The sequence below is a fragment of the Bacillus cereus group sp. BfR-BA-01330 genome (assembly GCF_022663885.1).
Classification (GTDB): Bacteria; Bacillota; Bacilli; order Bacillales; family Bacillaceae_G; genus Bacillus_A; species Bacillus_A cereus.
This window is the reverse complement of sequence record NZ_JAKUGK010000010.1, coordinates 57,672-173,014: the sequence shown is the minus strand read 5'-3', so window position 1 is coordinate 173,014 and position 115,343 is coordinate 57,672. Positions and strand designations below refer to the sequence as shown.

The following is a 115,343-nucleotide window of genomic DNA, read 5'->3' as shown; positions in this document are numbered from 1 at the left end:
AAGCGTATAAAACGTATGGATCAAGTTATAAAGTGGCTGAGTTTTTGCAAATTAGTCAATCTGCTGCTACTAGAAAAATTAAGAAGTTCATAGAGGAGGAAGAAAACATTGGATAAAAAGGCGACTTTCGTAAGTATAGATAAAAAGGCGATGTATATAAATGGTGAGTGGATTACACTACAAGAACAAATTGAAGTAAATAATCCTGCGACGAAGGAAATATTTGCAACTGTACCAAAAGGCGGAGTAACAGAGGCAAAGCAAGCTGTTGATGCTGCACATGAAGCTTTTAAAACGTGGTCTAAGTTAACGGCAGCAGATCGTGCAACGAAGTTAAAAAAGTGGTTTACGCTTATTGATGAAAATAAAGAAGAGATCGCAGCGATTATGACGAAGGAACAAGGGAAGCCGTTTGCAGAAGCGCTTGGTGAAGTAAATTATGCAAACAGTTTTGTTGAATGGTATGCAGAAGAGGGGAAACGCGTATATGGTGAAATGATTCCTGCTGCTCATCCGAATAAGCGCATTTTAGTTATGAAGCAACCAGTTGGCGTTATGGCAGCTATTACACCTTGGAACTTCCCAGCTGCTATGATTACGAGAAAGGTAGCCCCAGCGCTTGCAGCAGGCTGTACAGCCGTTGTGAAACCGGCAAGTCAAACGCCATTAACTGCATTGAAATTAGCTGAATTAGCCCATGAAGCAGATATTCCAAAGGGCGTAATCAATATCATAACAGGTAGTGCAAAAGCAATTGCTGATACATGGATGGAAGATGGTCGCGTTCGAAAAGTGTCCTTTACAGGGTCAACGGAAATCGGGAAAGAGTTAATGGCTAGTGCGGCGCAAACGATGAAAAAAGTTTCGCTTGAGTTAGGGGGACACGCTCCGTTTATCGTAATGAATGATGCAGATTTAGATAAAGCAGTAGAAGCGGTGATTGGTTCGAAATTCCGTAATGCAGGACAAACGTGTATATGTACAAACCGAGTATTCGTTCAAGAAGAAGTATACGAAGTATTTGTAGAGAAGTTCCAAAAGGCAGTAGGGCAGTTGAAAGTAGGAGACGGTTTCGGTGACGGAACGACTGTCGGGCCACTTATTGATGAGAATGCAGTTTCAAAAGTACAAGAACATATTGAAGATGCTATTCAAAAAGGTGGAACAGTTTTATATGGTGGTCAAAAGGTCGCAGAGTTAGAGGGACATTTCATTCAACCGACTGTAATTGGGTTGGCAAATGATACGATGCTTTGTATGAATGAAGAAACATTTGGGCCAGTGGCACCAGTTGCGAAATTTAAAACAGTTGATGAAGTAATCGAACGTGCAAACAATACACCATACGGTTTAGCTGCGTATATTTTCACGAAAGACATTAGCCAAGCATTCCAAATTAGTGAAGCGTTAGAGTACGGTATTATCGGTCTAAACGATGGTCTTCCATCAGTTGCACAAGCACCATTTGGTGGATTTAAAGAAAGTGGTATCGGTCGTGAAGGAGGCCATTTCGGCATCGAGGAATATTTAGAAATTAAATATATTTCATTGGGATTATAAGTAGTATACTAGAATCTCTATAAGGTAACAGAGAAGGAGATTCTAGTATGGTATATTGGCTATTATTACTTGTTACAATTATTTTTGAAGTAGCTGGAACAATTGCGATGAAACTATCAAATGGTTTAACAAAGCTCGTTCCAAGTGTACTGATTTTCGTGTTTTATGGGATTTGTTTCAGCGTGTTTGCCATCGTTGTGAAAAAGATTCATTTAAGTATTGCTTATGCTATTTGGTCTGGCGTTGGAACATTACTTATTACAATCATCAGTGTGTACTTTTTTAAAGAGCATATTAGTTTATTTCAAGCATTTTGTATTCTTTTTATTGTTTTGGGTGTCATTGGGCTTAAGGTTTCATCGGCATCATGAAAGCTATCTTTTGTAGAAGATAGCTTTTTTCTATTTGTGCAGTTAACAATTAATACGACAAAATATGACAAGAAAGAGTAAAGCGTTTTGTTATGATACATATGAAATATTGTCTTATGTGGAGGAAAGAGTATGTTAAAAAAGGTAAGTCAAATTGTTTTAATTTTTGGCATAGCTTTTAGTTTAAGTGCTTGCACTGAGACTAAAGATAGTAATGAAAGTAAACAAGAAGATGTTCAAGATAAAGTGTATAAAATAGGGGAGACAGTAGACGTAGATGGTTTGCAAGTAACTATCGATTCAGTTAAATTAGGATATCCGGATTATGATGAGAATAAAAAGAAAGAGGAGATTTTGGGGATTATTTTCAAAGTAGAAAATAATAGTAAAAAGGAAATACCTTTTGCATTTTATGAATTTGAGATTACCGATAAGAAAGGTACAAGATTTAAAGAATATAATAACCCTGATAGCTTTATTAGTAAAAAGTTAGCACCAGATGAAAAAATTCAAGATATCATGCTATTTGACGTAGCGAAAGAAAATACGTATATCGCTACGTATAGACCGGAGTTTACGCATGAAAATAGAACGATAAAATTTGAATTGAGACCAAATAAATAAAGAAACACATTGGATTATCCAATGTGTTTCTTTATGGTAATAAATTTAAAACGCCCAGTTACCTTTACGGAAGATAGGCTCATGTCTGCCATCAGCAGTAATACCGTCAATATCAAGCTCAGCTGATCCAATCATGAAGTCGTTGTGTGTGATACTAGCGTTTGCGCCGTTTTCAGCAAGTTCTTCTTTAGACATTGTTTTTCCGCCAACTAAGTTAAATGCATAAGCATTTCCGATTGCAAGGTGGCAAGATGCATTTTCGTCAAATAGTGTATTGTAGAATAAAACATTTGTGTTTGAAATTGGTGAGTCATGAGGTACTAAAGCTACTTCTCCTAAGAAGTGAGAACCTTCATCTGTTTCTACTAAATGTTTTAAAGCTTCTTCACCAGCTTCAGCTTTATAGTCTACGATACGCCCGTTTTCAAATGTTAACGTGAAATTATCAATAATATTACCTGCAAATACTAACGGTTTTGTACTAGAAACTTGGCCGTTTACACCTGTTTTAAGTGGCATTGTAAATACTTCTTCAGTTGGAATATTAGCCATAAATGGTACGTTCTTTTCATTTAAGCTACCAGCACCAGCCCATACATGTTTTTCTGGAAGTTCGATTGTTAAATCTGTTCCAGGACCTGTATAGTGAAGAGCTTTATAATGCTTTTCGTTTAAGTAATCCACTTTTGTATGTAATGTTTCATCATGTTCTTTCCATGCTTCTACAGGATTTTCTAAATCAGCACGAGTAGCTTTGAAAATAGCATCCCATAACTTTGCTTCTTGTTCTTCTGGCGCTACGTCAGGGAATACTTTCGCAGCCCATTCTTTCGTAGGAACAGAAATGACACACCAACTTACTTTATCTGCTTGTACGTAATCACGGTATACTTTCATTGCTTCTCCAGCTACTTTATGAGCTGTTGCAATACGCGATGCTTCTACACCTTTTAATAAATCAGGGTTTTCTGCATAGATAGACATAAATGCAGCGCCTTCTTTTGCTAATTCTTCACGAGCATGTGCTTTCCAAGATGGAAATTCAGCGAAAGCTTCTTCAGGAGCTAGATCGAACTTTAAGCGTGTTAACGTCTCATCATTCCAATCTACATATACGTGTTTTGCACCAGATTTATATGCTTTTTCTGTAACGAGGCGTACAAATTGTACAGCTTCAAGAGGTGCACTAATTGATAAAGTTTGTCCAGGTTGAATATTAACACCAACATTAACTGCAAGAGCAGCATATTTTTCTAACGTTTGTTCAAATGACATATGTATAATCTCCTTTAATTTGAAAGATTTCTTACTATATATAATACAAGAAAATTCTAAAAATATATATAAATATAAAGTAAAAAGAGAGCTCAAAATGTATTGAGCTCTTACATTTACTTAATTGAGGAAGCAAACTGCTCTACAGTCGTTGTATGGTGTATACGAACGCGCTTCATCTTTAACAATTCATCAGGTTCACCCTTCGTAATGAATTGCCCAGGCTTTGTCGTCGTCGCAAATTGATAATACTTCTTCGTTTCTGTAACAACCTTATCATCTACATGACCGAATGGATAAGCAATCGCGATAACAGGCTTACCTGTTATTTTTTCTAGTTTTTCTTTTGAACCTTTTAACTCTTCCTCATAGTTTGTAATTTTCGGTAAGTCTGCATGTGTTGCAGTATGAGATTGCACCGAGAAAATGCCGGAATCAACCATTTCTTTTATTTCAGAAGTAGACAATGCTCCTTCTACATCAACGTTATCAACAATCATATATTCTGTTGCTGCCGGTTTAAAAGTATCATCTTTTAGCTTTTGTAAAACGCGAAATGCATTCATATTATTTTTCATACCGTCATCAAATGTAACGAAAATCGGCTTATTTACTTTATTTATATCACCCCAGCGTTCAAACGTTAAAAGCGTATAACCATTGTCCTTTAAATGTTTCATTTGTGCTTCAAAGTTAGCTGGTGATACGAATAAGTCTTTAATACCTTGACCATGATAATCATCAATTGCGTGATACATAAGAACAGGAACCTTTTGTTCGAAAGTAATAGTAGATTTCGTAAGCGGGATTGTTTTCCCATCTTCTTTCATTCCTATTGCTTCAATTTGGAACTCACCGCGTTTTCCTTCAAATTCCTTTATATCAAAAGGAAGTGTGAATTGTTTCTCTTTTTCTTTAGAAGAAAAAGATTTAGCACGTTCCTTTCCATCAGCTGTGCGCCAAATTTTATATTGTACTTCATTTAAAGAATCTTTTAAGTCTGTAATATGAATACTTGTGTTTGTAGATTCGTGTGTGATGGGAGTATAAGAAATTTTACCTTGTTCTTGTAGAGTCTCTTTTTGTATAGCTACTTCTTGAACCTTTTTCTCTTTTTTAGGTTCTTGGCTTACATTGCTAGTATTGCAGCCTGCTAGAATGGCAGACGTACATAAAGCAATTGCTGCGTATTTTCTCATAAAAATCACCTTCTATTGTGTAGTATGTTGCATATTGACATTAAAATCCCCACCGCTATAAGAGTGGTGGGGATATACCCTTGTTCATCATATCATTTGAAGAAAATGAGGGGAATATGATTTTTAGGAGGCTATTAAGGTAATAGATTAGTGACTTTGAATAGATGTATTTTTTTGTTTCTTATTAGAATTAATAATAATATAACCGACTACAAAGATAAGAGGAATAATGAAGACATAGATAGGCATTCCCCATACATAATAGCTTTTCAGCGTTAAGACTAGTAAATGTAAGAAATCGAAAATTGCGTGGGCTTTCATAATATCCTCCAATGGTTTTTTGAAAATTATAACATTTTTAACTTATTATTTGTATAATTTGGAAAGTGATTTAAGCTAATTTTAAAGTAAGAAGAATACATATTAATATGCAATTTTGCATAAGGATATGTATTTTATTAAAATATAAAGATTTTATACTATAATGAAAACCGCTATAAAACTAAGTAAGAATAATGTATGGAGTGGAGAATAGAAATGAAATATAAAAAAATAATATATATCTTTTTTATATCGCTATTTATAGTTGGTTGTCAAAGTGAAGTGAGTAAAGCGAATAGCGTGGAAGAGTATATTCCATCGCATCTTATGAATGCGGAAGTGACGGCGGATATTATGACACTAGAATTTCCTTATGAGATAAAAGAGAAATTAGAGAAAATCGGAAATAAAATGAGCAATAGTATTACAAATAATTTAGATTGGTATTTGAAGTATGCCGAAGAAGAAATTATACCGAAAAAAACGTTTCCTTATCATCAAAACTTAGGTATTACAAAAGAAGAATATGATTTTATGATAGATAAAATGGATAATGCAGAATATATAAATACCAAAGACGGAAAACTCTTTTTTAAAAAGAAAGATCATGAAATTCAAATTCTCTCTGATGAAAATTTGAAGCTAATTAAAAATATTCGAATTGATACAGAGAAGAATACAATTAAAACTCCTTTGGGAGAATGCGAATATGAAGGTGAAATAAAGGCGTCGGATGAACAAAAAGCTACTGGTCCATGGAGTGGGAAGATGTGGACTTTAAAAAGCGATGGATTACTTTATCATTTTTCATTAGGAAAGTTAAAAAACATAAACAAATCTATCATTTACATTTCAATAAAAGGTATATATAAAGATAGGATTATTAATACAGAAGAAGCAGTTGAATTTCACTCGGTTTCATAAAGAATCAAAAAAATCACCTTACTTGTTAAAGTAAGGTGATTTTTTATTAAATAAACAATCCAGCGATTGTCGCAGATAAAATAGAAGCAAGTGTTGATGCAAATAGCATTTTCCAACCAAATTTAGAAACAACGCTTCCTTGCTTTTCAGAAAGGGCACGGATTGTACCAACGATTGCACCAATTTGGCTAATACTTGCGAAGCTAATTAAGAATACTGTAACGATTCCAACTGTACGTGGAGCTAATGTTGTAGCTGTGTCTTTTAAATCAAGGATTGCTACAAACTCATTTAAAACAATCTTCGTACCCATAATACCACCAGCTGGGATAATATCTTGAGTTGGAATACCCATTAAGAATGCGAATGGAGAAAGTACGTAACCGAAGATTTGTTGTAAAGTAACAGCATGTCCCATTGCGCCTGAAGCTGCACTAATTACGTAGTTTACAACTTCCATCACACCGATAAAGGCGATCATTAATGCGGCAACGATACCAGCTACTTTTAAACCATCAAGCGCACCGTTAATCATTGCGCCGATAAAGCTGTCTCCGAATAGAGTTCTATCAAATTTCTGAATCACTTCATCTTCTTTCTTCGTATCAACTGGTGTTAATAACGAACAAACGATTAAGCTTGAGAATAAGTTTAGCGGAAGAGCTGCCAGTACGTATTTTGCATCTAACATCATTACGTATGATGCTGTAACAGAAGCAGAAACGGAGCTCATCGCAGAACAACAAATGATAAACATACGGTTTTTATTGAAATGCTGTAAATCGTTTTTAATAACGATTAACGCTTCACTTGAACCGAAGAATACAGAGTTTACTGCGTGGAATGACTCAACACGTGGTAAACCAGTAATTTTTGAAATAGCACCGCCGACAACGCGAACGATGAATGGTAAAACACCTAAATAACTAAAGATTGAAAGTAGTGCTGAGAAAAATACGATAATTAATAATACGTTTAAGAAAAAGACAAAATCTCTGTGAATTCCATTAAAGAGAAAATCGACACCTGTCGTACCAAGTTTAATTAGTTTGTTGAAAACTTTACTAATGAAAATAATGATTTGTTGACCAATCTTTGTAGCAAACATAAACCAACCGATTAAAATTTGGAAACCAATCATAATTGCAATTGCACGGAAGTTGATTTTACTTTTGTTGTTTGACAAAGCAAAACATAAACCTAACACGGCAATAATACCGATAATGCTCATTACATATTGCATGTAGTTGCCCCTTTCAGAAGTTCGTATAAAGTTTGTACATAAAACGCTCGTTATATTACTAAAAATAAAGGAATGAGGTTTTATGTCATACGTAAGATGTCTGACCTTTTAGAAAAATAAAAATAAAAAAAGACCCATATGGATTCACTTTCATCTATGAGAGAAAGCTAATCAATATGAGTCCTTTTTTGCGCATAGGCTAATATTCATTAGTTTTCCCCATAGTCCAGCAATTTAAGGTTGCCGGGTAGAAACTCTCGATCCATATTATCAAGTATATATGAGGTAACATCGTCCGTATTAAATTAGTAGTAGCGTAACATTAACAGAGAAGTATCGTCAATAGCTTTTTTTCTTCCAATAGAAAAAGACCATATAAGTATGATAAAATGTAACGCAGTGTTATGAAAAAGAGAGGTCGGAAAATGAGTACTAAAATGACGCCACCAGTTGAGAAAAACGAGTTTATAGATGTAGTATTTGAAGATTTAACACATGATGGTGCCGGTGTTGCGAAAGTAAAGGGCTATCCTATTTTCGTTAAAAACGGATTACCAGGTGAAGAAGCGCAAATTAAAATTATTAAAGTGAAGAAAAACTTTGCATTTGGTCGTTTAATGAAGCTTCATACAGAAAGCCCATATCGTAAAGATGCTGAATGCCCAGTATATAATCAGTGCGGCGGTTGTCAGCTTCAGCACTTATCATATGAGGGACAATTACAGGCGAAAGAAAAGCAAGTACGTGACGTTATGCAGCGCATTGGAGGACTAGGTGATGTTCCTGTTCATCCTGTACTTGGCATGCAAAATCCGTGGGTATACCGTAATAAAGCACAAGTACCAATCGGAGAACGTGAAGGCGGACTTGTAGCTGGTTTCTATCGCCAAGGAACGCATGATATCATTAATATGGAATCATGCTTAATTCAGGCAGAAGAAAACGATACATTAATTCAAGAAGTAAAACGTATTTGTGAAAAGCACGGTATCACTGCGTACAACGAAGAGCGTAACAAAGGAACACTTCGTCACGTAATGGCTCGTTACGGGCAAGTAACAGGAGAAATTATGCTGGTCTTCATTACACGTACAGCAGAATTGCCGAACAAAAAAGCAATTATTGAAGAAATTGCAGCGAAATTCCCAGAAGTAAAATCGATTGTTCAAAACGTAAATACGAAGCGTACAAACGTAATTTTCGGAGACAAAACGACAGTATTATACGGATCAGAATATATTTATGACTTTATCGGTGACATTAAATTTGCGATTTCAGCACGTTCATTCTATCAAGTAAATCCAGAACAAACGAAAGTGCTATACGATAAAACGTTAGAATACGCAAAATTAAACGGTAACGAAACAGTAATTGATGCCTATTGCGGAATCGGATCAATCTCGTTATTCCTAGCGCAAAAAGCGAAAAAAGTGTACGGCGTTGAAATCGTCCCAGAAGCAATTGAAGACGCAAATCGAAACGCAGCACTAAACAACATGACAAACGCTGAATTTGGCGTAGGAGAAGCTGAAGTAGTTATTCCAAAATGGTACAAAGAAGGCGTAATTGCTGACACAATGGTCGTAGACCCACCGCGTAAAGGCTGTGACGAAGCATTACTAAACACAATCATCGACATGAAGCCAAACCGTGTCGTATACGTATCATGTAACCCAGCAACATTAGCACGTGACTTAAAAGTACTAGAAGAAGGCGGATATAAAACACAGGAAGTACAACCTGTTGATATGTTCCCGCATACGACTCACGTGGAGTGTGTGGCTTGGCTTAAGTTAGTATAATAGGAAAGCAGTTGATATAGGAAAATCTATACCATCTGCTTTTTGGTTTACAAAAATACCATTCATAAGCGATTTTAGTTAAAATAAATATTGCTGATTTTCACAAATTATAAATTGAGATTTTGAAATTGTATTCATAGTGAGAGGATTTGAATTTGAAATGATAGATAATTTTTGGCGTGAATTACCACGACCATTTTTCGTACTTGCACCAATGGAAGATGTGACAGACGTTGTTTTCCGTCACGTAGTAAGTGAAGCAGGTCGTCCGGACGTATTCTTCACAGAGTTTACAAACTCGGATAGCTATTGCCATCCAGAAGGTATGAAAAGTGTACGTGGCCGTTTGATTTTTACAGAAGATGAACAACCGATGGTAGCACATATTTGGGGAGATAATCCTGAATACTTCCGTCAAATGAGTATTGGTATGGCAGAGTTAGGATTTAAAGGCATTGATATTAATATGGGCTGCCCAGTTCCGAACGTAGCATCAAGAGGAAAAGGTAGTGGCCTTATTCTACGTCCAGACGTTGCAGCAGAACTTATCCAAGCAGCAAAAGCGGGCGGACTACCTGTCAGCGTAAAAACAAGACTTGGCTTTAAAGAGTTAAGCGAGTGGGAAGATTGGTTAACTCACATTTTCAAACAAGATATTGCGAACCTTTCTATTCATTTACGCACAAGAGAAGAAATGAGCCAAGTAGATGCGCATTGGGAACTAATTCCGGAAATTAAAAAATTACGTGACCGTATCGCACCAAATACGTTAATAACAATCAATGGAGACATCCTTGATCGTAAAATGGGGCTGGAACTTGCTGAAAAATACGGCATTGATGGCGTAATGATCGGACGAGGCATCTTCAAAAATCCATTTGCTTTTGAAAAAGAGCCAAGAGAGCATAGCAGTAAAGAGCACCTAGATCTTTTAAGACTACAACTTGATCTTCAAGATCAATATGCAGAAGTACTGCCACGCTCAATCACAGGGCTTCACCGCTTCTTCAAAATTTATGTAAAAGGCTTCCCTGGAGCTGCTGAATTGAGAAATCAATTGATGAGTACGAAATCGACTGATGAGGTGCGTGCTTTGTTGGATAAGTTTGAGGATAGTGTTGGTGTGGCTCAGGATAGTGAGACGGTTTAACTTTTAAGCAGTTAAATCATTTCATATGTAGTGCATGACATGAGTGAGTTGAAAATAAGCGTAGAGCTGGAAAAGAACAGTGTATTTGAGAAATCAAAACACTGTTTTTTTTCTTTTAGTTAATGTTAAGAGAGAAATCTTTTTATAGGCATATAAAAAACATGTAAGAGCGCTGTAGATACAATGATAGAGAAAAGTTCGGGTAAGACTATAAAACATATCTTTAAAATGTTAAAGTATTAATTTAGCGGACAATAACTAAAAGGTTAGATTAAACATGATAATTTAAAGCAGGTTATAGCATAAACTTTAACCGCTGAATAAATAATCAACATTTCAGGAGGAAACCCAATGGCAATGAGCAACAACGATATATTAAAAAGAGTACGATACGCTTTAGATATAAAAGATATAGATATGGTAGAAATCTTTAAACTAGGCGGGATGGAAGTAACGAAAGAAGACGTAGTTGATATGCTTACAAAAATAAAGAGAGCTCCTCAGCATGAAGCTGAAAATGATGAGGTAGCTGAAGATGAGTACGTAAAAACATGCGATATGATGATGTTAGAGGCATTTTTAAACGGATTTATTACTTTAAAAAGAGGAAAGCAAGATCCGAAACCAGGGCAGCCTGCACCTGTACAGAGCAAGGAGAGTGCTAATAACCTTCTTCTAAAGAAAATGAAAATCGCACTATCTTTAACGAGTGAGGATGTACTTGATATATTAGATAGCGTAGGCGTTACGGTAACAAAAGGAGAGTTAGGCGCTCTATTAAGAAAGAAAGGCCATAAAAATTACAAAGAGTGTGGCGATAGATACGCAAGGAATTTCATTAAGGGATTAGGTGTAAAGTATAGAGGATAATGAGTTCGTTAAAGCAGTAAATGATATAATAGGTAGAGTAGGACGTTCGTATCCTACTCTTTTTTATTTGTAAAAATACTATGCTAGGTGATGAAATGGTACATACATATTTAGGTGAGACAATTAATTTTCATATAACTTATAAGAAGAAAAAGTCCGTGCGTCTTTTTGTGGATTCGTATGGAAATGTGGAAGTGCAGGCTCCGAAAGGGACACCTGTTGAATACTTAGTTCAGTTGCTAGAGGAAAAGTGGGATTGGATTCAGACAACACGTAAGGAAATGGCGGAGCGAGCGCGTGGACCACAGGAAAAGGATTATGATCAAGGAGAGGGCTTTTTGTATTTAGGGAATACGTATCCGATACAGATTTCCCAAGATGCAAGCATTGAGCAAGACAATGCGATTTTTGAAGGGGATAAGTTACATATTTATGTGAAAGAGCTTAAGGATGAGAAAATACAACAAGCTTTAAAACGATTTTACTATAAGCAGTGTAAATCTTTAGTAGAGAAGAGTATTAAAGCGCATCAAAGTAATTTCAAAACAAAACCACGTTCTATTCGTATTACAGATAGTAGTCGTACTTGGGGTACTTGCGATTCTAATTTACAACTAACATTCAATTGGAAGCTAGCAATGGCACCACAGCGAGTAATTGACTATGTAGTTGTTCATGAAATGTGTCATATGGTTCATTTAAATCATGATCGATCTTTTTGGCGTCTTGTCGGGAAGATAATGCCTGATTATAAAGAAATGGAGAATTGGTTAGCGTTATCTAGTTGGAAGATGACGGTTTAGGAAGGGATATCGATTTTTGTCTGTAAATCGATATTTCTTGTCGAATCGTTGATATATTGTGAGTTTTGATAGATATATTTTAAAAATCGTTGATATATTGTAAGTTATGATAGATATATTCGAAAAATCGTTGATATAATTTCATTTACCACAGGATTGTTCAACAAATCGAAAAGAGAAGAGGTCACAGCAGACATCTCCTCTTTTCGAGTATATAGATTATCGCCCAAACTTCACAATGAAAGTATCTGCTGTTTTCTCCATCTCATACCCACGATACCCCTCCGAAAGCAAAGCCTGCTGTCCACTAGCATCACTCATTAGAATACTTTGAATATCCGTCCAATCGCTTTCTTTATCTCCGCGCAATTTCTTCACAAAAACATACCGCAGACTACCACCATACTTCTCCTTTAGCGCAGCAATCGCCATCCCTTGCGCAAACTTATCCTTCAAACTCGGGATGTTAAAAGGAGCAACGGTGCAGCATACATAATCATATTTGCTATCTTCTTTTTGCAATTCGTCCATGATGACGTTTGCTAATATTTTTTGCATACCATTTCCTCGGCAGTTCGGATGAACGTTTGAGATTTCTTGATAGATGACGCGGTGCAGTTCACTTTCTGATAGACCAATATCAAGCCCTAAATGTTCATCGTCGATAGGAGGGACGAGTAGAGCGCGAAATGCGATGAGTTCGTTTTCGATAAAAGCACCGATCATCATACCGTTTCCTTCTAGAATGTATTGAAATTCTTCTTGTGAGAGTGGTTGTAAACGACTTTTATCTTCTAGTGCTTCAACTACAATGTTTTGTAGTGATAAAATTTGTTCGATGTGCTCTAGTGATAGTAATGTAACGTGAAATGATTCGTTATTTTGTTTTAATGTTCCTTCGTATAGAACCGTCATATGATAGTCCTCCTTTAGCGTACAACGTCTTGAAAGACGGTTAGTTCTTGTAATGTATCTTCGTTTATTTCAATGCCGAGTCCGGGCTTTTCGTTTAAGCGAATGAATGGTACGTCGTAATGTAAGTTTCCGATGTCTTTTGTGAATTTTAATGGCCCTGTTAGCTCTACGCTCGTAATGATTTTTTTTGAGAAAGCGACATGGAATCCTGCGGAAGAGGCAACAGATGATTCGACCATTGATCCCACTTGGCATTCAATGCCTGCCATTTCTGCTTGATGAGCGAGCTTTACAGCTGGATATATGCCGCCGCATTTCATTAGTTTTATATTTACTTTATCAGCAGCTTCTAATTTAATAATTTGGCGCATTTCACGAGAACTTTTTAATCCTTCATCAATCATAAGCGGGAGGTCTGTTTTAGAACGAATATGAGCCATGGCATCAATATCGTCCGCGATAACAGGTTGTTCAATCCAGTCAATGTTTAAATGTCCTAATGAACGTAGTGCTGTTAATGTGTTTGCGCTATTTTTCCAGCCTTGGTTTACATCAACGCGAATAGCGATGTCATTTCCTACACGTTCTCGTACAGCTTCAATACGTTTCACATCTTCTTTTACATTTGTACCAACTTTCATTTTGAAAGATTGGTAACCTTTTTGAATCATAGAAGCAGCTTCTTCAGCCATGTTTTCTGGATCGGCAATACTTAAAACATGAGTGACAGGGAATTCTTCATGGTAGCGCCCGCCAATTAATTGATATACAGGTTGATTTAGTTTTTTGCCCATTATATCAAAACAAGCAATATCAATTGCGGCTTTCGCTGTTGGAACACCGTAAATTGTATTGTCCATCATGTCGTGTATTTTTTCGATATTCATTGGATTTTGCCCAATTAGAGCAGGGGCTAGCGTATGTTTTAAAGTATGGAAAGTACTTTCCCACGATTCACCTGTGACGTGATCATCAGCAACGCCTTCACCGTAACCGATAATACCTTCATCTGTTTCCATTTTGACGATAATAGAGGGCATATCAGAATAAGAGCCATAACTAATAACAAACGGATTGCGAAGCGGTAAACGAATTGCGTAAAGATGAATAGCTGTAATTTTCATTGAATAGAAACCCCTTCCTGTTTACAATAGTTTTATACATTTGATATAGTTGACGTTAAATAGTCGTTAATTAATGATAAGGAGTTGGAGAAAATGATGATAAAAATTGCAGTTGTCGGTTCAAAGGAATTTATGGACAACCTTTTTCCTATTGCTCAAAAATTAGAAGGAATAGAAATTGATCCATATATTTACCTTCATCCGGCGGAATCTTCTGAACTATTAAAGTGTTTAAAGCCTTGTGATGTCATCTTTTTCTCAGGTGCTTTACCTTATTATATGGCAAAAGAAATAAGAGAACAATTACGAATTCCAAGTACATACTTACAGCAAGACGAGACAACTGTCGCATCTTCAATTCTTTCTATCATGTATCATCAAAGTATTCAACCACATAACATTTCCATCGATTTAGTAGACCGCTCTTTTATTACAAATGTGTTCCGTGATATCGGTATAAAAGAAAGTCCGCAAGTGTTGGATTATGAAAATATGCTGTGGAGTAAAGATGAGATAAATAGAGTTATCGATTTTCATGTAGCTAAATATCAATCTGGAGAGGCTCATTTAGCTTTAACTAGTATTCACGCTGTTTACGACGAGCTTCAAAAAATAGGTGTTCCTTCAGAGCGTATGATTGATCCAACACAATCCATTATACATGGGCTAAAAGATGCAAAAATAAAAGCTGAGTTAGCAAAAAGCTATTCAGCTACTGTTGGTGCTTGTATTATTTCTTCCTTAGAATTACGAACGAGTTTGCTTGAAAAACTAGATGTCATTTCAAAAGAACTACGTGGTTCATTTAAACAAGTGGATGAAATGACATGCATTTTGTATACAACTCGTGGTGATATCGAATCGATTATTAAAACAAATGCGATAGATAACTTGTTTGCGAGCATAGAAGGAACGATAGCTATTGGATTTGGTTATGGAAAAACCGTGAAAGAAGCGGAGCAAAATGCAAAAATCGCTCAAAGTTTTGCAAAGAATAATCCAATAGATCGTTGTTTTTATATACTAACAAGTGATAAAGATTTGTTTGGTCCGTTCCCGAAAGAACAGAGAGTACAAAGTTTGAAAAATGATAATCCGGAACTAATGAAAATAGCGAAGGAAACAAAGCTTAGTCCGGCCAACTTGTCAAAAATCATTCAATTTAGTCAATCGCACCCGTCATTGAAGTTTACAGCAGCTGACCTTTCTGAGTACTTACAAGTAACTCGAAGATCGACAGAAAGGTTGTTAAAGAAATTAGTTGATTACGGGTATGCTCATATTTGCGGCGAGGAAATGCCCTATCAACAAGGGCGACCTCGTGCACTATATGAACTGAATTTACCGCTATTTTTAAGCTTCTAGTTGAGCTTTTTGTTTCTTTAGTAGTTCTGCTTTTTCAATGTCTGATAGTTTTACAATTGTGAAGCCTGTTATACCATAAATGATTGAGATAATAGGTACGATGAAATTCAAAATAGCATAAGGAGCATATTCAAATGCACCTACGCCAAGTGTTGCGAGAATAAATACACCGCACGTATTCCAAGGAACGAAGACAGAAGTTAATGTTCCGCCATCTTCTAATGCTCTGGATAAGTTTTTTGAATGTAGTCCTTTTTCCGTGTATGCATTTGCGTACATTCTTGAAGGGACAACAATTGAAATATATTGTTCAGAGCAAGTAAGGTTTGTTGCAAAACAAGATGCGATAGTAGAAGCGATAAGCCCTTTTGCTGATTTCGCTAACTTTAAAATTTGATTTACAATTGAGCGAAGAATACCTGTATGTTCTAATACTCCTCCGAAAGTCATAGCGACAATTGTCATAGAGACTGTATTCATCATCGAATCTAAGCCACCGCGGTTAAATAGTTCGTCTACTAGCTTGTTTCCAGTGTCTATAACAAATCCAGCTTGGAGTGCACCGACAGATGCTGAGATAGAACCACCTTGAATAAAGACTTGTGATAAGAATCCTAAAATAATACCGACGAGAATCGCTGGTATAGCAGGGACTTTTTTAGCGACCAATACCATAACGACTACGGGTATAATGAGTAGAAAAGGCGAGATAACAAAGTTTTGTTGCAATACTTGTAACGTTTGATCGATGCTCTTCGCATCAATATTGTTAGCGCCGAAGCTTCTTCCTAAGACCGCGTAGACGATAAGAGTAATAATTAAACCTGGAACTGTAGTAAATAACATATGACGAATGTGTGCGAATAAATCTGTATTTGTTAATCCTGCGGCTAAGTTAGTTGTGTCTGAAAGCGGTGACATTTTATCGCCAAAATAAGAGCCTGAAATAATGGCACCAGCAACCATTGGAGCTGGAATTCCCATACTTAGGCCAATTCCCATTCCAGCAACACCAATTGTGCCCATTGTAGACCAAGAGCTACCAATTGCTAATGCTACGATAGAACAAATGACGGTAATGGAAACTAAAAATAGTGATGGAGTTAAAAGTTTTAAACCGTAATAAATCATCGTTGCGACGATTCCACCGCCAATCCAAGCACCAATTGTTAAGCCAACAAGAATAATAATGACGATAGCGGGTAATGCAAGACGAATCCCTTTATACATTGCTTCTTCAAGATCATTCCATTTGTAACCGTAACGCCAAGCGACAATAGAAGCAACGGTTGTACCAATAATAAGTGGAACGTGAGGGGTTTGTTTTAATACAACAATTGTAACCATCATAACTGCAACGGTAATGATAATAGGGATAATCGCTATTCCAAAAGGTATTTCTTTTTTCATAAAGTTCCTCCTTGTTACGTATGTTTGTTTGTATTTTTAGAATTGTCGTAAAATAGACGTTTATTAGGTTATGATAACTAAAAGTTTATGTAAGCGTCAACATAAAAAACAGAAAATAAGGAATGTTCTAGTTGTTTGTTTAGTTTGTAATATAAGTGCAGAGTAAGCTTTTTAAGTATTTAAAAATAAATAATTGACTTTTTTCTTAAAATTCAATATGTTCATAAAAACATCTGTTTTTCATAAGTATAATTAACCCGAATCGTTTGTAATGTGGGAAGGAGACTGGAACGTTGAAAACATTAGAACTACAAGAGCGCTTAACGGAGATTTTTCAGCATTTACACGAAAACCCTGAAGTAAGTTGGAAAGAATATGAAACGACAGCGTATATTACTGACTTTTTAAAAGAAGAAGGAATTTCATATAGAACATTTGATGATTGTCCAGGTGTAATTGCTGAGATTGGAGGCGGGAATCCAGTTATTGCGATTCGTGCTGATATGGATGCACTTTGGCAAGAAGTAAATGGAGAATTTAAAGCGAACCATTCATGTGGCCATGATGCTCATATGACCATTGTAATGGGACTTATTTTACAATTGAAAAATATGAGATGGAAAAGTGGTACGGTTAAATTTATTTTTCAGCCAGCAGAAGAGAAGGGGAATGGTGCTTTGAAGATGGTGGAGAAAGGTGCTGTAGATGATGCTGATTTCTTATTTGGCGTCCATCTAAGACCAATTGAAGAACTATCTTTGAAACAAGCAGCCCCATCTATTCGTCATGGAGCAGCAGGATTTTTAGAGGGTATGATTCATGGGGAGGATGCACACGGGGCAAGACCACATCAAGGTGTGAATGCAATTGATGTCATTTCCATGATTAATATCGGTTTGAAAAATATTTGGCTGCCACCGCAAAGTTCTTATTCAGTAAAAATGACGAGATGCCAAGCGGGTGGTGATAATTTAAATATTATTCCGGGAAATGGTCATTTCAGTTTAGATGTAAGAGCAGAGAGTAATATACTATTAGAAGAATTAAAGAAAAAGATTGAGCATGTAATAGAATCAGCTGCATCGATGGGATCAAAAACTTCATACGAATGGATGGATCTTGCACCAGGAGCAGAGGTTTCCGAAGAAGCAGAGCGCTTTATGCGTAAAGGTATTCTCGAAGTGTATGGGGAAGAGAGATGCACAGGGCCTCTCTATACGACAGGAAGCGATGATTTCCATTACTATACAGTGAAAAGACCACATTTAAAAGCTGTCATGCTTGGACTAGGAGCAGACCTACAACCTGGATTACACCATCCGTATATGAGGTTTGATCATAGTTGTATTATGGATGGGGTAGAAATATTGAAACAAACTGTATTGAAAGTGTTAGAAGACAGGGGCTAGAGAGCTCCTGTTTTTTTGTCGTGAATTGTCGGCAAATCGATATATTTGAAAAATCGTTGATATATTTGAAGTTATGATAGATATATTGAGAAAATCGTTGATATATTTGAAGTTACGATAGATATATTAAGAAAATCGTTAATATAATTTCACGTACCTATTAATTTGATGAAAAATGAGCCTCCAGTACATGGTGTATAATAATAAGTACCATTTTATAATAGGAGAAAACGAATGAACGAACAATATTACGATGCAGTTTTACATATAAAAACAGTCGGTGAGCAAAAAGGGTTTAACAAGTCTATGCATTATCATCGCTATGAACCGACACCGTATAGCGGGTTAGATGAGTTATTGAATCAATATGAAATACGAAGTAGCGACCGAATTGTAGACTTTGGGTGCGGAAAAGGGCGATTAAACTTTTATATGCATCATAAATGTGGTGCTTCAGCAGTTGGAATTGAAATGAATGAAGAGTTTTATAAAGAAGCGATGGATAATCGAGATCGTTATGCACGAAAGGCACGAAACAGTAAGGGGAAAATTCAATTCCAATGTTGTTTAGCGCAGGAATATGAGATTGATCCACATGATAATAGGTTTTATTTCTTTAATCCATTTTCTGTACAAGTGTTTATGAATGTAGTAAATAACATTTTGCTTTCAGTAGAAGAAACCGGGAGAGAAGTGGATATTATTTTATATTATCCTTCTGAGGACTATATTTTCTTCTTAGAAAATCAGACTGCGTTTGAGCTGAAGAAAGAAGTTAGATTGCCAGGTGCTTATGAGAAGAATGGGAATGAGAGGTTTTTAGTTTATAGATTGGAGTGTTAATGTATGGGGGCTTGGGGAGTAGCAATATTATCAGACGATATTGCTGAAGATATTAAGTTACTGTATAAGGATTTGTTAGCAAATGAATATTCAAATGAGGACGCAAGTAGGATTGTAATTGAGGAATACAAGAATGAATTAGATAATGAAGAGACTATTGTTTTTTGGTTAGTATTTGCTTCCATACAATGGAGGTTAGGGAGACTTCAAGAGAATGTTAAGCAGGAGGCATTGCAAATAATAGAAAGTGGTGCAGATTTAGCCCGTTGGGAAGAAGAACCTAAATTACAGAAGAAACGTGAAGTAGTTTTAAATAAACTAAGAGAGCAGTTACATTCTCGGCAGCCAGAAGCTAAAAAAGTGCCGAAAAGATTTATAGCTAATACTTCTTTAAAAGCAGGTGATGCTGTTAGTTATGAATTAGTATCAGGGAGTTGTATTATTCTTAAAGTAATTGAGATTATTGAGGAATGGCACGGAGATAGGTATCCTCTATTTGAAATATGTGACTGGGAAGGCAAAGAAGTTCCTTCAAAGGAACAAATTAACCAATTTGGTTTAAAGAAAAGGATTTATGAAGATGGAAAGCAAGAAATGATGAAACTTGCTATTTATCCTTCAGGAAAAAGAGATAATCCAACTAAGAGAATGCAAATAGTAGCAGAAAATGTAAAAGTAGTATTGAATGTAGGTACACCTTATACAGTAATGAGTTGGAAGGAACTTGATAACTATTTACATGAAATATAATAAAAAAGACGCGCTACCAATAGGTAGCGCGTCTTTTTTATTAGTTACGGATTAAGTAATCAAATGCACCTAAAGCTGCGTTTGCACCTGAACCCATAGAGATGATGATTTGTTTGTACGGATTATTTGTACAGTCACCTGCAGCAAACACTCCTGGTACGTTTGTAGCGCCGTGCTTGTCTGTTACGATTTCACCGCGAACGCGTTCAACTGTTTCGCCTAACCAGTCTGTGTTTGGCACAAGACCGATTTGTACGAAGACACCTTGTAATTCAACGTGATGAACTTCTTCAGTTTCACGATCGATGTAAGAAATACCGTTTACTTTATCAGTACCAGTGATTTCTTTCGTTTGAACGTTTTTCAGAACAGTTACGTTTGGTAAGCTGTTAAGACGCTCTTGTAATACAGCATCAGCTTTTAATTCTGGCATGAATTCAAGAACAGTTACGTGCTTAACGATACCTGCTAAGTCGATAGCTGCTTCAATACCAGAGTTACCTCCGCCGATAACTGCTACGTCTTTTCCAGTGAATAATGGACCGTCACAGTGTGGGCAATATGCTACACCTTTATTTTTGAACTCAGCTTCACCTGGTACGCCAACATTACGCCAGCGAGCACCTGTAGAAACGATTACGCTCTTACTTTTCAGAATAGCGCCGTTTTCAAGTTCCACTTCAATAAGTTCTTTTTTCTCTAAACGTTTCGCACGTTGTAGATTCATTACATCGATGTCGTATTCTTTTACGTGCTCTTCAAGGCTTGCTACTAGCTTAGGACCTTCAGTCTTTTTCACGCTGATGAAGTTCTCAATGCCCATAGTATCCATTACTTGACCACCGAAGCGCTCAGCAACGATACCAGTGCGGATGCCTTTACGTGCTGCGTAAATTGCTGCACTTGCACCAGCAGGGCCGCCACCAACAACAAGAACATCGTATGGATCTTTATCAGAAAGCTCTGATGCATCTGGACCGTTACCCATTTTAGCTAAAATTTCTTCAAGTGTCATACGACCGCTTCCGAAAGATTCGCCGTTTAGGTAAACAGTTGGTACTGCCATAATGTCTTTGCTTTCTACTTCCTCTTTGAATGCAGCGCCATCAATCATAGTATGTGTAATACCAGGGTTAAGAACGCTCATTACGTTAAGAGCTTGTACAACATCAGGACAGTTATGACAACTTAGGCTGATATAAGATTCAAAATGATATTCGCCTTGAATGTTTTTAATTTGATCGATTAATTTTTGTTCAACTTTTGGAGCGCGTCCACTTACTTGTAGTAAAGCTAACACTAATGATGTAAATTCGTGTCCTAATGGAATACCAGCGAATACGACACCAGTGTTTTCATCAGGGCGGTTTACGCTAAAGCTTGGTGTTCTCTCTAATTCAACTTTTTCTACTGTAATCTTAGATGACATAGTAGCTAATTCGTTTACTAGAGCTAACATATCTTTAGATACGTTATCGTTTCCTGCGCTTACTTTAAGTAAAATATCGTTCTCCATTAATTGAAGGTATTGGGATAGTTGTGTTTTTATATCTGCATCTAGTATCATTTTGATCGAACTCCTTAGATTTTGCCTACAAGGTCAAGGCTTGGTTTAAGTGTTGCAGAACCCTCTTGCCATTTAGCTGGGCAAACTTCACCTGGGTTGTTACGTACGTATTGAGCAGCTTTAATTTTGTTAACAAGAATGCTTGCGTCACGGCCGATACCGTCAGCATTGATTTCCATAGATTGGATAACGCCGTCTGGATCGATGATGAATGTACCACGAGCAGCAAGACCTTCTTCTTCCATTAAAACGTTGAAGTTTGTAGTGATTGTGCGAGTTGGGTCACCAATCATGATGTACTCGATTTTGCCGATAGTTTCTGAGCTATCATGCCATGCTTTGTGAGTGAAGTGAGTGTCTGTAGATACAGAGTATACTTCAACGCCTAAGTCTTTTAGAGTTGCGTATTGGTTTTGTAAGTCTTCAAGTTCAGTTGGGCAAACGAATGTGAAGTCAGCTGGGTAGAAACAAACTACACTCCATTTTCCTTTTAAACTTTCGTCAGTAACTTGGATAAATTCTCCATTATGGTAAGCATTAGCTTTAAACGGTTTTACTTCTGTGCCGATTAATAACATGTTAAAATTCCTCCTAAATGTTGGTTTTGAGCATCAAAAAATAGTGTGCTCATAAAATATATTTTTTAATTAACTATAATAATTCTAATTCGATATTAATTATCATATAGAAGTGGTTATTTTGTCAAGAGAATAAACCAACTTTATACCAATTTAATTAATATTTATTCTCAATTAAGACTAACAGGGAATGGAAAGGTAATTTTAAGTCTATAAATTTTAGATGAGTAGTTGAAAGTTTAGTGTGTATGTTAGAGATAGTGTGTAAGTTTAATTTCTTAGGAAGGAAATATTTCTTAGAAGTTATGTATTTGAAAAGGAACTGCTTATTTCTATTTTACAAAGAATTGTGCGATAAATAAAATAAAATGAATCGAAATCTTTTTGAACAATTTTTGTCATCTCAAATATATAATTAGGAAGTATATTACGATGATAGTTAGAAATATTGACTCAAAGTGCTAACGAGATATAATAAAACCTAGATATATCTTTCAAAAAGAAGAATACATATTTATAGGATGAAAAAATTCAACCTATTATTTTTTATAGCTTTTAGAAAACGCTTACAATTGGTGTGGAGGGGAAACCATGTCTAAGTTCACAAAGTATTTTTTAATGGAAGCTAAAGATGTGATTGCATATGTGAAAGAGAAATTATCTAAGTTTGAACATGCAAAGGGGTTACAGTGTAAAGAAATAGGTGATGGCAATTTAAATTATGTGTTCCGCGTTTGGGATGAAAAAGAGAACATGTCTGTCATCGTAAAGCAAGCTGGGGATACAGCTCGCATTTCAGATGAGTTTAAGTTGTCGACGAATCGTATTCGTATAGAATCAGATGTTTTGCAGTTAGAGGATGAGTTAGCACCTGGACTTGTTCCTAAGGTGTATTTATTTGATAGTGTGATGAATTGTTGCGTAATGGAAGATTTATCGGATCACACAATATTACGTACAGCACTTATAAATCATCAAATATTTCCGAGGCTTGCGGATGATTTAACTACTTTTATGGTAAATACACTTTTGTTAACATCGGATGTTGTAATGAATCATAAAGAGAAGAAGGAACTTGTGAAGAATTATATAAATCCTGAATTATGTGAGATTACAGAGGACCTCGTATATTCAGAACCATTTACAAATCATAATAAGCGTAATGAGTTATTTCCGTTAAATGAGGGATGGATTAGGGAACATATTTATAGTGATAAAGAGCTTCGTATGGAAGTAGCGAAACGTAAATTTTCTTTTATGACGAATGCACAGGCATTACTTCATGGTGATTTACATACTGGTTCTGTTTTTGTAAGAGATGATTCTACAAAGGTTATTGATCCTGAGTTTGCTTTTTATGGACCTATGGGATATGACGTTGGGAATGTAATGGCGAATTTAATGTTTGCTTGGGTGAATGCAGATGCAACGATGTCACCTGGAGCTGAGAAAGATACGTATATGGATTGGTTACAAACTACGATGGTAGAGGTAATTGATTTATTTAAGCAGAAGTTTTTAGGTGCTTGGGATATTCATGTGACCGAGATTATGGCGAAGGAAGAAGGCTTTAGCGAAGTCTATTTGCAATCTGTATTAGAGGATACAGCTGCAGTGACAGGTCTGGAATTAATTCGCCGTATTGTTGGATTAGCGAAAGTAAAAGATATTACTTGTATTGGGAATGAGGAAGCACGTGCTAGAGCGGAGCGAATTTGTCTTCAAGTAGCGAAGGGTTTTATTTTACGAGCGAATCAATATAGAACGGGCACAAGTTTTGTAGAAACGTTAAAAGAACAGTCAATGCACTACGCGAAGTAAGGGGAGAATATGATGGAAGAACAATTAATACCAATTCAGTGGAAAGATGATGCTTTAGTTTTGTTAGATCAAACGTTATTACCGAATGAAATTGTCTATGAATCTTTTAAAACAGCTGAAAGTGTGTGGGATGCGATTCAAGTAATGAAAGTACGAGGTGCACCCGCGATTGGTGTTTCAGCAGCTTATGGAGTGTATTTAGGGATAAAGGAATTTGCTGAAAGTACGGAAGAAGGATTTATGGATGAAGTAAGAAAGGTATGTACATACTTGGCGACATCAAGACCGACTGCCGTAAATTTATTTTGGGCGCTTGAAAGAATGGAAAGTGTAGCGACAGATAATGCTCACTTATCAATCTCACAGCTGAAAAATAGATTACTAGAAGAGGCAAAAGAAATTCATAGAGAAGATGAAGAAATTAACCGTCAAATTGGAGAACATGCATTAACATTATTCCATGATGGAATGGGAGTATTAACACATTGTAATGCTGGTGCGTTAGCGACAACTAAGTATGGTACTGCGACAGCTCCAATGTATTTAGCGAAAGAAAAAGGATGGGACTTAAAAATCTATTCTGATGAAACACGCCCTAGATTACAAGGTTCAACGTTAACAGCATTAGAACTGCAGCGAGCAGGCATTGACGTTACTGTTATTACAGATAATATGGCGGCTATGGTCATGTCACAAGGGAAGATTGACGCTGTAATTGTTGGCTGCGACCGTGTGGCAGCGAACGGTGATATAGCAAATAAAATTGGCACATTAGGCGTATCTATTTTAGCTAAGTACTACAACATTCCGTTTTATATAGCAGCGCCAACACCGACAATTGATTTAAAGACATCGACAGGAAAAGAAATTCCCATCGAGGAAAGAGATGCTTCTGAAGTGATTAATCGCTTCGGACAATATTCTGCTCCGAAAGAAAGTAAAGTATATAATCCAGCATTTGATGTTACTCCACATGAAAATGTAACAGCGATTATTACAGAAAAAGGGATTGTAAAGGCACCGTTTACGGAGAATTTAAAAAAGCTATTTCAATAAGTAGATAAATATAAAAGTCAGTCATCATAAGCTTCATACTTAGGGGGATGTATATGTTATTACAAAAAGAAAGAGAAGAAATTGTAGCGTATGGAAAGAAAATGATTTCTAGTGGTTTAACAAAGGGAACGGGCGGTAATATTAGTATCTTTAATCGTGAACAAGGTCTTGTTGCGATTAGCCCAAGTGGTTTAGAGTATTATGAAACAAAGCCTGAAGATGTAGTTATATTAAACCTAGATGGTGAAGTAGTAGAAGGAGAGAGAAAACCATCAAGTGAATTAGATATGCACCTTATTTACTATAGGAAGCGTGAAGATATAAATGCGCTTGTGCATACACACTCTCCTTACGCGAAGACGATTGCATCATTAGGATGGGAGCTTCCTGCTGTATCGTATTTAATTGCTTTCGCAGGACCGAATGTGCGCTGTGCACCGTATGAAACATTTGGTACGAAGCAATTAGCGGAGGCTGCTTTTGAAGGCATGATTGATCGCCGTGCTGTTTTACTTGCAAATCACGGTTTAATTGCTGGTGCAAATAATATAAAAATGGCGTTTACTGTTGCAGAAGAGATTGAGTTTTGTGCTCAAATTTATTATCAAACGAAAAGCATTGGGGAACCAAAGCTATTGCCAGAAGATGAGATGGAGAATTTGGCGAAGAAGTTTGAAGGGTATGGGCAGCAGTAGAATGAAACAAAAACACCCTCAAGAAATCTTGAGGGTGTTTTTTAAGCTTTTTTAAGCAACAAATACATAAAGTAAGGAGCCCCAATTAAAGCAACGACAATACCTGCTGGAATGCCATTAGGATCAACGATATTTCGTCCGATTGTATCTGCTAATAATAATAGCCATCCGCCGATTAAAAGGGCGATAGGCATGAAGATTTGATGTCTTGGACCTACTAAAGATTTCGCGATATGAGGAGCCATTAATCCGATAAAGCTAATTCCTCCTGTTACGGAAACAGCTGCGGCTGCAAGTGCAACGGCTGCAACTAATAAGTACCTGCGTTCTTTTTCAATTTCAATTCCAACGCCAATTGCGACTGGTTCGTTTAATGCTAAAATGTTTAATCGATTTGCTTTATAGAAAACAAACGGAATTAATACGATTAACCATGGGAGCATTGCTAAAACGAAAATCCAGTCATCTCCCCAAATATTTCCGGCAATCCATTTTGAGATAAAGTCCACTTTCATACGATCAGCGGATGAAATAAGGACAATCATCGCTCCAGATAGTGCAAATGCAAAACCGATACCAGTTAATGTTAATCGTATTGGTTGAAGTCCAGTTGATTTACTATATGAAAACACGTAAATTAGAACAGCTGTCAGAAATGCCCCAATAAATCCAACGACAGGTAGTAAGTAAAGAAATGAACCTACGTCTATTGGAAAGTATAAAAAGAAAATAGCAACAGCAACACCAGCCCCAGAGTTAATACCAAGAATACCAGGTTCAGCTAAATCATTTCGGGTAATTCCTTGCAGAATAGCCCCTGATAAAGCGAGAGCCATACCAGCTAATAATGTAATGACAATTCTAGGTAGTCTTAAAGAGTATAAAACAAACTCCTCTTTAAAAGTCCCTTGCCCCATTAATGTTGGGAGTAGTCGATCATAAGATAAAGATGCTGAACCAAGTCCCATTCCAACTACAATGGTTGTGATGATTACTATAAGTAAAGCGAGTATAATGAGACGCTGTTTTCTTAAAATAGATTGCATCATGAGAATGTTTTTCCTCCTTTACGTACAATGAATAGGAAGAATGGTAACCCTACAATCGCAACAATTGCCGCAACTGGTGTTTCGTATGGAGCGTTAATAGTACGTCCGATTGTATCTGCAAGTAGCATAAAGGAAGCTCCAGCAATTGCTGACATCGGTATAACAAATCGGTAATCTGGACCGACAATTGGGCGTACCATGTGAGGTACCATTAAGCCGATAAATGCCATATTTCCAACAAGCGCTACAGATGCACCTGCAAGTAAGATAATAATGATAAATAAAATAGTTTTAATAACAATAATTTTTTGACCTAGTCCAATAGCCACTTCTTCACTGAAACTAAGAACTGTCAATTTTTTTGCTAGTAAGATAGCGATAAAGATACTAATTGAAATGACTGGAATAATAATTTTTAATTGGCTCCAAGTTGTTCCAATTACGCCCCCAGCAGTCCAAAGTGATACATCTTGTGAAATTTTAAAGTAAATGCCGATTCCTTCTGAAATTGCGAGTAGAAATGCTGAAACTGCAGCGCCCGCTAATACAATTCGAAGAGGAGAAAGGCCGCCTTTTTTCACCATACCAATTCCAAATACCATAATTGCGCCAATTGCAGCACCGATAAAGCAAGCTAATGTTAAGTAAAGATAGCTGATGGAAGGGTTGAAAGCAAGTGTCAGTGCAAGCGCAGCATTTGCTCCACCAGATAGCCCTAATAATCCAGGGTCCGCAAGTGGATTTCGTGTTAATCCTTGCATAATTGCTCCAGAAACGGCTAATCCAGCTCCTACAAAAATAGCAGCAACTTCACGTGGTAAACGTATTTCTCTAATAATAGATATTTTGTCTCCTTTAGCGGAGGAAGTGAGTGCTAACCATACATCTTTTATCGAAGTATCTGCAGCACCTAATACCATTGCAACCATAAAAATAAGAAAGAATGCAATTAAGCTTAAAATTAGTTTGTATGTAAAAGCTATAGAACGTGGATTATCATGATCTTTTGTCATTCGTTTCACATCTTTTCTGTTCATAGAATAAAGGAAGAGGAATTCTTAAATTAAGAATTCCTCATGTTTGTATTATTTACCAAGAAAGCTCTTCTTGAAGAAGTCTAGTTGGAAATCTAATGTAAGTGGATCATTGAAATAGAATTCCATCATGTTTGCTTCATATACACGATTATTTTTTACTGCTGGGATGTTTTTATATGATTCTGTCTCTTGGAATGAGTTATCAGTATCTTTGTTTTTACTTACGATTAAGTAATCACCAGCAAATTCAGGTAATACCTCAGTAGATAATGCGTAGTAACCTTCTTTTAATGCTTTTTCTTTTACTTTTTCAGGCATTTTTAATTTCATTTCTTGGTACAGGATTTCTGTTCCACGGCCCCAGTTCTCGCCGTATACATAAAGCTGTTTGTTGAAGTTTTCTACAACAGAAACTGTTGCATCTTCACCGATTTTTGCTTTAATTTCTTTACCAGCTTCTTGTGCACGTTTCTTGAAGTCATCAACCCAAGTTTTTGCTTCTTTTTCTTTATTTAATAACTTACCGATTTCTAAATGCTGTGTTAAGTAATCAACTTTTCCGTAAGTGTATGTTACAGTAGGCGCGATTTTCTTTAACTTATCGACATTTTTAACATTTGATAAACCGATGATTAAATCTGGATTTAGTTCAGCGATTTTTTCAACATTTTCATCAGATACTTCAGCAACATCTTTAAGTTTGCTATCAAAACGTGGGTTTTGTTTAGACCATGAATCTACCCCAACAAGATTTACACCTAATGACATTACGTTACCAGCGAATGATGATAATACAACAACGCGTTTTGGATTTGCAGGAACTTCTACTTTTTTACCATCTTCAGATTGGTATGTAATTGTTTCTGATTTGCTACCTTTTGCATCGTTCTTTTTGTCTGTAGAGCTATTGCTACAAGCGCTCATAACAAGAACGAAAAGGACTGTTAGTGAAATAAATAACTTTTTCATCGTCTTTCTCCTTTAACATAGATGATATGTGTATACAATAATTTGTTTAACTGCAATCTTTTTGAAATAGTAGTGGTAATGCAAAAAAATTTATTAAAAATCTTGAATATTAGATTTTATAATATAGTAATAACCATATTAATGAAAGAAGATGTAATCTCAAATTTGCTAATTATTAACAAAATGATAATGATTATCACTATTGATTCTTTAAATAATATAATTTTATATAGGTGTATTGTCAATAGTAATTTTGATTGTAAATTTTGCGGAAACAGGTTATATTTTATTGAGAATGATAATCAACGATTAATAGCTGAGGAGTGAGCACGAATGAATCGAGAAGAATTGTTTGATGTAACCGTGATAGGCGGAGGACCTGCAGGGCTTTATTCAGCTTTTTATAGTGGACTCAGAGAAATGAGAACGAAAATAATAGAATTTCAACCACATTTAGGTGGAAAAATACATGTGTATCCGGAAAAAATGATTTGGGATGTAGGAGGACTATTGCCAGTTACAGGTGATAAGTTAATTGAACAACTTGTACAGCAAGGGTTAACATTTAAGCCGGAAGTTGTATTAGATACAAAAGTAGAATCGATTATTCGTAATCAAGATGGTACTTTTACATTAAAAACAAGTACTGGCGAAGAACACTTTTCAAAAACAGTTATCGTCGCAACAGGAAGTGGTATATTGAAACCGCAAAAGTTATCTATTGAAGGTGCTGAGCGATTTGAAGTATCGAATTTAAATTATACAGTTAAATCTTTAAAGCGTTTTAAAGGTAAAACAGTTATTATTTCCGGTGGAGGCAATTCTGCTGTTGATTGGGCAAATGAATTGGAACCAATTGCGAAAAAAGTGTATGTAACTTATAGAAAAGAAGAATTATCTGGTCATGAAGCACAAGTAAAACAACTTATGAACAGCTCAGCGGAGTGTTTCTTTAATACATCGATTACAAAATTAATTGCCGGTGATAATCATGAAGCGATCGAATATGTAGAATTAACAAATCATGAAACAGGTGAGGTTTCTCATTTACCTATTGATGAAGTTATTATTAATCATGGATATGAACGCGACATTACATTATTAGAAAATAGTGAGTTAGACGTTGCAATTATAGATAATTATTATATTGCAGGTAATGCAAATAGTGAGTCTTCAGTAGATGGATTATATGCTGCTGGAGATATTTTAAAGCACGAAGGGAAACTACACTTAATTGCAGGTGCATTCCAAGATGCTGGAAATGCTGTGAATAAAGCAAAGCAATTTATCCAACCAGATGCAAGTGAGTACGGAATGGTTTCTTCTCATAATGAAGTATTTAAGAAGAGAAATCGCGAACTGATTAAGCAGATGATAAAATAATAAGGAACAAGTAAACCCCCACATACTTCTCTATTCAAATGGATGAGAGATGTACGTGGGGGTTTTCCTGTTTACTATATTTTCAATCATTATAATGACACCGGTTTCATCAGTTCATATGATATGAACATTTTATTGGTAAAGCATCCTAGAAAACAATTTAGATATGTTTTGCTTACGCAGAACATGGCTAAATTACGCTGTCCCTTTAGCGCGTTCATTAGGAAATGGCATATTTAGTATAGAAGCAATATACTGTTTTCCGTGTTTTCGAGCCAATGATTCTAATATTTGACGGACGCGTTTTGTAAGATGGCCTTGTTTTTTGATGGCTTCACAATATGCGTCATAGAAAGCATATTTAGCCCAAAGGAAATCATCTTGTTGGAATAAGAAATGATTTTTGTACCATTCACCAATTGTATGATAACAATTGTTTTCATGTATTGCTGTGCTTTGAGAAAGAAAACGATCAGATAAAGATACATTCAAATGAGAAATTGTGTTTTCTGTTTCAACTTGTAGTGTTTTTTCTAACATTGTAATGATGTGACGAGTAGCCATATGTTAACTCTCCTTTGTGTAAATGGGTAATACCATTCTATATTTAAAAAATTCTTACTATATAATACTATACAATATATGGAATGCATCTACCTGCTTTTTGAACTGCATTTACAAAATCTTTTTTATTTGTTTACAAAAATAAAGTAAAGTAAGATACAGTATAGATGAAAAAATAATAAAGGAATGAACGTATTGTATATAACAGTAGAAGAGACTGCGGAGTATTTGAATTTACCAAAATCGTATATTGAAGAGTTAATTCAGCAAAAGAAAATTCGTGCGCTATTCGATGGAGAGCAATATTTAGTAAATAAAGAACAATTTAATACACATTTAGAACAAATGGAGAAATATAAGCAATTAGTGGAAGAAATATTGAACGAACCAATTCCAGAAGATATGGATGTTAAAGACGAAGATTAAACTATGGAAAATCCCTTATGAAGATATGCAGAAATGTATATTCATAAGGGATTTTTTGTTTGAAGATATCAAAAACATAAGGAGTTCTTAGCCTTTCTTCAAATTTTGATAGGTAGTAGTCTACCATGTTAAAAGCATATTTTTTTCTAGCTAGGACAAACATAGAGAACGTAACCTGTACAGATACATATACTATCAGTGCAAAAGCTTATAAATTAATGGAAGGGGTTTTCTCGTGAGTTTATTTCATTGTGATTTTCTGAAAGACTTAATTGGATCTTTTGTGAGAGTAAACAGGGGTGGTCCAGAATCTCAAAAAGGGACAATAGTCGCTGTATGTTCGGATTACTTTGTATTAAAGAATGAAAAAGGAGAGCTCTATTACTATCAGATTCGTCATCTGAAAAGTATTACAAAAAATGTGAAAGATTGTAAAGCAGATGATTGCAGATGGTTGGAATGTGAATGTGAAGATGACTTTGAAAAGTTACTTCAAAGCTTCAAATATTGCTGGGTGAAAATTAATCGTGGTGGCCCAGAGAAAGTTGAAGGTATTTTACAAGATGTTTCTTGTGAATTTGTGACACTAATTGTAAAAGAAGAAGTTATATTAGTTGCAGTATCTCATATTAAGAGTGTAACAGTACCTTGTAGAGAGAGCGAAGAAAGCGAAAGTGAAAGCGAAAGTGAAAGTAATGATTCAGGTCGAGCTCGCGCACAAAGACAGTCAAGAAGAGGAAGATAATAAGAAAGGAGGATACAAATTTGGAAAGTATATTATGCTGTGAACAAATTAAAGGCTTAGTCGGTGAGACTGTAAAAGTAAATCTTCGTGGACCAGAGAGTCGAGTGGGGGTACTTGTATCGTTAGGAAGAGATTACCTTACATTACAACTTCCTCTTGGTGAATTAGTATATTACCAATTGAAACATGTGAAGAGTCTAGTTAAGAAAGTGAAAGAAAGTAAATGTGGCGATGGCTATGTTTCATGTTTCTGCTCTGATGATGATACTTTCGTCGATGTATTACGTGACTTGAAGTATAAGTGGGTAAAGATTAACCGTGGCGGCCCAGAGTGTGTAGAAGGCCTATTAAGTGAAGTGCATGAAGAATGTATTACGCTAGTAAACGGTGATGAAGTTATTTATATCATTAATTATCATATTAAGAGTGTGAGTCAAGTAGTGAAATGTAAAAAGAATGAAGATGAATAATGTTTAATAAATAAGAGGGGCATTATGAGGGAAAGAGAAGAACAATTTCTTATTTCGATAGTATGAAAAGGAATTACTTACTATTAAGACAGAACATTGCCCTGATTATTTTTTTGAAACGGAAGATAGGAAAGCTGAAATTCATAGGAAGGAGGATATAGATGAATGAGTTAAACAAAAGTATTGGGAAAAATATATATGTTAAATTAATCGGTGAAAAAAGGTTTAAAGGTATATTAATAGACGTAGGAAATGACATTATTGTTCTTTACAATGGACAAGACTATGTATATATATCTTTATATCATGTACAATACTATAAATTTTTAAGACCACATGACGAAGACATACTAAAACCAGATGTTGATTCTGTAATTAAGAGGGAATCCCCTTCAATTTCTTTGAGAAAAGTATTAAGTACTTCTAAAGGGATTTTTACAGAAGTTTATGTAGCAGGAAATGCTCCAATACATGGTTATGTTACAAGTGTGATGAACGACTATATTGTTTTTTATAGTCCGGTTTATAAAACGGTATATATATCTTTAAAGCATTTAAAATGGTTAATTCCGTATAAAGAAAACCAAGTACCGTATGCCCTCAATAAAAATGAACTCCCCGTAAATCCGTTAAATATTACATTAGCTAGAACATTTGAAGAACAGCTTATTAAAATGACTGGGAAAATTATGGTGTTTGATTTAGGTGAGGAGTCCAATAAAATTGGAAAAATGGCGAAAATTGATGAAGGTCATATTGAAATATCAAAAGCACGTGATGCAAAAATGTATGTGAATATTCAACATGTAAAATCCGTCCATTGTCCGTAGATTAGTTGGAAGGGCTGGCTTTTTCTTTTATATGCAGAAGAAAAGGTCGAGCCTATTTGTTTTAGTTTAATTTGGAGATGAGGGGAAAATGAATTGAATATAAGCATAGTATAGTGTGATTTTTTAAAAGGTAACTTTGCACTAACTTATAAACATTGTGTACGAGCTATCTTATTATATATTCAATTTATTTTTTGAGGAGGAGCTGCTCAACTAATTTATTAAAGGGGTTTTGTTTGTGGAGCAGTTTCTTAATTCGTTATCAATTACATTGCTTGGTAGTGCTGGTGGAGCAGCAAAAGCAGTTTTAGCAATTTTAAATCAAGCGATAGCAAATGAAAAAGATCCAATTTATGAAGTATTAAAGAATGCCAAATTTCATTTGGTGGATATAAAACAAAAAGATAGGACTTATTATGATGAGTTGTTTTCGAATCTGAAAGGTCAATTATATTTATATGAAATAAACCTTCAAAATGTAGTGGAATTTAAACAACATTTAAAAGAAAAAAGAACGGGTGTTGTGATTGATGTTTCAGGGGCAGATACAATTAGAGTATTAAGCTGCTGTAATGAACTAGGAATTTGTTATATTAACTCAGCCTTGGAAAATGAGGCAGTAGATCAGGACGATAGCTTAATTGGCTTTCAGCTTACGGAAAGATATACAAGGTTTGAGAAGGAGAAAGAGAAATTTACAAATACAAAAGCGATTATAGGTTCAGGTATGAATCCAGGTGTTGTTCAATGGATGGTTGTTGAGCTTATGAAGGAACGACCAAATGAAAGGCCAAGAGCATGTTATATTGTAGAACATGACACGTCATTTTTGAATGATACAGCACTTATAAAGCCACATACACTTTATGCTTCATGGGCAGTAGAGCGATTTTTAGATGAAGCAATCTGGAGTTATCCGATGTATATGAGCCATCATCGTCCTCTTTACTTTTATGAAGATGTATATGCTTCAGAGTATAAAGTGAAGTTAGGAGAAAAAGAATTCTATGGTTGTTTAATGCCACATGAGGAAGTATTAATTTTAGGGAAAAACTTTAATATGGAAGTTGGTTTTCTTTACCGAATTAATGAGTATACAACAAATATAATTAGACAGAACTTAGATCAAGTAGAAGATTTATGGAACTGGAATCGTAAAGTGTTTAATCCAGCGGAAGAAGAGGTTGCTGGAGAGGACTTGGTCGGTGTGTTACTCGTTTATGAAAATAGTGAGACATATATGTATAATGTGATGAATAGTAGCCAAGTTTTTCGTAAATATAAAACGAATGCAACGTATTTTCAGGTAGGGTGCGGGATTTATGCGGGCTTGTCCAGTTTACTTTTAGATCAATTTGAACAAGGTGCTTATTACGTTGAGGAGTTGTTATTAAATACAGAAAGTAAGTACGGTGAGTATTTAAATTTATATATGAAGGATTTTGTAATAGGGCATAATAATTTTACGGATGGATTGTTACATGACAGGGTAAGATGGATGTAAGTTGTTACCAAAAGGAAGGAGAGATCTCCTTCCTTTCATTATTATAAGGTTAAATATTGCCCTGAAAGCAATTTCATACTTATACTTTAAGGAGATAACAATGAAAGTTTTTTGTATCGATCAAGGGGAGTTTTTATATGAATAAATACAAGAGCTTGATTTATGAAGAAAGAAGAGCCTTAAAGGTATTTATATTATTATTTTATATTATATTCTTTTTATATGACGCTATATATTATTTTGTATATCCTGCTATGAATATTAGTGGAACAGCGGTAGGTTGGCCAGAAGGTAGTCTTGGGATAGGTGTGCCTATATTTGTAATAGCATTATTTCCTATTTCTATATATCTTCAAAAAAGAGGGTATGTATATTCTGTAAAATATTTATTTTTATTTGGGTACATGTTTATCAATCTTGTGAATAATTTAATGATTTATTTGCGAACGGATAGACCTTTTGAACATGGTAGTATGGTAGAAATGTTATTAATTTTATTTGCTCCAGTTTTCGTGAATAGAAAATACTTTTATTTAGTGTCCTTTAGTGTAATTGGAAAGTACGTATTTTTCACATTGCTATTACAAGATTTAAAAGTGATAATTCCACTTGTTTTATGTGTATTTTATTTCATTATTTCACATTCTTTATTAAAACGATTTCAATCTTATGTAAGAACAGTGGTTGAAATGATGAACAATATGAAAGAGACGGAAAATTTAGCTGTGATTGGGACTATGTCTACAACAATTGCTCATGAAATTCGAAATCCGTTAACAGCGTTAAAAGGGTTTACGCAAATGCAAAAAGAAAGAAATCCAACTGATACGATGAGCTACGACATTATGCTACAAGAAATTGAAAGAGTCAATGGATTTGTTAGTGAATTGATGTTGTTAGGAAAACCAAAGCCAACAAATTATGAAAGGTGTAATATACGAGACATCCTTCTATATGTTGTGCATCTAATGGAAAGTTATGCAACGCAATATAGAGTTAAATGTCATTTACAAGTAGATGGGAATTTACCGGCTATAAACGGTGATGATAAGCAATTAAAACAAGTGTTATTAAATATCATTAAAAATGGAATAGAATCAATGCCAGAGGGTGGAGAAATTCATATCCGTGCATATCAAAAAACGCAAGGACATTTGTGTATTTCTGTTGAAGACCAAGGATTTGGTATAGAGAATGAGAAGTTAGAAAAAATTGGCAAGGCGTTTTACACAACAAAGGAGACTGGTACAGGACTTGGATTAATGATTACATATAAAATTATTAAGGAACATCAAGGGAGTATCACGATCCAAAGTAGTGTAGGAGTAGGAACGAAAGTAGAAATTTTTTTGCCGACCTTTTAATGTATTGGGAGAAAAGATTTTTCAGAAAAGTGTTCTTGTTGTGTAAATATAAACATTTTATAAAATGTTTCAAGAAGGGTTTTTTTTATAAAATACTTCGTTTATAATGGAGGAAAATATCGACATGAGATTGATTGCTCATGTAGCGGTTCAGTAGTGTTATGAAAAGATAAGAAGGGGTGCACACGCATCCTTTTTTCTATGCAGATATTATGAAAGAGGTGGTATGATGGAATTAACATTAAATTCGACTGTATGTTTACACACGATTCAATTTCGAAAAGAGCAAAAGAATTATATTGTAAAAGATACAATTACAGGAGAAAAATATGAAATGCCGCCACTTTGGATTGATGCATTGGCAATGATGCGTGACGGTTTTTTATTGGGGGAAATTGAGGAGAAATTAAAAGAAGAGTATCCATCCGAAGAAGTGAATATGTTAGCATTCACGAGGCAACTGTTAGAACTAGAACTTGTTGAAATGGTAGATGGAGAAGAGATAGCTTGCACAAAGAAGAAAGAGATAGATTGTTTAGCTTGGGTGCGTCCTCGTGTGGAACAATTCTTTCTTAATTTAAATAGAAAATATAGAAGCAAAGACCAGTAGTGGCCTTTGCTTTTTTTATAGGCTATGTTTAAAAAATAACAGCAAATGCTCTTGCGAAAGCACCGTCACTATTTTTAATTTTTAAAGGTGCTGCTGAGAAAAAGAAACGTTTTTCTTCGATAGCATCTAGATTTGTTAAGTTTTCAATTAAGTAAATATCATTCCCTAGTAATATGTGATGAATCGGTGATGTTTCTGTTGTGACTTCATCAGGAGAAATGAAATCTAAACCGATAGATTTTACTTTTAATCGCACTAGTTCTTTAGCTAATTCTTCAGAAAGATAAAATGCTTCCTTCTCATAAGCTTCTGTATTCCATTTTGTGGATAGATTAGAATGAAAAATAACAATATCACCTTCTTTTATGTCAGTATTATGCAATACTGTCTTAGGTAATTTTCGCTCTTGAATATGTGTTACATCTATAAGAACAGCTTCACCTACAAATTGATCCAGCGGTAATTGATCGATGGTCGTTGCGCCTGAAATAAAATGCGCAGGAGCATCACAATGCGTGCCAACATGAACGACAGAATGAAAATCTGTAACTTGATATCCTGATTCTTCAACACTTGTAACAGCTTCTAGTTGTATTTTAGGTGTTCCAGGAAATTGAGACATATTATTTTCAAATGTTTGTGATAAATCAATTACTTTCATTTTACATACCTCCAATATATGTTTTTCAAATAATAAAAAGCTCATCCTTCAGTATCAAGAAAGATGAGCTTTACATGCTAGTTGAGTTTTATCTTCCAAAATGCATTGCATTTTGCAGGAATTAGCACCTATTCAGTTTGTATAAACTGAGGTTGCTGGGCTTCAAAGGGCCGGTCCCTCTGCCTCTCTTGATAAAGAAGTATTCAGTTTTTGAAATCGGAATTTTCCGATAGTTAAATTGTAATTCATTTCCTTTTTGCGTGCAATACAAAATAGGTATTCACCCAAATAAAGCTGCTCGCATATTGTAGCTTATGTAAATAGAATGCTGCGAAGGAGTGAGTGCAGTGACAGGAAATGTATTAAATTATTATGCTGGTGGTAATACAGCTAGGGGATTTCACAATTTATACGAAGAGAATTTAAAAGGATTAGACAGATTATTTATCTTAAAGGGTGGCCCAGGAACGGGAAAATCTTCTTTAATAAAGGCAATAGGTCGTGAATGGATTGAAAAAGGATATGATATTGAATTTTTACATTGTTCTTCTGATAATAAATCGGTTGATGGTGTAATTATCCCAAAATTAAAAGTAGGAATTGTTGATGGGACATCGCCGCATGTTATTGAGCCAAAAATGCCAGGAGTTGTTGAAGAGTATATAAATTTAGGAATTGCTTGGGACTCAGATAAACTAAGAAAGCAGAAGTTAGAAATTGAAAGATTTGTTTCAGAAGCAAGCAAAGCTTTTCAGTCTGCTTACGCACGTTTTAAAGAGGCATTGGTTATACATGATGAGTGGGAGAAGATATATATTGATAATATAGATTTTAATAAAGCAAATGAACTAACCAATCAGCTAATCCAGAAATTATTTGCAGATAAAAGCGGGAGACAATCGCTTGTAAAACATCGTTTTTTAGGAGCTGCTACACCGAAAGGAGCAGTTGATTTTGTTCCTAATTTAACAGAAGGGTTACCACATCGTTATTTCATAAAAGGGCGCCCAGGCTCTGGAAAATCAACGATGCTCAAAAAGTTAGCTAAGGAAGCTGAAGAAAAAGGGTTTGAAGTTGAAGTATATCATTGCGGATTTGACCCGAATAGTCTTGATATGGTTATCGTAAGAGAATTAGGATTTGCAATTTTTGATAGCACCGCACCACATGAATATTTTCCAAGTCGCGAGGGTGATGAAATTATTGATATGTATGCCCTTATTGTTACGCCAGGGACGGATGAGAAATATGCGAAGGAAATTCGTGATGTCTCCATTCAATATAAAGCAAAAATGAATGAGGCGATGTCTTTCTTAGCGAAAGCAAAATCGGTTCGTGATAAATTAGAACGAATTTATATTGCTGCTATGGATTTTTCAATAGTAGATGCATATAAAGAGGAGATTCAAAAAGAGTTTGAACGAATTGCTGCTACTGTAATTGAACAGCAACAATAGACGTTTCATTAGGCTGTCAGTAATTTCTGACAGTTTTTTTAGTATGTAGTAAAATTAATAGTGTATTGTCGAATTTCCAAGGAAATAATCAAAAAATGGAGATGTTATGAAATGAGAGAGAAAATCGAGTTGGAGTTAGAAAGAATTGAAAAAGAGAATGATGTAAAAATTTTATTTGCGGTGGAATCAGGGAGTCGTGCTTGGGGGTTTCCATCGAAAGATAGCGATTATGATGTTAGGTTTGTTTATATACATCCGGTAGAATGGTATTTATCAATTCATGACAAACGAGATGTAATTGAATATCCAATTAGTGATGATTTAGATATAAGTGGTTGGGATATTAAAAAGGCGTTGCAACTATTCGCGAAGTCGAATCCTGCTTTACTTGAGTGGATTCGATCACCAATTTTTTATTCGAAAAACTCTAATTTTCCAGAACTACTTCAACAGATGAGTGAGAAGAATTTTGATCCAAAAGCAACGATATATCATTATTTACATATGGCGTCGAAAAATTATCGTGAATTTTTGCAAGGTGAGAATGTAAAGCTGAAAAAGTACTTTTATGTATTACGCCCCATTTTAGCTTGTAAGTGGCTAGAAGAGAAAACGACTTTACCTCCTGTAGAATTTGACCGATTAATTACAGAATTATCATTAGAACGTAGCGTATTAGATGAAATTGAAAAGTTGTTAATAAAGAAAAAAGCAGGTACTGAATTAGATGTTGGATTGAAAATTAAGGTGCTAAATCAATTTTTAGAAGAACAAATTCATTACTATCAGCAATATGTAAAAGGAATTGAAAAGGGATCAGGAATCGATATTGAGAGTTTAAATACATTGTTTCGAGATATGTTGTTTGAAGCATATGAAAAAGAGCACAAGTAAGTTTGTGCTCTTTTTATTTTGTAGGAATGAAGAAAACAGATATAGCTGCGATAAAACCTGCAAAGGAGAATAAGTAAAAATTCCATGCTAAGTCATATTGCATTGTCATAATAATACCGACGAGAATTGGGCCAGCAATTGCACCAACTCGGCCAAGCCCCAGTCCCCAGCCTAAGGAGGTAGCTCGGATATGTGATGGGAAGTATTGTGTTACATATGCATTTAATATTTGAGTAATACCGACTGATCCAATACCAGCAAGGCCAATTAAAAGATAAATGATTGTAACAGATGGTTTGATTGTTAATAGTCCGATACATATGGCTGCCATAAGATAAGAGATGCTAATAACAATTTTTGCTCCTATACGATCAGCAATTGCTCCAGCGAATAATGCGCCGATAGCTGCGGTAATATTTAGCATAAGTAGAAATGACAGACTAGACCCAAGAGGATATCCTGCCTGGCGCATCATCTGTGGTAACCAAGTGTTTAAACCATATATTAAAAACATTCCCATTATATAAGTGATCCAAAAAAGTAGCGTTGCTTTTATGTATTCTTTTGAGAATAAAGTAAAAAATCCATTTTTCTTTCGTATAGTAGATGGGTCTTGATGAGTTTTATCTTTTACATGAAATTCAATTTGAAAACGATTAAGAATTTGGTTCACTTCTTCTTGGCGATTACGTGATAATAAAAATTGAATGGACTCGGGTAAATAGCGAATAATGAAAGGAATGAGGAGTAGTGGAATCATTCCGATACCAAACATAATTCTCCATCCGAAATCTTCTAACATAAGCATGGACAAAATAGCACCTAACACGATACCTAAAGGATAGCCAGTAAACATAAGAGCATAAATAAAAGATTGCCTTTTTTTTGGTGAATATTCAACAGTAAGTGCTGAAGCTGTTGGGATAACACCGCCTAATCCGATTCCTCCTATAAATCGAGATAATCCAAATAACTCAGGAGAAGGAGCGATAGCCGCTAAACCCATTGTGATAGAAAAAAGTGCTAAACAGCATATAAGCGTCCATTTACGCCCAATTAGATCTGTAATCGTTCCAACTAGAATAGCTCCAATAAACATCCCAAATAAAGCATAGCTTGCAATTGTACCAGCATGCGCTGGTGATAGCGCCCAGCTTTTGTCTTCTAGGAGCTTTGGTAGAACGGCACCGTAAATACCTAAATCATATCCATCAGCTAAAATGGCTAGCCAACAAATAAAAACAACAAGTTTTGTAATAGAGCTTGGAAAGATAGTTTCTGTAGATTCTAGATGAGGTGGAGCTGAAGGTTGCATAATTATTCACCCCTTTTAATTTGTAGATGAATATATTATTTTATTTAATGTTAATATTTTCCTCCTTGTGTCGAATTTTATCTGAAAAGGGTTTATAACAAATAAAGAAGTTCAACAGTAATTTTGTTGAACTTCTTTATTTGTTTACTCATTATCAACTCGTTTTAACGGTTGGTCTGCTGGGCCTTCAAGAACGTCTCCCTCAATTGAAAAACGAGAACCATGGCAAGGGCAATCCCAAGTACAATCACCATTATTCCATTCAACTTCACAGCCGAGATGTGTACAAGTTGTATCGACGATATGTAATTTTCCTTCTTTGTCCTTATAAGCACCTGCTCGTTTACCGTTAACATGTACGACAGATCCTTCACCAACTTCGAGATCTTCTGGCTTACGTAATGCGGTTTCAATCTTTCCTGCAATTAAATGTTTCGCAACATCAATGTTTTGGGAGAGGAACGTTTTTATATCTGGATTTGCATGGAAGCGTGATGGTGCATACAGTTCTTTATAGGGACTGTGAACTTTTAGGATGGAGTCCTTCAGTAGGTGAGCGGCAGCAGTTCCAGTTGTCATTCCCCATTTGCGATATCCAGTTGCAACAAATATATTTGGATTTCTTTCGTTAATATGTCCGATATAAGGAAGCTTATCTAGAGTAATTAAATCTTGTGCTGACCATCTATAAGGAACTTCATCTATTCCAAAAGTGGCTTCAGCAAAAGAATAGAGTGCTTCATAATGAAGCATCGTATTTATTCCCTGACCTGTTTTATGACTCTCTCCGCCAATCAAAATTAATTTTTCTCCATTGTTTGTTATATAGCGTAAGGAGCGCTTTGGATCATCAATACTTAAATACATGCCACCTGGATACTCCGTTTTTGCTTTTATTGCAAGAGCGTAGGAGCGTTCTGCGTACATTCGCGTAAAGAAAAAGCTATTCGCATCATAAAAAGGAAAATGTGAACAAGAGACGACATATTCACAAGTGATATGATGGCCCTCTTTTGTAATTATTTGTGAATAATCGCCCTTTTCCACATCCATAGCTGTTGTTTGTTCGTAGACCTTTCCGCCCATCTCCACAAACTTTTCTAAAAGTGTTTTTAAATAAAGAAGGGGATGGAATTGTGCTTGATTTTTCATTACAAGCGCAGATTGTACTGGAATAGGAATCGATAGAGATTGAACATAGTCACAAGGTATATTTAATTTTTGATAAGCTTCATATTCTTTCGATAAATTTCTTAATCCGTTATCAGTAGTTGTATATAAATATGAATCTTCATTTGAGAAATTACAGTCGATTTTATATGTTTGAACAGTTTTATTTATGAATTGTAGAGCCTGATTATTTGATTCATAGTAAAGCAGGGCCTTTTCTACACCGAAATGATTTATTAATTCATCATAAATAAGATCATGTTGTGCTGTTACTTTCGCTGTTGTATGCCCAGTCGTTCCATTTAAAATACGACCAGAATCAATTAAAACAACATCGATGCCTTCTTTTGCAAGTAAATAGGCAGTAGTAATACCTGTAATACCAGCACCGATAATAGCAACTTTCGTCTTTATATTTTCGGATAAACGAGGGAAAGTAGGAAACTGAGTAGATTCAATCCAATAAGATAGCGGCAGTTGTGGAAATGTATCACTTGTCATTGCGGAAACCTCCTGATTTTAGAACAATTTTCCTTTTAATATTTCCATATTATATGAAATTCATGTGTGTTGTTTTAGAAGTAGTCTATTTTTATTAAAAGAGGTTATAAATTATTTTAATATAATTAATTAGGTGGGGCATTATGATGTAGTAGGATTTATATAAAACTAAATTCAAGTGATTCTGTTTGTTGATTACATAGGGAGTTATTGAATGAGATAGAGTCTATGGCGTTTAAGAAAATGTCTATATATAGTGGGTAAATCCTTATGGAATCTATACATTTTCTTTAGTGAAATAAAGTATGATTATAAAAATATAACCACCTTTTATTACTAGGTCATAAAAGGTGTTGACAATATAGAAATTCTATTGTTATGATTCATCATGTGGAAAGGTTGATAGAGAGTAAAAAGAGAAATGTTTTTCATTGATAATAAAAGCGAAAAATAAGTGACGATAGAGTGAGTATATTTTCCTTATAATAGATGCTTTTTGGATCATCTAGTAAAATCAATCTGGAAGCAAGAATTGATATATGTAAGTTGCGCAAGGCGCGGCATAAGAAAGGAGCAAAAGGATGAAGGAGCTTCATACGTTTGGGTGGTATGCAGCACGTGTATCACCACATTTGCCGAAAAAAGCATTTAAACCAGTGCCTACTCGTTTATTTGGTGGACTGGCTTATTTGCTTGTGGCATTGGCGGGGTTAATATCGATTGGTGTATTTGAATTGAATGTGTGGGCGAATCTAGGAATTGCGATTGTTCTTGGATTATGTTTTGCTTCACTAGGATTTTTAGGGCATGAAATTTTACATGGAACTGTTGTAAGAAAGGCATGGCTTCGTGACTTCTTAGGCGCGATTGCATTTATGCCATTATCAACAGGGCCAAAGCTTTGGAGAAAGTGGCATAATGCAACGCATCATGTTCATACACAGCATGAAGAGAATGATCCAGATGCATGGCCGACACTTGAGAAACTTAAGAAGAGTAAGTTTTTGAGTTGGGTATATCGTATGCCTTTACATGTACGTTCATTCTTTAGTTTTCTGTCACTAACAATTCAATTTACATTGCATTCGACTCGAATGTTCTTTCATTTTATAAAAGAGTTCAAGTCATCCAATCAAAAATCTGTATGGCTTCAACTTCTTTTGCCTTGGACAGTTTGGATTAGTTTATTGTTTATTATGGGACCTGGAAAATGGTTATTTGCATATGTCATTCCGTTGTTAATTGCTAACTTTATTGTAATGGCATATATCGCAACAAATCACCGCTTAAATCCAATTGTTCCAGTAAATGATCCGTTAGCAAACTGTTTGTCAGTAACAGTGCCGCGCTGGGTAGACGTTTTACATTTCAATTTCTCATATCATACAGAACATCATCTGTTTCCCGCTATGAGTTCTAAATACTATCCGTTAGTAAAAGAGAAGATTAAAGAAATGTGGCCGGAACGCTATCATGAGATGCCGATGACAAAAGCTTTGGCAGCGCTATGGAATACACCACGTGTGTATTATCAAGGAAGTGAATTAGTGGATCCGCATAGAGAGCATTTCTATGGTTCTTTAGGAAATGGACTAGATCCTCATAATATTTCATATCGTGAGGAACATATAGAAGAAGAAAAGAGTATTAAAAAAGTAAATCAGTAAAAATTAATATATTTTTGCAATGAAAAAGCAAGCCATCTCAGGCTTGCTTTTTCTTATAAAGAAACTTCCTTTTTGTTCCTTTTATGGACTTGGACGGAGTTAGTTTCTTTTCGTTGTAGTCGTTTTTCTAAAAGATTAACAAAATAAGTAAATAGAAGAACAAGTATGAGATAGTATGCACCAACGATTATGTAAGTATCTAATTGTTGGAAATTACCTGCTGCAATTGATAAACCTGAACCCCATAATTCGGACATTCCTACATAAGCAACAAGTGAAGAATCTTTTAATCCGATAATAAATTGGTTTCCTAGAGGAGGAAGAGACAGACGAAATGCTTGTGGTAATATAATTCGTCGCATAGCTAAAGGATAAGGCATGCCTAAAGAGCGAGCTGCTTCTAATTGTCCCCGGTCAACGGATTGAATAGATCCACGGAAAATTTCCGTAATATATGCTCCGTTATGAATTGCTAAAGCGATTGCACCTGCCCAAAAAGGGGTGAAAACAACAACGGATGTAATTCCAAAATAGAGAATGGCAATTTGAACAATTAAAGGTGTACCACGAATAATAGCAATGTAGACATGAGCGATACTATTTAAAACTTTATTGTTAGAGATTCGAAAGAAAGCGAATAATAATCCAATTAATGAACCGAGTACTAGGGAAGTTAATGTTAATTGTAATGTGACAATAGTAGCCTTTAAGAGTGTGGGATAGGAAGAGATAAAAATTTCAAACATGCGTTTCACCTCATATTTTATAGATTTTAGTAGAGAATGAAATGCCCCACATAAAATGAACATTTAATCAGTGGGGCATTGTTTATAAATCTTTTGAATGGCTAACTTACTTCGTTTTTTCCTCTTCACCGAGAATATTACGCCCGAACCATTTTTTACTGATCTTTTCATACGTACCATCTTTAATGATTTCATCTAACGCTTTATTTACTTTCTCAACCATTTCTTTATCATCTTTGCGAATAGCAATTCCCATTTCATCAAGATTTAATGGTTTTCCGGCTTCTTTTATCTTCGATTTTCCTTCTTTTATCATACGTAGACCAACCATTTGATCCGTAATTACTGCGTCAACACGCCCAGGCTCTAAGTCCATAAGAGCAGTAATATCGCTGTCATATTCTGTGATTTGATCTGTATATTTTGCAACAAGATTTTTAAAGGTACTAGCTTTTACAACACCAATTTTCTTACCTTTTAAATCTTCTGGAGAAGAGATAGCGGTATTTTTTTTAGCCACAAAAATTTGGGCGCCAGAGCGATAGTACGGATTTGAGAAACTAACAGCTTTTAAGCGCTCCTCTGTAATTGCCATACTACCCAGTATTACATCATATTTCTTCGCTTGAAGACCTTGAATCAGCGTTTCCCATGGGTTTGTAACGGGCGTAGCCTTCATGTTCATCTTTTTAGCAAGAGCTTCACCGATTTCTACATCAAAGCCGACAAGTTTGCCGTCATTTTCTTTATAGTTAAAAGGTTTGTATAATCCACTCATCGCATAGCGAAATTCTTTTTCACTATTTGATGAAGTAGTAGAGCTTTCTTTGCTACAAGCTCCTAGTATGAAGGATGTACATAGTGTAATGCTCGCAACAATGGTTAATAGTTTTCTTTTCATAAAACCCCTCCTATATATTGATCATACGGATAGTTTTTTAGTATGTTATTGAAATATTTTATTTGGATGATTAGTTGTGCACCGTATGAATGTATTCCTTTTCGTTTGAAACAAAAGTTACATTATAAAACGTTGCGTAAAAATTGTTTTGCCCGTTCATGTGATGGAGCTGAAAAGAATTGTACTGGCGGAGCATCTTCTACAATCTTTCCATCGTCCATAAAGATGACGCGATCAGCTACATCTTTTGCGAAATTCATTTCATGAGTAACAATAACCATTGTCATCCCTTCTTCAGCAAGTTCTTTCATAACTTGCAATACTTCTCCAACAAGTTCAGGGTCTAAAGCTGAGGTAGGCTCATCAAATAGCATAATCTTAGGGCTCATTGCAAGAGCTCGTGCAATGGCAATGCGCTGTTTTTGACCACCTGAAAGAAGATGAGGAGTTACATCCGCTTTATCTTGAAGGCCGACTTTTTGGAGAAGTTGATTTCCAATATCCTGTGCATTTGCTTTCTCTAATTTTTTTACGTGAATAGGTGCTTCTATGATGTTTTCTAGTGAGGTCATATGAGGAAAGAGGTTAAAGTGCTGAAAAACCATACCGACATTTTCACGGACTTTATTTAAATTTGAATGCTTTGGATCAATTCGCTCACCTTGTAAGTGAATTTCGCCTTCATCGTACATTTCTAAAAAGTTAAGACAGCGAAGTAATGTACTTTTACCAGAACCACTGGCACCAATTAAAACAACAACTTCTTTTTCTTTTACTTCTAAATCAATTCCTTTTAACACATCAAGTGAACCGAATGATTTTACTAGATTTCGAACTTGAATCATACAAAACCCCCAGTTAAAAATATATTTTACAAATGTTGCCCTGTATTTCTGTTATTAGTCATAAATTGTCAGAATCCTTTATTTTTTCCGTGCAATTTGATATTCAAAGAAATAATGATTTTTAAAATCTCTATATCCTTCTATAATGAAAATATGGATAATAATATATAGGTAGTATTTATATTGCTTATAAAAAGGGGGAAAGGGAAGATGGAAAAAGAAAGAAAAACATTTTCTTTTGGATTACGTACACAACTTATGCTATTCACTACAGTTTTAGCTTTCATTACATATTCAACAAGTATATTTTTTATTTACGTGATATACGATTATTTTCAAAGTTATGTAAGTCAAACTGTATATAATATTATCGTTATGTTATTAGGGGTAGTATGGTCTGGAATTTTAGCATATGGAGCAGCCGTATTTTTAATTAAACCGCTTCGCAAGTTAGAGGAAGCGGCAAGAAAAGCAGCTGAGGGTGATATTCGTGAAGATGTTCCATTACCGAAGATAGATGATGAAATTAAATCTTTAAGTGTTGCATTTAATATGATGTTAGGAAACTTAAGGGGCATGGTAAAAAATATTGATACAACATTTTCGTATACAAATAATCAAGTACAGCAGATTAGAAAACAAACAGGCGAAGCAACGAGACAAGCGCAAGGTGTATCTGAGACACTTGCAGAGATTTCTTCAGGCGCTGAGCAATCAGCGGCATCAATTCAAGCAATTGTTTCTGCTGTTGATACAACGACTTCTATTGCAAGTGAAGTAGAAGAAAAAGCGAAGCAGTCTGATACATTGTCTTCAGAAATGGTTGAAGCTTTAGGGCATAGTACTCGTGTCTTTACGTCTTTAATTCAAGGTATTCAAACATTGGCAAAAGAAAATGAAGATTCAATGCAAAATGTACAGAAGTTAGAAGAACGAATGAAACAAGTAGAACATATTGTGTCTGTTGTGAGTGCAATTGCTAGCCAAACGAATTTATTAGCACTAAATGCTTCTATTGAGGCAGCTCGCGCAGGAGAGCATGGAAGAGGCTTTGCGGTTGTTGCGGAAGAAGTACGTAAACTTGCTGATGAAAGTGATCATTCTGCAAGAAACATATCGCAGTTATTACGGAATATGCAAGATGAAGTACAACAAGTTGCAATGAAAATGACAGAACAAGTGAAAATAGCTAAAGAAGAGGCGAAACGTGGGGAAGCTACGGAATTAATTTTAAAAGAAATGTCATCAAGTGTTATGGAAGTAGCCGATGCAACTCAGCAAATTAGTAGTTATATGAATGAACAAGTGAGCCACATTCATCAAACAGGAGCACAAACAAAAGCTGTAGCAGCAATTGCTGAAGAAACGTCAGCTGGTTCGCAAGAAGTAGCACGTGTGACGCTACAACAATCTAAAAATATGATAGTAATCGATCAATTATTAAAGGATTTAGAGAAGCAAGCAACTGATTTGAAACAAACAATTGAACGATTTTCAATGTAAAAGGAAGAACAGAATATTGTTCTTCTCTTTTTTATTTAGCTTGATTTAATATTTACAGTTAAACTATGAACGTTTCCGCAACATTCTTTTCTGTCCCTTTCGGATGAAAATTATAGCGAGCTATAATATTAAAAGGGGTGTCTTTTATGAAAAAAGAAAAAAGACAACGGTTAATTAAACAATTTGTAAAGGAGTATGAAATAGATAAGCAAGAAAGATTAGTAGAATTGTTAGCAAAAAAAGATGTATTAGTAACACAAGCTACGGTTTCTCGCGATATTCGTGAGTTAAACTTAACGAAGGTACCTTCTCAAGAAGGATTAATGATATATAAAGTTTTCTCAGAAGAGCATTTACAAACTGATATAAAGTTAAAGAAAAAATTACGAGAAGTTGTTGTAAAAATTGATTGTGTAGATCAATTAATGGTTATTAAAACATTACCTGGTAATGCACATGTTATTGGTGTTTTATTTGATGAGTTAGATTGGAAAGAAAAAATAGGATGTATATGTGGAAATGATACATGCCTTATAATTTCACAGTCGAAATCAGATAGGGAGATTATAGAAGAAAGATTAAATTTAATTATTTAGATGCAAAAATCCTGTTTTTAATAAAATTAAAAACAGGATTTTTGTTTAAATACGGAAGTTAAATATTCAACATATATGCGTAATATATGTATTTTTTATTGAGAAAGCAAGATAGTTTGTTATAAAAATACATATTCGTATGATTTTAAAAAAATAACTTGTTTAATATTTCACAATGATAATGTGGATGCTTTCACAAAGATGAAAGTACAGAGCATTTATTATGTACTTGTAAGACATCAAACATATTTAAAAGGAGGTACAACAAATGAAACATCCGATACATGTTACTTCAGAAATTGGGGAATTACAAACGGTTTTATTAAAACGACCGGGTAAAGAAGTGGAAAACTTGACGCCAGATTATTTGCAGCAATTATTATTTGACGATATTCCATACTTACCAATTATTCAAAAAGAGCATGATTATTTTGCACAAACGTTACGCAATCGGGGTGTTGAAGTTCTTTATTTAGAAAAACTAGCCGCTGAGGCGTTAGTAGATAAAAAACTTCGAGAAGAATTTGTTGATCGTATTTTAAAAGAAGGACAGGCCGACGTAAATGTTGCACATCAAACTTTAAAAGAATATTTACTTTCCTTTTCAAATGAAGAATTAATTCAAAAAATTATGGGCGGTGTACGGAAAAACGAAATTGAAACAAGTAAGAAGACACATTTATATGAATTAATGGAAGATCACTATCCGTTTTACTTAGATCCAATGCCTAATTTATATTTTACTCGTGATCCAGCAGCTAGCGTGGGCGATGGCTTAACGATAAATAAGATGAGAGAACCAGCGCGTAGACGTGAATCATTATTCATGGAGTACATCATTAAATATCATCCAAGATTTGCAAAACATAATGTACCAATCTGGTTAGATCGTGATTATAAATTTCCGATTGAAGGTGGCGACGAGCTAATTTTAAATGAAGAAACAATTGCGATTGGAGTATCTGCTCGTACTTCAGCTAAAGCAATTGAACGTTTAGCTAAAAATCTCTTTAGCCGACAAAATAAAATTAAGAAAGTGTTAGCAATAGAAATTCCAAAATGTCGAGCATTTATGCATTTAGATACAGTATTTACAATGGTTGATTATGACAAGTTTACAATTCACCCAGCCATTCAAGGGCCAAAAGGGAATATGAATATTTATATTTTAGAAAAAGGATCAGATGAGGAAACTCTTAAAATTACACATCGTACTTCTTTAATGGAAGCATTAAAAGAGGTATTAGGCTTAAGTGAATTAGTTCTTATTCCATGTGGAGGAGGAGATGTAATTGCTTCTGCTCGTGAACAATGGAATGATGGCTCGAACACATTAGCAATTGCGCCAGGTGTAGTTGTTACATATGATCGCAACTATGTATCTAATACGTTATTACGTGAACACGGTATAGAAGTGATTGAGGTGCTAAGTTCGGAATTATCTCGTGGTCGTGGGGGTCCACGTTGCATGAGTATGCCAATTGTTCGTAAAGATATTTAGTATAAATAACGGAGAAAGTAGGGATGAATTATGTTAATGACTAGACCAAATTTAAAAGGAAGAAGCTTTCTAGCAGAAAAAGATTTTACACAAGAAGAATTGTTATATTTTCTAGATTTGGCAGCAGAATTAAAAGAGAAAAAGAAAAATGGTATCCCGCATCATTATTTAGAAGGTAAAAATGTAGCGCTCTTATTTGAAAAAACTTCTACTCGTACGCGTTGTGCATTTACAGTAGCATGTACAGATTTAGGGGCAAATCCTGAATATTTAGGGAAAGGTGATATTCAACTTGGGAAAAAAGAATCTGTAGAGGATACAGCAAAAGTGTTAGGGCGTATGTTTGACGGAATTGAGTTTCGTGGATTTAATCATGAAACTGTAGAATCTTTAGCACAAAATTCTGGTGTGCCAGTTTGGAATGGATTAACAGATATGTGGCATCCAACACAAACACTAGCAGATTTATTAACAATTAGAGAACATATAGGGAAATTGAAAAATGTGAAGCTCGTTTACGTTGGCGATGGGCGAAATAATGTTGCTAATAGCTTACTAGTTGGTGGAGCAATCGTTGGAATGGATGTACGTATTTGTACACCGGAATCTTTATGGCCTGCACAAGAAGTAATTGATTTAGCAAAAAAATATAATGAACAAGTAATGATAACAAGTAATGTGGAAGAAGCTGTTGCGAATGCAGATGTAATTTATACAGATGTATGGGTGTCTATGGGGGAAGAAGAAAAATTTGCTGAACGTGTCGAGTTATTGAAACCTTATCAAGTAAATATGAAAATGATTAAAGCAACAGGGAATGAAAACGTGATTTTCTTACATTGTTTACCTGCATTTCATGATGTTGAAACGATGTATGGCGAAGAAGTTTATGAGAAATATGGGTTGAAAGAAATGGAGGTAACTGACGAAGTATTCCGCAGTAAACATTCAAAAGTATTTGATCAAGCTGAAAATAGAATGCATACAATTAAAGCGGTTATGGCAGCTACTTTAGGAAACATGGAGTAAAGAAGAAAGGGAGTCTTCCTTTCTTCTTTCTCCTCCTTTAGACACTATCATTCACTATTGCTTTTGTATTGTTATTGCAATTAAAGAGAGGTGAGTGGAATGGGTGAAGATAAGAAATTAGGGTTGTTTACACTAACGGCTCTTGTAGTTGGGTCTATGATTGGCGGTGGAGCCTTTAATTTAGCGAGTGATATGGCAAAAGGTGCTGGTGCTGGAGCCATTATTATTGGCTGGGTTATAACAGGAATTGGGATGATCGCACTCGGATTATCTTTTCAAAATCTAACTGTAAAACGGCCAGATTTAGATGGTGGTATTTTTAGCTATGCAAAAGCAGGGTTTGGTAATTTTATGGGGTTTAATAGTGCGTGGGGATACTGGCTATCTGCTTGGCTTGGGAATGTAGCTTACGGTACATTATTGTTTTCTTCATTAGGATATTTCTTCCCGATCTTTGAAGGCGGTCAAAATGTAGAATCCATTATTGGTGCAAGCGTATTATTATGGTGTGTTCACATGTTAATTTTACGTGGAGTTCAATCAGCAGCCCTTGTGAATTTAGTAACTACAATCGCAAAATTAGTACCTGTATTTGTATTTATTGTCATAGGAATCTTTGCGTTTCATATTGATACGTTCTTAGATGGATTTTGGGGGCAAACTGGTTCTTTTTCATGGGGAGCAGTTGGCAGCCAAGTTAAAAGTACAATGCTTGTAACTTTATGGGTATTTATTGGGGTAGAAGGGGCTGTTGTTTTATCCAGTCGAGCAAAAAATAGAAGTGATGTAGGGAAAGCAACCGTTATTGGCTTAATTGGTACACTCATCATTTACATTTTAATCACATTATTGTCTCTTGGACTTATGCAGCAAGCAGACATTGCAGGTTTGAAAAATCCGGCTATGGCTTATTTGTTTGAAAGTGTTGTTGGAAAATGGGGTGCTATCTTTATTAATTTAGGTTTAGTCATCTCTGTATTAGGTGCTTGGTTAGGTTGGACTTTGCTCGCTTCTGAAATTCCATATTTAGCGGCTAAAGATGGAGTATTTCCAAAATGGTTCGCAAAAGAAAATAAAAATAAGGCTCCAGTAAATTCATTATGGATAACAAATGGTTTAATACAAATATTCTTGTTAACATTCGTCGTTTCTGATCAGGCGTATAACTTTGCATTCTCTTTAGCATCTTCAGCTATTTTAATCCCATATGCTTTTTCAGCATTTTATCAACTGAAGCATAGCTTAAAGTCTGAAGAAGCAGATCGAAATAAAAATATAATAATTGGCTTGATCGCAAGTATTTATGGAGTGTGGTTAGTTTATGCAGCCGGTTTAGAGTATTTATTATTAACAATGACTTTATATGCGCCAGGTATTTTTATTTTTTACAATGTTCAAAAACAAAAGAGTTCGAAGCAAATATTTACTCGAGTGGAATTAGCATCATCCGTAGCAATTGGTGCTTTAGCATTCTTTGCGATTTATGGATTAATTACAGGCAGTATTACTTTATAAAGCGCTGTGAAAGCGAAATCAACTGGAGGGCTGGAATATGGCACGAAGAAAAATTGTAGTTGCACTAGGGGGAAATGCGATACAGTCTGGAGAAGCTACTGCGGGAGCGCAGCAAGAAGCGTTGGAAAAAACGGCAGAACAACTTGTGAAAATAATGGAAAATGATGTGGATATAGTAATTGCGCATGGAAATGGCCCACAAGTGGGGAATATTTTATTACAGCAAAAAGCTGCAGAAACGGAAAAGACACCTGCAATGCCATTAGATACTTGTGGGGCAATGAGCCAAGGGATGATTGGATATTGGATGGAAAATGCAATTGAAAAGGCATTGAAAAAACGGAATATAAACAAAGATGTAGCAACGGTTATAACACGTGTTGTTGTGGATAAAAAAGATGAGGCATTTAAAAATCCAACTAAACCAATTGGTCCTTTTTATACAGAAGAAGAGGCCAGAAAATTAATGGATGAAACAAAAGCAGTGTTTAAAGAAGATGCTGGTAGAGGATGGAGACGTGTTGTTCCATCACCGAAGCCTGTAAGTATTCATGAACATAAAGTGATTAATTCTTTGGTCGAAGATGGAAACATAGTGATAGCTGTGGGCGGAGGTGGAATTCCAGTAATTGATTCTGAAGAAGGGTTAAAAGGAACTGAAGCGGTTATCGATAAAGATTTCGCTGCGCAGAAATTAGCAGAATTAGTAGATGCCGATACGCTCGTTATTTTAACTGCAGTTGATTATGTGTATGTAAATTATAATCAACCGAATCAAAAAAAATTAGAGCATGTCACAGTGAATCAATTAGAAGAATATATTGAAGAACAACAATTTGCTGCGGGAAGCATGCTTCCAAAAATCGAAGCTGCTATTAATTTTGTTAATACAAATCCAAAAAGAAAAACGATTATTACGTCTTTAGAAAAAGTATATGAAGCACTAGAAGAAAAAGCCGGTACTATTATTTCAAAACAGAATGTATGCATGTATGTTTAAATTATTATGTACGCTACTTAGTAGTAAAAAAAGAATGAGGTTAATAACTTCATTCTTTTTATTTATTAATATTTTTTGTACTCATTGTTCATAAAGTTTTCATGATGAAATCTGAATATACAAGTTAATTATGATAAAATTCAAATTGAATACGCTTTCTTGATTTTTCGCTCCAACATACAGCAAGAGAGAGGGAATTTTATGAATAGACGGAACGTAGTGAAAGACTTAAAGCAGTTCGAATTATTTGCTCATTTAACAGAAAAAAAATTGAAAGGCTTAACAGAGTTTGTTTATTGGCGAACTTATAAAAAAGGTCAATTTTTATTTTTAGAAGGGGATTCAAGGGAAAGAATTTACTTCATGTTAGATGGTTTTGTAAAGTTAGAGCGGGTTAATCAAAATGGGAACTTATTATACGATGACTATGTAAAGCGGTATTCTATTTTTCCTTATGGTGGTATGTTTACAGACAGAGGATATAACTATACAGCAGAAGCAATGACGGATGTGGAGGTATATTATATTCCAACGGTAATCTTTGAAGATATGGTAAAGTCCAGCAGAACACAATTGATGTACGTTGTTCAGCAATTATCATCTATATTAAAATTGAACGAAAATCGAGTGCAAAATATTACAATTCCTAATGCACAAGATCGTGTTATCCAAACGTTAAATTATTTAATGCAGGATTTAGGAGAACAGAGTGGAGAAAAGATTGTAATTTCATGTCCACTTACAACAATTGAAATATCCAAAATATCTGGAACATCTCGAGAGACAGTTAGCAGCGTATTAAAACAATTAAAAAATGATAGCATTGTTACAATTTTAGATAAAAAAATTACAATACATGATCCAACATATTTTGAAGAAATCTCTATGTGAAAATTGTATATTGATTTTTTAATTCATAGTTTATATTAATAAGGTTCTTTATATATTTATAAGGAACTTTTTTACGTTATCCTCTATAAAAAGATTGTATAGTATGGTAATAATAGCTAAAATCGATAATAAAATACAAAGTGAAGGGGAGAAAGAATGATTCGTATTGAGTATGATCGATTAGTAGCTATTTGTTACAGTATAGGGGTTTTGTTATTATTAAAAATTCCAAATGATAATGAATTAATTGGGGAAAAACTATTCAATGTCTATAAGATTCCGATACATACGTATGTTTATATGGATTATAAAGTCTCAAATATATTGATTGTTTCTTTCATACTACATGTAATTGCATTTATATTATTTTTAAAATGGCTAGGAAAAAAGGAGTCTAGTACATTTAGAAAAATGAATAAAATAAAAGTAGTAGGTACTAGTATTTTGATTGTAATGATGCCGTTTATTTTAAATACAATCCTCCAGACATTGAATAAAACATGGTATTATGCAGGAAAAACAGGGGTAGAAGCAATAGAATATAAAAAAGAAGATAGCCAGTGTAGAATGGAGAAAAATGGAGAGAATATCCAACCGAAGTGCATTGTTACTTTAAAAAATTATCGTAATCATTCACAAGCATTAAAAGTTGTTTTATATGATAATGCAAACGAGAATTCAAAAAGCTATCCAGTACCGAAACCAGTCTATTTACAAAAACATGAGACAAAGCAATTTGAATTTCAAGTTCCTGTTTCTTATAATAGAGGTATTGAAAAAGATAAAGTACCAAATATTAAATTACATTCATTGCATGAAAATGATACGAAATACAATTAATCTGTAAGTAAAAGTTTATGAGTAGGAGCAAGAATTTGAAACGATATAGAAAATCAACTTGAATCATCCAACATACTGCGAGGTAACGGTATATTGGATGATTTTTTTATGTTATCCCCTTTTTTCACGTATGAAAAGGAGGAATACTTTGTTGGAAATGAAAAACATCACAAGGATCATACATGGTTTTTACTTTACGTAATCTGTGAAAGTTAGAGCCATAATAACTAGTTTGCCAATTTTTAATGTCGATATCGGGCCAGTTCACATAGTCACCTAGTGTATAAGGATCTAAGCTTTCTCGTAAACCTTTAACCCAGCGTATATTTCGATTTTCTTCATCATCGCATTTCCAAGAGGTAATGTATTCTTGAGCAATAATTGCTTTACGATGAAAATAAGCCGTTTCATTCGGCGAAATATTTTCAACAGCACCTATGAGCGATTGATGCCAAATACTAGCATCTTTATTTGGTGCATGAGAAAGAAAGGATTGCATGATTTGAATGCCTTTAAGGGGAATAGGTTTATAGACATAGGAACCAGAGCGCTTGAAATTTTCAGGGATGTTACCTCCATTAAAAAATTCAACAGCCTTTATATAAGGAACTTCTTCTATAAAGAGAGAGGGGCTACCAGTCTCAAGAAGAGGGGATAATAGGGAATGGAGTTCAGAGGGAGAACCGATAAACTCGCCTTGTGCTTCGATTTTATTTCGTTGCTTGGCGAATAATTCGATCGATGAAGTGAGACGTTCATCTATATAAGGTGCCCAGATTTGCCACGCTTGAAATGCAGCAATAAAGTCTTCCCATTCCCATGTAATTGAGAAAATTGATACATTTTTTATCGGGTGGACTCGAAAAGTTAATGAAGTGACAATTCCGAAGTTTCCACCACCGCCACCACGGCATGCCCAAAAAAGGTTAGAGTTCTCTTGTTCATTTGCACGAATGAGTTTGGCACCAAATTTTCCACATGCTTGTACCATTTCCACTTCCATTAATTGATCACATGTTAATCCATATAAGCGCGAAAGCATACCAATACCACCACCAAGTGCTAATCCAACAATTCCAACGCTTGCACTTGTACCAGCAGGAATTGTAACACCGTAATTCCAAAGTTCTTTATAAACAGTGCCAAGATTTGCACCAGCCTCAATTGTTGCTGTTAATTTCTCTGTATTAACAGTAATGCGATGCATTTCACTCACATCAATAATAAGTCCTCTATTTAAAAGAGAAAAATTTTCATAGCTATGACGTCCACTTCTTAACCGAAATGGTATATGACGTTCACGTGCCCATTTTAAGGCGTTACAGACATCCTTGTTATTTTGACAAAAAACAATAATACAAGGGAGTTTTGGAATACTTAAATTTAAATTCATTCGGGCTACGTCGTAGTCAGGATCTGAGGGAACAACGATACGACCTGTTAATTTTGTTTGCTTCAATTTATTACTCCTTTCTAAAATAATCAGAGTTTTTTATTAATATATGAAAAATGTCTGTAATACGCGTGGACAAGGAGAGGTGAAGAATGAGATTTACCTTTGTGAGAAATAAATAAAGCATAAGAATAAAGAATCTACATAGAGTTCAATGAAAACAGTTGCAAACTGTTCATATTTTGTTATGATAGTGTTACGAAAACGTTTGCATAAAATTCCGATGGGATGCAAAAGGAGAGAAGGACTATGAATAAGACATGGTGGAAAGAAGCAGTTGCTTATCAAATTTATCCACGAAGCTTTATGGATTCAAATGGTGATGGTATTGGAGATTTACAAGGTATTATTGCAAAACTGGATTATTTAAAAGATTTAGGTATAGATGTAATTTGGATTTGTCCAATGTATAAGTCACCTAATGATGATAATGGTTATGATATTAGTGATTATCAAGATATTATGGATGAGTTTGGTACAATGGCAGACTTTGATGCTTTACTAGATGAAGTTCATAAGCGTGATATGAAGCTTATTATTGATTTAGTTATTAATCATACGAGTGATGAACATCCATGGTTTATTGAATCACGTTCATCTAAAGATAATCCGAAGCGTGATTGGTATATTTGGCATGATGGTAAAGATGGTGCGGAGCCAAACAACTGGGAAAGTATTTTTAATGGTTCGGCATGGGAATATGATGAAGAAACAGAACAATATTATTTACATTTATTCTCACGTAAACAACCAGATTTAAACTGGGAGAATAAAGAAGTTCGCGAAGTACTATACGATACGGTTAATTGGTGGCTTGATAAAGGTATTGATGGTTTCCGCGTTGATGCAATCAGTCATATTAAAAAAGAAGAAGGCCTCAAGGATATGCCAAATCCAAAAGGGTTAAAATATGTGCCATCTTTTGATAAACATATGAATGTGAAAGGTATTCAACCTTTATTAGAAGAGCTAAAAGAAAATACATTCTCTAAGTACGATATTATGACTGTTGGTGAAGCAAATGGTGTTAAGATTGAAGATGCTGAGCTTTGGGTTGGAGAAGAGCAAGGTAAGTTCAATATGGTATTCCAATTTGAACATTTAAGTTTATGGGATGCAGAGAAGAAGAAAGACCTTGATGTTGTAGGATTGAAAAAAGTATTAACGAAATGGCAAAAAGGATTAGAAAATAAAGGATGGAACGCTTTATATATTGAGAATCACGATAAACCACGTATCGTTTCAACATGGGGAGATGATAAACAATATTGGCGTGAAAGTGCAACAGCTCTAGGGGCGATGTATTTCTTTATGCACGGTACACCTTTTATTTATCAAGGCCAAGAAATTGGTATGACAAATGTTCAGTTACCAAATATTGAAGATTACGATGATGTAGCAATTAAAAATTTATATCGCGAGAAAATTGCAGAGGGCGTACCACATCAAGATATGATGGAGATTATATGGGCTTCTTGCCGCGATAATTCACGTACACCTATGCAGTGGAATGATGAGATGAATGCTGGTTTCACAACAAGTACACCTTGGTTTAGCATGAATCCAAATTACAAAGAAATTAATGTTGAAAAGCAAAAAAATGAAGAAAAGTCTATTTTTAATTTCTATAAGAAAATGATTGCCCTGAAAAAAGAGCACGATGTACTGAACTATGGTACGTATGATTTACTTTTAGAAGACGATCCACAAATTTATGCATATACACGTACGTTACAGGATGAAAAAGTCATTGTAATTAGTAATATCTCAAAAGAGGAAGCTGTGTATAATGAGGGTTCATTTGCACTAGAACGCAAACGTTTGCTTTTAAATAACTATGAAGTTGCGGAACATGAAGAAGTAACAACAATTGCTTTAAAGCCTTATGAAACAAGGGTTTATCGCATTTCATAATAAAAAAGGATGCTCTTTGAGCATCTTTTTTTATTAAAAAAAATAAATTTCTATTGCAAAGTGAAAACGCTTTTATTAAAATAGATTTATGAAAACGGTTGCGTAAAGATAAAAATAAAGTAACATAAGGAATCGTTTTCATAAAGGGAACAGAAATTATAATTTAAATCATTATGTTTTTATAAATAAAGGGGAGGAAGAACAGATGAAAATTACGTCTTTTGATTTTTGGCAAAAGTTCGGGAAAGCGTTATTAGTTGTTGTAGCCGTAATGCCAGCAGCTGGTTTAATGATTTCCATCGGTAAGTTAATTGGTATGTCTGCTGGGGATGTTAACGCAGTTCATACAATCGCTCGCGTAATGGAAGACATCGGTTGGGCAATCATTACAAATCTACACATCTTATTCGCAGTAGCAATTGGGGGATCTTGGGCGAAAGATCGCGCGGGTGGTGCATTTGCAGCGCTATTAGCATTCGTCTTAACAAACCGAATTACAGGAGCTATATTTGGGGTAAACGCTGAAATGTTAGCGGATTCAAAAGCGAAAGTTTCTTCAGTAATAGCGGGAGATTTAATTGTAAAAGATTACTTTACTTCTGTACTTGGTGCACCTGCATTAAACATGGGAGTGTTCGTAGGGATTATCACAGGTTTCTTAGGAGCTACTTTATATAACAAATATTATAACTATAATAAACTGCCACAGGCATTAGCATTCTTTAATGGAAAACGATTTGTACCATTCGTTGTAATTCTTTGGTCTACAGTTACTGCGATTGTATTATCACTTCTATGGCCATTCATCCAAAGTGGGTTAAATGAATTTGGTCGCTGGATTGCAGCTTCAAAAGATAGTGCACCAGTTGTTGCACCGTTTGTATATGGAACGTTAGAGCGTTTATTATTACCATTTGGTTTACACCATATGTTAACGATTCCGATGAACTATACAGAGCTAGGCGGAACATATACGATGCTAACTGGTTCAAAAGTTGGACAAGTTGTAGCAGGACAAGATCCATTATGGCTTGCATGGATTACAGATTTAAATAATTTATTAGCAAATGGAGATACGAAGGCATATAACGATTTATTAAATAACGTTGTACCAGCTCGTTTCAAAGCTGGACAAGTTATCGGCTCAACAGCAGCGTTAATGGGGATTGCATTTGCGATGTTCCGTAACGTTGATAAAGAAAAGCGTGCAAAATATAAACCAATGTTTTTATCAGCAGCATTAGCAGTATTCTTAACAGGTGTAACAGAACCAATTGAATTCATGTTCATGTTTATTGCTCCAGTATTATATGTTGTATATGCTATTACAACAGGACTTGCATTCGCGCTAGCTGATTTAATTAACTTACGTGTTCATGCATTTGGATTTATTGAGTTAATTACTCGTACACCAATGATGGTTAACGCAGGTTTAACAAGAGACTTAATCAACTTTGTTATTGTTTCATTAGTGTTCTTCGGTCTTAACTTTACACTATTTAATTTCTTAATTAAAAAATTCAACTTACCAACACCAGGGCGTGCAGGTAACTATATTGATAATGAAGATGAGGCATCAGAAGGAACAGGAAATGTACAAGACGGTTCATTAGCAACAAAAGTTATCGATTTATTAGGTGGAAAAGAAAATATTGCTGACGTAGATGCTTGTATGACGCGCTTACGTGTAACAGTAAAAGATTTAAATGTTGTTGCACCAGAAGCACAGTGGAAACAAAATGGTGCTTTAGGGCTTATTGTAAAAGACAAAGGTGTACAAGCGGTATATGGTCCGAAAGCTGACGTATTAAAGTCAGACATTCAAGATATGTTAGGTGCGTAATAATATGAAATTGCTAACTTTAAACTGTCATTCTTGGCAAGAAGAGAATCAAATAGAAAAGATACAATACCTTGCTAAAGTAATTCAAGAAGAAGAGTACGATGTCATCGCATTGCAAGAAGTAAGTCAGTCCATACAAGCTGAAAATGTATGCGGTAACAAGAAAAAAGATAATTTTGGACTTTTACTATTAGAAGAGTTAAAAGCGCTACATGTAAAAGATTACAATATTACTTGGGATTTCTCTCATATTGGTTATGATGTGTACGAAGAAGGATTAGCAATTATAACGAAGCATAATATTATAAAAGAAGATACGTTCTTCATTTCAGAAAACGAGGATACAACGTATTGGAAAACGCGTAAAATTGTAAGTACAACAATTGCTTATAATGGTAAGGATATAACGTTTTACTCTTGTCATCTCGGTTGGTGGAATGATGAAGAAGAGTCATTCAAAGGTCAAGTCGATCGTTTGATGGAGTGTGTAGATAGCAATAAACTCGCCTTCTTAATGGGGGATTTTAATAACAATGCTCGATTGAAAGGCGAAGGTTATGAGTATATGATGCAAAAAGGGTTGTATGACACATATGAATTAGCAATAGAGAAGGATAAAGGAACGACTGTCCAAGGTGAGATTGCTGGTTGGGATGAAAATAAACATAATTTGCGAATCGATCTAATATTGTGTAACCAAAGTAAAAAAGTTCATTCTTCAAAAGTTATTTTTAATGGTACAAACAGAAATGTAATTTCAGATCATTTCGGTGTAGAGGTTCAATTGGATATATAATAGAAGAAATCCTCACAGAGAATAAAAGCTGTGAGGATTTTTTTTAGGAATACAAGTATTTCCAAGAGAAAATACTTGTATTTTTTATGACATTTCATATATATTTGTTATTATTGAATGTAAAACCGATTTGGTCATTTTGTATTCATACTTTGACTCACTTCGTTATATAATGAAGTAAGTGAAAGTTAATGGGAAAAAATAGTACGTTTTTGGTTAATACACGATGTAGAAAGTGATATAATTGCAAAATGTATGTATCATTTTCTAAAGAAGGAAAAATATATAATTAGGTGATAACTTCTATGAAACAGATTTGGCGTATTTATAAGACAGATTTACGGAATGTAGCCAAACATTGGGCTGCAATTGTTATTGTTTTAGGATTAATGATTTTACCATCGTTATATGCATGGTTTAACATTAAAGCTTCTTGGGATCCATATGGAAATACAAAAGAGGTTCCCATTGCAGTTTCTAACCAAGATGCAGGTTCTAATTTAAGAGGGAAAGATATTAATATCGGGAAAGAGATTGTAGACTCCCTTAAGAAAAACAAAAATCTTGGCTGGAAATTTGTAGATGAAAAACAAGCAATTTACGGAGTTGAGCGTGGAGATTATTATGCAAGTATTACGATTCCAAAAGATTTCTCTGAAAAAATTGCAACTGTTCTGGATGAAAATCCTAAAAAACCAGAACTGGATTACTATGTGAATGAAAAAGTAAACGCGATTGCACCGAAGATTACAGCAAAAGGTGCATCAGGTATTACAGAAGAAATTAGTAAAAACTTTGTAAAAACAGCAAACGGTGAGATTTTTAAAATTTTCAATGATCTTGGAATCGATTTAGAAACAAACTTACCAAGTATCGAAAAAGTAAAAGATCTTGTATTTAAGTTAGAAGCGCAGTTCCCAGAAATGAATACACTTATGGATAAGGCGTTAGATGATGCGACTCGAGCAGAAGATGTTGTAAAAGTAGCGCAAAAAGAGTTGCCGGTTGTAGAGAGTGTTATTAATGATGGGCAAGAAGCATTAGGGAATTTAGATAAGTTCTTTGCAAATAATGATGAAACTTTAAAGAACGCACCTGGAACAATGAGAAACAATTTAACTGTAGCAAAAGATGTAATGGATAAGGCCAATGCTTTTACGAACTTTTTAATGAATCCAGGGATAGACCTTTCTGGTATGAAAGGATTACCGGAGTTCCCAGCACGCCCTGATCTTTCAAAGATGAATGATGAAGGTTATAAAAACATTGCAAGAAACATTAATCAAACAGTTAATAACGTTTTAAACTCAGCACGTGCAGGAACAGCATACGGAAAAAGTGTTGTGAATGGATTGCAAAATGGTCAGTTTGATCCAGAAAAGGCAAAACAAGACCTTAATGCGGTTTCTGAAAATCTTCAAGGGCGTACAGATAGTATTGCATATCTTATTAATGTATTTACTGAACTTCAACAGTCAGCGACGACTGATTTTGGTCAAAGCTTTTTCCAAGGGCGAGTGGATCGCTTAACTAAGCTAAAAAGCGGTATGGAAAATGCAAACAAGGGTATTAAAGATATTGTAAATGTTATCGGTACAGGACAAGAAGTAAAGAAAGATGTAACAGATGTAGCGAATCAAAAGTTAGATGCAGCAAATGGATTAATTGATCAAGCGGAAAAAGATTATAATGAAACGTTTGTAGCAGATTATAAAAAAGCAGTCAGCACAGTCGATCAAGCTAAAGCTGATGCAAATGAAGCATACGATAGTGTGAAAAATGAATATGAAAAGGCAAAAAATAATTTAGAAGGTGTTATAGCAGACGTAAATAATAGAGGTGTTAATGGATTAGATAGTACAAAAGTGGCTTTAAACGATTTAAATGGTCAACTACAAGCTACTAATAATCTAATTGGTGATGCGATTCCGGTTCTAGAAAGCACAAATAAGGTATTAGCAGATGTAAATAGCGGAAAAAACCTTAATGGCGGAATTGCAAAATTGAACAAAATACAAAATTCTGTTCAAAAAGGTATAGATGCAACGAATAAAGCAACTACACTAATTAATAATGGACAGAAGCCTACAAAAGAGGTTGTAGAAAGCATTAATGAAGCGACTAAAAATGCTTCAGCTCAATTAGGTGATTTCTTAGCAACATATGATTCAGAAATCGTTCCAAACTTTAACACAGCAATTGAACGTACGAAACGTATGTCTAAAAACACATCTCAAATTTTAAAAGAGGCAGACAAAAAGCTTCCAGATGTTAAAAAATTACTAGAAGATTCATCAAAAGGCTTAGTAGACGGGAAAAAGAAATTGGCAGATATTAAAGCTGAAATGCCGGAGACTGAGAAAAAGATTAAAGAATTAGCAGATAAAATTCGTGATTTTGAATCTGAAGAGGATTTAAAAGACATCATACGTTTATTGAAAAATGATGTTGAAAAGCAAAGTGATTACTTTGCGAATCCAGTAAATTTAAAAGAAAATAAATTATTTGCGATGCCGAACTACGGTTCAGCGATGTCACCATTCTATACAGTGCTTGCATTATGGGTAGGCGCATTATTAATGGTTTCATTATTAACGGTAGAAGTACACGAAGAGGGCGCGAATTATAAGAGCCATGAAATTTACTTCGGACGTTTATTAACATTCTTAACGATAGGTCTTTCACAAGCGTTTATCGTATCGATGGGAGATATATTCTTACTCGGTACGTACGTAGTCGATAAGTTCTGGTTTGTGTTATTTAGTTTATTTATTGGTGGAGTCTTCGTTTGTATCGTATACTCACTCGTTTCTATTTTCGGAAACGTTGGGAAATCGATGGCGATCATTTTACTTGTACTACAAGTAGCAGGATCGGGCGGAACATTCCCAATCCAAATGACACCAGCGTTCTTCCAAGCGATTTATCCGTTCTTACCATTCACATACGCAATTAGCGCAATTCGTGAAACAGTTGGCGGAATGCTTTGGGATATCGTAACGCGAGATTTACTTGTGTTAAGTGCTTTCGTAGTAGTTATGATTGTTGCTGCGTTATTACTGAAAACACCAATTAACAAATCAAGTGAAAAATTTGTTGAGAATGCAAAAGGAAGTAAAATCATTCACTAAAATAAAAGGTTCCTACCGATAGAGGTAGGAACCTTTTTGTTTAATCAAATTTTAATTTTTTTAATGCTTCTGCGAATGGGTTATTTAATGGTTCTTCTTCTTTTTTCTGTTGTTTCATATATTTTTGAACGTCGCGTTTATCGGCTTTGTTTCCAGATTCTTTTTTACGTCGTTCTTGGAATGTTGATAATTTCTCACGATAGCCACATTTACATGCGAAAATTTGGCCTGCACCCTCACCACGTAATTCTAGTTTCTTCTTACATTGCGGACAGCGAGCGTTTGTTGTACGAGATACATTTTTACGATGACCACATTCACGATCTTGGCATACGAGCATTTTTCCCTTTTTGCCGTTTACTTCTAGCATTGGTTTACCGCAGTCTGGACAAGACTTCGTTGAAATGTTGTCATGTTTATATTTTTTATCACTCGATTTAATTTCAGAAACAATTTCTTTCGTATAGTTCTTCATTTCCGAAATGAATACTTCTTTCTTTAATTTTCCTTTTGCAATTGCTTCAAGTTTTTGTTCCCACTCACCAGTTAGTGTAGGTGATTTTAATTCTTCTGGTACTAAATCAAGTAATTGACGACCTTTTGATGTAATGTGAATATCTTTACCACGTTTTTCAATTAAGAAAGAATTGAAAAGTTTGTCGATAATATCTGCACGTGTCGCTACAGTACCTAATCCACCAGTCGATTTTAACGTATCAGCAAGTTGTTTATTTTGCGTATCCATATATTTTGTAGGATTCTCCATTGCTGAAAGTAAAGTTGCTTCATTAAAGCGTGCAGGTGCTTTCGTTTGACCTGATGTTTGCATAAGTAACTTTACAGTTAATGTATCGCCCTTTTCAATGTGAGGTAGAATCTGCTCTTTTACGTCATCAGTTACATCATCGTCTTCAAATCGATTTTCGTATACTTCCTTCCAACCAGCATGTAAAATCGTTTTTCCGCGTGCAATGAATGTTTCATTGCCGACCTTTGTGCGTAACGTTAGTTGTTCGTATTCGAATGCTGGGAATAAAACAGCTAAGAAACGTTTTACAACTAAATCATAAATTTTGCGTTCTTTATCTGTGAATGCTGAGAAGTTAACGTATCCTTCTGTTGGAATAATCGCATGATGATCGCTTACTTTACTATCATCAACAAATGATTTGTTAGGTTTGATAGGCTTTTGTAATACTTTATGTGCGAAGGGACGGTATTCTCCAACACCACATGCTTTTAGACGTTCTGGAAGTGTTCCAACGATATCAGATGAAATGTAGCGTGAATCTGTACGAGGGTACGTTAGTACTTTATGCTGTTCATACAATTTTTGCATAATATTTAATGTTTCTTTAGCAGAGTAACCGAACTTTTTATTTGCATCACGTTGCAATTCAGTTAAATCGTAAAGACCAGGAGAGAATGACTTCTTCTGTTTCTTATCAATTTCCACAACAGTAGCATTTTGTTTATCTAAACTTTTTACAATACCATCGATTTTTTCTTTATTAAAACTACGGCTATTGCCATTTGCATCTTGCCAAGTAAGTTTGAGCTTCTCCATTGTTTGAGCTTCGATGCCGTAGTAAGTTTGTGCTTTGAAGTTCTTTATTTCATCCTCACGACTAGCAATCATAGCAACAGTAGGGGTTTGTACACGGCCACAATTTAACTGGGCATTAAAGCGAGTCGTTAAAGCACGGGTTGCATTAAGACCGATATACCAGTCAGCTTCTGAACGCGCAACTGCTGAAGCGTATAAATTGTCATAGGCTTTACCTGGTTTTAAATTTGCAAAACCATCTTTAATTGCTTTATCGGTTACAGAAGAAATCCATAAACGTTTGATTGGTTTATTTAGCTTAACTTTATCGATAATCCAGCGTGCGACTAATTCCCCTTCACGTCCAGCGTCTGTTGCTACAATAATTTCATTTACATCTTTTCTAAGTAGCTGACTTTTTACAGCATTAAATTGTTTACCAGTTTGTTTAATAACCGTTAATTTCAAACGCTCAGGTAGCATCGGTAAATCTTCTAAATTCCACTTTTTATATTTCACATCATAACTTTCTGGATCTGCTAATGTAACGAGATGACCTAAAGCCCAAGTTACAATATATTTACTACCTTCAAGATAGCCGTTTCCTTTTTTATCACACTTCAGTACACGAGCAATATCTCGTGCAACGGAAGGTTTTTCAGCGATTACAACGCTTTTTGACATATTAAAAACATCCTTTCAAATTTCCATAAGTTAAATATAGCATACATCTTCTTGAGATTCAGTTTCGCTCCATATTTCAGCTGTTTTTAATGGAGTTAACAAAATCCCAACTGATTAAAGTTTCACTTTATCAGTTGCTTCTACAGTAAATAGAAAAGTAAAGAACTTGTTATTTTACTAGAATAAGAGTAGACTTTGAAGTAGATGAATAAGAAACACATGGGAGTTTGTGGATACAAACTGAGAGTATGGCTACTAGTCCGTCATTGACCATTTGAACCTGTTGGATAATGCCAGCGTAGGGAGAGTGTAAAAGCACATATTCAGGCACTTTGCGTACGCGCAAAGTGTCTTTTTGTGTATCTCCCATCATTATAGTTAGGAGATGAAAAGGATGAATATGAAAGAAATTAGTAAAGTAGTGGATTTGGTGAGAGAATCTAATCCGCTTGTTCATAATATTACAAATGTTGTTGTAACAAATTTTACTGCTAATGGTTTGTTGGCACTTGGGGCATCGCCTGTAATGGCGTATGCAAAAGAAGAAGTAGCAGAAATGGCTAGCATTGCTGGAGCGTTAGTATTAAATATGGGGACACTTCGTCCTGAAGAAGTAGAAGCGATGTTACTCGCGGGTAAATCAGCAAATGCGAACAATGTGCCAGTACTATTTGATCCAGTTGGTGCAGGAGCAACTTCGTATCGAACAGAAGTTGCGAGACATATTCCGGCTGAAATTGATTTAGCAATTATCCGCGGAAATGCAGCTGAAATAGCAAATGTTATTAATGAGAAATGGGAAATTAAAGGGGTAGACGCTGGTACTGGAAATGGCGATGTTGTAAGTATTGCAAGGCAGGCAGCAGATGAACTAAATACAGTTGCGGTCATTACTGGAAAAGAAGATGTTGTTACAGATGGAGAGAGAACTATTGTTATTCGAAATGGTCACCCTATTTTAACGAAAGTTACGGGAACAGGTTGTTTACTAACTTCTGTAATAGGAGCATTTGTAGCAGTGGAAAAAGATTATGTAAAAGCAGCAGTAGCAGCATTAACGTTTTATGGTGCAGCTTCGGAACTGGCAGCTGCTAAGACCGTGGAAAAGGGACCTGGTAGTTTCCAAATTGAATTTTTAAATCAGTTAGCGAATACTACTTCTAGTGATATTGAGAAATATGGAAAGATTGAGGAGTTAGAGTAAGAGGGAGTGAAAGAAATGGCACGCATTGAAATAGATAAAATGTCTAAGCTATTGCAAGTGTATTTTATTATGGGAAGTAATAACTGCACGAGGGATCCTTTAGCTGTATTGAAAGAAGCGTTAGATGGTGGAGTGACAATTTTTCAGTTTCGCGAGAAGGGAGAAGGTTCTTTAATCGGAGAAGATAGAGTGCGCTTTGCAAAAGAATTGCAGACGCTTTGTAAGGAATATAGTGTTCCTTTCATTGTAAATGATGATGTAGAATTAGCCATTGAATTAGATGCAGATGGTGTTCATGTAGGACAAGATGATGAAGGAATTACATCTGTTCGTGAAAAAATGGGAGATAAAATTATCGGTGTATCTGCTCATACAATTAAAGAAGCACGCTTTGCAATCGAAAATGGAGCAGATTATTTAGGCGTTGGACCTATTTTCCCAACGAGTACGAAAAAAGATACGAAAGCGGTTCAAGGAACGAAAGGATTAGCTTATTTTAGAGAACAAGGAATTACAGTGCCAATCGTTGGTATTGGTGGGATTACAATTGAAAATACAGCGGCAGTTATAGAAGCGGGTGCGGACGGTGTTTCAGTTATTTCAGCAATTAGTTTAGCTGAATCTGCGTATGAAAGTACGAGAAAATTAGCTGAAGAAGTAAAGAGAAGTTTGTAGGGAAGGACGTGTAGTATTTTAAGTGCTACATGGAGAAATAGACTGCCCCAAAATTTAAACAAACATTTGATTAAAAAAGCACAAACCTTTTTAAATAAAGGTTTGTGCTTTTTCTTTAAAACATAATTGAAATTAAGAGCATTCCAATTCCGATAGAAGTAAATGTTGCAATTAGGCCAGGAATCATAAAGCTATGATTTAATACGTATTTACCAATACCTGTTGTACCGGTACGGTCAAAGTTAATGGCAGCAACGATTGTGCCGTAGTTTGGAATGAAGAAATATCCGTTTACTGCAGGGAACATCGCAATCAGTAGCGCTGGTGGAATACCGAGTGATAATCCAAGAGGCATTAAAGCACGTACTGTGGCTGCTTGGCTATATAGTAAAATAGATAGAATGAATAGTGCGATGGCAAATAGCCAAGGTGCACTTGTTACTAAATGCTGAATGGATCCTTGAATCATATTTAAGTTTCCATTAAAGAAAGTATCTCCCATCCAAGCGATACCGAAAATAGCAACAACTGCTGTTGCCCCCGCTTTAAAGACGTTACCAGACACAATGCTTTCTACATTTGGTTTACAGAAAATAATAATAAGAGCCGCGATAGTTAACATAACCATCTCAATTGTATTCGGCATGGAAAGACGGGCTAACTTCCCATCAACTATCCATCCTGGACGAAGTGCTTCAAATGAACCAAGAAGTACAACAAGGAAGGTTCCTACAAGGAAAAGGATAACTGATAATTTTGCGCCCTTTACACCTACAAATTCTTTTTTCTCTTCAAGCTTAGGAATCATTCCTTCTTTTAATCGTTTTAAGTATTCAGGGTCTTCATTTAATTCTTTTCCCATCTTACTAGCAACGAATGCTGCTAACATACAAGCAATGAAAGTGGAAGGAATACTCACTTTTAAAATATCTAATAAAGTGATTTTATAGTCAGCTAACATTGCTAAAAGAGCAACTGTGGCAGCTGAAATTGGACTAGCTGTAATTGCTTGTTGAGAAGCGATTACGGCAATCGACATTGGGCGTTCCGGTCTAATCCCTGATTCACGAGAGACTTCTGCAATAACAGGAAGTACAGAATAGGCAACGTGACCAGTACCTGCACATAGTGTGAATAAATAAGTAACAATTGGAGCAAAAAAAGTAATACGCTTTGGATTTTTTCGTAATGCCTTTTCAGCTAGATGAACAAGATAGTCCATTCCTCCAGCAGCTTGCAAAGCACCAGCAGCTGTAATTACTGCCAAAATCATAAGCATTACATCGATAGGAGGCGCGGTTGGTTGTAGGTGGAAGACAAAAACGAGTATTGCCATACCAACTCCACCCATTACTCCTAAACCAACTCCGCCTAGGCGTGCACCAATAAAAATACAGAGTAACAAGGTAAGAAATTGTAGCCAAAACATGATAAACTACCTCCGAAATTCATTAGTTAAGATATATTCGAATAGTTTAATTTGAATGAAAATTAAATAAATACCCGAAGAAATCCTTGTTATTTATACATTTTTTATTATATAACACAAAAAAAGTAACATTCACGTACTTTTTGAAATTATTTTGAAAAAGCAATGCATTAAAAATTTGTATTTATATCTCTAAATAAGTAGACATTTTGATTTATATGTTGTAATCTTTGAAAGAGAATAAATTAATTCTCATAGAACTCCCATATCGTTCAACTCGTTCAGCGAGAAAGGCAAACTGATGGAAACATGAGGACGCAAAACTACAGGAGCTAAGGTCGAAAGGCTACGCTAGCCAGTTACCGGACGGATAGGGTTGGTCTTGGCCAATGCTTTTACATTGGCTTTTTTTTATTCTCGAACATATTGAGAAACATTTTCAAACAAAATATCCATATATTTTGTTTTTTTGTTTGTGTTGATTAAGGAAGGTGGATATTAATGAAAAAATATTGGCATAAGTTATCGTTCCTTCAAAAGAACGTCTTATTAACCGTATTAGTTATTTTGACACTTGTTGGAAGTATGGGTGCGTTAAGTTTCAATATGTTTCAAAATAGTATGATGTCTTTATTTGAAAGGCAGTCTATTGAAACAGGAGAAATAGTATTGAAAAAACTGGATGTAGAATTAGTTAGAGACATGGCGAAAGATCCTACAGCCGAAAAAGTGAAAAAAGAAAAGTTAACAGAGAAATTAGATGAAGTATCAAAAGAATTGAAAAGCGTTGGACAAACGTATGTTACAGGAGCAAAGCCGAATGAAAAGCGAGAATTACAACTCGTTGGTTTGACTACAGAGTTAACAAATGCGTTTCCTATAAAGCCGGGAGATTATTATGAACAACCCGCTCATTGGATGAAGGCATACGATAAAGTGATTGATACGAAAAAGGCTCAAATGACAGAAGTATATGAAGATGAAATAGGTTCGTGGGTGACAATATTAGAACCAATTACAGATGGAGAAAACAATATTATTGCAATTGTTGCCGCTGACTTAGATGCTTCCATTGTTCCTATTACAAAAGAGAAGTTTATGATACAGGGTTTACTCTTTATCATTATTTCATTAGCAATTGCGACTATTACTCAATTCTTTATCGTGCGTCACTCGCTAGCTCCATTAAAAGATTTACGAGAAGGGTTACGTAAAATTGGCGAAGGTGACTTGAGTATTAAATTAAAAGAAAGACCAGATGATATTGGAATTATTAATGTTTATTTCAATAACACGATTGAAAAGTTTAAAGGGATTATAGATAAAGTAAGGCAAACTGCTGAGCAAGTTTCTTCTTCTTCACAAGAATTGTCGGCGAGTACAGAGGAAAACAGTATGGCAGTTCAAGAGATTGCAAGTTCTATTGAAGGTTTAAGAGTAGGGGCACAGTCTCAAAAAACTTCAGTACAACAATGTTTAGGGATTGTACATGGAATGGAAGATAAGGTAGAAGAGATAACTGGGGCTGCGAAACAAGTTGCGGTTGCTTCTGAAGGTATGGAGCAACATTCAATTGAAGGTAATGAAGTGATTGGACAAATTATTAATCAAATGAGTTTAATTCAAAATGCAGTACAAGATTTATCATCCATCATTTATTCGTTAGAAACAAGGTCAAAAGAAATTAGTGATATCGTAACTGTAATTACAGGCATTTCAAATCAAACAAATTTATTAGCTTTAAATGCTTCTATCGAGGCTTCACGCGCTGGAGCAGCTGGAAGAGGGTTTGCAGTTGTTGCTGATGAAGTACGAAAATTAGCAGAACAGACGGAAGCGTCTGCTAAAGATATAGCGAAATTAATTGGTGAAACACAAGCTGAGACAGAAGAGGCTGTAGTTTCCATGCAAAAAGGTTCAAAAGAAGTAGAAACTGGAATTTCGCTTGTTCAAAGTAGCGGAGATTTCTTTGAAAAAATCTCAAAATCAGCGCAATCTGTTACAGATCAAGTAAAAGCTGTTTCTGGTAATTCGAGTGATATTTTACAAAATAGCCAGAATATTGTTCAAGTCGTAAATGAATTATCACATATTGCAAATACTTATGCCAACAGCAGTAGTAATGTTGAAGAAAGCATGAAAGAGCAAGAAATATCAGTACAAGATATTGCAGAATTAGCGACTTCTTTAAGTTGGCTTTCTCAGGAATTACAAGAGCTTATTGGTGAGTTTAAAAGCGAATAAGGAGAAAGTTCAATTCTAATCAAGGGGGTATCTCCGCTACTGATTATGAATTGAACGAATCTGCCCTTTAATAAGGGATAAAAAAGGTGTGAATTTTCACACCTTTATTATATTTAAGAGAGGAATTTACATAAATATGAAATTAGCAATTTCTTATAGTGAGATGGTAAAAGAATTTTTAGAAAAAGTAGAAGGAAGTATTAAAATACCTAAAGATGTGCAAGGAACAGAACTTAGGATAAAAAGGAAAACGGAACTGTTTCCAAATTTGACTCACATTGTAGATTTAATAGGAGCGACTGCAACGTGGTTATATCATATTTCTAAAGAAAAACATATTGTCGTGCTTTATCATGTAAGAGGAAGTTTATTTCCGATTACTATTGAAGTTTCTAATTTTCTCTCCTATGAAAGTTTGAATTTACAGATTGAAGAGCAACTGGAGCAAATTAAAGAAATGAATGAGGAAGAAATAGAAGAGTTTCAAAACGGTAATACATTATATGAAATGTCACCTATTATTATTGGCGAAACATATTATGAGCTACAAGACACGAATACATTACAATTTGTATTTAGTAAAAATATGCAAAGTGTAGAAATAATATTTAATAGTGTTAATTGGAAAGAGACAACAATTACTCGTTATGCACAACAAATACAAGGTGTTTTAATTAATAAATCACAAAATAAGAATAATCATATAAATAATTTTAATATTATTACAGAGGCCGAGATGGCACTTTATAGTCAAGTGAATGATACGACAGCAGTATATCCTGAGAAAAGTATCGTCGATATGTTCTATAATACTGTTACTCAATTTCCAAATCGTATAGCTTTATCTTCAAGGGAAGGTACTTTAACTTATGAGGAGCTAAATAAAAAAAGTAATCAAATAGCTCATATGTTAATCAAAAACGGCGTCCAATTAGGAGACTATGTTGGAATATTTATGAAACGTAGCATAGACACAGTAGTAAGTATGGTAGCTATATTAAAAGCTGGTGCAGCGTATGTTCCGATTGATCCAGATTATCCGGAAAGTAGAATACAGTACATTATTCAAGATAGCCAAGCGAAAGTTATATTGATGAAAGAGACGCCTATAACATGTGATGGGGTTCAAACAGTTTCAATGTATGATAGTGAAACTTATGAAGATATAGATGTAAAGTTGTCTATTCATTGTGATGATGTAGCTTATATGATTTATACATCTGGTTCAACAGGGAATCCAAAGGGAACGATGTTAGCACATAGAGGCGTTGTTAATCTGTATACTTGGATGAAAAAGCAATATGAATTGACAGAAGAGGATGTATTTGCCCAATTTCCTTCCTTTAGTTTCGATGCTTCTGTATGGGAGTCATTTGCTTCTTTATTCTGTGGAGGAAACTTATATGTACTATTAGAGGAAGAGCGATTGTCTGTAGAAGCATTTGCAAATGCAATCTATAAAGTGAAAGCAACTTCAATCTTGGCATTAGCAACAATTTTTGTTCGACAAGTAGCAACTTATTTGGCAGAAGAAGATATATATAAGCTAGCTTCCCTAAAAAGAATTGCGATTGGCGGTGAAATGTTGCCTGTAGAGGTTATTAAATTGTGGAGAGAAAGAATAGGTACAAATGTTGAAATTCATAATGTATACGGACCGACAGAATGTACTGTAGTGACGACAACCTATAAAATACCTAGTCAGTTAAATGAGGATGTTGCGAGTATTCCCATTGGTAAACCATGTGCTAATTATCAAGTTATGATTTTGGATGAGAATATGAATCTTTGTCCAATTGGTGTACCTGGTGAATTATATATAGATTCAGTGGGATTAGCAAAAGGGTATTTTAATAAGCCTAATAAAACAATTGAAGCTTTTATTCCGAACCCTTTTAATCCTATAGTTAATATATATAAAACAGGTGATATCGTTAAGTTGCTAGAGGATGGAAATATAGAGTTTTTACATCGGAAAGATGATCAAGTAAAAATTAGAGGACATCGTATTGAACTAGGCGAAATCCAAAGTAAAATTTCTCAAAATCATAATATAAAAGAAAATGCTGTTTTTGCTAAGAAGAGTAAGGAAGGTAGCCAATATTTAATCGCGTTCTATACAACTTTAAATAAAAAAGAAATACCAGAATTAGTTTACCAGTTACAAGAGCAATTACCAGATTATATGGTGCCATCTAAACTAATTTATATTAATGAATTACCACTTACACCTAATAAAAAGATTGATGTTAAGAAGTTAGCTCAGTTAGAAGAAAAGTATGAACCGGTTCGTCTACAAGAATATGTTGCACCTTCTAATAAAGCAGAAAAACAAATAGCGAACGCCTGGGCGGAAGTATTAGGAATTTCAAAAGTTGGAGTGCATGATGATTTCTTTACAATTGGTGGACATTCATTAAAAGTATTACGAGTCTTAACATTGTTAAAAGAAGATTTCTCACATTTAACAATTCAAGATTTCTTTAAAGAAAGAACGATATATGGATTAGCTCGAATTGAGCGAGAAGTAAAAGTAGAGAAAGAAGAAGTATTTCGTGAATATAAAGTGATTCACGAACCAGATACTATCACGTATGCAAACGTTTTGGAAGAAAACCAGATTTCAAATGTCTTTTTAACAGGAGCTACTGGTTATTTAGGATCACACATATTATATGAATTGTTGAGAGATACAGCTGCTACTATTTATTGTTTAGTAAGACCAACTAAAGATGTGCAGCAAAGAATTATAGATACATTAACAGGCTACTTTAATGATGTATGTGAAGAATGGTTACAGCGTATACAGGCCGTAGCTGGTGATCTGGGAGAAGAGTATCTTGGGATGAGCGAAGAAGAATTTATGTTCATCAGTTCTAAGGTGGATACGATAATTCATTGCGGTGCAGATGTAAGACATTTTGGGGATGTAAAACAATTTGAAAATATAAATGTCCAAGGAACTAGCCGTATGCTAGCATTAGCGGAGAAAGGTGCTACATTCCATTTTATTTCTACAATTGGTATCCCGTTAGAATTAGCGGTAGATCAATGGGATACATACATGAAAACTGGTGATTTTAATTACAGTGTAGACTTAGAGAATGTATATTCAAATAGTAAACTACAAGCGGAAAACATTGTTCGTGAAGCAATGAAAAATGGTTTGCGCGGAAATATTTATCGTGCAGGTAATTTAGCATGTCATTCAGAAACAGGTTCGTTCCAACAAAATATTGAAGGAAACGCATTTTATCGTCTTATTAAAACAATGCTATTAATTGGGAAAGCACCAAATGTGAAGTGGAAAGTTGATTTCACACCAATTGATTTTGCTAGTAAATCAATTGTATCGTATTTGCAAGATGCGCAAATTATAGGAGAGACGTTACATATTTGTCATCCACATCAAATTGAGTTTGAACAATTTATACAGCTAATTGGAGAGTGTGGATACAATCTTGAAATGGTTCCACTTTCAGAATATGTAAATACCGGACTTGCATTAGCGAAGGGAAATGAAGTAATAGCAGAGTTAATTGCTTCTCAAGTTGCAGGAGATGGAGCGCAGCAATCTGAAATTGTAATGGGTACGCGTAGAACGAATAAATGGATTAAGAAAAAAGAATTGATAGTACCAGCAATTAATAAAGAATTTATTCAGCAGTTATTAGCTCATGGTGAAAAAGTTGGTTATTTTCCAAAAATAATGAAATGATTATGCATGCTTTTGTTTGTTCAATAAAATAAATCATGCTACAATGAAAACGAATTAAGGACCGGGGAGCCAATTGGCTGAGAGGATGTAAGTAAACATCGACCCTCAACCTGATCTGGATAATGCCAGCGTAGGGAGTTACTTAAAGTGATGTAGCATATGTTATTCTGTAATAACTTGCATACAAGGCTTTCCTACGCAGTAGGAAAGCCTTTTCTTATTTTTGAAATTTATTTTTATAAGGGGGATTTTATTATGTCACAACAAGTTACAATGTCATTTTCAGTAGTACCACAAGCAAAAACGAAAGATGTATATTCTGTTGTCGATAAAGCAATTGAAGTTGTGCAACAATCGGGAGTTCGTTATGAAGTAGGGGCAATGGAAACAACTTTGGAAGGAGAATTAGATGTACTTCTTGATGTCGTTAAACGTGCGCAACAAGCTTGCGTCGATGCTGGAGCAGAAGAAGTGATTACTTCTATTAAAATCCATTATCGTCCAAGCACTGGTGTAACGATAGATGAAAAGGTTTGGAAGTACCGTGATGAATATGCAAAACCAGAAGCAATCTAAACTTATTACAACTATTTGGCTTATCCTTCTCATTGCGATATGGGAAGGATCTGTTTCATTATTTAAAATCGAACCGTGGATTTTACCAAAGCCTTCTGCCATTGTTCAAGAATTAATTGGGATGAAAGATTTACTATTATCAAATACGATGCAAACACTGCAGGAAGTTATAATTGGACTATTCTTTGCAATTTTATTAGGGACGAGCATCGCAATTATTATGGACGTTATACCGTTATTTCGTATTTTAATAAATCCATTGCTCGTTATTTCGCAAACAATTCCAATTGTTGTACTTGCACCGCTATTTATTATTTGGTTTGGATATGGGATGTTGCCGAAAGTAATGGTCGTAATACTCGTTTGTTTCTTCCCAATTGCGCTTAGTATTTTAGAAGGTTTTCAAACAGTAGATAAAAACATGTTGAAACTGTTACAAACAATGAAGGCGACAAAATGGCAAGTTTACCAGAAAGTAAAATTTCCAGCAGTGCTTCCATACTTTTTCTCAGGTTTAAAAATTGCAGTTACATATAGCGTAATGGGGGCAATTATCGGAGAATGGCTCGGTGCAAGTGAAGGATTAGGCGTTATGCTTACGAGGGCTACAAAATCCTTTTTGACTGCCCGAGTATTTGGTGTTGCAGCAATCATCGTTATGGTGACATTATGCCTGTATTTTATCGTAGAGTTTATGGCAAGAATAACAGCACCATGGATATATAGAAAGGACGGCAGAAAATGAAAAAAGGTTTGAAAGTTATGTTAGCTGCCTTAGTAGCGGTAGGTGTGGCTGGATGTAATCCGGCGAAGAAAGAAGAAAGTGCAAGTAAAGATCAAAAAGTAAAAGTAGTATTAGATTGGTTTCCAAATACGAATCATACTGGCTTGTATGTAGCGCAAACGAAAGATTATTACAAAAAGCAAGGATTAGATGTAGAAATTATTCAACCAGGTGACAATGTAACAGCAGAGCAAATGATAGCATCAGGAAAAGCAGACTTCGCAATAAGCGCACAAGAAAATGTAACGTTAGCTCGTGTGGAAGGAATTCCTGTTGTATCTGTAGGAGCGATTATTCAGCATAACACTTCAGCGTTTGCATCGCTTAAGAAAGATAATATGACGTCACCGAAAGATTTTGAAGGTAAACGTTACGGCGGCTGGGGAGGACCAGCGGAAGAAGCGACATTAAAGACGATTATGGATAAACATCAAGCTGATTTTAATAAAGTTGAAAAAATCATCTTAGGACAAACAGATTTCTTTAAATCAATCGGTCGTGATGCAGATTTCGAATGGATTTATTACGGTTGGGATGGTATTGAAGCGAAGCGCCAAGGAAAAGAGTTAAATACGATTATGGTGAAGGACTTAGATCCAGCGCTTGATTTCTATAGTCCTGTTATTATTACGAGTGAAAAACATACGAAGCAAGATAAAGACTTTGTGAAAAAGTTTATAAGTGCAACGACAGAAGGTTATAATTTTGCAATTAAGGAACCGAGAGAGGCTGCTGATATTTTAATTAAAGCTGTTCCAGATGTAAATAAAGATTTAGTTCAAGAAAGCCAAAAATGGTTAAGTACGAAGTATCAAGATGATGCTAAAGCATGGGGAGTACAGAAGGAAGAAATTTGGACGAATTACATGAATTTCTTATATGACAACAAAGTTATTAAAAAGAAAATCGATGTAAAAGATGCTTTTACAAATGAATTCCTTCCAAGTGAAAAATGAGCGGATTACAAATAAAAAATATAGTGAAATCTTTTGACGGAAAGAATGTATTAGAGAATATTAGTGCCTCTATACAAGAGGGAGAGTTTGTTTCCTTTGTAGGACCGAGTGGTTGCGGGAAAAGCACATTATTAAACATGATTGCAAATGTTGAAAAACCAACAAGCGGGAACGTAACGTATAACGATAAGCAAGTACAAGAGCAAGATGTTGTTAGTTATATGCCACAACAAGATTTATTACTACAGTGGCGATCAGCTTTGCAAAATATCGTTCTTCCGTTAGAAATTGAAGGAAAGCCGAAAAAACAAAGGCTGACAGAAGGAATGGAAGCATTAAAGCAGTTCCAACTAGATGAATATGCAGACCATTATCCAGATGAATTATCTGGTGGTATGCGTCAAAGAATTAGTTTTCTGCGCACATATTTATGTGAAAAGCCAATTATGCTGCTGGATGAGCCTTTTGGTAAATTAGATGCATTTACAAAAATGGAAGTACATAGCTGGCTTTTAAACTCTTGGCATCAAGAAAAGCAAACAATCGTTATGGTGACACATGACTTAGATGAGGCAATCTTACTTTCAGATCGCGTATTTATTTTATCTCAAAGACCAGCGTCAATAGTTGGCGAGGTACAAGTGAAATTACCTAGGCCGAGAACGATGGATATGTTAACATCACTCGAATTAAAAAAGGATAAAGAAGAGATTTTAAGTGTGTTAGCTCCTTATATGAAAAAATAGAAAAAGCCTTTTAACAGTTTTTAGTATAATTACTGTTAAGAGGCTTTTTTTAGAATATGAAAAGATGGAGAAGGAACAAAAGGGAAAATAGAGAATAGAATATAACAGAGTAGTTTATACTCTTAATATAACAAATGTTAAAGGAGTGAAAGGATAAAATGACTTTATCAACTGTTCTTCAAATGGTTTTAGCTTGATATGGGAGAAGTCTGCCCATTTTTTAAGATTAAGCTAAATTGAAGACAGCAGGTAAAGAACCTTAATCCTTTTTTACGATAATATGTAATGGGTAAGGTGTATTCACCTTACCCATTTTTATATGCATAATTAAATAAGGCTTCATACTGTTGGTCTCTCTATTTAGCTTATGGACGATAAGTAAAGGAGAGAAAAAAATGAGTATATTAACAGTAGAAAATTTAAGTCATTCGTATGGTGAGAAAACCATCTTATATAATGTGTGCTTTCGATTATTAAAGGGGGAGCATGTTGGGTTAGTAGGGAAAAATGGGATTGGAAAATCAACACTGCTAAGAATTTTAACAGGAGAACTTATACATGATGATGGGAACATTGAATGGTTTCCACATGTGAAGGTTGGATTTTTGCAGCAGCATATAGATTTACAAGAAGGAATAACAATTGAAGGATACTTGCAAAGTGCATTTTCTAACTTGTATGCGATTGAATACGAAATGTTAAAAATTGCAGAAGAGATGGCTGAAGCAGTAGAAGTAGAAAAATTGTTAGTAAGGTATGGAGAGTTACAAACTATATTGGAAAACTCTAATTTCTATCAAATTCATACAGAAATTGAAGAAGTAGCAATTGGTTTAGGGCTGTTTGAAATAGGATTGGAAAAGGATGTTTCAAAGTTAAGTGGAGGACAGCGGACAAAGTTATTACTAGGAAAGCTTCTTCTAGAAAAAGCTGATGTTTTATTGCTAGATGAACCAACGAACTATTTAGATACAGCACATATAGAATGGTTGCAATCGTACTTGAAACTGTACGAAAAAGCTTATATTATCATTTCGCATGATGAAGTATTTTTGAACAATATTACGAATGTCATTTACCATCTAGAAGAACGAAAAGTTAAGCGATATGTAGGGGATTATGAAAAGTTTTTACAAAGTTACCAAGTACAAAGGAAACAATTACAATCGGCGTATGTGAAACAACAAAAAGAAATTGCTCAGTTAGAAACATTTATTCAAAAAAATAAGATTCGAAAAGCAAAACAGGCAAAAAGTCGAGAGAAAGTATTGGAGAAAATGCAAAGGGTTGAAAAGGTAAATAATGTACCTCAGTCCCGTTTTGCTTTTACTGTTTATAATGAACCAGTAAGTCGTATATTACAGGCTGAGAAACTAAGAGTGGGTTATAGTGAGCCGTTATTTCCAGACTTGAATTTACAAGTGAAAAAAGGAGAAAAGATAGCTGTTGTTGGTCATAACGGTATTGGAAAAACGACAATGTTAAAGACGTTATTAGGTCAAATAAAGCCGCTAAGCGGTTCAATTTTTGTTGGGGAACGAGTAAATCCTGCTTATTTTGCACAGGAAGAGTTTGCTTCAGAAATAACACCGTTAGAGAAAGTTTGGGCAGAACGACCAGATATGACAAAGAAAGAAGCGCGCCAAGCATTAGCGAAGTGTGGATTGAAAGAAGAACACGTATTAAAACCTATTCGTTTATTAAGCGGTGGAGAGCAAACGAAAGTGCGTTTATGTGAACTTATCGTAACGAAAAGCAATGTTTTAATTTTAGACGAACCGACTAATCATTTGGATGTAGAAACTAAGATGGCTTTACAGGAAGCGTTACAACAATACAAAGGAACGGTTTTAATTGTCTCACATGAACCTTCTTTCTATGAATCGTGGATAACAAAAGTATGGAATATAGAAGATTGGAATACTGAACAATATGAATAAAGAAAAGGCATTAGCTTTTAGGAGCTAATGCCTTTTCTTTGTGATTAACATGATTTTCGAGAACTCTTACATGAGAATTGTATGAAGAAGCACTCTTATGGTGCGCTTATAAGCGTGCTTTTTCTTTTGTTATATTTATAATACGAAAGCCTTTCCCTAACAGGTGACTATCTTTCTTTATATATATAGATAGTTCAAAATGGAATGAAAATAATTCCTTTATGTAAAGGATAATATGGATATTATAGGAAGACAATAGAAATTAAAGGAAATTCATGTAAAATTCAAATGAACTTCATATAAACTTCATATTAGAAATTAAATATAATTATAATAGGTTATTATGATATTTTTGATTTTTCGTAAAATTAAAAGTTTGAATTTAGGAGGTATTGCTCAAACCTAAATTCAAACTTTAGTGAATTAATTAATGGATATTACGTCTAGTTTTCGCTAATGACGGTATTTAAAAGTTCGGCAGGATTACCTGTTCCTGCACCGCCAATTGTAATAGATCCACCAGGAGGAATTTCACCATTCCATCCTGCGTTCGTAATTACATAATGATTATTTGTTTTACTACTAATTTTAGAATCCCAAACTTGTGTTAAATTACCGCTATAATCAAATTCTAATTTCCAATTTTTAATAGGAGTCGTTCCATTATTTTTGATTATAATCGAGAAGTTATAACCGCTGCCCCAATTCGAAGTGACTGAAAATGTAGCAGTACCATTTCCATCAGGAGGTGTCGTATTAGCTTCATCCGTTTTGACAGTAAGAGCGGTAGGTTGTGATTTATTTCCAGCAGCATCTTTGGCAATTATTGAAAATGTGTATTCCGTATTAGGTTTTAAGTTTTTAATTGTAATGCTATTTGTTGTTGTACTCCATTTCTCTTCTCCAGCAGTAATTTCATATTCCATAACTCCTACGTTATCAGTAGATGCAGTCCAGTTTAATTGAACTGAGTTTGAATTTTTATTCGTAACTACAACGTTTTTAACATTCGTTGGTGGCTCAGTATCTTTTTGACTAATAGGTCCACCAAGTAATTCTTTTACTAGCGTATCAAGTAATTTTGGACCACTGCAACTATATTTTGGACTTGTACGGCAATCTCCGCTTAGTTCCCAAAACATTGCTCCACTTAAACCTTTCGTCTTTATATAGTCTGTTTTGTATTTCATAGATTCATTGTCATCGTAGCTAATAAATGTGCCTGTAGTTGCATTATATAAATAAGGTACTTTAGCTGTGTCATTCCAGTAGCGTACAAAACCATTTTTATTAACGTAATTGGCTGCTAAATCACCGTAATCATACACACCTGTGTCACCGGTAGAATAATCATCCCAAGTACCTTTAGAAGCAAGTTTCCCATCACTACCTGGTTTGCAAGGTTGATATTGTCCGTTATTTTCTTTGCCACAACTTTTCCAGCCACGTCCGTAAAAGGGTACGCCTAATACTAGTTTATCGACTGGAACACCTTCATTTGTATAAACATTTATAGCACCATCTACGTAAAAATTCGTATTTGCTGCTGGGTCATTTGGATCCTTATATAGAGCTGCATTATGATTAGAAGTAGCTTCCCATCCGCCGTGGAAATCATATGTCATAATATTAATCCAATCGAGTATTTGAGAAATTTTCTTTAGCTCTGTATGATCAGCGTAGCGTTGGCTTGCGCCTGAAGCGATTGTTAGTAAATATTGTTTGCCATCTTCAGTACCTGCTTTATTCAAAGCATTTCGGACGTCTTGAAGAAGGAGAGTGAAATTTTGTTTATCTTCAGGACGATAACTACCACCAGGAATCGTTTCAACGCCCGGATATTCCCAGTCTAAATCTATGCCATCAAACCCATATGCGCGAAGAAAAGCTACTGTAGATTCAGCAAATACTTTTCTTGTTTTTTCATCAGCGGCCATATCAGAAAAGCGGTTAGACCAAGTCCAGCCACCAACGGAAATAATTGTTTTTAAGTGAGGATATTTAGCTTTTAATCGTTTTAGTTCTCCGAAATTTCCGCAACGGGCATATTTATCGCAATCTTCCCAAGTTGTACCTGAGCCAGGATACGATTTGGTAACATCAGCCCATGGTTCCCCGAGTACGAGAGTACCATTAGGAACCTCTTTATTTTGCAATGGTACACCAGATTCTTTACAGTTCCACGTTTGTTTATTTGGATTATCAGGATGAGTAGAAGGGTTTCCATGTTTTCCATTCCAACAAATATCCGCGAAAGCATAGTTAAGGTGAGTAAGTTTTGATGCATCAATGTCAGCAACTTGATAATTACGTCCGTAAACGCCCCACGAAGGAAAGTACCCAACAATTTTTTGATTTTGCTTTGGTGAATCTGCTAATGCGAGATTTGGAGTAATAAAATTTGTGAGAAAAAGAGGTAAGAAAAGTAGTAGAGATAGTAATAGCAGTGTGAATTTTTGAGACCTCATAGCCATTTCTCCTTTCAAAATAAAAGATATATTTAAAGGCATACGCCAATAAATCAAAATGAATCTAGACGTATGAAACGTCTAGATAAAATGATCAGACATCACGAAGTCTATACAAGGGAGCTGGGGGTGATTAAATCGTAACAAATGTAAGATTTAGTGTAAACGCTTTATTCAGTTGTAAAAGACTTTCTCAATACAAAAAGGCTTGAATACAAACTATATATGAAAACGAAAGATCGGTATGGGAGGAAATAGCTCATTATAAATAAATTTGAGAAAAAATTGTATGGAGCCAATTATTAAAGACGTAGAAAGATAAGGAAATATCATGTAAAATAATAGTAAAAATATGTAAAGGAGGGAATAGTGTGGATGTGTTTTTGAACATTGCTGAAGAAAAAATTCGAAAAGCAATACGGAACGGTGATCTTGATTATCTTCCGGGAAAAGGAAAACCACTACAATTAGAAGATTTTTCAATGGTACCTCCAGAACTTAGAATGAGTTATAAAATTTTAAAAAATGCGGGAAGGATTCCACCAGAAATGGAACTACAAAAAGATATATTAAAAATAGAGGATCTAATTGCTTGCTGTTATGATGAAGAAGAGAGAAAGAAATTAAGAGAAGAGTTAACAGTAAAAACGCTTCGTTTTCAGCAGGTAATGGAAAAGAGAAAGATTAAAGATAGTTCAGCTTTTCGTATGTATCAAGAAAAAGTATTTCGTAAATTACGCTAAGAGGGATAATATGACTACATTTAAAACGATAGAAGAATTAGCGACCTATATCGAAGAACAACAATTGGTACTTCTGTTTATTAAAACGGAAAATTGTGGTGTTTGTGATGTTATGCTAAGAAAAGTAAATTGCGTATTAGAGAATTATGATTACGTAGAGAAAATAGAAATATTACTACAAGACATGCAAGAGATTGCGGGGCGATATGGAGTATTTACAGGGCCAACAATTTTATTATTTCATAATGGAAAAGAAATTCTTCGTGAATCACGCTTCATTTCACTTGAAAATCTAGAGAGAATCATTCAATTATTCGAGGAATAGGGGAGGCTTTTATATGGGATTTATTATTGTCATACTATTATTTGTTGTAGTTGGAATAATCGTAACAGCAGTTCGATCGAACAAAAAGAAGGTGAACTTGGCGAAACAAAATAACATACATAATTCATCTAACAGCTCATCACCATTATTTTTCTTTGCTGGATCGGATAATGATAGCTCGCATGATGGCGGTTCACATGATTGTGGAGGCTCTTTTGGGGGAGATAGCGGAGGAAGCTGCGGTGGCGGTGGGGATTGATGAAAATGCGCCTTATATAGGCGTATTTCTTTTTAAACAAACGTTTGATTAGTCGGCTTACATATACATAAACACAGTTAAACAAACGTTTGATTAATATTTTTAACATACTAAGGGGAATGGAAATGAAAAGGGAACCGAAAGTGAAAAATAAGGGGAAAGTAGTGTTATTTTTATTAGCTGCGGGAGGCGTATTTCTTGTTAAATTAGCATTTAAATTTGGAACAATACATATGATTCGAACTTGGTTTGAAAGTACGTTTTCTTAAATAAGGAATATAGCCTCTTGCGATAGAGGTTTTTGATTTGTTATTATTAGACTGAACGGTCGGTTTAAAGAGGTGTGAATATGAGAAGAAGCGCAGAAGAGATAAAGAAAGAAATTGCATACAAAGCAGAAAGTCTATTTTCACAGAAGGGCTACGCAGCTACATCTATGGAAGAGATTTGTGAAATTACAGAGCGAAGTAAAGGAAGTATTTATTATCACTTTAAAAGTAAAGAAGAATTATTTTTATTTGTAGTGAAACAGCATACGTATGATTGGCTTGAAAAATGGAATGAAAAAGAGAAGTTGTATAGCACTAGTACTGAAAAACTATATGGTCTCGCGGAATATCATGTAGAGGACATACAGCAACCAATTTCAAATGCCATAGAGGAATTCTCTATGAGTCAAGTTGTAAGTAAAGAGATTTTGGAGGAACTATTAGCTTTAACTAGAGAATCATATGTTATGTTTGAGAAATTAATTGAAGCAGGTATACAGTCTGGAGAGTTCCGTGAAGATAATACTCGTGATCTTATGTATATTGTGAATGGATTATTATCAGGGCTTGGAGTACTTTACTACGAGCTAGATTATAAAGAGTTGAAGCGTATTTATAAAAAGGCAATAGATGTATTGTTAAAAGGAATGGCAGCTGAATAATAGGTCAGTTGCTTTTCTTACAAAATAAATTAGACTGAACGGTCGGTTTGTGAAAGGGGAATGAAAATGAACGCTTTATTTAAAAACCGAGCATTTATGCTCGTTATGGCGTCTGATATTTTACAACAATTTGCAATTTGGATCAGAAATATGGCTCTTTTGTATTTTATAATGGAGCGAACGAATAATGATCCGGTTTCTGTTTCTTTGTTATCAGTTATGGAATATGCACCTATTTTTATTTTCTCGTTTATCGGTGGTGCGCTAGCTGATCGCTGGAATCCGAAAAGAACAATGGTCGCTGGAGATGTGTTGAGTGTACTGTCTATTATAGGAATTGTCCTGTTGTTAAAGCTGGATTATTGGCAGGCTATATTTTTTGCAACACTCATTTCCGCGATTGTAGGTCAGTTTTCTCAGCCCTCATCTTCGCGTATATTTAAGCGCTATGTAAAAGAAGAACAGGTAGCAAATGCGATTGCATTTAACCAAACATTACAGTCATTATTTCTGATTTTTGGACCAGTGGTAGGATCGCTTGTGTATACACAACTTGGTTTATTTACGTCACTATATAGCTTAATCATTTTATTTTTGTTATCTGCTATCGCCCTTTCATTTTTACCAAAATGGGTTGAAAAAGAGCAAGTGGCGAGAGATTCATTAAAAAATGATATAAAAGAAGGTTGGAAGTATGTTCTTCATACGAAAAATTTAAGTATGATTACGATCACTTTCACCATTATAGGCTTAGCTGTTGGATTAACAACTCCATTAGAGGTGTTTCTTGTAATAGAACGCCTTGGAATGGAAAAGGAAGCAGTTCAATATTTAGCTGCAGCTGATGGAATAGGTATGTTAATTGGTGGTATTGTTGCTGCAATTTTCGCTTCAAAAGTGAATCCGAAAAAAATGTTTGTATTCGGTATGGGCATATTAGCAATGTCATTTTTAGTAGAAGGGCTATCTACATCATTTTGGATTACTAGTTTCATGAGGTTTGGAACAGGTATTTGTTTAGCTTGTGTTAATATTGTTGTCGGTACGCTCATGATTCAACTTGTACCAGAAAATATGGTTGGAAGAGTAAATGGGACGATTTTACCACTGTTTATGGGGGCAATGCTAATTGGAACTTCACTAGCTGGAGGATTAAAGGAACTAACTTCACTAGTTACTGTGTTTTGTATAGCAATGGCACTTATTTTATTAGCGATAGGGCCAGTTCTACGTATGCAAATAAAAAAAGAAGATGTTGCTAATAAAGAGGCACTAACAAATTCGTTAGCTTCGAAATAACTATTGTAAGGGAGCAATATTGCTCCCTTTTTCTTTGAGGAACTTTTGACAACTATATGAGCCAATTATATACTGATGTTGTAAAAACGATTTTACAGGTTAGGAGCAATGGTGTGAAAAATCAAATCTATGAATTACGCACTGAAAATAATATTTCACAAGGCGCATTAGCTGATAAATGTAAAGTTTCTAGACAAACGATAAATGCAATTGAGAATAATAAATATGATCCAAGTTTAGCGTTAGCATTCCGTTTAGCTGAAGTATTAGGAACAACTGTTGATAAATTATTTTTGTACAAGCAGTAGAGTCGTTCATTATAAGTCGCACCTTTAAAAATAAAAAAGATCCTCTTCTTATGAGAAGAGGATCTTTTCTTATAGCGTTTTAGTCTTTGGACTAGGTGGTGTAACGGATGTATTATTTTCTGGAACTCTAGTTAGTAAAAATCCTCCGATAATAAACAGAACAATAATACTAAGAACACCAGCGTTTGTTTTTCCTGTTAATTGGGTTGTAACACCGACTAATACCGGACCCATAATTGCGGCAAACTTGCCAAATATATTATAAAATCCGAAGAATTCATTAGCAGATTCTTTAGGTACTAGTTTTGCAAAGTATGAACGACTTAGTGCTTGAATACCACCTTGAGATGTAGCAACTAACATTGCTAAAATCCAAAAATCAAGTGTCGTTTTTAAAAAATAAGCATATGTGCAAATAATGATATAAATAATGATACCGACATATAACATTTTTTTACCAGTAAATGTTTCAGATAATTTTCCGTATAGTAAAGCAAATGGACAAGCGACAATTTGTGTTACAAATAATATGATTAATAGATTCGTTGCACTAATACCGAGATCGGTTCCGTAAGCGGTAGACATAGTAATAATTGTGTCGACTCCGTCAATATAGAAAAAGTAAGCGATTAGAAACATAAATACAGTTTTATATTCTTTAATATTTTTAAAAGTATCAGCAAGACGTTTGAAGCTCATTCTAATAGGTCTTGGATGACGCTCAATATAGTGTGTTTGCTCTACGTTTTTTAGCATTGGAATTGTAAATAATCCCCACCAAAGAGCTGTTATTGCAAAGGAAATTTGACTAGCAATGCCGACCGATAAGGGAATAGTTCCTTTTTGGGAAAGAATAATAAGAGCGATACAACCGATAAAAGGAATTGTACTCCCGATATAACCTAATGCAAATCCTCTTGTAGAAATTCGGTCCATTCTATCTTCAGAAGTGACGTCTACTAAAAATGCATCATAGAAAATGTTTGCTCCAGCAAAGCCGATTAAGGCGAGCATATAGCACCCTAGCAATAAGTACCACTGAGAGGTTGGAACGACTGCTAACATACTTGTAAATACGATACCGAGTCCAAAGAAGAATGTGAAAAAACGTTTTTTAAATCCTTTATAATCAGCAACTGTGCCAAGAATAGGAGCAAGTATAGAAATTAAAAGTGTTGCGAATGAGTTTGCATATCCCCAATATGCTGTTGAAGTTGCCCCAGATAGTCCAGCTTCTTTTGCAGCTGCTTTAAAGTAAATTGGAAATAATGCAGTTGTAATGACGAGCGAGTATACAGAGTTCGCCCAATCGTATAATATCCAGCTTTTTTCTTGTCTGGACATTTTTTTCATATAATGTTCCCCCTTAAATTTGTTTTACTAACAGTGTACAAAAATAAAAATTATAAAAAGAGAAACAGTGATGAATTTTACATAACTTTTACATATATACACTGTTCTTTACAATTGGAGTAAATCCTCTACAATTGCTCCGTCTGTTTCACCTAAGTGTAAACCGAGTAGTCTAGCGATAGTTGGGCCCTCATCAATAAGTCTCATATACGGTATGGTAATGCCGCTTTTTATCCCTTTCCCAGCAGCTATAAAAATTGTTTCATAGTTAGGTTTTGTTGGAGAGTATCCATGCGTACCAAATGTATATTTTTTACTGGGCGTAACATCTTTTTCGGTAATTTCTTTTATAAAATCTCCTGTATAGTTTTCAGTGAAATAATACCCTTCTCGTGCTTCTAACATGAATAAACAATTACCGTCTGCACCGCAGTCTTTCGCAGCTTCATCATGAAGTATAAATTCAATTCCGTTTTGTTTATTTTGAAGTAGTTCTTCAAGGAGTAGTTGTACCTCCCGAATTGTATCCGTATCATTTTTGTCCTTTACATATACATAGGCAGAGCCGTCGCAACTTTGGCAATAGGCTTTCCAGTCTACTAATTTTCTTTTTTTATTAAGAGATATAAGTCCTCTTTGATGGAATAGCACATTTAATTGTATGGATTTGTTTTCACTTAAAGCGCTATGATCACCAAGGGCAATAATTGTACTTTCTTCGTATAAGTCACTTTCTTTTAGTGCTTGAATAATTTTCCCTAGACGTTCGTCGTGTCTCTGGATAGCAGCTATTGTTTCGTTAGATTCAAAGCCGTGATAGTGTCTTTGTGTGTCTAGATCGGTGAAATGTACGAACATGATATTAGGCTTTTTCGTCTGGATTGTATGCACAGCAGAGGCGAGGACGAAATCATCCAGCTCTGGTTGTGATAAACCATTTCTTATATGGCCGAAACGACGATTTAAATCTAATTGGTATAGTGGGCTACCGCTAAATAAGGAAACTAACACTTGATTTTGCCAAGGTCTATTTGGAAAAATTTCTGGTAAATTGTAATCGATGTTCGCTCTTCCAGTAACAGGCCATAGAAGGGCAGCTGTCGTTAAATTTGCTTTGCGCGCTTCATCATACAATGTTGTTCCTTTTATTGATTTTCGGTACCAATGCCAATCAGGTGATTCACGCCCTGGTTGAAGTAACGTATTGCTAACAACACCGTGCTTGTTAGGGTAATTACCGGTTACGATTGTTGAGTGGCTTGGATATGTTACAGAAGGATAAATTGGTTCTACTTTTTCGATAACCGTGCCCTTTTTTATTAGAGATTGGAAATGAGGTAGTTTTTGTAGTATAGGAAAATCTAAAGCTGATAAACAGTCGAATGATAAAATAATGACATGGTTTGTTAATGCTTTATCCATAAAGTTCCCTCCTGATTATATAAAACCTATTCTTATATATTACTATTAATACCTAGTAATAAAAATATATTTTTATGTGAAAATTTATTATTTATTTTCAGAAAAATTAAACATATAATTAAGTATAGGGGAATCTATGGAAGGAGGAAACACTATGGATTGGTTAGATGGATTTGGTATCTTTTACATCATTGGCGGAATCACGATTATCCTTGTATTTGCTATTTCATATTTACTAAAGAAACGGTTTCCAGACAAACAGTTCGATATTATATTTGCACTTAGTTTAATAATTCTTTGCTTAGCGTCCTTTCCCGTTACAATGATTGTTATTGGTGGGTGGGAAGGAATGGGATATGGATTTATTGGTTTCTTCGTCCTACTTGGTACACTTATCGGTATGATTGCACATCAACTTGTGAAAATTACGCGGAAAAGCTACGTATAAAACTGCAAAAAATGAAAAGAATATATAAAAATAAGAAAATTAGCTATTGTTTTAAAAAAGAATTTGTATTATGATAATCAACAAATTTATTTCGTTATAACGATGAAAAAGGACTAGTACATGTTCAACCTTTTTAGCAGAGAGAGAATCCGTCAGGCTGAAAGATTCTTAAAAAGGCAATATGGAACCTGCCTTTGAGTTCTGCATATGCAGCGGGAATTTCCCGTTATCAAAAAGAGAGCATGCGCAATTTTTGTGCATGAATCAGGGTGGTAACGCCGACAAAGCTCGGTCCCTATTTAGGGACGCGGGCTTTTTTGTATTTTCTAGAAGGAGGAAGACTGACTATGGCAAAAGAACAAGTGCAAGCCATTACGAAGATGGAAGAGGACTTTGCGCAGTGGTATACCGATATTGTAAAAAAAGCCGAACTTGTTGATTATTCAAGTGTAAAAGGATGCATGATTTTACGTCCGTATGGTTATGCCTTATGGGAGAATATGCAGAAGGTGATGGATGAGAAGTTAAAAGAAACTGGCCATGAAAATGTATATATGCCAATGTTTATCCCAGAGAGTTTATTGCAAAAAGAGAAGGATCATGTTGAAGGATTTGCTCCTGAAGTAGCATGGGTTACGCATGGTGGAGATGAAAAGTTAGCGGAAAGACTTTGTGTACGTCCTACATCTGAAACTTTATTCTGTGAGCACTTTTCAAAAATTGTGCAATCCTATAATGATTTGCCAAAGTTATATAATCAGTGGTGTTCAGTAGTTCGTTGGGAGAAGACAACTAGGCCGTTCCTTCGTACGACTGAATTTTTATGGCAAGAGGGTCATACAATCCATGAAGCGGCAGAAGAATCGCAGGCTGAAACATTAAATATTTTAAACTTATATGCTTCTTTCTGTGAGGATTATTTAGCAATACCAGTTATTAAAGGACAAAAAACAGAAAAAGAGAAGTTTGCTGGAGCAAAGGCAACTTATACAATTGAAAGTTTAATGCATGATGGAAAAGCACTTCAAACAGGAACCTCTCATAACTTTGGGACGAATTTCTCAGAAGCATTTGATATTAAGTTTTTAGATCGTAACGGTAAGTGGCAATATGTGCACCAAACATCTTGGGGTGTATCAACAAGAATGATAGGCGGGCTAATAATGGTTCATAGTGATAATAATGGACTTGTAATGCCACCAAAAGTCGCTCCAGTGCAAGTTGTTATTGTACCAATTGCTCAGCATAAAGAAGGAGTTTTAGCAAAAGCAACAGAGTTACAAGCACATATTCAAAAGGTTGCACGAGTAAAAATAGATGCTAGTAATAAAACACCAGGCTGGAAATTTAATGAGTATGAAATGAAGGGGATTCCAATTCGATTAGAAGTTGGCCCTAAAGATATTGAAAAGAATCAAGTTGTACTTGTAAGAAGAGATACGAAGGAAAAAGAGTTTGTACCAATGGATCAATTAGAAGAACGTATTCCAGCATTACTTGAAGAAATTCATATTGCTTTATTTAATAAAGCAAAAGCATTTCGCGATGAGAATACGTATGTTGCGACAAATTTCGAAGAGATGAAAAAAATAGCTGACGAAAAGCAAGGCTTTATTAAGGCAATGTGGTGCGGGGAATTAGCTTGTGAAGAAAAACTAAAAGAAGAAGTTGGCGTATCTTCACGTTGTATGCCTTTTGAGCAAGAGCATTTAGCTGAAGAATGTATTTGTTGTGGTAAAGAAGCTAAACAAATGGTGTATTGGGGAAAAGCGTATTAATACTTTTTCTGATAGGTGATAAAAGGACTTTGGGCTGCATAATAAAATGTAATCCAAAGTCCTTTTTAGTTTTATACAGTATTTCATGTACTTTTTAGATGGAAGGATGTTGTTCTTATTTTACGTTTTTACGACGAATAAACAGTAACATACCAATTAGGAATGTTGAAAGCCCCATTAAAATAGATATAGGATAATGCGTTGCAGTATTAGGTAATTTATCACCTTGTTTTTTCGTATTATCTTTTACATTACCCCCTTGAGAACCGTTGCCCTCCTGAGAATTGCTATCGCCTTTAACACGATTGCCACCTTGAGAGCCATTACCCCCTTGAGAACTGCTATCACCTTTAACACGATTGCCGCCTTGAGAGCCATTGCCGCCAGAACCGTTACCACCAGAACCGTTACCGCCAGAACCATTGCCACCAGAGCCATTGCCGCCAGAACCGTTACCGCCAGAACCATTGCCACTAGAGCCATTGCCGCCAGAACCATTGTCACCAGAGCCACTGCCGCCAGAGCCGTTGCCACCAGAACCATTGCCACCGGAACCGCTGCCGTCAGAGCCACTACCACCAGAACCGTTGTCACCAGAACCGTTACCGCCGGAACCATTGCCACCAGAGCCACTGCCACCAGAACCGTTACCGCCAGAACCATTGTCACCAGAACCATTGTCACCAGAACCATTGTCACCAGAACCAGTATCGTCCTGAGAACCGTTATTTCCTGGAGGTATATTATTATCCTTTGAGTTTCCTTCTGCAAAATGATCGCTATTTTGTACAATAGCGTTTGTTAATGGTTGGAAGTTTTCAGTTGCAGCATTACCGATATTTAAACCGCTAAAAAAAGATAAAGAGAGTGTTGATGCTAAAATGAAGATTTTCGTCATGGTTTTCCTCCTAAGAGATTAATGTTCCATCTAAAATACATCCCTTTGTAATATTTCTTAGGAAAAAGAGTTTTATGCAAAAAAAACTATATATAGAAAAAGGTGGTGTATTTGTCAAAGCAGAAAAGAGTTAATGTAGATTTCCTACAAATAGTAGAGGGGGAGAATTTACATTCATAACGGTAGAGGAAGTGGCAGCAGATGAAAGAGTATATAGCGTTTGATATTGGCGGTACGCAAATTAAGTATGGTATTGTTTCAGAAATAGGGAGAGTATTAAAGCGTCAAACAGTTGCAACAGAAATTCATTTAGGCGGAGAACAAATTATTCAAAAACTTATATATGTATCCAAAAAAATAATGAATGAACATACTATTGCCGGAATCGGTATTAGCACTGCGGGAATTGTTGATATTAATAAAGGAATTGTGACGGGAGGCGCGGATCATATTCCGGGATATAGTACTATTCCTATTATTGATAGATTGCAAGAGATATTAAAAGTTCCAGTATCGATTGACAATGATGTGAATTGTGCAGCGTTTGGAGAAAAGTGGAATGGTAGTGGAAGAGAGAAAGATAACTTTATTATGCTCACCCTTGGAACAGGGATTGGAGGAGCAATTTTTATAGATGGAAAATTGTACCGAGGACATTCATTTAGTGCTGGTGAATGGGGGAATATGTTAATAGAAGGAAAAACGTTTGAAGAGGTTGCTTCGATTTCAGGATTAATTCGACTTGTAAGCAAATATAAAGGCAAAGGCAAGTGGAATGGGAAAAGAATTTTCGAGTTGTATGATAAAGGAGATCGGGAAGTTGCTCAAGCAGTTGGGATTTTCTTTAAACATTTGGCAATCGGAATTAGTAATCTTGCTTATATTTTTAATCCAGAAACGATTATTATTGGTGGAGGAATTACCGATAGAGGAAATGAGTTTTTAAAAGAAGTAAAAGAAGAGGTCAGTAAATACTTAAATCAAGAGATTTATAATAATTATGAGATTGAACTTGCGCAAAACGGTAATTGTGCAGGAATGATTGGTGCTATTTACCACTTCTTACATCATCATAAGTAAATTATATGAATGTTTTCATATAACTGAGAATTTATCCTTTTTATCGCTAGGTAAATAATGCTACAATATAAGAGAAGAATACAATATTTTCCGATTCGGAAAATGCTTTGTAGAAAGGGAGAAACTTCATGCCTATTATTTTAGAAAAAGGTCAAAAGATCGATTTAACGAAAGGACAACCAAAAGTAGCAAAACTACAGGTTGGCTTAGGCTGGGATCCAATTGGGCAATCAGGTGGATTTCTGTCTTCATTATTTGGAAGTAAACCAAATGTAGATTGTGATGCATCTGTTGTTATGTTAGAAGGAGATCGTTTTTTAAACAAAAATGATTTAGTTTACTTCGGAAATAAACTTTCTACTTGTGGTAGTATTATTCATTCAGGAGATAATTTAACAGGTGAAGGCGCTGGTGATGACGAAACAATTTTCGTAGAATTACATAAAGTTCCAAGCCGTATTAATCGTTTAGTATTCGTTGTAAATATTTATGACTGTGTAAATCGTCGTCAAGATTTCGGGATGATTCGTAATGCATATATTCGTATTCAAAACCCGCAAACTGGTGAAGAATTAGCACGCTATAATTTATCGGATAATTATGCTGGCAAAACAACTCTAATTGCAGGTGAAATGTATCGTCACGGAAGTGAATGGAAGTTTTCAGCAGTTGGAGAAGGCACGCAAGATAAAAACTTAAGTGAGATTGTATCACGTTATCAATAAAATAACCGAGGAGGAATTGTATATGGCATCAATTTCATTGAAAAAGGGACAAAAGGTAGACTTAACAAAAACGAATCCAGGTCTTTCGAAAGTTCTTGTAGGACTTGGTTGGGACACGAATCGTTATGACGGACAAAACGATTTCGACTTAGATGTTAGTATTTTCTTAGTAGGTGCGAATGGTAAAGTTTCAGGAGCTGAAGATTTCGTTTTCTATAATAATCCAAAAGGTGCGAATGGTGCTGTAGAGCATTTAGGAGATAACCGCACTGGTGAAGGTGAAGGCGATGACGAAGCGATTAAAGTAGATTTGAAAAATGTTCCTGCTCACATCGAACGTATTTGTTTCACAATTACAATTTATGATGGAGAAGGCCGTAGCCAAAACTTCGGACAAGTTTCTAATTCTTTCGTACGTATTCTTGATGAAGAAAAGAATGCAGAATTAATTCGTTACGATTTAGGAGAAGATTTCTCTATTGAAACAGCCGTAGTAGTAGGTGAATTATATCGTCATGCAGGTGATTGGAAATTCAATGCAATCGGAAGTGGATTCCAAGGTGGATTAGCGTCTCTATGTAATAACTTTGGTTTAGATGTAGAGTAATAGATTTGATTTATATATCCATCGGTGAAATGTATGTTTACTGATGGATATATTTTTAAAGATAAAAATATAGAGGTGAATATAGATGGTTATTCAATTACAAAAAGGCCAGAAAATCGATTTAGGTAAGACAAGCCCTGGTTTAACAAAAGCAGTAATTGGTCTTGGATGGGATATTAAATCTTATGACGGCGGAGCCGATTTCGATTTAGATGCATCTGCCTTTTTATTAGATGCAAACGGAAAATGTACGAAGGAAACTGATTTTATCTTCTATAATAATTTACAGTCTCCTTGTGGATCTGTTTTACATACAGGAGATAACCGTACAGGTGAAGGTGAAGGTGACGATGAGCAACTTGTTGTGGATTTGAAGAAAGTTCCAGCAGATGTGCACAGAATTGCTATTACAGTTACGATTTATGATGCAGAAGGCCGTAGTCAAAACTTTGGGCAAGTAGGAAATGCGTTTGTTCGTTTAGCGAATGAAGAAACGAGTGAAGAAGTTCTTCGTTTTGATTTAGGGGAAGATTTCTCCATCGAAACAGCAGTTGTCTTTTGTGAATTATACCGTCATAATGGACAGTGGAAGTTTAATGCAGTAGGAAGTGGATTCCAAGGTGGTTTAGGTGCGCTTGTAAGAGCGTATGGCTTGGATGCATAGAAAGGAAACGATATTCGTTTCCTTTTTTTGACCTTTCTATAAATCTAGCAAAGAATAGGGGATAAAGGTAAGATGAGTATTTTGCAAGGAATCCTTGATACGTATGCTCAGTTTTTCGACTTGGACATGTGGATTAAAGTGTTGCAGGATCCAGTATCTTGGGGATTAATTGGTACACTTGTTGTACTTGAAGGATTATTATCTGCTGATAACGCACTTGTGTTAGCGGTAATGGTAAAACATCTTCCGGAAGAAAAACGTAAAAAAGCATTATTCTATGGACTTATTGGAGCTTATGTGTTCCGCTTTATTGCGATTGGAATCGGAATGTTCTTAATTAAATTATGGTGGGTAAAACTTCTTGGTGCACTTTACCTTGCTTGGTTATCAGTAAAATACTTTATTGATAAGCGTAAAGGTGCAAGTGAAGAAGACGAAGCTCACGGTATGAATCAAAATAGTATTCTCTTTAGAATGTTTGGTGTCTTCTGGGGAACAGTTGCGATGGTTGAATTAATGGATATCGCATTCTCTGTAGATAGCGTACTTGCTGCATTTGGTGTATCTAATGAAGTTTGGATTTTACTATTAGGCGGAATGCTAGGTATTTTAATGATGCGTGGTATTGCTGGTGTATTCTTAAAATTGTTAGAGCGTATTCCAGAGCTTGAAACGACAGCATACATTTTAATCTTAATTATTGCAGCAAAAATGTTACTGTCTTTAATCGAGATTGAGATTAGTCATACACTATTCTTTATTATTTTAGTTGTAGCATTTGGAGCAACATTTATACTTCACTACATGAAGAATTCTGGACAAGCTAGAGAAGAAGTTGCAGCTACTAAAGAAGACAATAAATAATTGAAATGGGTTTGCTCGTTTTGCGAGCGCCCATTTTTTATAACCAAAAATAGTTTATAATAGAAGAAGGACTTAGAAAAAACGTAAATGTTTTTGGAGGTGAACTGTTGTGTTTTCACGTTTTACACTTCAACCATATGCATTAAAAGATGAATCAGATTTAAAGCAATTTGAAACGCTTTTAGAAAAACGCCCACAATATGAGCTGACAGAGAATGAGATGAAATTTAGTTATATAGCATGTCGAATCCTTGGTGTTCCTAATGATGTAGATGAATATTTTAATGAACTGTTTGATTATAGTGAAGCGAAAGGAATCGAAGTTTTACACGAACAAAATTTAAACAAAGTGATTGATTCGGAAAAGCTTCGTCATATTCAAGAAGTGTTCGGATTACATCAAGAAGCACCAAATGGTCTGACAGTAAATAGGCTAGTTGCACACTTATCTGGGAAACAACTTTTACCGAAAGTAGACAATCCTGATTTACAGCATTACATACATACGACGTTTATTTCACTATTGAAATTATATGAGAAGCAACATAATCAGTCGTTAAAGACAGAAGGCTTCCGTCGTTTCTTAATCGACATAATTAAACTAAGCGAAAATTACGTAGCGAAGTGGTTCTCTACGATTAATTATAAGAAACAAATGCCGCGTATCATTTGGTACGGTGATGCACAGGAAAGCCGTATATATTTCTTATACTTTCTTATTATGCTCGGTTGTGATGTGCTTTATTATCACCCAGAAGGAAAAGATGGATTTGAAAATATTGATGAAGAGGGAAGAACTTTTGTTGTATCTCATTCAAGTCGCATTTCGCTTGAACCATTCCCTGATCGTCGCCGTGAGCGTGTTGCAACAGTAGCGTATCAAGCTTCGAAAGAAATTGAACAAGTACTTCACCACGATAATTCACTGCTGTACAAGCCGTGGCAATTCCGTTCCTATACGCCTGTAGCTCGTACGTTAAAAACGACATATGATGAACTCTTTTTAATTACGAAAGAAAAGGCATTTGTACGCCCAACATTCTTTGTTGAAAATAAACATATTTATATTCCTTCTTTATTTGCGAAAATATCAGGCGTTTCAAAGAATGATAAAGAATATTTTCAACGATTAAAGGCTGTTACATCAGTTGATAACAGTTTATTAATTAATACATTCCCGTTTACGAAAGAGCAAAAAGCAAACTTCCAATATCATTATCGAGATGCATTGGACCGAGCTGGAAAATTGCATCCTGATCTAATTATGAATAGCCATTGGTGGCCGCATAAGCGTTTACCGGAAGGTTTACAGCATGGGATTGCAGAGGCGATTATCCATACGTGCGAAAGTGAAATGTGCAAACCAATTGCGAAAGAGACGAAACAAGATGTAGCGCTATATGTTTTCGCACAACTTTCTCAAATACCACCGAATATTTTAGAACAGCTTGAGAAATTTGATTATTCACAAGATGTACCGAAAATTGTTATATTTAATAATGAGAAGAGCGGAGAATTAACTCGTTCTGACGCTGTTTTATTACTATTTTTGAATCAAATTGGAGTAGATGTATTCCATTTCAATCCAACGGGAAGAAACGATATTGAACCGTATATTGAAGCGGGGGCATTTGATTCACATTGGCTTGAAGAGGTTAATTTCGATCTTGAGTTTCATGGTTCATCAGCCTATAAAAATTTATCACAAACAATAAAAGGACTATTTCGTCCATTTTTATAAGGAAAGGGAGAATACCATATGAATAACCCAGTCGTACTAGATCCGAAAACAGAATTAAATGAACAAACAGCACAAGATGTTCGCTTAAAACTTAGACAAGATGCGGATGTACAACGTATTTATAATGCGGTAGATATTAAAGATCAATTAGAATTAATTGAACTTGGAAAAGAACCTTCTATGGAAATTTCACGTTTTGCTGATCAAATTTTACATACAATGTCATTATCAAAGATAGAAGATTCTGGTGAATTATTAAAACAGCTTGGTAAAATTATGGACCGATTTGATAGTAAAGACTTTGCGGAAGAAAAAAGTGGTTTCTTCTCACGTATGTTCAAAAAAGCGGATAAAATGATAGAACAAATCTTTAGTAAATATCAAACGATGGGCCGCGAAATTGATAAAGTTTATGTGGAAATTACGAAGTACCAAGATGAGATGAAAAAATCAATTGGTACGTTAGATGGCTTGTATGAGCAAAACTTAAAATATTATTTAGACTTAGAGAAGTACGTAGTAGCAGGAGAAATGTTATTAGAGCGTTTAAATACAGAGTTAGTTCCGATGTATGAAGAGCGTGTACGTAATAATGATCAATTAGCAGGTATTGAATTAGAGTCGCTTAAAAACTCTGTTGAAATTTTAGAACAGCGTATTGACGATTTAGAAAAAGCACGTATGGTTGCGTTACTTACAGCACCACAAATTCGTATGATTCAACGTGGTAATAATAAATTAATTGGTAAAATCAATACAGCATTTATTACAACGATTCCTATCTTTAAAAATGGTATCATTCAAGCGGTAAATGCCAAGCGCCAAAAGCTTGTTGCAGATTCTATGGCTGAACTGGATCGCCGTACAAATGAATTACTTAAGAAAAATGCACAAAATATCGCAACGCAAAGTGTAGAAGTAGCGAGATTATCAGGTTCTTCTAGTATTAAGATGGAAACACTTGAGGAAACTTGGAACATTATTTCAAGAGGTATGCAAGAAACACAACAAATTGAAGAACAAAATAAACGTGAGCGTGAAGAAAGCCGCAAGCGTATGGCTACATTAACAGAGAATATCAAAAAAGAATTACAAGGATAAAGTGAAGGCTAATAATCAGTGGGGTTTTGTTCATCACCACCGATTATTAGCCTTCACCAATTGGACATTTATGGGCAGTTAATCCATCACCTAACTTCTTTGCTCAAACTGAATTTTGAGGTGGGAGTTTTACTGCACGGAAAATAGTAGGATAAATGAAAAGGCAATGAGGACTATTCCTCATTGCCTTTTAGTTTCTCTTCACTAATTTAATAATCTCATTCACAATAAGTGGAATGATACTTAATAAGAGAACAAATCCCCAATCTCGCATCGTTAATGCATGTACACCGAATATATTTGCAAGGGGCGGGATGGAGATGATACAAACTTGCATAAGAACACCGATAAGAAGGGAGAAAACTAAATATTTATTTGTAAAGATCCCAATTGAAAAAATTGATTTCGTTCTTGAACGCAAGTTAAATGAATGAACGAGCTGAGAAAAACTAAGAACGACAAATGCCATCGTTTGAGCGTGTAATAGAGCATCGTCATCAATTCGCTCTGGGAAAAGAGGAAATAAATTTGTATCTCCAGTATAGAATTTTGCTCCGGCGATAAAAGCTATTAGCGTTAAAAGTCCAATGATAACTCCATTGAAAATCAGGAAAGGAACGCTGCCACTAAATAAGCTTTCTTTCGCATGTCGTGGTTTTTCCTTCATCACATCTGGATCTTCAGGATCAACCCCAAGTGATAATGCAGGCAGTGTATCTGTAATTAAATTCACCCACAAAATATGAATAGGTCGTAGTGGTGTTGCCCAGCCGAGTAAAATCGCTAAAAATAAAGCGATAATTTCTCCGAAGTTACAAGAGAGTAGGAAGAGAATTGATTTTTTTATGTTACGATAAATATTTCTACCTTCTTCAACGGCTTTCACAATAGATGAGAAATTATCATCTGTTAACACGACGTCTGCTGCCCCTTTTGCAACGTCTGTTCCTGTAATGCCCATCGCAACGCCAACATCAGCTTGCTTTAAAGATGGTGCATCATTGACACCATCACCAGTCATAGAAACGATATTTCCTTTCGCGCGTAATGCCTTTACAATTTTCACTTTATGCTCTGGAGAGACTCTAGCGAATACATTTAAATGATTAATTTTGCTAGCTAGTTCTGTATCAGAAATGTTATCTAATTCAGTTCCAATCATAATTTCCGATATTTCTTTAGCAATGCCAAGTTCTTTGGCAATTGCAAAGGCGGTATCTTTATGGTCACCAGTAATCATAACTGTGCGAATACCGGCTTTTTTACATTCTTTAATTGAATCTTTCACTTCAGTTCGTGGTGGATCAATCATACCGACAAGACCAATAAAGATAAGATTTTTTTCAAGATGATTTATATCCACATCGTTTGAATCGTATTGTTTAAATGCGAATGAAAGTACTCTTAAAGCTTCTTGAGACATTGCTCCGGCAGCTTCTAATATTTGATTTTTATCAGAATCAGTTAAAATCTCGATTTTGCCGTTTTTAAAAATATGGGTACATCGAGGTAAGAGCTTATCAATAGCGCCTTTCGTCATGCTATAGTAGCTTTCATCGTATGTATGTACAGTTGACATCATTTTACGATCTGAATCGAAAGGTACTTCGTTAACACGTTCATGTATTTTTTCTAAATGATCTTTTTGCATGTTAAAAGTGGTTCCAGCAACGAGAAGTGCAATTTCAGTCGGGTCTCCCGTTTGTGATTCGTTATTGTAAGATGCATCATTACATAGCACCATATTTTCTAACAATAGACGTTGCGCATCATTATTTACATTTAAACTTTCTAAGCGATCGTATGTGTTATCACTATAAAAGTGAGTAACGGTCATTTTATTTTGCGTTAACGTACCTGTTTTATCTGAACAAATAATTGTGACAGAACCGAGGGCTTCAACAGCTGGTAGTTTGCGAATGATAACGTTTTGTTTAATCATACGTTGCACACCAATTGCAAGAACGATGGAAACGATAGCTGGCAAGCCTTCTGGGATAGCTGCAACGGCTAAACTAATAGCAGTCATAAACATTTCTAACGTATCCCGGCCTTGTAAAAAACCGATGAGGAACATAACGATACAAATAGCTACAGCGACAAAGCCTAAATATTTTCCGACTTGTGCTAAGCTTTTTTGAAGTGGTGTCATATCATCGTCTGCTTCATGTAAAAGGGTAGCAATCTTACCAATTTGTGAGTTCATTCCAGTTTCAACAGCAACACCGACGCCTCTTCCATATGTTACAAGAGTAGACATAAAGGCCATGTTTTTTTGATCGCCGAGTGGTACTTGCTCATCACGTTGCATGGAAGGGTGGTAGATTGCATCTTTATCAACAGGGACAGATTCACCAGTTAGAGCAGATTCTTCAACTTTTAAATTTGCGGTTTCGATAAGGCGTAAATCGCAGGGGATATATCGTCCGGCGTCGAGCATAACGATATCCCCTGGAACGACGTGCTCAGATGGAATTTCTTTTAGTTCACCATTTCTCTTGACGATAGCTTTAGGTGTTGCCATCTTTTTCAATGCCTCTAAAGCTTGTTCTGCTTTCGATTCTTGGACAACACCGATAACAGCATTTAAAACTACAACAAGCGCGATAATACTGGCATCCGCCCATTCACCTACAAAGGCAGAAATAAGGGCAGCAATAATAAGGACATATACGAGGACGTCATTAATTTGGGCGAAAATACGCTGCCATAAAGTGCGTTTTTGTTTTGTAGCTAATTCATTAGAACCGTATTGCTTTAAACGTTCACTTACAATCTCATCTGTTAAACCGTTTTGTTCGTTTGTTTCTAGGTCAATCAATGTTTGATCTTTCGTCTTACTGTACCAATTGCTCATAAGTAAGCACCTCCAGTAAAAACAGTTAGCAATGGTAGTGTTGCTATTATTTGTGAGTAGTATGTATGGAGAAAAAATCTAAGGTGAGGTTCAACTTCTATTGTACAATATTTTACAGTTGGTTGAGGGAAAGAGAAGAGTTGTCATGAATTTGTTGGAAATAAAAAAGAGCCTCATAATAAGAGAGGCTTTTTTACTTTTTAATTAATGTACCTAATTCTTCTGTAATAGCTTGCATTTCACTAATGCTGAATGTTTCACGTTTCATAACATGATCATAAATGTCACGTAAATCTTCGTACATTTCTTCGTTAAAACTAGCAGCTCTCATCGCTCCAGCATTAACCATACGTAATTTTTCTTTAATAGCTTCGACCATGTATTCAACGTTTTCTTCTGACTTTACGGATAAATCCACCGAAGTGTCCCCCTTTAAAATAACATAAGGCTATCTTAACATTTTTTATCATTTTCGTTAATGGATCTTTTCAATCCTATTAAATTAGTAGGGATTTCCTTTATATTTCATAATTGGTTGTTTATACTATAAGTATATATGAAGAAATGCACCAAGAAGGGAAGAAACAAAAACATGGTTCAAGTATTGTTTGTTTGTCTTGGGAACATTTGCCGTTCTCCGATGGCAGAAGCGATTTTTCGAAATCTTGTCGTAAAAGAGGGACTTGAAGAGAAAATTGTCATTGATTCTGCAGGAACTGGAGATTGGCATGTTGGTCATCCGCCACATAAAGGAACACAAAAAATTTTAAAAGAAAATGCAGTCACTTTTGAAGGAATTAAAGCAAGGCAAGTAGAAAAAGAAGACTTAACAAAGTTTGATTATATTATTGCCATGGACAACAAGAATATAGCAGATTTAAAAAGTTTAGGTAAAACTGGAGGCTATATTGGTAGGCTGTCCGACTTTGTTCCAGACGGTGGCTGGACAGACGTTCCTGACCCTTACTATACAGGGAATTTCCAAGAAGTATATGACCTTGTAACAGAAGGGTGTGCAAAGCTATTAGCTTTCATTCGAAATGAACAAGGAATATGAGGAAGCTTAGAAAGAAATACTTTCTAACATAAGAAATGAAAGGGTGAAGGAATATGGCAAAGAAAAATAATATTGCTCGAAACATTGCGATTGGTGTAGCGGCAGGTGTAGCTGTATCCATGTTAAAGAAAGAAAACCGTGAAAAAGTAAAAAATACAGCAGAAAAAGCAAAAACAAAGATGATTGAAATTGGTGAAAATGCAAAGATCAAAGAAAAAGTGCAAACTGTTACAGATAAAGGACGCGAACTTGCAGATTTCAATGTGGTAAAAGCGAAAGTAGCAGAAATTAAAAAATTAACGCCATCTGTTGTAGAGACGTTAAAAGAAACGAAAGAAATTTTTAGTAAGAAAAAAGTTGAGCCAGAAGAAAAGCCAGAAACGATTGAAATTCAAGCTGTATCTCCAAAGGTAGATGAGCTGAAAGCAGAAGAAGAGCCAGTAGTTGCTGAAGATGGTGGTATGAAAGAAGCGCGTGAATTATTTATAAAAGACTCAAATGCAGTGGAAAAAAAAACTGAAGCGTACATTGAGTTAAAGCAAGATAAAGAAGAGAAGAAAAGCGTTTAAACATATATGAGAAAAATTTTAGAAAAGGTGAGAAGAAATCGTACTTATTCGTTTGGTAAAGATTTATATGACCGGACGATGCGCGATGATGTAGCGGGCTTGGCAGCACAGCTCGCTTATTTCTTCTTGCTTGCAATTTTTCCTGGGCTCGTTTTCTTAATTACGCTTCTTGGATTTATTCCCATTCAAACAGAGGATGTGCTTAGTTTATTAGAGGTTTATGTACCAGATGATGCAATGAACTTAATTGAGGTAAATGTAGATAAAGTTGTAAACCAGCAAAATGGTGGTTTATTATCATTTGGTTTATTATCCATGTTATGGTTTGCCTCAAATGGTGTTAATGCGGTTATGAATGCTTTTAACCGCGCTTATGACGTAAAGGAAACACGTTCTTTTATTACAACAAGAGCGTTATCAATTGTGTTTACATTAGCTATTATTTTTATGATTGTCTTTGCGTTAATTGTTCCGGTATTCGGACAAGTTATTGGAGCAGCAGTGTTTAAAGCACTCGGTTTATCAGATAGTTTTTCTTTCGTATGGAGCATTACACGATTAGTAGCGAGTTTCTTCGTACTATTTGCTTTGTTTAGTTTCTTATATACATTTGCACCAGATCGAAAGTTAAAAAGAAGAGAAGTTATTTCAGGGGCGTTATTTGCTACTGTAGGATGGATTGTGGTGTCTTACTCATTTGCTTATTATGTAGATAAGTTTGCGAATTACGCCAATACATATGGTGGTCTCGGTGGTATCATTATTTTAATGTTATGGTTTTATTTAACTGGATGGGTAATTTTACTTGGCGGTGAAATTAATGGTTTACTCCACCATTATAGAACCGGTGACAATAATTCCCGTAATGAATAATGAGTTCTTGTTCCATAATAAAAAGGAACAGGGGGGATATTTCATGAGTAATAATAAAAAGAACCATAATAATAAAAGTAATAATAAACAAAAGAGCAGTTCGCATCCAAAGCATAAAACGAGTAGCAGTGCGAACGGTCATAATAGCTATCACTAAAAAAAACGGGTCCTCTATGAGGGACCCGTTTTATTTGCTTCCTTTTAGTAATCGTAAGCCATTCAAAATGACAAGAATCGTACTTCCTTCATGACCAATAACACCGAATGGAAGAGCTAAAAATTGCAAGAAGTTTGAACAAATTAGCATGGCAATAACGGCTAGCGAAAAGATTACGTTTTGCTTCACAATACGGTTCATTCGTTTTGATAAACGAATTGCTTGGGAAAGGCGAGATAGTTCGTTCTTCATCAGTACAACATCTGCAGTTTCTAAAGCTACATCTGTTCCTTCTCCCATTGCGACACCAATGCTAGCAGTAGCTAGGGCAGGTGCATCATTTATACCGTCTCCAACCATTGCTACTGTACCGTATTTTTCTTTTAACTTTTTAATCGTTTCAACTTTTGTTTCTGGTAAGCATGATGCGTAATATTCCTTTATATTACTTTCAGAGGCAATTGCTTTTGCCGTTTCTTCATTATCTCCAGTAATCATAATTGCTTCGACACCAATGCTTTGTAAATCACGAATAGCAGCTATTGTTTCTTGGCGAAGCGTATCTTTTAAAGCGATAAGTCCAAGAATGCCTCCCTCATCACTAATATAAACGACAGTTTTACCTTCTTTTTCAAGTGAGGCAGAAATACCATTATGAAATGTCTTTGTTTCTTCACCGATAAAATCAGCTTTACCTATTTTATAAGCGTTGTTTTCCAATATTCCTTTTAGACCAAAACCAGTTACATCTTCAACCTTTTCTGGTTTTTTTAAAGTAATGTCGTACGCATGTTGTGCATATTTAACAATGGATTCAGCTAAAGGATGTGTAGAGTGACTTTCAATTGATGCTGTAATATAAAGTACTTCTTTTTCTGTTATATTTTCTCGAACATATACATCTGTTACGGTAGGTTTACCTTCTGTTAATGTTCCTGTTTTATCAAACGCGATTGCTTTCACAGAAGCAAGGCGTTCTAAATGTATACCGCCTTTAAAGAGAATACCGTTTCTCGCTCCGTTAGAAATGGCTGATAACGTAGCTGGTGTAATGGCAGCTACGAGCGCACAAGGAGATGCGACTACAAGTAAGATCATAGCGCGATAAAACGTTTCATTCCAGCTCCAGTCAAGTAAGAAATGAGGAACGAACATCATAAGCGCAACAACGAGTAGTACACCTTTTACGTATGTTCCTTCAAACTTTTCAATGAATAGTTGTGATGGTGATTTTTCACTTTGTGCACTTTGGACGAGACGGATAATCTTTTGGAATAATGTTTGATCGCTCGGCTTCGTAATTTTAACTTCGATAGCACCACGTAAATTTACAGTACCGGCAAATACTTCATCGCCATGTCTTTTCTCATTTGGAATAGGTTCTCCTGTGATTGCTGCCTCATCGATATTTGTTTCACCGTTATGAATCGTACCGTCAGCAGGAACACGTTCACCGGGTTTAATTAAAATAATGTCGTTAATTTGTAACTCTCCAACAGGGACACGTTCCTCAGTTCCGGTGGAAATACGTAATGCTTCTTCAGGCTGTAAGTCAAGAAGAGCGGAAATTTCTTTTTGGCTCTTACTTAACGTATAAGATTCCATAGCACCGCTGAGTGCAAAGATGAAGATTAAAATAGCCCCTTCTGCCCAGTAGCCAATAATTGCAGCACCAATAGCTGCAAAGAGCATTAGCATTTCAACATTTAGCTCTTTTTCTTCAATCGTATCTTCAATTCCTTCTTTTGCTTTTGCATATCCACCAACTATATAAGCAAGGATATAGCAAGTAATACCTACATTCATTGCATCGTTCTTTGTAAATAACCAACCAAATAAAATAAAAATACCAGATGCTACTGCAAATACAAGTTCATAATGTTTTTTTAATGTGTCCCATAAAGAGGGATGAGAAATTGTTTCTTTTGCGTGTAACGTTTTTACTTCTGAGTTCATTACTACTCGCTCCTTCCGAATTCTTATTGAGAAAAATAATCAAAATCGAAACCCCTATAAAACGACGAAAGCTGCCATCCATAATGGATAGCAGCATTTCTGTTGAATCTCTTTTTAATCGTTCTTATGTTGTAATTATTCTATAGTATATCATATGTTTTTATGAGATGGTACGGTTTTGTTTCAAGTATAAACGGAAAACTTGTGTTTTCGCAATTCCTTTGGTATATATGAATATTGTTCATAAAAAGGTCGGAAAGGAAGACAACAAGTGAAGACAGAGAAATTTTTTACCCATCCGATTGGCGTATTTATTGCTGCAATAGTAGCAACTTTTTTATGGGGAAGCGCATTTCCTTTTATTAAATTAAGTTATGTTGAACTTGGAATTCAACCACAAGAAGTTGGAGAGCAAATATTATTTGCCGGTTATCGTTTCTTTTTATCTGGATTCATGCTCTTATTATTCTTTAAAGTGTTAGGAAAAGATATGAGCTTCAAAAAAGGAACGGGGAAACAGTTAATACAAATTGGTTTATTCCAAACGTTTCTTCAATATATCTGTTTTTATATTGGAATGAGTTATAGTTCGGGAATTGAAGGAGCTATCATTTCAGGGACATCATCATTCTTTCAAATTTTACTCGCCCATTTTTTATATAAAGATGATGCCCTCAATATGAGAAAAATAATTGGCGTATCGATTGGCTTTTGTGGCGTCGTTTTAGTAAATATGCCGAGTGATGGTAGCTTATCATTTCATTTTGGAATTGGAAGCTTATTACTTCTTAGTGCAGCAATGCTGTATTCATATGGAAACATATTAGCGAAAGAAGGTAGTAAAACGTTAGATGTTGGCTATATGACAGCATACCAAATGATGTTTGGTTCTATAGGATTATTATGTATAGGGGCTTTACAAGTTGGATTAATGCCATTTACATTTAGTCTACATGCACTAATTATGCTGATTTATTTATCTTTCTTATCTGCAGCTGGTTTTTGCATTTGGAATACAATTATGAAGTACAATAAGGTTGGAAAAGTATCTATGTATATGTTCTTTATACCCGTATTTGGTGTGTTATTATCGAGCATGATTTTAGGTGAAGCAATTCATTCATTTGTGTTACTCGGTTTAGCATGTGTAGCCGCGGGAATTATTGTGGTAAATCGGACGCCAGCTAAGCAAAAAATAGAGAAAGAAAAACAAGTAGCATAGAAAGCAGAAAAGCGATTACAATGGAAGAACAGTACTGTTCTTCTTTTTTTATAGAAAAAGGATAATAGACTAAGTGTAACGAAAAAAGATACAAAAAGCATTTATTGAGGAGAACATATTATGAATCTACTTTACGTGGTGTTAATTGGGCAAATACTTCTTTTTTTAATTGGTGCAATTTATGCAATGCGGCAGACAAAAAGAACGAAAGATAATATGCCGTTACCTTTAGCAATCCGTCTTATTCTTAGTTTTTCTTTAACAGGTAGTGCAATTTGGATATGGTTACAAGATCCATCTGTAGAGTATAGTACGTGGGTTGCACTTGGTATGACTTTATCGACTGTAGGAGATTTGTTTATGGCTGGGCTGATTCCAATTGGTCACAGGTTAATTGGTGGGATGGTTACTTTCGCTCTTGCTCATTGTTTTTATGTAAAAGCATTTTTGCAAACAGGAATTTCGTGGAATGGTTTTTGGATTGGCTTACTCGTATATGGGCTCTTTCTAATTGTAGGATGGTTCTTCTTTATCCGAAATGATAAACAGGATAAATTGTTTACGATAGGAGCTCTAATTTACGGATTGTGGGTTGGAGGAATGGCTTGCTTTGCATTCGCCTTATATTATGAAAATACAGGAATATGGTGGATACCAGCGTTTGGTGGTTTACTGTTTGTGATTTCTGATTTTATTATTGGCGTGACAGATATCGGAGGACGTAAATTGAAGTATGAGCCACTTTGGATTTGGTTTACATATGTAGCTGCTCAAATGTGTATTGTATATGTGGGATTATAAAAAGATACTCTCAAAATAGTGAATAGACTATTTTGAGAGTATCTTTTTTGCTTGTTTAATTTGATCAGTATTACCATTTTGAAATTTCTAATATTATAATTTATAATTCAGAATTTTGTAGAAAATCATCGGTCGTATTATTTATAATGAAAGTAAAAAGATGATGAGTTGGTGAAATGATGCAAAAGAAAAAACGTTGGCGTGAATTCTTTGGAACTATTGCAATTGCATGTTTATTGGTGTTTTTGGCGAAAATTTTTGTGTTTTTCCCTACGACTGTAAAAGGAGCATCTATGAGGCCAACGTTGCAAGATGGAGATAAGGTGATTGTTAATAAGTTAGCAAAACAATTTGAAAGCTATGGGAGAGAAGATATTATTGTTGTGAAAACAGATAATTTTTATGTCAAAAGAGTGATTGGATTATCTGGAGATATAATTGAGATGAGAAATGATCAATTATATGTAAATTCTGAAGTGAAAGATGAAGAGTATTTGGATAGTAATAAAAAACAAGCAGAAAAAAAACTTATGAATTTAACAGAGGACTTTGGACCAATTACAGTTCCCGAAAATAAGATTTTTGTTATGGGAGATAATCGCTTAATAAGTAAAGATAGTAGAAATGGTTTAGGTTTTATTGATAGAGAAGATGTGTTAGGAAAGTTAGCAGGCATTTATTATCCGTTTGAACATATGAAAATAATAAAGTAAAAAACCAAGCAAATTTTAGTTTGCTTGGTTTTTTTGGTTAAACAGTAGGAGATTCGTTTGATACAAAAATATCTTCATGTTTCTTTGTAGTACTTAAAACGAATTTATGTTGTAGCAATTGTAGTTTAAATAACGCCAAAGGATCATGATATGTTTCTGGATTGCTTCTTAGCGTTGCTAATGTTTGCTCGTCTTCCTTTATCTCAAGTTGAGCTGCATCTACATTTTGTTTCAATATATTAAGTGGATCTTTGAAGAACATCATGATATCACGTTCTAATGCACCTTCAAATACTTCAAATTGAAGGAAGAATTGTTTTGAAATTGTGTGAGCAATTTCTGTATAGTCTTCTGTTTCAATATATTGTTTATATTTGTTGGCGAGCATAGATTGGTTTTTTTGCATATTACCAAATAATTTTCCGGCACTTTTTAAGAAAAACTGTGTCGGTGTAAAGCGTAATAAAATATTGATGTTCGTTACTGTAATTCGATTTGTCATTCGTACAACATCTCGATTCCAATCATCTAATAATTTGAAATCGCAAGGAAGTTTCATACGTTCTTCTTTATATAATTTATTAAACGTTTCACTCATTTCATCTAAATAAGCTTGAGCTTGAATAAATTCATTATGTGCTGTTTCAATCCATTCTTGAATAGACCCAGTAAATTTAGGAAGAAGTACCTGTTGTACATGCTTTTGAACTCGTTCATTCATTGCAGCATTTAATTCTTCATGAACTAGTTTGAAATCACTATCTTCTTGAACAAGATCAGAGCAGCTCTGTAATAATTCAGGAATTTGAGAATGTATATCTCGTGTAATTTCTTCTTTCGTTAAAAGATAGGATTCGGTAATAGAACGAATTTTATCTTTTTCAAGAGCAGTAAGGTTATTAATAAATCCAGTAAGTTTCACTGAGATGTGTTTATTCCAGCGTACGGATTTTACTAATGTATTTTCTAATTCCACACGTTCATTTATGAGATAAGCAATTGTCTTTTGCGTAAACCATATTAGCTTTTCTATACGTTCTTTTTCTATATCGCGTTTTGCAAGATTAGAAAGAATAGATTCTGTTACATCTCCAAGTTGCTGGCTACTCTCTTGCGAAGGAGAGTATGGGAAGAATTGTGCATCTGGAAAATGTACTTTAAGTTTACTAATTAGTTTTTCATCAGTAGTCGTATTATTTGTGTGTGATACGAAGTGAATTTGTAAGTTTGGTACTTGTTCACGTAAATAAATTAACGTATCAATTTCTTGACTATGCAATGGTGAAGAAGAATTTAATACGTATACAAGGCTATCTGCTGCTTGTAAGTATTCAAAGTATGCATTGTTTTTATCCAATTGTCCTTGAATAGATGGTGTAATAAGAAATGTAAACTTATTTTTTCTTAAAAACCTACTTGGTAGCTTAATTTCTATACATTTTTTCTCAAGTTCTGACTGAGCAGATGTAGCCGTTATTTGATGGAATTCATCAAGGTTAGGGATATTTCTTATATCTAACTCGGTAAATTCTGTTATTTCAGTTTGACTAGCGTCTTTAAATAGAATAGGAGTTGTTAAAGTTTCAGTTAAGATGTTCTCTCCTAATATTGAATTAACAAATGATGTTTTATCATGGTCACTAGTTCCAGCTATTAGTATTGGTGTGACATTTAAATCACATAGTTCATGGACGAGTAGCGTAAATTGATGACTTAAATCTACATCATTTTTCTCAGCCCATACAGCGATTGTTTCGAATAAATGAGAAACTGTTTCCATATTTACATCTGCTTCAGCTGATGTATTAGAAAGTAAGGATCCAGCACTTTTTACGAGTAATGATTCTAAAGTTGTAGGTGAGACTTCATTCCATGCTAACACTGCTGCAGAGACAACTAGAGAATCTTTTGCTTTCGTTAAACTGAACCAATTTGTTAATAGATTTGGTACAAGTCCGTTTAATTCATGCATAAAATGATTTCCGGTAATTAATGCAAAGTATGTTTCTTGGTAGCGAGTAGAAATTTCATTCCAATCGTCATTATTGTCTGTTTCAATATGCAAGAATAAATGATTAATACTTTGAATCCAAGGAAGGTATAAGGATTCATGTTGATAGCTATTCCAAAGAGCAATAACAAGTTCTTTAAATTGAGCTTGATCAACAGCATATAGAGCTTTTAAAGACTCATAGAAATATTCAGGCTTAATATTTTTTGTAAATCCTTTGTTTATGTAAGTTATTAACGTATCAAACCAGTGTAAAGATTGTGTTCGGATACCTTCTTGAACAGCTAGTTCGATAGCGTTGTTCCAATCTTCTTGTTTTTCATAGAAAGAACGTGCAATTGCAGTAATATTTGGGTAATCCGGTTGGAATGCAACAGCTTCACTAATCGTCTTAAAAGCGAGTCCTAAACGATCTTGTTCGATATAAAGAGAAAGAAGTTGTAAGGAAACCTCCATCGTAAGAGTCGTATCTTCCGTTTGAATAGATTGATAAATTTCTTCTGCCTTTGGTAAGAATCCTAGTTCAAAATAAGCATCTGCAATATTTTTTGTCGCCCAAAGTGCAAGAGCATTATTTACTTTTTCCCATTTAAATATAGCTGCTTCAAAATCTTTATTTTGATAATAAAATTCACCTTGAGCAAATCGAATATTAGAAATGTTGGAGAATTCATTTTTAGATTCATTTATATATGCTTCACCGAGTACTTCCGATGCAGGAGTAGAAGTTTCTTCTGTTAAAAATGTTTTATAGTAAACTTTTTGAATAAATTGATTTTCAATGGTCATGTTCGTTCCCCCCTGTATAATTTAGAAAAATGATGTTGTATGTAAAAGGGTGTATGTTCTTTTAATAGGTAGAAGTTGCATTATATAGACCAAACTATGTTTTTGCTAGATATATCATTTTTCTTGAGAGTTAAACCGTTGCGAAAAGTAACTTTCCTTTATTGTAACAAAAAAACACGCATATGAATTTTTATTTTTTATCGGGTTATTTGCGGGCAATAAGAATCTAATCTCAAAATTGGTGAATATAAGTGAGTTATGTGGAGTCGGGATGTCTGTAAAAGCAAGATTGGCATAGGTTAATAATTAGTAGAGGATGAACAAAACTCCCACTGAGTAAAGTTTTCCTTTATCTCTGTTAAAGGAAAGAATAGAAGTAGAGTTCATTATAAAAACAATGTATAGTGAATATGTATACCATGTTTGCCTTAAAGATAGAAAGGGTACAATGTGGAATAACGACCGTGCATAGGATGTGTCTTCCGAATGGAACAACATATTGGCGAGTTAATCGCGCATTATGGCTATTTTGGAATTGTTATAGCTTTGGCTGGTGGGATTGTCGGATTACCGATACCAGACGAGTTTTTATTGACCTTTGTTGGTTATAATGTTTCAAAAGGAGTTATGTCAGGAACTGCTGCTTTTTTAAGTGGGATGGCTGGTGCGATGTTAGGGATCACGTTAAGCTACATATTAGGTTTAAAACTTGGGCTCCCTGTTTTAAAGAAATATGGGCCGAAAATTAGAATTAAAGAACATCACATTGAAAAAACACATATTTTATTTGAAAAATATGGGCCATTTCTTTTAATGATTGGTTATTTTATACCGGGCGTACGTCATTTAACAGCATATTTTGCTGGGGTATCAAATTTGACACTTTGGCGTTTTTGTTTGTACGCTTACGGTGGTGCGCTCATTTGGATAAGTGTTTTTATTGGGCTTGGCTGGAAGTTAGGCGAGAAGTGGCGCTTCGTTGAGTATAGTTTACATCATTATGGAATATGGATTTTATTAATTTCAGCAGTTGTTACATGTGTTGTATGGTTGTACATAAAGAAAAAGAAAAACCGCTAATAGCGGTTTTTTTAGCTGAAAGCAATAAATAATACACCAGCTGTAATAAAGACTACACCAACACCGGTCATAAAGTTTAACTTTTCACCGAGGATAATCATAGCGAGAATGATAGAAAATACGACGCTTAATTTATCGACAGGAGCTACTTGTGAAACCTTTCCTGTTTTGAGGGCAAGAAAATAAAATAGCCATGACGAAGCACCTGCAACCCCACTTAATGTGATAAATAGCAGTGCTTTTTTATTTAGCAGTACGTCGCCGATATTTTGAAATTTACCTTGTATGATAATAACGCCTATCATAAATAATGCCATAATAATAGATCGAATTGTTGTTGCAACGTTTGCATCGATGCCGTCTAAACCAAACTTTCCAAAAATAGATACAAGGGCAGCAGCAATTGCTGATAATAGTGCAAATAAGAGCCACGAACTCATAGTAAAATTCCTCCAATCTTACAGTATTATACATGAAAATTATTCTCATGTATAAAGTTGAAGCAATTGAGCTTTATAGAAAGCGTTACTTCAACTTAACTTCTTGCTCCACCTGAATTTTAAGGTGGGAGTTTTACTGCCTGTAAATAGTGGGCTAAATAACGAAATAATCCCCACCTTATATTTTTAATAAGGTGGGGATTATTATACTACTCTGCAATTTCCTCATATAAAAAGTACGTTACATTATAAATATGTTCTACTTCATCGTCTGTCATAAACAATAATTCGTCACGCTCAATCCCTTTTTTCTTTTCAATAAACTCAATCATATTTTTGCGTTCTTCTCTCTTCATCAATTTTATTTCTCCTCTCAATCTGTTTTAATACAGTTTATTTAAGTTACTGCTATTATATAACAGAATCTTTGGAAAGTGCCACCTATTTTATTATTTTTTTTAAAAGAACTTTTCGACAAAACAAGCCCACCTAAGGGGGGGCTTGTTT

At 35.0% G+C, this 115,343-nt stretch carries 102 protein-coding genes, 2 pseudogenes, 5 riboswitches and 1 other annotated feature (1 of these 110 only partly in view); of the genes and pseudogenes, 72 read left to right on the top strand and 32 right to left on the bottom strand.

Annotation, left to right across the window (positions count from 1 at the left end):
• The 4 genes from MR112_RS25430 to MR112_RS25415 form a co-directional block, all read left to right on the top strand.
• A protein-coding gene (locus MR112_RS25430) for a sigma-54 interaction domain-containing protein (RefSeq protein WP_000225136.1) crosses the window boundary here: on the top strand, window positions 1–116 show its 3' end. It extends 1,252 nt beyond the left edge of the window; the window shows 116 of its 1,368 coding nt (coding positions 1,253–1,368); its start codon lies off the left edge, out of view; its stop codon occupies window positions 114–116.
• Window positions 109–1,560: an NADP-dependent succinate-semialdehyde dehydrogenase gene (gabD, locus tag MR112_RS25425; protein WP_000358132.1), complete on the top strand. Its 1,452-nt coding sequence runs from the start codon at window positions 109–111 to the stop codon at window positions 1,558–1,560. The genes MR112_RS25430 and gabD overlap by 8 nt, the downstream gene beginning before the upstream one ends.
• Window positions 1,561–1,607: 47 nt before the next feature.
• The gene (locus tag MR112_RS25420; protein WP_000263262.1) at window positions 1,608–1,931 is read left to right on the top strand and encodes a DMT family transporter; all 324 of its coding nucleotides are present in this window, start codon (window positions 1,608–1,610) and stop codon (window positions 1,929–1,931) included.
• Between the two features lie 132 nt (window positions 1,932–2,063).
• Window positions 2,064–2,555, top strand: a complete 492-nt coding sequence (locus MR112_RS25415; protein WP_000915110.1) for a DUF4352 domain-containing protein — start codon at window positions 2,064–2,066, stop codon at window positions 2,553–2,555.
• A 45-nt stretch (window positions 2,556–2,600) separates the two neighbouring features.
• Here the strand turns inward: MR112_RS25415 and MR112_RS25410 are convergent, their stop codons facing one another.
• From MR112_RS25410 to MR112_RS25400, 3 genes are all read right to left on the bottom strand, one after another.
• On the bottom strand, window positions 2,601–3,830 hold the full coding sequence (locus tag MR112_RS25410; RefSeq protein ID WP_000007349.1) for an aminopeptidase: 1,230 nt from the start codon (window positions 3,828–3,830) through the stop codon (window positions 2,601–2,603).
• A 116-nt stretch (window positions 3,831–3,946) separates the two neighbouring features.
• Window positions 3,947–5,029 (bottom strand): polysaccharide deacetylase family protein, encoded by a 1,083-nt coding sequence (locus MR112_RS25405; RefSeq protein ID WP_016125351.1) that lies wholly within the window; start codon window positions 5,027–5,029, stop codon window positions 3,947–3,949.
• A gap of 147 nt (window positions 5,030–5,176) precedes the next feature.
• Window positions 5,177–5,350: a hypothetical protein gene (locus MR112_RS25400; RefSeq protein WP_000643592.1), complete on the bottom strand. Its 174-nt coding sequence runs from the start codon at window positions 5,348–5,350 to the stop codon at window positions 5,177–5,179.
• Between the two features lie 216 nt (window positions 5,351–5,566).
• Between MR112_RS25400 and MR112_RS25395 the strand changes: the two genes are divergently transcribed.
• Window positions 5,567–6,274 (top strand): hypothetical protein, encoded by a 708-nt coding sequence (locus tag MR112_RS25395; RefSeq protein ID WP_078404135.1) that lies wholly within the window; start codon window positions 5,567–5,569, stop codon window positions 6,272–6,274.
• Between the two features lie 46 nt (window positions 6,275–6,320).
• On the opposite strand, the gene MR112_RS25390 is transcribed toward MR112_RS25395, so the two are convergent.
• Window positions 6,321–7,517, bottom strand: a complete 1,197-nt coding sequence (locus MR112_RS25390; protein ID WP_001200484.1) for a NupC/NupG family nucleoside CNT transporter — start codon at window positions 7,515–7,517, stop codon at window positions 6,321–6,323.
• Window positions 7,518–7,719: 202 nt separating this feature from the next.
• A riboswitch (purine riboswitch) is annotated at window positions 7,720–7,821 on the bottom strand.
• 121 nt (window positions 7,822–7,942) lie between these two features.
• Here MR112_RS25390 and rlmD point away from each other — a divergent pair.
• The 4 genes from rlmD (at window position 7,943) to MR112_RS25370 (ending at window position 12,142) form a co-directional block, all read left to right on the top strand.
• Window positions 7,943–9,319 (top strand): 23S rRNA (uracil(1939)-C(5))-methyltransferase RlmD, encoded by a 1,377-nt coding sequence (rlmD, locus tag MR112_RS25385; protein WP_113304227.1) that lies wholly within the window; start codon window positions 7,943–7,945, stop codon window positions 9,317–9,319.
• A 160-nt stretch (window positions 9,320–9,479) separates the two neighbouring features.
• Window positions 9,480–10,469 carry a tRNA dihydrouridine synthase gene (locus tag MR112_RS25380; RefSeq protein ID WP_000566708.1) on the top strand — a complete coding sequence of 330 codons (990 nt, stop codon included), beginning with the start codon at window positions 9,480–9,482 and terminating at the stop codon, window positions 10,467–10,469.
• A 351-nt stretch (window positions 10,470–10,820) separates the two neighbouring features.
• Window positions 10,821–11,339, top strand: a complete 519-nt coding sequence (locus tag MR112_RS25375; protein ID WP_001251702.1) for a YehS family protein — start codon at window positions 10,821–10,823, stop codon at window positions 11,337–11,339.
• Window positions 11,340–11,434: 95 nt separating this feature from the next.
• Complete coding sequence (locus MR112_RS25370; protein ID WP_000233759.1) at window positions 11,435–12,142, top strand: M48 family metallopeptidase; 708 nt, start codon at window positions 11,435–11,437, stop codon at window positions 12,140–12,142.
• 219 nt (window positions 12,143–12,361) lie between these two features.
• Here the strand turns inward: MR112_RS25370 and MR112_RS25365 are convergent, their stop codons facing one another.
• Together MR112_RS25365 and MR112_RS25360 are read right to left on the bottom strand one after the other, a co-directional pair.
• Window positions 12,362–13,057, bottom strand: a complete 696-nt coding sequence (locus tag MR112_RS25365; protein ID WP_000217554.1) for a hypothetical protein — start codon at window positions 13,055–13,057, stop codon at window positions 12,362–12,364.
• Between the two features lie 14 nt (window positions 13,058–13,071).
• On the bottom strand, window positions 13,072–14,181 hold the full coding sequence (locus tag MR112_RS25360) for a mandelate racemase/muconate lactonizing enzyme family protein (RefSeq protein ID WP_226368471.1): 1,110 nt from the start codon (window positions 14,179–14,181) through the stop codon (window positions 13,072–13,074).
• A gap of 93 nt (window positions 14,182–14,274) precedes the next feature.
• Between MR112_RS25360 and MR112_RS25355 the strand changes: the two genes are divergently transcribed.
• Window positions 14,275–15,546: a transcriptional regulator gene (locus MR112_RS25355; protein WP_139849821.1), complete on the top strand. Its 1,272-nt coding sequence runs from the start codon at window positions 14,275–14,277 to the stop codon at window positions 15,544–15,546.
• On the opposite strand, the gene nhaC is transcribed toward MR112_RS25355, so the two are convergent.
• On the bottom strand, window positions 15,535–16,956 hold the full coding sequence (nhaC, locus tag MR112_RS25350; RefSeq protein WP_242245614.1) for a Na+/H+ antiporter NhaC: 1,422 nt from the start codon (window positions 16,954–16,956) through the stop codon (window positions 15,535–15,537). The two genes, MR112_RS25355 and nhaC, sit on opposite strands and share 12 nt — an antisense overlap.
• A gap of 293 nt (window positions 16,957–17,249) precedes the next feature.
• Here nhaC and MR112_RS25345 point away from each other — a divergent pair, with 293 nt between their 5' ends.
• From MR112_RS25345 to MR112_RS25335, 3 genes are all read left to right on the top strand, one after another.
• The gene (locus MR112_RS25345) at window positions 17,250–18,365 is read left to right on the top strand and encodes a M20 peptidase aminoacylase family protein (RefSeq protein ID WP_088349459.1); all 1,116 of its coding nucleotides are present in this window, start codon (window positions 17,250–17,252) and stop codon (window positions 18,363–18,365) included.
• Between the two features lie 234 nt (window positions 18,366–18,599).
• Window positions 18,600–19,208, top strand: a complete 609-nt coding sequence (locus MR112_RS25340) for an SAM-dependent methyltransferase (RefSeq protein ID WP_001005624.1) — start codon at window positions 18,600–18,602, stop codon at window positions 19,206–19,208.
• Between the two features lie 3 nt (window positions 19,209–19,211).
• A complete protein-coding gene (locus MR112_RS25335) occupies window positions 19,212–19,958 on the top strand; it encodes a hypothetical protein (RefSeq protein ID WP_000501503.1) in 747 nt (248 codons plus the stop codon).
• Window positions 19,959–19,998: 40 nt separating this feature from the next.
• Here MR112_RS25335 and ahpF read toward each other — a convergent pair whose 3' ends face one another.
• Complete coding sequence (gene ahpF, locus MR112_RS25330; RefSeq protein WP_242245602.1) at window positions 19,999–21,525, bottom strand: alkyl hydroperoxide reductase subunit F; 1,527 nt, start codon at window positions 21,523–21,525, stop codon at window positions 19,999–20,001.
• Between the two features lie 14 nt (window positions 21,526–21,539).
• Window positions 21,540–22,103 carry an alkyl hydroperoxide reductase subunit C gene (gene ahpC, locus MR112_RS25325; protein WP_000924420.1) on the bottom strand — a complete coding sequence of 188 codons (564 nt, stop codon included), beginning with the start codon at window positions 22,101–22,103 and terminating at the stop codon, window positions 21,540–21,542.
• Between the two features lie 591 nt (window positions 22,104–22,694).
• On the opposite strand from ahpC, the gene mtnK reads away from it, so the two are divergent.
• The 3 genes from mtnK to MR112_RS25310 are packed head-to-tail and all read left to right on the top strand — an operon-like array spanning window position 22,695 to window position 25,675.
• Window positions 22,695–23,924, top strand: a complete 1,230-nt coding sequence (mtnK, locus tag MR112_RS25320) for an S-methyl-5-thioribose kinase (RefSeq protein WP_048656936.1) — start codon at window positions 22,695–22,697, stop codon at window positions 23,922–23,924.
• Between the two features lie 9 nt (window positions 23,925–23,933).
• Window positions 23,934–24,980 (top strand): S-methyl-5-thioribose-1-phosphate isomerase, encoded by a 1,047-nt coding sequence (gene mtnA / locus MR112_RS25315; protein WP_086404248.1) that lies wholly within the window; start codon window positions 23,934–23,936, stop codon window positions 24,978–24,980.
• A 53-nt stretch (window positions 24,981–25,033) separates the two neighbouring features.
• Complete coding sequence (locus MR112_RS25310) at window positions 25,034–25,675, top strand: L-fuculose-phosphate aldolase (protein ID WP_000926557.1); 642 nt, start codon at window positions 25,034–25,036, stop codon at window positions 25,673–25,675.
• 41 nt (window positions 25,676–25,716) lie between these two features.
• Here MR112_RS25310 and MR112_RS25305 read toward each other — a convergent pair whose 3' ends face one another.
• The 3 genes from MR112_RS25305 to MR112_RS25295 are packed head-to-tail and all read right to left on the bottom strand — an operon-like array spanning window position 25,717 to window position 28,730.
• Complete coding sequence (locus MR112_RS25305) at window positions 25,717–26,724, bottom strand: FecCD family ABC transporter permease (protein ID WP_000983752.1); 1,008 nt, start codon at window positions 26,722–26,724, stop codon at window positions 25,717–25,719.
• A complete protein-coding gene (locus MR112_RS25300; protein ID WP_002025239.1) occupies window positions 26,721–27,761 on the bottom strand; it encodes a FecCD family ABC transporter permease in 1,041 nt (346 codons plus the stop codon). The genes MR112_RS25305 and MR112_RS25300 overlap by 4 nt, the downstream gene beginning before the upstream one ends.
• 48 nt (window positions 27,762–27,809) lie before the next feature.
• On the bottom strand, window positions 27,810–28,730 hold the full coding sequence (locus MR112_RS25295; RefSeq protein ID WP_000732597.1) for an iron-hydroxamate ABC transporter substrate-binding protein: 921 nt from the start codon (window positions 28,728–28,730) through the stop codon (window positions 27,810–27,812).
• A gap of 333 nt (window positions 28,731–29,063) precedes the next feature.
• Between MR112_RS25295 and MR112_RS25290 the strand changes: the two genes are divergently transcribed.
• Entirely contained in the window at window positions 29,064–30,113 is a 1,050-nt protein-coding gene (locus tag MR112_RS25290; RefSeq protein ID WP_001078298.1) for an NAD(P)/FAD-dependent oxidoreductase, read from the top strand.
• Between the two features lie 195 nt (window positions 30,114–30,308).
• Here MR112_RS25290 and MR112_RS25285 read toward each other — a convergent pair whose 3' ends face one another.
• Window positions 30,309–30,677 carry a hypothetical protein gene (locus tag MR112_RS25285; RefSeq protein ID WP_000235474.1) on the bottom strand — a complete coding sequence of 123 codons (369 nt, stop codon included), beginning with the start codon at window positions 30,675–30,677 and terminating at the stop codon, window positions 30,309–30,311.
• Between the two features lie 186 nt (window positions 30,678–30,863).
• Between MR112_RS25285 and MR112_RS25280 the strand changes: the two genes are divergently transcribed.
• The 7 genes from MR112_RS25280 (at window position 30,864) to MR112_RS25250 (ending at window position 36,626) form a co-directional block, all read left to right on the top strand.
• On the top strand, window positions 30,864–31,103 hold the full coding sequence (locus tag MR112_RS25280; protein WP_086404249.1) for a helix-turn-helix domain-containing protein: 240 nt from the start codon (window positions 30,864–30,866) through the stop codon (window positions 31,101–31,103).
• A 235-nt stretch (window positions 31,104–31,338) separates the two neighbouring features.
• Complete coding sequence (locus tag MR112_RS25275; protein ID WP_000051536.1) at window positions 31,339–31,848, top strand: hypothetical protein; 510 nt, start codon at window positions 31,339–31,341, stop codon at window positions 31,846–31,848.
• A 20-nt stretch (window positions 31,849–31,868) separates the two neighbouring features.
• Window positions 31,869–32,318 carry a hypothetical protein gene (locus MR112_RS25270; protein ID WP_000443836.1) on the top strand — a complete coding sequence of 150 codons (450 nt, stop codon included), beginning with the start codon at window positions 31,869–31,871 and terminating at the stop codon, window positions 32,316–32,318.
• Window positions 32,319–32,479: 161 nt separating this feature from the next.
• Window positions 32,480–33,148: an LSm family protein gene (locus MR112_RS25265; protein WP_086404250.1), complete on the top strand. Its 669-nt coding sequence runs from the start codon at window positions 32,480–32,482 to the stop codon at window positions 33,146–33,148.
• A 238-nt stretch (window positions 33,149–33,386) separates the two neighbouring features.
• Window positions 33,387–34,652, top strand: coding sequence for an S-adenosylmethionine decarboxylase related protein (locus MR112_RS25260; protein WP_226368474.1), 1,266 nt, complete (start codon window positions 33,387–33,389; stop codon window positions 34,650–34,652).
• Between the two features lie 137 nt (window positions 34,653–34,789).
• Window positions 34,790–36,016 (top strand): ATP-binding protein, encoded by a 1,227-nt coding sequence (locus MR112_RS25255; protein WP_001046103.1) that lies wholly within the window; start codon window positions 34,790–34,792, stop codon window positions 36,014–36,016.
• Window positions 36,017–36,245: 229 nt separating this feature from the next.
• Window positions 36,246–36,626 carry a hypothetical protein gene (locus tag MR112_RS25250; protein ID WP_000424116.1) on the top strand — a complete coding sequence of 127 codons (381 nt, stop codon included), beginning with the start codon at window positions 36,246–36,248 and terminating at the stop codon, window positions 36,624–36,626.
• Window positions 36,627–36,654: 28 nt separating this feature from the next.
• On the opposite strand, the gene MR112_RS25245 is transcribed toward MR112_RS25250, so the two are convergent.
• On the bottom strand, window positions 36,655–37,287 hold the full coding sequence (locus MR112_RS25245; protein WP_000862981.1) for a cyclase family protein: 633 nt from the start codon (window positions 37,285–37,287) through the stop codon (window positions 36,655–36,657).
• A gap of 85 nt (window positions 37,288–37,372) precedes the next feature.
• Window positions 37,373–37,485, bottom strand: a riboswitch (SAM riboswitch).
• A 149-nt stretch (window positions 37,486–37,634) separates the two neighbouring features.
• On the opposite strand from MR112_RS25245, the gene MR112_RS25240 reads away from it, so the two are divergent.
• Window positions 37,635–38,744 (top strand): PRK06851 family protein, encoded by a 1,110-nt coding sequence (locus MR112_RS25240; protein WP_086404251.1) that lies wholly within the window; start codon window positions 37,635–37,637, stop codon window positions 38,742–38,744.
• A 111-nt stretch (window positions 38,745–38,855) separates the two neighbouring features.
• Window positions 38,856–39,638 carry a nucleotidyltransferase domain-containing protein gene (locus MR112_RS25235; protein WP_001208237.1) on the top strand — a complete coding sequence of 261 codons (783 nt, stop codon included), beginning with the start codon at window positions 38,856–38,858 and terminating at the stop codon, window positions 39,636–39,638.
• Window positions 39,639–39,651: 13 nt separating this feature from the next.
• On the opposite strand, the gene MR112_RS25230 is transcribed toward MR112_RS25235, so the two are convergent.
• Together MR112_RS25230 and MR112_RS25225 are read right to left on the bottom strand one after the other, a co-directional pair.
• On the bottom strand, window positions 39,652–40,953 hold the full coding sequence (locus MR112_RS25230) for an MFS transporter (protein ID WP_063245432.1): 1,302 nt from the start codon (window positions 40,951–40,953) through the stop codon (window positions 39,652–39,654).
• 144 nt (window positions 40,954–41,097) lie between these two features.
• Window positions 41,098–42,624 (bottom strand): FAD-dependent oxidoreductase, encoded by a 1,527-nt coding sequence (locus MR112_RS25225; protein ID WP_000199980.1) that lies wholly within the window; start codon window positions 42,622–42,624, stop codon window positions 41,098–41,100.
• Window positions 42,625–43,205: 581 nt separating this feature from the next.
• On the opposite strand from MR112_RS25225, the gene desB reads away from it, so the two are divergent.
• Entirely contained in the window at window positions 43,206–44,291 is a 1,086-nt protein-coding gene (desB, locus tag MR112_RS25220; RefSeq protein ID WP_000661226.1) for a Delta(10) desaturase DesB, read from the top strand.
• A gap of 53 nt (window positions 44,292–44,344) precedes the next feature.
• Here desB and MR112_RS25215 read toward each other — a convergent pair whose 3' ends face one another.
• The 3 genes from MR112_RS25215 to MR112_RS25205 all read right to left on the bottom strand — a co-directional run bounded on the left by MR112_RS25215 (window position 44,345) and on the right by MR112_RS25205 (window position 46,783).
• Window positions 44,345–45,100: an amino acid ABC transporter permease gene (locus tag MR112_RS25215; protein WP_226368475.1), complete on the bottom strand. Its 756-nt coding sequence runs from the start codon at window positions 45,098–45,100 to the stop codon at window positions 44,345–44,347.
• A gap of 43 nt (window positions 45,101–45,143) precedes the next feature.
• Window positions 45,144–45,938 (bottom strand): ABC transporter substrate-binding protein, encoded by a 795-nt coding sequence (locus tag MR112_RS25210; protein WP_000823765.1) that lies wholly within the window; start codon window positions 45,936–45,938, stop codon window positions 45,144–45,146.
• Between the two features lie 122 nt (window positions 45,939–46,060).
• On the bottom strand, window positions 46,061–46,783 hold the full coding sequence (locus MR112_RS25205; protein ID WP_000616927.1) for an amino acid ABC transporter ATP-binding protein: 723 nt from the start codon (window positions 46,781–46,783) through the stop codon (window positions 46,061–46,063).
• A gap of 210 nt (window positions 46,784–46,993) precedes the next feature.
• Between MR112_RS25205 and MR112_RS29095 the strand changes: the two are divergent.
• The 9 genes and pseudogenes from MR112_RS29095 to MR112_RS25165 all read left to right on the top strand — a co-directional run.
• Window positions 46,994–47,344 (top strand): annotated as a pseudogene (locus MR112_RS29095) (HAMP domain-containing protein); the annotation flags it as partial.
• 369 nt (window positions 47,345–47,713) lie between these two features.
• Window positions 47,714–48,286: pseudogene (locus tag MR112_RS29090) on the top strand (methyl-accepting chemotaxis protein); the annotation flags it as partial.
• 146 nt (window positions 48,287–48,432) lie between these two features.
• Window positions 48,433–48,882: an arginine repressor gene (gene argR, locus MR112_RS25195; RefSeq protein ID WP_000711826.1), complete on the top strand. Its 450-nt coding sequence runs from the start codon at window positions 48,433–48,435 to the stop codon at window positions 48,880–48,882.
• Window positions 48,883–49,150: 268 nt separating this feature from the next.
• Window positions 49,151–50,383, top strand: coding sequence for an arginine deiminase (arcA, locus tag MR112_RS25190; RefSeq protein ID WP_000682331.1), 1,233 nt, complete (start codon window positions 49,151–49,153; stop codon window positions 50,381–50,383).
• Window positions 50,384–50,413: 30 nt separating this feature from the next.
• The gene (gene argF, locus MR112_RS25185) at window positions 50,414–51,412 is read left to right on the top strand and encodes an ornithine carbamoyltransferase (protein WP_000930289.1); all 999 of its coding nucleotides are present in this window, start codon (window positions 50,414–50,416) and stop codon (window positions 51,410–51,412) included.
• Between the two features lie 99 nt (window positions 51,413–51,511).
• Window positions 51,512–52,927 (top strand): arginine-ornithine antiporter, encoded by a 1,416-nt coding sequence (gene arcD / locus MR112_RS25180; RefSeq protein ID WP_000503412.1) that lies wholly within the window; start codon window positions 51,512–51,514, stop codon window positions 52,925–52,927.
• A gap of 37 nt (window positions 52,928–52,964) precedes the next feature.
• Window positions 52,965–53,927, top strand: a complete 963-nt coding sequence (gene arcC, locus MR112_RS25175) for a carbamate kinase (protein WP_000113951.1) — start codon at window positions 52,965–52,967, stop codon at window positions 53,925–53,927.
• A gap of 201 nt (window positions 53,928–54,128) precedes the next feature.
• Window positions 54,129–54,818 carry a Crp/Fnr family transcriptional regulator gene (locus tag MR112_RS25170; RefSeq protein ID WP_001081905.1) on the top strand — a complete coding sequence of 230 codons (690 nt, stop codon included), beginning with the start codon at window positions 54,129–54,131 and terminating at the stop codon, window positions 54,816–54,818.
• 156 nt (window positions 54,819–54,974) lie between these two features.
• Window positions 54,975–55,658, top strand: a complete 684-nt coding sequence (locus MR112_RS25165) for a hypothetical protein (RefSeq protein WP_000619186.1) — start codon at window positions 54,975–54,977, stop codon at window positions 55,656–55,658.
• A 124-nt stretch (window positions 55,659–55,782) separates the two neighbouring features.
• On the opposite strand, the gene MR112_RS25160 is transcribed toward MR112_RS25165, so the two are convergent.
• The gene (locus tag MR112_RS25160) at window positions 55,783–57,117 is read right to left on the bottom strand and encodes an FAD-binding oxidoreductase (RefSeq protein WP_242245592.1); all 1,335 of its coding nucleotides are present in this window, start codon (window positions 57,115–57,117) and stop codon (window positions 55,783–55,785) included.
• Between the two features lie 243 nt (window positions 57,118–57,360).
• Here MR112_RS25160 and MR112_RS25155 point away from each other — a divergent pair, with 243 nt between their 5' ends.
• The 4 genes from MR112_RS25155 (at window position 57,361) to MR112_RS25140 (ending at window position 64,795) form a co-directional block, all read left to right on the top strand.
• On the top strand, window positions 57,361–59,025 hold the full coding sequence (locus MR112_RS25155; protein WP_001044710.1) for a glycoside hydrolase family 13 protein: 1,665 nt from the start codon (window positions 57,361–57,363) through the stop codon (window positions 59,023–59,025).
• A 205-nt stretch (window positions 59,026–59,230) separates the two neighbouring features.
• A complete protein-coding gene (locus MR112_RS25150; protein WP_048656946.1) occupies window positions 59,231–60,868 on the top strand; it encodes a PTS transporter subunit IIBC in 1,638 nt (545 codons plus the stop codon).
• Between the two features lie 4 nt (window positions 60,869–60,872).
• Window positions 60,873–61,664, top strand: coding sequence for an endonuclease/exonuclease/phosphatase family protein (locus MR112_RS25145; RefSeq protein ID WP_242245590.1), 792 nt, complete (start codon window positions 60,873–60,875; stop codon window positions 61,662–61,664).
• Between the two features lie 305 nt (window positions 61,665–61,969).
• Window positions 61,970–64,795 (top strand): YhgE/Pip family protein, encoded by a 2,826-nt coding sequence (locus tag MR112_RS25140; protein ID WP_242245588.1) that lies wholly within the window; start codon window positions 61,970–61,972, stop codon window positions 64,793–64,795.
• 40 nt (window positions 64,796–64,835) lie between these two features.
• Here MR112_RS25140 and topB read toward each other — a convergent pair whose 3' ends face one another.
• Window positions 64,836–67,025, bottom strand: a complete 2,190-nt coding sequence (gene topB / locus MR112_RS25135; RefSeq protein WP_086408066.1) for a DNA topoisomerase III — start codon at window positions 67,023–67,025, stop codon at window positions 64,836–64,838.
• A 209-nt stretch (window positions 67,026–67,234) separates the two neighbouring features.
• Window positions 67,235–67,347, top strand: a riboswitch (TPP riboswitch).
• Between the two features lie 72 nt (window positions 67,348–67,419).
• Between topB and thiM the strand changes: the two genes are divergently transcribed.
• Both thiM and thiE read left to right on the top strand, forming a co-directional pair.
• A complete protein-coding gene (gene thiM, locus MR112_RS25130; RefSeq protein WP_001056092.1) occupies window positions 67,420–68,229 on the top strand; it encodes a hydroxyethylthiazole kinase in 810 nt (269 codons plus the stop codon).
• A gap of 15 nt (window positions 68,230–68,244) precedes the next feature.
• Entirely contained in the window at window positions 68,245–68,904 is a 660-nt protein-coding gene (gene thiE / locus MR112_RS25125) for a thiamine phosphate synthase (RefSeq protein WP_017657404.1), read from the top strand.
• 115 nt (window positions 68,905–69,019) lie between these two features.
• On the opposite strand, the gene MR112_RS25120 is transcribed toward thiE, so the two are convergent.
• Window positions 69,020–70,333: an anaerobic C4-dicarboxylate transporter family protein gene (locus tag MR112_RS25120; RefSeq protein ID WP_000498704.1), complete on the bottom strand. Its 1,314-nt coding sequence runs from the start codon at window positions 70,331–70,333 to the stop codon at window positions 69,020–69,022.
• A 282-nt stretch (window positions 70,334–70,615) separates the two neighbouring features.
• A riboswitch (cyclic di-GMP riboswitch) is annotated at window positions 70,616–70,700 on the top strand.
• A 134-nt stretch (window positions 70,701–70,834) separates the two neighbouring features.
• Here MR112_RS25120 and MR112_RS25115 point away from each other — a divergent pair.
• The 7 genes from MR112_RS25115 to MR112_RS25085 all read left to right on the top strand — a co-directional run bounded on the left by MR112_RS25115 (window position 70,835) and on the right by MR112_RS25085 (window position 81,297).
• Window positions 70,835–72,577 (top strand): methyl-accepting chemotaxis protein, encoded by a 1,743-nt coding sequence (locus tag MR112_RS25115; protein ID WP_071740544.1) that lies wholly within the window; start codon window positions 70,835–70,837, stop codon window positions 72,575–72,577.
• 136 nt (window positions 72,578–72,713) lie between these two features.
• Window positions 72,714–76,295, top strand: coding sequence for a non-ribosomal peptide synthetase family protein (locus MR112_RS25110; protein ID WP_242245586.1), 3,582 nt, complete (start codon window positions 72,714–72,716; stop codon window positions 76,293–76,295).
• A gap of 52 nt (window positions 76,296–76,347) precedes the next feature.
• A riboswitch (TPP riboswitch) is annotated at window positions 76,348–76,449 on the top strand.
• Window positions 76,450–76,550: 101 nt separating this feature from the next.
• The gene (locus MR112_RS25105) at window positions 76,551–76,871 is read left to right on the top strand and encodes an MTH1187 family thiamine-binding protein (RefSeq protein ID WP_000082906.1); all 321 of its coding nucleotides are present in this window, start codon (window positions 76,551–76,553) and stop codon (window positions 76,869–76,871) included.
• Window positions 76,843–77,616: an ABC transporter permease gene (locus MR112_RS25100; protein ID WP_017657405.1), complete on the top strand. Its 774-nt coding sequence runs from the start codon at window positions 76,843–76,845 to the stop codon at window positions 77,614–77,616. Before MR112_RS25105 ends, MR112_RS25100 begins: the two co-directional genes overlap by 29 nt.
• Window positions 77,613–78,611 (top strand): ABC transporter substrate-binding protein, encoded by a 999-nt coding sequence (locus MR112_RS25095; RefSeq protein ID WP_000715570.1) that lies wholly within the window; start codon window positions 77,613–77,615, stop codon window positions 78,609–78,611. Before MR112_RS25100 ends, MR112_RS25095 begins: the two co-directional genes overlap by 4 nt.
• Window positions 78,608–79,357 (top strand): ABC transporter ATP-binding protein, encoded by a 750-nt coding sequence (locus tag MR112_RS25090; RefSeq protein ID WP_000016090.1) that lies wholly within the window; start codon window positions 78,608–78,610, stop codon window positions 79,355–79,357. Before MR112_RS25095 ends, MR112_RS25090 begins: the two co-directional genes overlap by 4 nt.
• A gap of 395 nt (window positions 79,358–79,752) precedes the next feature.
• Window positions 79,753–81,297, top strand: a complete 1,545-nt coding sequence (locus MR112_RS25085) for an ABC-F family ATP-binding cassette domain-containing protein (RefSeq protein WP_075676629.1) — start codon at window positions 79,753–79,755, stop codon at window positions 81,295–81,297.
• A 443-nt stretch (window positions 81,298–81,740) separates the two neighbouring features.
• Here the strand turns inward: MR112_RS25085 and MR112_RS25080 are convergent, their stop codons facing one another.
• On the bottom strand, window positions 81,741–83,765 hold the full coding sequence (locus tag MR112_RS25080; RefSeq protein WP_242245584.1) for a glycosyl hydrolase family 18 protein: 2,025 nt from the start codon (window positions 83,763–83,765) through the stop codon (window positions 81,741–81,743).
• A gap of 371 nt (window positions 83,766–84,136) precedes the next feature.
• Here MR112_RS25080 and MR112_RS25075 point away from each other — a divergent pair, with 371 nt between their 5' ends.
• The 7 genes from MR112_RS25075 (at window position 84,137) to MR112_RS25045 (ending at window position 87,630) form a co-directional block, all read left to right on the top strand.
• Window positions 84,137–84,508, top strand: coding sequence for a DnaJ family domain-containing protein (locus MR112_RS25075; RefSeq protein WP_242245575.1), 372 nt, complete (start codon window positions 84,137–84,139; stop codon window positions 84,506–84,508).
• A gap of 10 nt (window positions 84,509–84,518) precedes the next feature.
• Complete coding sequence (locus MR112_RS25070; protein WP_000206515.1) at window positions 84,519–84,833, top strand: thioredoxin family protein; 315 nt, start codon at window positions 84,519–84,521, stop codon at window positions 84,831–84,833.
• Between the two features lie 13 nt (window positions 84,834–84,846).
• The gene (locus MR112_RS25065) at window positions 84,847–85,092 is read left to right on the top strand and encodes a hypothetical protein (RefSeq protein WP_000505774.1); all 246 of its coding nucleotides are present in this window, start codon (window positions 84,847–84,849) and stop codon (window positions 85,090–85,092) included.
• Between the two features lie 125 nt (window positions 85,093–85,217).
• Entirely contained in the window at window positions 85,218–85,361 is a 144-nt protein-coding gene (locus MR112_RS25060) for a hypothetical protein (RefSeq protein ID WP_000817981.1), read from the top strand.
• Between the two features lie 80 nt (window positions 85,362–85,441).
• Window positions 85,442–86,023, top strand: a complete 582-nt coding sequence (locus MR112_RS25055; RefSeq protein WP_001254439.1) for a TetR/AcrR family transcriptional regulator — start codon at window positions 85,442–85,444, stop codon at window positions 86,021–86,023.
• A gap of 66 nt (window positions 86,024–86,089) precedes the next feature.
• Complete coding sequence (locus tag MR112_RS25050; RefSeq protein ID WP_000992556.1) at window positions 86,090–87,322, top strand: MFS transporter; 1,233 nt, start codon at window positions 86,090–86,092, stop codon at window positions 87,320–87,322.
• 56 nt (window positions 87,323–87,378) lie between these two features.
• Entirely contained in the window at window positions 87,379–87,630 is a 252-nt protein-coding gene (locus MR112_RS25045) for a helix-turn-helix transcriptional regulator (RefSeq protein WP_002023181.1), read from the top strand.
• 69 nt (window positions 87,631–87,699) lie between these two features.
• On the opposite strand, the gene MR112_RS25040 is transcribed toward MR112_RS25045, so the two are convergent.
• Both MR112_RS25040 and MR112_RS25035 read right to left on the bottom strand, forming a co-directional pair.
• Window positions 87,700–88,983: an MFS transporter gene (locus tag MR112_RS25040; RefSeq protein WP_000738812.1), complete on the bottom strand. Its 1,284-nt coding sequence runs from the start codon at window positions 88,981–88,983 to the stop codon at window positions 87,700–87,702.
• A 108-nt stretch (window positions 88,984–89,091) separates the two neighbouring features.
• Window positions 89,092–90,405 carry an alkaline phosphatase family protein gene (locus tag MR112_RS25035; protein ID WP_242245573.1) on the bottom strand — a complete coding sequence of 438 codons (1,314 nt, stop codon included), beginning with the start codon at window positions 90,403–90,405 and terminating at the stop codon, window positions 89,092–89,094.
• Window positions 90,406–90,559: 154 nt separating this feature from the next.
• On the opposite strand from MR112_RS25035, the gene MR112_RS25030 reads away from it, so the two are divergent.
• Together MR112_RS25030 and proS are read left to right on the top strand one after the other, a co-directional pair.
• Window positions 90,560–90,853: a YesK-like family protein gene (locus MR112_RS25030; RefSeq protein WP_242245570.1), complete on the top strand. Its 294-nt coding sequence runs from the start codon at window positions 90,560–90,562 to the stop codon at window positions 90,851–90,853.
• A gap of 93 nt (window positions 90,854–90,946) precedes the next feature.
• Window positions 90,947–91,153, top strand: a binding site (T-box leader).
• Between the two features lie 47 nt (window positions 91,154–91,200).
• A complete protein-coding gene (proS, locus tag MR112_RS25025; protein WP_242245568.1) occupies window positions 91,201–92,631 on the top strand; it encodes a proline--tRNA ligase in 1,431 nt (476 codons plus the stop codon).
• Window positions 92,632–92,746: 115 nt separating this feature from the next.
• On the opposite strand, the gene MR112_RS25020 is transcribed toward proS, so the two are convergent.
• Window positions 92,747–93,529 (bottom strand): LPXTG cell wall anchor domain-containing protein, encoded by a 783-nt coding sequence (locus tag MR112_RS25020; protein WP_242245566.1) that lies wholly within the window; start codon window positions 93,527–93,529, stop codon window positions 92,747–92,749.
• A gap of 201 nt (window positions 93,530–93,730) precedes the next feature.
• Between MR112_RS25020 and MR112_RS25015 the strand changes: the two genes are divergently transcribed.
• The 7 genes from MR112_RS25015 (at window position 93,731) to MR112_RS24985 (ending at window position 100,311) form a co-directional block, all read left to right on the top strand.
• On the top strand, window positions 93,731–94,609 hold the full coding sequence (locus tag MR112_RS25015) for an ROK family protein (RefSeq protein WP_000666118.1): 879 nt from the start codon (window positions 93,731–93,733) through the stop codon (window positions 94,607–94,609).
• Window positions 94,610–94,737: 128 nt separating this feature from the next.
• Window positions 94,738–95,334: a TerD family protein gene (locus MR112_RS25010; RefSeq protein ID WP_001121586.1), complete on the top strand. Its 597-nt coding sequence runs from the start codon at window positions 94,738–94,740 to the stop codon at window positions 95,332–95,334.
• A gap of 22 nt (window positions 95,335–95,356) precedes the next feature.
• Window positions 95,357–95,941, top strand: coding sequence for a TerD family protein (locus MR112_RS25005; protein WP_000146726.1), 585 nt, complete (start codon window positions 95,357–95,359; stop codon window positions 95,939–95,941).
• A gap of 85 nt (window positions 95,942–96,026) precedes the next feature.
• Entirely contained in the window at window positions 96,027–96,605 is a 579-nt protein-coding gene (locus MR112_RS25000; RefSeq protein ID WP_000236643.1) for a TerD family protein, read from the top strand.
• A gap of 72 nt (window positions 96,606–96,677) precedes the next feature.
• Window positions 96,678–97,469 carry a TerC family protein gene (locus MR112_RS24995; protein WP_000025704.1) on the top strand — a complete coding sequence of 264 codons (792 nt, stop codon included), beginning with the start codon at window positions 96,678–96,680 and terminating at the stop codon, window positions 97,467–97,469.
• Window positions 97,470–97,578: 109 nt separating this feature from the next.
• Window positions 97,579–99,210 (top strand): YceG family protein, encoded by a 1,632-nt coding sequence (locus tag MR112_RS24990; RefSeq protein ID WP_242245563.1) that lies wholly within the window; start codon window positions 97,579–97,581, stop codon window positions 99,208–99,210.
• Window positions 99,211–99,228: 18 nt separating this feature from the next.
• Complete coding sequence (locus MR112_RS24985; RefSeq protein WP_048538472.1) at window positions 99,229–100,311, top strand: toxic anion resistance protein; 1,083 nt, start codon at window positions 99,229–99,231, stop codon at window positions 100,309–100,311.
• A gap of 190 nt (window positions 100,312–100,501) precedes the next feature.
• On the opposite strand, the gene MR112_RS24980 is transcribed toward MR112_RS24985, so the two are convergent.
• Complete coding sequence (locus MR112_RS24980; protein WP_242245561.1) at window positions 100,502–103,168, bottom strand: cation-translocating P-type ATPase; 2,667 nt, start codon at window positions 103,166–103,168, stop codon at window positions 100,502–100,504.
• Window positions 103,169–103,361: 193 nt separating this feature from the next.
• Entirely contained in the window at window positions 103,362–103,586 is a 225-nt protein-coding gene (locus tag MR112_RS24975; protein ID WP_000366196.1) for a DUF1128 domain-containing protein, read from the bottom strand.
• Window positions 103,587–103,760: 174 nt separating this feature from the next.
• Between MR112_RS24975 and MR112_RS24970 the strand changes: the two genes are divergently transcribed.
• The 3 genes from MR112_RS24970 to MR112_RS24960 are packed head-to-tail and all read left to right on the top strand — an operon-like array spanning window position 103,761 to window position 105,667.
• Complete coding sequence (locus tag MR112_RS24970; RefSeq protein WP_000250916.1) at window positions 103,761–104,225, top strand: low molecular weight protein-tyrosine-phosphatase; 465 nt, start codon at window positions 103,761–103,763, stop codon at window positions 104,223–104,225.
• 53 nt (window positions 104,226–104,278) lie between these two features.
• Complete coding sequence (locus tag MR112_RS24965; protein WP_001085387.1) at window positions 104,279–104,794, top strand: DUF4075 domain-containing protein; 516 nt, start codon at window positions 104,279–104,281, stop codon at window positions 104,792–104,794.
• 6 nt (window positions 104,795–104,800) lie between these two features.
• The gene (locus MR112_RS24960) at window positions 104,801–105,667 is read left to right on the top strand and encodes a YihY/virulence factor BrkB family protein (protein ID WP_001226536.1); all 867 of its coding nucleotides are present in this window, start codon (window positions 104,801–104,803) and stop codon (window positions 105,665–105,667) included.
• 187 nt (window positions 105,668–105,854) lie between these two features.
• Here MR112_RS24960 and MR112_RS24955 read toward each other — a convergent pair whose 3' ends face one another.
• Entirely contained in the window at window positions 105,855–107,780 is a 1,926-nt protein-coding gene (locus tag MR112_RS24955; RefSeq protein WP_242245552.1) for a heavy metal translocating P-type ATPase, read from the bottom strand.
• Window positions 107,781–108,051: 271 nt separating this feature from the next.
• Here MR112_RS24955 and MR112_RS24950 point away from each other — a divergent pair, with 271 nt between their 5' ends.
• The 3 genes from MR112_RS24950 to lepB all read left to right on the top strand — a co-directional run bounded on the left by MR112_RS24950 (window position 108,052) and on the right by lepB (window position 110,516).
• Window positions 108,052–109,002: a DMT family transporter gene (locus MR112_RS24950; RefSeq protein ID WP_000845701.1), complete on the top strand. Its 951-nt coding sequence runs from the start codon at window positions 108,052–108,054 to the stop codon at window positions 109,000–109,002.
• Window positions 109,003–109,122: 120 nt separating this feature from the next.
• A complete protein-coding gene (locus MR112_RS24945; protein ID WP_001051080.1) occupies window positions 109,123–109,803 on the top strand; it encodes a lysoplasmalogenase in 681 nt (226 codons plus the stop codon).
• A 176-nt stretch (window positions 109,804–109,979) separates the two neighbouring features.
• The gene (gene lepB, locus MR112_RS24940) at window positions 109,980–110,516 is read left to right on the top strand and encodes a signal peptidase I (protein ID WP_065381861.1); all 537 of its coding nucleotides are present in this window, start codon (window positions 109,980–109,982) and stop codon (window positions 110,514–110,516) included.
• A gap of 37 nt (window positions 110,517–110,553) precedes the next feature.
• Here the strand turns inward: lepB and MR112_RS24935 are convergent, their stop codons facing one another.
• A complete protein-coding gene (locus MR112_RS24935) occupies window positions 110,554–113,316 on the bottom strand; it encodes a tetratricopeptide repeat protein (RefSeq protein WP_000151418.1) in 2,763 nt (920 codons plus the stop codon).
• 486 nt (window positions 113,317–113,802) lie between these two features.
• Here MR112_RS24935 and MR112_RS24930 point away from each other — a divergent pair, with 486 nt between their 5' ends.
• Window positions 113,803–114,396 (top strand): DedA family protein, encoded by a 594-nt coding sequence (locus tag MR112_RS24930; protein ID WP_000434878.1) that lies wholly within the window; start codon window positions 113,803–113,805, stop codon window positions 114,394–114,396.
• 11 nt (window positions 114,397–114,407) lie between these two features.
• On the opposite strand, the gene MR112_RS24925 is transcribed toward MR112_RS24930, so the two are convergent.
• Together MR112_RS24925 and MR112_RS24920 are read right to left on the bottom strand one after the other, a co-directional pair.
• Window positions 114,408–114,836, bottom strand: coding sequence for an EamA family transporter (locus tag MR112_RS24925; protein ID WP_000100296.1), 429 nt, complete (start codon window positions 114,834–114,836; stop codon window positions 114,408–114,410).
• Between the two features lie 209 nt (window positions 114,837–115,045).
• Window positions 115,046–115,192: a BH0509 family protein gene (locus MR112_RS24920; protein WP_000817786.1), complete on the bottom strand. Its 147-nt coding sequence runs from the start codon at window positions 115,190–115,192 to the stop codon at window positions 115,046–115,048.
• Between the last annotated feature and the right edge of the window lie 151 nt (window positions 115,193–115,343).

Bases quoted from the DNA above. Each gene is read 5' to 3' on its own strand.
- MR112_RS25050 (WP_000992556.1), top strand. From the start codon at position 86,090: ATGAACGCTTTATTTAAAAACCGAGCATTTATGCTCGTTATGGCGTCT.
- nhaC (WP_242245614.1), bottom strand. From the start codon at position 16,956: ATGAAAAAAGAAATACCTTTTGGAATAGCGATTATCCCTATTATCATT.
- MR112_RS25090 (WP_000016090.1), top strand. From the start codon at position 78,608: ATGAGCGGATTACAAATAAAAAATATAGTGAAATCTTTTGACGGAAAG.
- MR112_RS25370 (WP_000233759.1), top strand. From the start codon at position 11,435: ATGGTACATACATATTTAGGTGAGACAATTAATTTTCATATAACTTAT.
- MR112_RS25365 (WP_000217554.1), bottom strand. From the start codon at position 13,057: ATGACGGTTCTATACGAAGGAACATTAAAACAAAATAACGAATCATTT.
- ahpF (WP_242245602.1), bottom strand. From the start codon at position 21,525: ATGATACTAGATGCAGATATAAAAACACAACTATCCCAATACCTTCAA.
- proS (WP_242245568.1), top strand. From the start codon at position 91,201: ATGGCAAAAGAACAAGTGCAAGCCATTACGAAGATGGAAGAGGACTTT.
- MR112_RS24970 (WP_000250916.1), top strand. From the start codon at position 103,761: ATGGTTCAAGTATTGTTTGTTTGTCTTGGGAACATTTGCCGTTCTCCG.
- MR112_RS25310 (WP_000926557.1), top strand. From the start codon at position 25,034: ATGTTATTACAAAAAGAAAGAGAAGAAATTGTAGCGTATGGAAAGAAA.
- MR112_RS24955 (WP_242245552.1), bottom strand. From the start codon at position 107,780: ATGAACTCAGAAGTAAAAACGTTACACGCAAAAGAAACAATTTCTCAT.
- MR112_RS24945 (WP_001051080.1), top strand. From the start codon at position 109,123: ATGAATCTACTTTACGTGGTGTTAATTGGGCAAATACTTCTTTTTTTA.
- MR112_RS25410 (WP_000007349.1), bottom strand. From the start codon at position 3,830: ATGTCATTTGAACAAACGTTAGAAAAATATGCTGCTCTTGCAGTTAAT.
- MR112_RS24920 (WP_000817786.1), bottom strand. From the start codon at position 115,192: ATGAAGAGAGAAGAACGCAAAAATATGATTGAGTTTATTGAAAAGAAA.
- arcA (WP_000682331.1), top strand. From the start codon at position 49,151: ATGAAACATCCGATACATGTTACTTCAGAAATTGGGGAATTACAAACG.
- MR112_RS25285 (WP_000235474.1), bottom strand. From the start codon at position 30,677: ATGGCTACTCGTCACATCATTACAATGTTAGAAAAAACACTACAAGTT.
- topB (WP_086408066.1), bottom strand. From the start codon at position 67,025: ATGTCAAAAAGCGTTGTAATCGCTGAAAAACCTTCCGTTGCACGAGAT.
- MR112_RS24930 (WP_000434878.1), top strand. From the start codon at position 113,803: ATGGAACAACATATTGGCGAGTTAATCGCGCATTATGGCTATTTTGGA.
- MR112_RS24960 (WP_001226536.1), top strand. From the start codon at position 104,801: ATGAGAAAAATTTTAGAAAAGGTGAGAAGAAATCGTACTTATTCGTTT.
- MR112_RS25290 (WP_001078298.1), top strand. From the start codon at position 29,064: ATGAATCGAGAAGAATTGTTTGATGTAACCGTGATAGGCGGAGGACCT.
- MR112_RS25065 (WP_000505774.1), top strand. From the start codon at position 84,847: ATGGGATTTATTATTGTCATACTATTATTTGTTGTAGTTGGAATAATC.
- thiE (WP_017657404.1), top strand. From the start codon at position 68,245: ATGGCACGCATTGAAATAGATAAAATGTCTAAGCTATTGCAAGTGTAT.
- MR112_RS25165 (WP_000619186.1), top strand. From the start codon at position 54,975: ATGATTCGTATTGAGTATGATCGATTAGTAGCTATTTGTTACAGTATA.
- MR112_RS25035 (WP_242245573.1), bottom strand. From the start codon at position 90,405: ATGGATAAAGCATTAACAAACCATGTCATTATTTTATCATTCGACTGT.
- MR112_RS24980 (WP_242245561.1), bottom strand. From the start codon at position 103,168: ATGAGCAATTGGTACAGTAAGACGAAAGATCAAACATTGATTGACCTA.
- MR112_RS25030 (WP_242245570.1), top strand. From the start codon at position 90,560: ATGGATTGGTTAGATGGATTTGGTATCTTTTACATCATTGGCGGAATC.
- MR112_RS25120 (WP_000498704.1), bottom strand. From the start codon at position 70,333: ATGTTTTGGCTACAATTTCTTACCTTGTTACTCTGTATTTTTATTGGT.
- MR112_RS25225 (WP_000199980.1), bottom strand. From the start codon at position 42,624: ATGACAAGTGATACATTTCCACAACTGCCGCTATCTTATTGGATTGAA.
- MR112_RS25280 (WP_086404249.1), top strand. From the start codon at position 30,864: ATGAACGTATTGTATATAACAGTAGAAGAGACTGCGGAGTATTTGAAT.
- MR112_RS25230 (WP_063245432.1), bottom strand. From the start codon at position 40,953: ATGCAACCTTCAGCTCCACCTCATCTAGAATCTACAGAAACTATCTTT.
- MR112_RS25390 (WP_001200484.1), bottom strand. From the start codon at position 7,517: ATGCAATATGTAATGAGCATTATCGGTATTATTGCCGTGTTAGGTTTA.
- MR112_RS25010 (WP_001121586.1), top strand. From the start codon at position 94,738: ATGCCTATTATTTTAGAAAAAGGTCAAAAGATCGATTTAACGAAAGGA.
- MR112_RS25040 (WP_000738812.1), bottom strand. From the start codon at position 88,983: ATGAAAAAAATGTCCAGACAAGAAAAAAGCTGGATATTATACGATTGG.
- MR112_RS25085 (WP_075676629.1), top strand. From the start codon at position 79,753: ATGAGTATATTAACAGTAGAAAATTTAAGTCATTCGTATGGTGAGAAA.
- MR112_RS25105 (WP_000082906.1), top strand. From the start codon at position 76,551: ATGTCACAACAAGTTACAATGTCATTTTCAGTAGTACCACAAGCAAAA.
- MR112_RS25340 (WP_001005624.1), top strand. From the start codon at position 18,600: ATGAACGAACAATATTACGATGCAGTTTTACATATAAAAACAGTCGGT.
- MR112_RS25005 (WP_000146726.1), top strand. From the start codon at position 95,357: ATGGCATCAATTTCATTGAAAAAGGGACAAAAGGTAGACTTAACAAAA.
- MR112_RS25215 (WP_226368475.1), bottom strand. From the start codon at position 45,100: ATGTTCATTTTATGTGGGGCATTTCATTCTCTACTAAAATCTATAAAA.
- MR112_RS24965 (WP_001085387.1), top strand. From the start codon at position 104,279: ATGGCAAAGAAAAATAATATTGCTCGAAACATTGCGATTGGTGTAGCG.
- MR112_RS25255 (WP_001046103.1), top strand. From the start codon at position 34,790: ATGAATAAATACAAGAGCTTGATTTATGAAGAAAGAAGAGCCTTAAAG.
- MR112_RS25360 (WP_226368471.1), bottom strand. From the start codon at position 14,181: ATGAAAATTACAGCTATTCATCTTTACGCAATTCGTTTACCGCTTCGC.
- MR112_RS25395 (WP_078404135.1), top strand. From the start codon at position 5,567: ATGAAATATAAAAAAATAATATATATCTTTTTTATATCGCTATTTATA.
- MR112_RS25415 (WP_000915110.1), top strand. From the start codon at position 2,064: ATGTTAAAAAAGGTAAGTCAAATTGTTTTAATTTTTGGCATAGCTTTT.
- mtnK (WP_048656936.1), top strand. From the start codon at position 22,695: ATGTCTAAGTTCACAAAGTATTTTTTAATGGAAGCTAAAGATGTGATT.
- MR112_RS25145 (WP_242245590.1), top strand. From the start codon at position 60,873: ATGAAATTGCTAACTTTAAACTGTCATTCTTGGCAAGAAGAGAATCAA.
- MR112_RS25045 (WP_002023181.1), top strand. From the start codon at position 87,379: ATGAGCCAATTATATACTGATGTTGTAAAAACGATTTTACAGGTTAGG.
- argF (WP_000930289.1), top strand. From the start codon at position 50,414: ATGTTAATGACTAGACCAAATTTAAAAGGAAGAAGCTTTCTAGCAGAA.
- arcD (WP_000503412.1), top strand. From the start codon at position 51,512: ATGGGTGAAGATAAGAAATTAGGGTTGTTTACACTAACGGCTCTTGTA.
- MR112_RS24995 (WP_000025704.1), top strand. From the start codon at position 96,678: ATGAGTATTTTGCAAGGAATCCTTGATACGTATGCTCAGTTTTTCGAC.
- MR112_RS25080 (WP_242245584.1), bottom strand. From the start codon at position 83,765: ATGAGGTCTCAAAAATTCACACTGCTATTACTATCTCTACTACTTTTC.
- MR112_RS25420 (WP_000263262.1), top strand. From the start codon at position 1,608: ATGGTATATTGGCTATTATTACTTGTTACAATTATTTTTGAAGTAGCT.
- MR112_RS25095 (WP_000715570.1), top strand. From the start codon at position 77,613: ATGAAAAAAGGTTTGAAAGTTATGTTAGCTGCCTTAGTAGCGGTAGGT.
- thiM (WP_001056092.1), top strand. From the start codon at position 67,420: ATGAATATGAAAGAAATTAGTAAAGTAGTGGATTTGGTGAGAGAATCT.
- arcC (WP_000113951.1), top strand. From the start codon at position 52,965: ATGGCACGAAGAAAAATTGTAGTTGCACTAGGGGGAAATGCGATACAG.
- MR112_RS25055 (WP_001254439.1), top strand. From the start codon at position 85,442: ATGAGAAGAAGCGCAGAAGAGATAAAGAAAGAAATTGCATACAAAGCA.
- MR112_RS25100 (WP_017657405.1), top strand. From the start codon at position 76,843: ATGAATATGCAAAACCAGAAGCAATCTAAACTTATTACAACTATTTGG.
- ahpC (WP_000924420.1), bottom strand. From the start codon at position 22,103: ATGTTATTAATCGGCACAGAAGTAAAACCGTTTAAAGCTAATGCTTAC.
- MR112_RS25235 (WP_001208237.1), top strand. From the start codon at position 38,856: ATGAGAGAGAAAATCGAGTTGGAGTTAGAAAGAATTGAAAAAGAGAAT.
- MR112_RS25265 (WP_086404250.1), top strand. From the start codon at position 32,480: ATGAATGAGTTAAACAAAAGTATTGGGAAAAATATATATGTTAAATTA.
- argR (WP_000711826.1), top strand. From the start codon at position 48,433: ATGAAAAAAGAAAAAAGACAACGGTTAATTAAACAATTTGTAAAGGAG.
- mtnA (WP_086404248.1), top strand. From the start codon at position 23,934: ATGATGGAAGAACAATTAATACCAATTCAGTGGAAAGATGATGCTTTA.
- MR112_RS25210 (WP_000823765.1), bottom strand. From the start codon at position 45,938: ATGAAAAGAAAACTATTAACCATTGTTGCGAGCATTACACTATGTACA.
- MR112_RS25245 (WP_000862981.1), bottom strand. From the start codon at position 37,287: ATGAAAGTAATTGATTTATCACAAACATTTGAAAATAATATGTCTCAA.
- lepB (WP_065381861.1), top strand. From the start codon at position 109,980: ATGATGCAAAAGAAAAAACGTTGGCGTGAATTCTTTGGAACTATTGCA.
- MR112_RS25375 (WP_001251702.1), top strand. From the start codon at position 10,821: ATGGCAATGAGCAACAACGATATATTAAAAAGAGTACGATACGCTTTA.
- MR112_RS25015 (WP_000666118.1), top strand. From the start codon at position 93,731: ATGAAAGAGTATATAGCGTTTGATATTGGCGGTACGCAAATTAAGTAT.
- MR112_RS25060 (WP_000817981.1), top strand. From the start codon at position 85,218: ATGAAAAGGGAACCGAAAGTGAAAAATAAGGGGAAAGTAGTGTTATTT.
- MR112_RS25110 (WP_242245586.1), top strand. From the start codon at position 72,714: ATGAAATTAGCAATTTCTTATAGTGAGATGGTAAAAGAATTTTTAGAA.
- MR112_RS25250 (WP_000424116.1), top strand. From the start codon at position 36,246: ATGGAATTAACATTAAATTCGACTGTATGTTTACACACGATTCAATTT.
- MR112_RS25400 (WP_000643592.1), bottom strand. From the start codon at position 5,350: ATGAAAGCCCACGCAATTTTCGATTTCTTACATTTACTAGTCTTAACG.
- MR112_RS25300 (WP_002025239.1), bottom strand. From the start codon at position 27,761: ATGAACAGAAAAGATGTGAAACGAATGACAAAAGATCATGATAATCCA.
- MR112_RS25020 (WP_242245566.1), bottom strand. From the start codon at position 93,529: ATGACGAAAATCTTCATTTTAGCATCAACACTCTCTTTATCTTTTTTT.
- MR112_RS25380 (WP_000566708.1), top strand. From the start codon at position 9,480: ATGATAGATAATTTTTGGCGTGAATTACCACGACCATTTTTCGTACTT.
- MR112_RS25170 (WP_001081905.1), top strand. From the start codon at position 54,129: ATGAATAGACGGAACGTAGTGAAAGACTTAAAGCAGTTCGAATTATTT.
- MR112_RS25295 (WP_000732597.1), bottom strand. From the start codon at position 28,730: ATGAAAAAGTTATTTATTTCACTAACAGTCCTTTTCGTTCTTGTTATG.
- MR112_RS25305 (WP_000983752.1), bottom strand. From the start codon at position 26,724: ATGATGCAATCTATTTTAAGAAAACAGCGTCTCATTATACTCGCTTTA.
- MR112_RS25115 (WP_071740544.1), top strand. From the start codon at position 70,835: ATGAAAAAATATTGGCATAAGTTATCGTTCCTTCAAAAGAACGTCTTA.
- MR112_RS25150 (WP_048656946.1), top strand. From the start codon at position 59,231: ATGAAAATTACGTCTTTTGATTTTTGGCAAAAGTTCGGGAAAGCGTTA.
- MR112_RS25335 (WP_000501503.1), top strand. From the start codon at position 19,212: ATGGGGGCTTGGGGAGTAGCAATATTATCAGACGATATTGCTGAAGAT.
- MR112_RS25155 (WP_001044710.1), top strand. From the start codon at position 57,361: ATGAATAAGACATGGTGGAAAGAAGCAGTTGCTTATCAAATTTATCCA.
- MR112_RS24985 (WP_048538472.1), top strand. From the start codon at position 99,229: ATGAATAACCCAGTCGTACTAGATCCGAAAACAGAATTAAATGAACAA.
- MR112_RS25355 (WP_139849821.1), top strand. From the start codon at position 14,275: ATGATGATAAAAATTGCAGTTGTCGGTTCAAAGGAATTTATGGACAAC.
- MR112_RS25070 (WP_000206515.1), top strand. From the start codon at position 84,519: ATGACTACATTTAAAACGATAGAAGAATTAGCGACCTATATCGAAGAA.
- MR112_RS25405 (WP_016125351.1), bottom strand. From the start codon at position 5,029: ATGAGAAAATACGCAGCAATTGCTTTATGTACGTCTGCCATTCTAGCA.
- MR112_RS24925 (WP_000100296.1), bottom strand. From the start codon at position 114,836: ATGAGTTCGTGGCTCTTATTTGCACTATTATCAGCAATTGCTGCTGCC.
- MR112_RS25000 (WP_000236643.1), top strand. From the start codon at position 96,027: ATGGTTATTCAATTACAAAAAGGCCAGAAAATCGATTTAGGTAAGACA.
- MR112_RS24935 (WP_000151418.1), bottom strand. From the start codon at position 113,316: ATGACCATTGAAAATCAATTTATTCAAAAAGTTTACTATAAAACATTT.
- MR112_RS25205 (WP_000616927.1), bottom strand. From the start codon at position 46,783: ATGATTCAAGTTCGAAATCTAGTAAAATCATTCGGTTCACTTGATGTG.
- MR112_RS25140 (WP_242245588.1), top strand. From the start codon at position 61,970: ATGAAACAGATTTGGCGTATTTATAAGACAGATTTACGGAATGTAGCC.
- desB (WP_000661226.1), top strand. From the start codon at position 43,206: ATGAAGGAGCTTCATACGTTTGGGTGGTATGCAGCACGTGTATCACCA.
- rlmD (WP_113304227.1), top strand. From the start codon at position 7,943: ATGAGTACTAAAATGACGCCACCAGTTGAGAAAAACGAGTTTATAGAT.